General features: G+C 64.7%; 129 protein-coding genes and 3 tRNA genes (2 of these 132 only partly in view). 81 read left to right on the top strand and 51 right to left on the bottom strand.

What is annotated here, in order from left to right; all coding sequences use genetic code 11:
- The 4 genes from AAHB16_RS02260 to AAHB16_RS02245 form a co-directional block, all read left to right on the top strand.
- On the top strand, nt 1–642 hold the 3' portion of the coding sequence (locus AAHB16_RS02260; protein WP_150372118.1) for an MFS transporter. 1,260 nt of this gene lie to the left of the window's left edge; only the last 642 of its 1,902 coding nucleotides appear in the window; its start codon lies off the left edge, out of view; its stop codon occupies nt 640–642.
- An 11-nt stretch (nt 643–653) separates the two neighbouring features.
- On the top strand, nt 654–1,448 hold the full coding sequence (locus AAHB16_RS02255) for a glutathione S-transferase C-terminal domain-containing protein (RefSeq protein ID WP_342049956.1): 795 nt from the start codon (nt 654–656) through the stop codon (nt 1,446–1,448).
- 81 nt (nt 1,449–1,529) lie between these two features.
- On the top strand, nt 1,530–2,627 hold the full coding sequence (aroC, locus tag AAHB16_RS02250; RefSeq protein ID WP_150372116.1) for a chorismate synthase: 1,098 nt from the start codon (nt 1,530–1,532) through the stop codon (nt 2,625–2,627).
- Nucleotides 2,628–2,704: 77 nt separating this feature from the next.
- On the top strand, nt 2,705–3,844 hold the full coding sequence (locus tag AAHB16_RS02245) for an MFS transporter (protein WP_317889539.1): 1,140 nt from the start codon (nt 2,705–2,707) through the stop codon (nt 3,842–3,844).
- Nucleotides 3,845–3,873: 29 nt separating this feature from the next.
- Here AAHB16_RS02245 and AAHB16_RS02240 read toward each other — a convergent pair whose 3' ends face one another.
- Together AAHB16_RS02240 and AAHB16_RS02235 are read right to left on the bottom strand one after the other, a co-directional pair.
- Nucleotides 3,874–4,971: an NAD(P)/FAD-dependent oxidoreductase gene (locus tag AAHB16_RS02240; RefSeq protein ID WP_342049955.1), complete on the bottom strand. Its 1,098-nt coding sequence runs from the start codon at nt 4,969–4,971 to the stop codon at nt 3,874–3,876.
- Between the two features lie 27 nt (nt 4,972–4,998).
- A complete protein-coding gene (locus AAHB16_RS02235; protein WP_342049954.1) occupies nt 4,999–5,706 on the bottom strand; it encodes a FadR/GntR family transcriptional regulator in 708 nt (235 codons plus the stop codon).
- Nucleotides 5,707–5,949: 243 nt separating this feature from the next.
- Here AAHB16_RS02235 and AAHB16_RS02230 point away from each other — a divergent pair, with 243 nt between their 5' ends.
- Nucleotides 5,950–6,837, top strand: a complete 888-nt coding sequence (locus tag AAHB16_RS02230) for a flagellar brake protein (RefSeq protein WP_150372113.1) — start codon at nt 5,950–5,952, stop codon at nt 6,835–6,837.
- Nucleotides 6,838–6,877: 40 nt separating this feature from the next.
- On the opposite strand, the gene AAHB16_RS02225 is transcribed toward AAHB16_RS02230, so the two are convergent.
- Nucleotides 6,878–7,801: a hypothetical protein gene (locus tag AAHB16_RS02225; RefSeq protein ID WP_342049953.1), complete on the bottom strand. Its 924-nt coding sequence runs from the start codon at nt 7,799–7,801 to the stop codon at nt 6,878–6,880.
- 188 nt (nt 7,802–7,989) lie between these two features.
- Nucleotides 7,990–9,675: an electron transfer flavoprotein-ubiquinone oxidoreductase gene (locus AAHB16_RS02220; protein ID WP_342049952.1), complete on the bottom strand. Its 1,686-nt coding sequence runs from the start codon at nt 9,673–9,675 to the stop codon at nt 7,990–7,992.
- A 332-nt stretch (nt 9,676–10,007) separates the two neighbouring features.
- Here AAHB16_RS02220 and AAHB16_RS02215 point away from each other — a divergent pair, with 332 nt between their 5' ends.
- The 4 genes from AAHB16_RS02215 (at nt 10,008) to AAHB16_RS02200 (ending at nt 13,992) form a co-directional block, all read left to right on the top strand.
- A complete protein-coding gene (locus AAHB16_RS02215) occupies nt 10,008–10,793 on the top strand; it encodes an SDR family oxidoreductase (protein ID WP_150372110.1) in 786 nt (261 codons plus the stop codon).
- A gap of 209 nt (nt 10,794–11,002) precedes the next feature.
- Nucleotides 11,003–11,626, top strand: a complete 624-nt coding sequence (locus AAHB16_RS02210) for a TRAP transporter small permease (RefSeq protein WP_150372109.1) — start codon at nt 11,003–11,005, stop codon at nt 11,624–11,626.
- The gene (locus AAHB16_RS02205) at nt 11,623–12,927 is read left to right on the top strand and encodes a TRAP transporter large permease (RefSeq protein WP_150372108.1); all 1,305 of its coding nucleotides are present in this window, start codon (nt 11,623–11,625) and stop codon (nt 12,925–12,927) included. The genes AAHB16_RS02210 and AAHB16_RS02205 overlap by 4 nt, the downstream gene beginning before the upstream one ends.
- A 36-nt stretch (nt 12,928–12,963) precedes the next feature.
- Entirely contained in the window at nt 12,964–13,992 is a 1,029-nt protein-coding gene (locus AAHB16_RS02200; protein WP_150372107.1) for a DctP family TRAP transporter solute-binding subunit, read from the top strand.
- Between the two features lie 63 nt (nt 13,993–14,055).
- Here the strand turns inward: AAHB16_RS02200 and AAHB16_RS02195 are convergent, their stop codons facing one another.
- On the bottom strand, nt 14,056–14,601 hold the full coding sequence (locus tag AAHB16_RS02195) for a PAS and helix-turn-helix domain-containing protein (RefSeq protein WP_150373808.1): 546 nt from the start codon (nt 14,599–14,601) through the stop codon (nt 14,056–14,058).
- Nucleotides 14,602–14,789: 188 nt separating this feature from the next.
- On the opposite strand from AAHB16_RS02195, the gene AAHB16_RS02190 reads away from it, so the two are divergent.
- Both AAHB16_RS02190 and AAHB16_RS02185 read left to right on the top strand, forming a co-directional pair.
- On the top strand, nt 14,790–15,488 hold the full coding sequence (locus AAHB16_RS02190; RefSeq protein WP_150372106.1) for a CoA transferase subunit A: 699 nt from the start codon (nt 14,790–14,792) through the stop codon (nt 15,486–15,488).
- A 10-nt stretch (nt 15,489–15,498) separates the two neighbouring features.
- A complete protein-coding gene (locus tag AAHB16_RS02185) occupies nt 15,499–16,137 on the top strand; it encodes a CoA transferase subunit B (RefSeq protein ID WP_150372105.1) in 639 nt (212 codons plus the stop codon).
- A gap of 34 nt (nt 16,138–16,171) precedes the next feature.
- Here the strand turns inward: AAHB16_RS02185 and AAHB16_RS02180 are convergent, their stop codons facing one another.
- Nucleotides 16,172–16,948 (bottom strand): 3-hydroxybutyrate dehydrogenase, encoded by a 777-nt coding sequence (locus AAHB16_RS02180; protein ID WP_150372104.1) that lies wholly within the window; start codon nt 16,946–16,948, stop codon nt 16,172–16,174.
- A gap of 123 nt (nt 16,949–17,071) precedes the next feature.
- On the opposite strand from AAHB16_RS02180, the gene AAHB16_RS02175 reads away from it, so the two are divergent.
- From AAHB16_RS02175 to AAHB16_RS02115, 13 genes are all read left to right on the top strand, one after another.
- Entirely contained in the window at nt 17,072–17,962 is an 891-nt protein-coding gene (locus AAHB16_RS02175) for an alpha/beta fold hydrolase (protein ID WP_150372103.1), read from the top strand.
- Between the two features lie 43 nt (nt 17,963–18,005).
- Nucleotides 18,006–18,374, top strand: coding sequence for a RidA family protein (locus AAHB16_RS02170; RefSeq protein ID WP_150372102.1), 369 nt, complete (start codon nt 18,006–18,008; stop codon nt 18,372–18,374).
- A 16-nt stretch (nt 18,375–18,390) separates the two neighbouring features.
- Nucleotides 18,391–20,640: a RelA/SpoT family protein gene (locus AAHB16_RS02165; protein WP_150372101.1), complete on the top strand. Its 2,250-nt coding sequence runs from the start codon at nt 18,391–18,393 to the stop codon at nt 20,638–20,640.
- A gap of 21 nt (nt 20,641–20,661) precedes the next feature.
- Nucleotides 20,662–20,738: transfer RNA gene (locus AAHB16_RS02160), tRNA-Val, on the top strand.
- A gap of 228 nt (nt 20,739–20,966) precedes the next feature.
- Entirely contained in the window at nt 20,967–22,874 is a 1,908-nt protein-coding gene (gene thrS, locus AAHB16_RS02155; RefSeq protein ID WP_342049951.1) for a threonine--tRNA ligase, read from the top strand.
- A gap of 46 nt (nt 22,875–22,920) precedes the next feature.
- Nucleotides 22,921–23,442: a translation initiation factor IF-3 gene (gene infC, locus AAHB16_RS02150; RefSeq protein WP_150372099.1), complete on the top strand. Its 522-nt coding sequence runs from the start codon at nt 22,921–22,923 to the stop codon at nt 23,440–23,442.
- A 164-nt stretch (nt 23,443–23,606) separates the two neighbouring features.
- Complete coding sequence (gene rpmI / locus AAHB16_RS02145) at nt 23,607–23,804, top strand: 50S ribosomal protein L35 (protein ID WP_011297448.1); 198 nt, start codon at nt 23,607–23,609, stop codon at nt 23,802–23,804.
- Nucleotides 23,805–23,831: 27 nt separating this feature from the next.
- Nucleotides 23,832–24,188, top strand: coding sequence for a 50S ribosomal protein L20 (rplT, locus tag AAHB16_RS02140; protein WP_092595867.1), 357 nt, complete (start codon nt 23,832–23,834; stop codon nt 24,186–24,188).
- 126 nt (nt 24,189–24,314) lie between these two features.
- On the top strand, nt 24,315–25,346 hold the full coding sequence (gene pheS / locus AAHB16_RS02135; RefSeq protein ID WP_150372098.1) for a phenylalanine--tRNA ligase subunit alpha: 1,032 nt from the start codon (nt 24,315–24,317) through the stop codon (nt 25,344–25,346).
- A 42-nt stretch (nt 25,347–25,388) separates the two neighbouring features.
- Nucleotides 25,389–27,836 (top strand): phenylalanine--tRNA ligase subunit beta, encoded by a 2,448-nt coding sequence (pheT, locus tag AAHB16_RS02130; RefSeq protein WP_150372097.1) that lies wholly within the window; start codon nt 25,389–25,391, stop codon nt 27,834–27,836.
- A 75-nt stretch (nt 27,837–27,911) separates the two neighbouring features.
- Complete coding sequence (locus AAHB16_RS02125; protein WP_150372096.1) at nt 27,912–28,331, top strand: integration host factor subunit alpha; 420 nt, start codon at nt 27,912–27,914, stop codon at nt 28,329–28,331.
- Nucleotides 28,332–28,498: 167 nt separating this feature from the next.
- Nucleotides 28,499–28,933: a MerR family transcriptional regulator gene (locus tag AAHB16_RS02120; RefSeq protein WP_150372095.1), complete on the top strand. Its 435-nt coding sequence runs from the start codon at nt 28,499–28,501 to the stop codon at nt 28,931–28,933.
- 56 nt (nt 28,934–28,989) lie between these two features.
- Nucleotides 28,990–29,066: transfer RNA gene (locus AAHB16_RS02115), tRNA-Pro, on the top strand.
- A gap of 133 nt (nt 29,067–29,199) precedes the next feature.
- Here the strand turns inward: AAHB16_RS02115 and AAHB16_RS02110 are convergent.
- Complete coding sequence (locus AAHB16_RS02110) at nt 29,200–29,679, bottom strand: hypothetical protein (RefSeq protein WP_150372094.1); 480 nt, start codon at nt 29,677–29,679, stop codon at nt 29,200–29,202.
- Between the two features lie 228 nt (nt 29,680–29,907).
- Here AAHB16_RS02110 and AAHB16_RS02105 point away from each other — a divergent pair, with 228 nt between their 5' ends.
- Together AAHB16_RS02105 and AAHB16_RS02100 are read left to right on the top strand one after the other, a co-directional pair.
- Nucleotides 29,908–30,741, top strand: coding sequence for a hypothetical protein (locus AAHB16_RS02105; RefSeq protein ID WP_342049950.1), 834 nt, complete (start codon nt 29,908–29,910; stop codon nt 30,739–30,741).
- Nucleotides 30,742–30,835: 94 nt separating this feature from the next.
- Nucleotides 30,836–31,033, top strand: coding sequence for a hypothetical protein (locus AAHB16_RS02100; protein ID WP_150373807.1), 198 nt, complete (start codon nt 30,836–30,838; stop codon nt 31,031–31,033).
- 73 nt (nt 31,034–31,106) lie between these two features.
- Here the strand turns inward: AAHB16_RS02100 and AAHB16_RS02095 are convergent, their stop codons facing one another.
- From AAHB16_RS02095 to AAHB16_RS02075, 5 genes are all read right to left on the bottom strand, one after another.
- Nucleotides 31,107–31,463, bottom strand: a complete 357-nt coding sequence (locus AAHB16_RS02095; RefSeq protein ID WP_342049949.1) for an XRE family transcriptional regulator — start codon at nt 31,461–31,463, stop codon at nt 31,107–31,109.
- Between the two features lie 183 nt (nt 31,464–31,646).
- Nucleotides 31,647–32,264: a class I SAM-dependent methyltransferase gene (locus AAHB16_RS02090; protein ID WP_150372092.1), complete on the bottom strand. Its 618-nt coding sequence runs from the start codon at nt 32,262–32,264 to the stop codon at nt 31,647–31,649.
- A gap of 27 nt (nt 32,265–32,291) precedes the next feature.
- Nucleotides 32,292–32,669: a hypothetical protein gene (locus tag AAHB16_RS02085; RefSeq protein ID WP_150372091.1), complete on the bottom strand. Its 378-nt coding sequence runs from the start codon at nt 32,667–32,669 to the stop codon at nt 32,292–32,294.
- A gap of 9 nt (nt 32,670–32,678) precedes the next feature.
- Entirely contained in the window at nt 32,679–34,244 is a 1,566-nt protein-coding gene (locus AAHB16_RS02080; RefSeq protein ID WP_342049948.1) for a hypothetical protein, read from the bottom strand.
- Complete coding sequence (locus tag AAHB16_RS02075) at nt 34,234–34,815, bottom strand: hypothetical protein (RefSeq protein ID WP_342049947.1); 582 nt, start codon at nt 34,813–34,815, stop codon at nt 34,234–34,236. The genes AAHB16_RS02080 and AAHB16_RS02075 overlap by 11 nt, the downstream gene beginning before the upstream one ends.
- 219 nt (nt 34,816–35,034) lie before the next feature.
- Between AAHB16_RS02075 and AAHB16_RS02070 the strand changes: the two genes are divergently transcribed.
- Nucleotides 35,035–35,175 carry a hypothetical protein gene (locus AAHB16_RS02070; RefSeq protein ID WP_167468371.1) on the top strand — a complete coding sequence of 47 codons (141 nt, stop codon included), beginning with the start codon at nt 35,035–35,037 and terminating at the stop codon, nt 35,173–35,175.
- A 19-nt stretch (nt 35,176–35,194) separates the two neighbouring features.
- Nucleotides 35,195–35,440 (top strand): hypothetical protein, encoded by a 246-nt coding sequence (locus AAHB16_RS02065; RefSeq protein ID WP_150372088.1) that lies wholly within the window; start codon nt 35,195–35,197, stop codon nt 35,438–35,440.
- Between the two features lie 24 nt (nt 35,441–35,464).
- On the opposite strand, the gene AAHB16_RS02060 is transcribed toward AAHB16_RS02065, so the two are convergent.
- The 5 genes from AAHB16_RS02060 to cyoA form a co-directional block, all read right to left on the bottom strand.
- Nucleotides 35,465–37,105: a methyl-accepting chemotaxis protein gene (locus AAHB16_RS02060; protein WP_342049946.1), complete on the bottom strand. Its 1,641-nt coding sequence runs from the start codon at nt 37,103–37,105 to the stop codon at nt 35,465–35,467.
- Between the two features lie 142 nt (nt 37,106–37,247).
- Nucleotides 37,248–37,616, bottom strand: a complete 369-nt coding sequence (cyoD, locus tag AAHB16_RS02055; protein ID WP_342049945.1) for a cytochrome o ubiquinol oxidase subunit IV — start codon at nt 37,614–37,616, stop codon at nt 37,248–37,250.
- Entirely contained in the window at nt 37,613–38,236 is a 624-nt protein-coding gene (cyoC, locus tag AAHB16_RS02050; protein ID WP_150372085.1) for a cytochrome o ubiquinol oxidase subunit III, read from the bottom strand. The genes cyoD and cyoC overlap by 4 nt, the downstream gene beginning before the upstream one ends.
- Nucleotides 38,237–38,238: 2 nt before the next feature.
- Nucleotides 38,239–40,215, bottom strand: a complete 1,977-nt coding sequence (cyoB, locus tag AAHB16_RS02045) for a cytochrome o ubiquinol oxidase subunit I (protein ID WP_342049944.1) — start codon at nt 40,213–40,215, stop codon at nt 38,239–38,241.
- A 6-nt stretch (nt 40,216–40,221) separates the two neighbouring features.
- Nucleotides 40,222–41,190: a ubiquinol oxidase subunit II gene (gene cyoA / locus AAHB16_RS02040; RefSeq protein WP_150372083.1), complete on the bottom strand. Its 969-nt coding sequence runs from the start codon at nt 41,188–41,190 to the stop codon at nt 40,222–40,224.
- A 121-nt stretch (nt 41,191–41,311) separates the two neighbouring features.
- On the opposite strand from cyoA, the gene AAHB16_RS02035 reads away from it, so the two are divergent.
- Nucleotides 41,312–42,724 (top strand): aminotransferase-like domain-containing protein, encoded by a 1,413-nt coding sequence (locus tag AAHB16_RS02035; RefSeq protein ID WP_342049943.1) that lies wholly within the window; start codon nt 41,312–41,314, stop codon nt 42,722–42,724.
- Between the two features lie 147 nt (nt 42,725–42,871).
- Here AAHB16_RS02035 and AAHB16_RS02030 read toward each other — a convergent pair whose 3' ends face one another.
- Nucleotides 42,872–43,207, bottom strand: a complete 336-nt coding sequence (locus tag AAHB16_RS02030; protein WP_223851466.1) for a DUF4148 domain-containing protein — start codon at nt 43,205–43,207, stop codon at nt 42,872–42,874.
- 349 nt (nt 43,208–43,556) lie between these two features.
- Between AAHB16_RS02030 and AAHB16_RS02025 the strand changes: the two genes are divergently transcribed.
- The 4 genes from AAHB16_RS02025 to AAHB16_RS02010 are packed head-to-tail and all read left to right on the top strand — an operon-like array spanning nt 43,557 to nt 48,222.
- Nucleotides 43,557–45,002 (top strand): cytochrome ubiquinol oxidase subunit I, encoded by a 1,446-nt coding sequence (locus AAHB16_RS02025; protein WP_342049942.1) that lies wholly within the window; start codon nt 43,557–43,559, stop codon nt 45,000–45,002.
- Nucleotides 45,003–45,024: 22 nt separating this feature from the next.
- On the top strand, nt 45,025–46,032 hold the full coding sequence (gene cydB, locus AAHB16_RS02020; protein WP_150372080.1) for a cytochrome d ubiquinol oxidase subunit II: 1,008 nt from the start codon (nt 45,025–45,027) through the stop codon (nt 46,030–46,032).
- A complete protein-coding gene (locus AAHB16_RS02015; RefSeq protein ID WP_150372079.1) occupies nt 46,032–46,214 on the top strand; it encodes a DUF2474 domain-containing protein in 183 nt (60 codons plus the stop codon). The genes cydB and AAHB16_RS02015 overlap by 1 nt, the downstream gene beginning before the upstream one ends.
- Nucleotides 46,215–46,221: 7 nt before the next feature.
- Nucleotides 46,222–48,222, top strand: a complete 2,001-nt coding sequence (locus AAHB16_RS02010) for an FUSC family protein (protein WP_342049941.1) — start codon at nt 46,222–46,224, stop codon at nt 48,220–48,222.
- Nucleotides 48,223–48,231: 9 nt separating this feature from the next.
- On the opposite strand, the gene AAHB16_RS02005 is transcribed toward AAHB16_RS02010, so the two are convergent.
- Nucleotides 48,232–48,903 (bottom strand): GntR family transcriptional regulator, encoded by a 672-nt coding sequence (locus AAHB16_RS02005; RefSeq protein ID WP_150372078.1) that lies wholly within the window; start codon nt 48,901–48,903, stop codon nt 48,232–48,234.
- A gap of 103 nt (nt 48,904–49,006) precedes the next feature.
- Nucleotides 49,007–50,023: a Bug family tripartite tricarboxylate transporter substrate binding protein gene (locus AAHB16_RS02000; protein ID WP_342049940.1), complete on the bottom strand. Its 1,017-nt coding sequence runs from the start codon at nt 50,021–50,023 to the stop codon at nt 49,007–49,009.
- 227 nt (nt 50,024–50,250) lie between these two features.
- Between AAHB16_RS02000 and AAHB16_RS01995 the strand changes: the two genes are divergently transcribed.
- The 3 genes from AAHB16_RS01995 to AAHB16_RS01985 are packed head-to-tail and all read left to right on the top strand — an operon-like array spanning nt 50,251 to nt 52,405.
- Nucleotides 50,251–51,216 (top strand): NAD(P)-dependent oxidoreductase, encoded by a 966-nt coding sequence (locus tag AAHB16_RS01995; protein WP_150372077.1) that lies wholly within the window; start codon nt 50,251–50,253, stop codon nt 51,214–51,216.
- 14 nt (nt 51,217–51,230) lie between these two features.
- Nucleotides 51,231–51,599, top strand: coding sequence for a RidA family protein (locus tag AAHB16_RS01990; protein ID WP_150372076.1), 369 nt, complete (start codon nt 51,231–51,233; stop codon nt 51,597–51,599).
- Between the two features lie 23 nt (nt 51,600–51,622).
- Entirely contained in the window at nt 51,623–52,405 is a 783-nt protein-coding gene (locus AAHB16_RS01985; protein WP_150372075.1) for a class II aldolase/adducin family protein, read from the top strand.
- Nucleotides 52,406–52,420: 15 nt separating this feature from the next.
- On the opposite strand, the gene AAHB16_RS01980 is transcribed toward AAHB16_RS01985, so the two are convergent.
- Entirely contained in the window at nt 52,421–54,049 is a 1,629-nt protein-coding gene (locus tag AAHB16_RS01980) for an MFS transporter (RefSeq protein WP_446718052.1), read from the bottom strand.
- Between the two features lie 46 nt (nt 54,050–54,095).
- On the opposite strand from AAHB16_RS01980, the gene AAHB16_RS01975 reads away from it, so the two are divergent.
- Complete coding sequence (locus tag AAHB16_RS01975) at nt 54,096–55,037, top strand: LysR family transcriptional regulator (RefSeq protein ID WP_150372073.1); 942 nt, start codon at nt 54,096–54,098, stop codon at nt 55,035–55,037.
- Here AAHB16_RS01975 and AAHB16_RS01970 read toward each other — a convergent pair.
- Nucleotides 55,026–55,520: a GAF domain-containing protein gene (locus tag AAHB16_RS01970; protein WP_150372072.1), complete on the bottom strand. Its 495-nt coding sequence runs from the start codon at nt 55,518–55,520 to the stop codon at nt 55,026–55,028. The genes AAHB16_RS01975 and AAHB16_RS01970 overlap by 12 nt on opposite strands.
- Nucleotides 55,521–55,650: 130 nt before the next feature.
- Here AAHB16_RS01970 and AAHB16_RS01965 point away from each other — a divergent pair, with 130 nt between their 5' ends.
- The 3 genes from AAHB16_RS01965 to AAHB16_RS01955 all read left to right on the top strand — a co-directional run bounded on the left by AAHB16_RS01965 (nt 55,651) and on the right by AAHB16_RS01955 (nt 56,622).
- A complete protein-coding gene (locus tag AAHB16_RS01965) occupies nt 55,651–55,866 on the top strand; it encodes a hypothetical protein (protein ID WP_109581386.1) in 216 nt (71 codons plus the stop codon).
- Nucleotides 55,867–55,941: 75 nt separating this feature from the next.
- On the top strand, nt 55,942–56,160 hold the full coding sequence (locus AAHB16_RS01960) for a hypothetical protein (RefSeq protein ID WP_150372071.1): 219 nt from the start codon (nt 55,942–55,944) through the stop codon (nt 56,158–56,160).
- A gap of 78 nt (nt 56,161–56,238) precedes the next feature.
- Nucleotides 56,239–56,622, top strand: a complete 384-nt coding sequence (locus AAHB16_RS01955; protein ID WP_150372070.1) for a hypothetical protein — start codon at nt 56,239–56,241, stop codon at nt 56,620–56,622.
- Between the two features lie 33 nt (nt 56,623–56,655).
- On the opposite strand, the gene AAHB16_RS01950 is transcribed toward AAHB16_RS01955, so the two are convergent.
- The 4 genes from AAHB16_RS01950 to AAHB16_RS01935 form a co-directional block, all read right to left on the bottom strand.
- Nucleotides 56,656–61,560 carry an NAD-glutamate dehydrogenase gene (locus tag AAHB16_RS01950; RefSeq protein ID WP_342049938.1) on the bottom strand — a complete coding sequence of 1,635 codons (4,905 nt, stop codon included), beginning with the start codon at nt 61,558–61,560 and terminating at the stop codon, nt 56,656–56,658.
- 99 nt (nt 61,561–61,659) lie between these two features.
- Nucleotides 61,660–62,109: a MarR family transcriptional regulator gene (locus AAHB16_RS01945; protein ID WP_150372068.1), complete on the bottom strand. Its 450-nt coding sequence runs from the start codon at nt 62,107–62,109 to the stop codon at nt 61,660–61,662.
- A gap of 174 nt (nt 62,110–62,283) precedes the next feature.
- Complete coding sequence (locus AAHB16_RS01940; protein WP_150373803.1) at nt 62,284–62,631, bottom strand: hypothetical protein; 348 nt, start codon at nt 62,629–62,631, stop codon at nt 62,284–62,286.
- A 111-nt stretch (nt 62,632–62,742) separates the two neighbouring features.
- A complete protein-coding gene (locus AAHB16_RS01935; protein WP_342049937.1) occupies nt 62,743–63,633 on the bottom strand; it encodes a sterol desaturase family protein in 891 nt (296 codons plus the stop codon).
- Between the two features lie 143 nt (nt 63,634–63,776).
- Between AAHB16_RS01935 and AAHB16_RS01930 the strand changes: the two genes are divergently transcribed.
- The 8 genes from AAHB16_RS01930 to AAHB16_RS01895 all read left to right on the top strand — a co-directional run bounded on the left by AAHB16_RS01930 (nt 63,777) and on the right by AAHB16_RS01895 (nt 69,616).
- Entirely contained in the window at nt 63,777–64,871 is a 1,095-nt protein-coding gene (locus AAHB16_RS01930; RefSeq protein ID WP_342049936.1) for an enoyl-CoA hydratase/isomerase family protein, read from the top strand.
- A 47-nt stretch (nt 64,872–64,918) separates the two neighbouring features.
- A complete protein-coding gene (locus tag AAHB16_RS01925; protein WP_150372065.1) occupies nt 64,919–65,482 on the top strand; it encodes an NADPH-dependent FMN reductase in 564 nt (187 codons plus the stop codon).
- A gap of 354 nt (nt 65,483–65,836) precedes the next feature.
- Nucleotides 65,837–66,841, top strand: a complete 1,005-nt coding sequence (dusA, locus tag AAHB16_RS01920) for a tRNA dihydrouridine(20/20a) synthase DusA (RefSeq protein WP_150372064.1) — start codon at nt 65,837–65,839, stop codon at nt 66,839–66,841.
- Nucleotides 66,842–67,534: 693 nt separating this feature from the next.
- The gene (locus tag AAHB16_RS01915; RefSeq protein WP_342049935.1) at nt 67,535–67,792 is read left to right on the top strand and encodes a hypothetical protein; all 258 of its coding nucleotides are present in this window, start codon (nt 67,535–67,537) and stop codon (nt 67,790–67,792) included.
- 120 nt (nt 67,793–67,912) lie between these two features.
- A tRNA-His gene (locus tag AAHB16_RS01910) sits at nt 67,913–67,988 on the top strand.
- A gap of 299 nt (nt 67,989–68,287) precedes the next feature.
- Complete coding sequence (locus tag AAHB16_RS01905; RefSeq protein WP_342049934.1) at nt 68,288–68,788, top strand: hypothetical protein; 501 nt, start codon at nt 68,288–68,290, stop codon at nt 68,786–68,788.
- A gap of 13 nt (nt 68,789–68,801) precedes the next feature.
- Entirely contained in the window at nt 68,802–69,104 is a 303-nt protein-coding gene (locus AAHB16_RS01900; protein ID WP_342049933.1) for a hypothetical protein, read from the top strand.
- 2 nt (nt 69,105–69,106) lie between these two features.
- Entirely contained in the window at nt 69,107–69,616 is a 510-nt protein-coding gene (locus tag AAHB16_RS01895) for a protein-export chaperone SecB (protein WP_342049932.1), read from the top strand.
- 50 nt (nt 69,617–69,666) lie between these two features.
- On the opposite strand, the gene AAHB16_RS01890 is transcribed toward AAHB16_RS01895, so the two are convergent.
- The 5 genes from AAHB16_RS01890 to AAHB16_RS01870 all read right to left on the bottom strand — a co-directional run bounded on the left by AAHB16_RS01890 (nt 69,667) and on the right by AAHB16_RS01870 (nt 72,347).
- Nucleotides 69,667–70,764: a hypothetical protein gene (locus AAHB16_RS01890; RefSeq protein WP_342049931.1), complete on the bottom strand. Its 1,098-nt coding sequence runs from the start codon at nt 70,762–70,764 to the stop codon at nt 69,667–69,669.
- A gap of 2 nt (nt 70,765–70,766) precedes the next feature.
- The gene (locus AAHB16_RS01885) at nt 70,767–70,997 is read right to left on the bottom strand and encodes a DUF4224 domain-containing protein (protein WP_342049930.1); all 231 of its coding nucleotides are present in this window, start codon (nt 70,995–70,997) and stop codon (nt 70,767–70,769) included.
- 81 nt (nt 70,998–71,078) lie between these two features.
- Nucleotides 71,079–71,282, bottom strand: a complete 204-nt coding sequence (locus AAHB16_RS01880) for a hypothetical protein (protein ID WP_342049929.1) — start codon at nt 71,280–71,282, stop codon at nt 71,079–71,081.
- A 1-nt stretch (nt 71,283) separates the two neighbouring features.
- Nucleotides 71,284–71,583 carry a hypothetical protein gene (locus tag AAHB16_RS01875; protein WP_342049928.1) on the bottom strand — a complete coding sequence of 100 codons (300 nt, stop codon included), beginning with the start codon at nt 71,581–71,583 and terminating at the stop codon, nt 71,284–71,286.
- Between the two features lie 104 nt (nt 71,584–71,687).
- Nucleotides 71,688–72,347, bottom strand: a complete 660-nt coding sequence (locus AAHB16_RS01870) for a hypothetical protein (protein WP_446718057.1) — start codon at nt 72,345–72,347, stop codon at nt 71,688–71,690.
- A 110-nt stretch (nt 72,348–72,457) separates the two neighbouring features.
- On the opposite strand from AAHB16_RS01870, the gene AAHB16_RS01865 reads away from it, so the two are divergent.
- A complete protein-coding gene (locus tag AAHB16_RS01865; protein WP_342049926.1) occupies nt 72,458–72,673 on the top strand; it encodes a hypothetical protein in 216 nt (71 codons plus the stop codon).
- 319 nt (nt 72,674–72,992) lie between these two features.
- Here the strand turns inward: AAHB16_RS01865 and AAHB16_RS01860 are convergent, their stop codons facing one another.
- On the bottom strand, nt 72,993–73,955 hold the full coding sequence (locus AAHB16_RS01860) for a DNA-methyltransferase (protein ID WP_342049925.1): 963 nt from the start codon (nt 73,953–73,955) through the stop codon (nt 72,993–72,995).
- Between the two features lie 32 nt (nt 73,956–73,987).
- On the opposite strand from AAHB16_RS01860, the gene AAHB16_RS01855 reads away from it, so the two are divergent.
- The gene (locus AAHB16_RS01855) at nt 73,988–74,188 is read left to right on the top strand and encodes a hypothetical protein (RefSeq protein WP_342049924.1); all 201 of its coding nucleotides are present in this window, start codon (nt 73,988–73,990) and stop codon (nt 74,186–74,188) included.
- A gap of 2 nt (nt 74,189–74,190) precedes the next feature.
- On the opposite strand, the gene AAHB16_RS01850 is transcribed toward AAHB16_RS01855, so the two are convergent.
- The 16 genes from AAHB16_RS01850 to AAHB16_RS01775 all read right to left on the bottom strand — a co-directional run bounded on the left by AAHB16_RS01850 (nt 74,191) and on the right by AAHB16_RS01775 (nt 83,882).
- Nucleotides 74,191–74,487, bottom strand: a complete 297-nt coding sequence (locus AAHB16_RS01850; protein WP_342049923.1) for a DUF4406 domain-containing protein — start codon at nt 74,485–74,487, stop codon at nt 74,191–74,193.
- Complete coding sequence (locus AAHB16_RS01845) at nt 74,484–75,410, bottom strand: hypothetical protein (RefSeq protein ID WP_342049922.1); 927 nt, start codon at nt 75,408–75,410, stop codon at nt 74,484–74,486. Before AAHB16_RS01845 ends, AAHB16_RS01850 begins: the two co-directional genes overlap by 4 nt.
- Before the next feature lie 27 nt (nt 75,411–75,437).
- A complete protein-coding gene (locus tag AAHB16_RS01840; protein WP_342049921.1) occupies nt 75,438–75,632 on the bottom strand; it encodes a hypothetical protein in 195 nt (64 codons plus the stop codon).
- Nucleotides 75,632–75,952 carry a hypothetical protein gene (locus tag AAHB16_RS01835; RefSeq protein ID WP_342049920.1) on the bottom strand — a complete coding sequence of 107 codons (321 nt, stop codon included), beginning with the start codon at nt 75,950–75,952 and terminating at the stop codon, nt 75,632–75,634. The genes AAHB16_RS01840 and AAHB16_RS01835 overlap by 1 nt, the downstream gene beginning before the upstream one ends.
- Before the next feature lie 2 nt (nt 75,953–75,954).
- Nucleotides 75,955–76,365 (bottom strand): hypothetical protein, encoded by a 411-nt coding sequence (locus tag AAHB16_RS01830; protein WP_342049919.1) that lies wholly within the window; start codon nt 76,363–76,365, stop codon nt 75,955–75,957.
- A gap of 7 nt (nt 76,366–76,372) precedes the next feature.
- The gene (locus AAHB16_RS01825) at nt 76,373–76,951 is read right to left on the bottom strand and encodes a hypothetical protein (RefSeq protein ID WP_342049918.1); all 579 of its coding nucleotides are present in this window, start codon (nt 76,949–76,951) and stop codon (nt 76,373–76,375) included.
- Nucleotides 76,952–77,347: 396 nt separating this feature from the next.
- Nucleotides 77,348–77,848 (bottom strand): hypothetical protein, encoded by a 501-nt coding sequence (locus tag AAHB16_RS01820; protein WP_342049917.1) that lies wholly within the window; start codon nt 77,846–77,848, stop codon nt 77,348–77,350.
- 26 nt (nt 77,849–77,874) lie between these two features.
- Nucleotides 77,875–79,623, bottom strand: a complete 1,749-nt coding sequence (locus AAHB16_RS01815; RefSeq protein ID WP_342049916.1) for a YqaJ viral recombinase family protein — start codon at nt 79,621–79,623, stop codon at nt 77,875–77,877.
- Nucleotides 79,620–80,714 (bottom strand): hypothetical protein, encoded by a 1,095-nt coding sequence (locus tag AAHB16_RS01810; RefSeq protein WP_342049915.1) that lies wholly within the window; start codon nt 80,712–80,714, stop codon nt 79,620–79,622. Before AAHB16_RS01810 ends, AAHB16_RS01815 begins: the two co-directional genes overlap by 4 nt.
- 33 nt (nt 80,715–80,747) lie before the next feature.
- The gene (locus AAHB16_RS01805; protein WP_342049914.1) at nt 80,748–81,038 is read right to left on the bottom strand and encodes a KTSC domain-containing protein; all 291 of its coding nucleotides are present in this window, start codon (nt 81,036–81,038) and stop codon (nt 80,748–80,750) included.
- Between the two features lie 25 nt (nt 81,039–81,063).
- Nucleotides 81,064–81,204 (bottom strand): hypothetical protein, encoded by a 141-nt coding sequence (locus tag AAHB16_RS01800; protein WP_342049913.1) that lies wholly within the window; start codon nt 81,202–81,204, stop codon nt 81,064–81,066.
- Between the two features lie 189 nt (nt 81,205–81,393).
- The gene (locus AAHB16_RS01795; protein WP_342049912.1) at nt 81,394–81,693 is read right to left on the bottom strand and encodes a hypothetical protein; all 300 of its coding nucleotides are present in this window, start codon (nt 81,691–81,693) and stop codon (nt 81,394–81,396) included.
- On the bottom strand, nt 81,690–81,923 hold the full coding sequence (locus AAHB16_RS01790; RefSeq protein ID WP_342049911.1) for a hypothetical protein: 234 nt from the start codon (nt 81,921–81,923) through the stop codon (nt 81,690–81,692). The genes AAHB16_RS01795 and AAHB16_RS01790 overlap by 4 nt, the downstream gene beginning before the upstream one ends.
- Complete coding sequence (locus tag AAHB16_RS01785) at nt 81,920–82,204, bottom strand: hypothetical protein (RefSeq protein ID WP_342049910.1); 285 nt, start codon at nt 82,202–82,204, stop codon at nt 81,920–81,922. Before AAHB16_RS01785 ends, AAHB16_RS01790 begins: the two co-directional genes overlap by 4 nt.
- A 240-nt stretch (nt 82,205–82,444) precedes the next feature.
- Nucleotides 82,445–82,807, bottom strand: coding sequence for a hypothetical protein (locus AAHB16_RS01780; protein WP_342049909.1), 363 nt, complete (start codon nt 82,805–82,807; stop codon nt 82,445–82,447).
- A gap of 28 nt (nt 82,808–82,835) precedes the next feature.
- Nucleotides 82,836–83,882 carry a LexA family transcriptional regulator gene (locus AAHB16_RS01775; protein ID WP_342049908.1) on the bottom strand — a complete coding sequence of 349 codons (1,047 nt, stop codon included), beginning with the start codon at nt 83,880–83,882 and terminating at the stop codon, nt 82,836–82,838.
- A 43-nt stretch (nt 83,883–83,925) separates the two neighbouring features.
- Between AAHB16_RS01775 and AAHB16_RS01770 the strand changes: the two genes are divergently transcribed.
- Nucleotides 83,926–84,123 (top strand): hypothetical protein, encoded by a 198-nt coding sequence (locus AAHB16_RS01770; protein WP_342049907.1) that lies wholly within the window; start codon nt 83,926–83,928, stop codon nt 84,121–84,123.
- On the opposite strand, the gene AAHB16_RS01765 is transcribed toward AAHB16_RS01770, so the two are convergent.
- On the bottom strand, nt 84,120–84,317 hold the full coding sequence (locus AAHB16_RS01765; protein WP_342049906.1) for a hypothetical protein: 198 nt from the start codon (nt 84,315–84,317) through the stop codon (nt 84,120–84,122). The two genes, AAHB16_RS01770 and AAHB16_RS01765, sit on opposite strands and share 4 nt — an antisense overlap.
- 132 nt (nt 84,318–84,449) lie before the next feature.
- Here AAHB16_RS01765 and AAHB16_RS01760 point away from each other — a divergent pair, with 132 nt between their 5' ends.
- The 3 genes from AAHB16_RS01760 to AAHB16_RS01750 are packed head-to-tail and all read left to right on the top strand — an operon-like array spanning nt 84,450 to nt 86,072.
- A complete protein-coding gene (locus AAHB16_RS01760; protein WP_342049905.1) occupies nt 84,450–84,842 on the top strand; it encodes a hypothetical protein in 393 nt (130 codons plus the stop codon).
- Nucleotides 84,839–85,003 (top strand): hypothetical protein, encoded by a 165-nt coding sequence (locus AAHB16_RS01755; RefSeq protein WP_342049904.1) that lies wholly within the window; start codon nt 84,839–84,841, stop codon nt 85,001–85,003. The genes AAHB16_RS01760 and AAHB16_RS01755 overlap by 4 nt, the downstream gene beginning before the upstream one ends.
- Nucleotide 85,004: 1 nt before the next feature.
- Nucleotides 85,005–86,072: a hypothetical protein gene (locus AAHB16_RS01750; protein WP_342049903.1), complete on the top strand. Its 1,068-nt coding sequence runs from the start codon at nt 85,005–85,007 to the stop codon at nt 86,070–86,072.
- A 5-nt stretch (nt 86,073–86,077) separates the two neighbouring features.
- Here AAHB16_RS01750 and AAHB16_RS01745 read toward each other — a convergent pair whose 3' ends face one another.
- Nucleotides 86,078–86,347: a hypothetical protein gene (locus AAHB16_RS01745; RefSeq protein WP_342049902.1), complete on the bottom strand. Its 270-nt coding sequence runs from the start codon at nt 86,345–86,347 to the stop codon at nt 86,078–86,080.
- Here AAHB16_RS01745 and AAHB16_RS01740 point away from each other — a divergent pair.
- From AAHB16_RS01740 to AAHB16_RS01690, 11 genes are all read left to right on the top strand, one after another.
- Nucleotides 86,346–86,558 (top strand): hypothetical protein, encoded by a 213-nt coding sequence (locus AAHB16_RS01740; RefSeq protein ID WP_342049901.1) that lies wholly within the window; start codon nt 86,346–86,348, stop codon nt 86,556–86,558. The genes AAHB16_RS01745 and AAHB16_RS01740 overlap by 2 nt on opposite strands.
- Nucleotides 86,555–87,946, top strand: a complete 1,392-nt coding sequence (gene dnaB, locus AAHB16_RS01735) for a replicative DNA helicase (protein ID WP_342049900.1) — start codon at nt 86,555–86,557, stop codon at nt 87,944–87,946. The genes AAHB16_RS01740 and dnaB overlap by 4 nt, the downstream gene beginning before the upstream one ends.
- Nucleotides 87,947–87,953: 7 nt before the next feature.
- Nucleotides 87,954–88,628, top strand: coding sequence for a polynucleotidyl transferase (locus AAHB16_RS01730; RefSeq protein WP_342049899.1), 675 nt, complete (start codon nt 87,954–87,956; stop codon nt 88,626–88,628).
- Between the two features lie 3 nt (nt 88,629–88,631).
- Nucleotides 88,632–89,198 carry an SANT/Myb-like DNA-binding domain-containing protein gene (locus AAHB16_RS01725; RefSeq protein WP_342049898.1) on the top strand — a complete coding sequence of 189 codons (567 nt, stop codon included), beginning with the start codon at nt 88,632–88,634 and terminating at the stop codon, nt 89,196–89,198.
- A gap of 182 nt (nt 89,199–89,380) precedes the next feature.
- Nucleotides 89,381–89,806 carry a recombination protein NinB gene (locus AAHB16_RS01720; RefSeq protein ID WP_342049897.1) on the top strand — a complete coding sequence of 142 codons (426 nt, stop codon included), beginning with the start codon at nt 89,381–89,383 and terminating at the stop codon, nt 89,804–89,806.
- Entirely contained in the window at nt 89,803–90,180 is a 378-nt protein-coding gene (locus AAHB16_RS01715) for a hypothetical protein (protein ID WP_342049896.1), read from the top strand. Before AAHB16_RS01720 ends, AAHB16_RS01715 begins: the two co-directional genes overlap by 4 nt.
- 2 nt (nt 90,181–90,182) lie before the next feature.
- Nucleotides 90,183–90,377: a hypothetical protein gene (locus AAHB16_RS01710; protein WP_342049895.1), complete on the top strand. Its 195-nt coding sequence runs from the start codon at nt 90,183–90,185 to the stop codon at nt 90,375–90,377.
- Nucleotides 90,374–90,814 (top strand): XF1762 family protein, encoded by a 441-nt coding sequence (locus AAHB16_RS01705; protein ID WP_342049894.1) that lies wholly within the window; start codon nt 90,374–90,376, stop codon nt 90,812–90,814. Before AAHB16_RS01710 ends, AAHB16_RS01705 begins: the two co-directional genes overlap by 4 nt.
- Nucleotides 90,811–91,011, top strand: coding sequence for a hypothetical protein (locus AAHB16_RS01700; RefSeq protein WP_342049893.1), 201 nt, complete (start codon nt 90,811–90,813; stop codon nt 91,009–91,011). The genes AAHB16_RS01705 and AAHB16_RS01700 overlap by 4 nt, the downstream gene beginning before the upstream one ends.
- A gap of 1 nt (nt 91,012) precedes the next feature.
- Complete coding sequence (locus AAHB16_RS01695; RefSeq protein WP_342049892.1) at nt 91,013–91,429, top strand: phage protein NinX family protein; 417 nt, start codon at nt 91,013–91,015, stop codon at nt 91,427–91,429.
- The gene (locus AAHB16_RS01690) at nt 91,419–92,051 is read left to right on the top strand and encodes a hypothetical protein (RefSeq protein WP_342049891.1); all 633 of its coding nucleotides are present in this window, start codon (nt 91,419–91,421) and stop codon (nt 92,049–92,051) included. Before AAHB16_RS01695 ends, AAHB16_RS01690 begins: the two co-directional genes overlap by 11 nt.
- A 118-nt stretch (nt 92,052–92,169) precedes the next feature.
- Here AAHB16_RS01690 and AAHB16_RS01685 read toward each other — a convergent pair whose 3' ends face one another.
- A complete protein-coding gene (locus AAHB16_RS01685) occupies nt 92,170–92,928 on the bottom strand; it encodes a hypothetical protein (protein WP_342049890.1) in 759 nt (252 codons plus the stop codon).
- Nucleotides 92,929–93,098: 170 nt separating this feature from the next.
- On the opposite strand from AAHB16_RS01685, the gene AAHB16_RS01680 reads away from it, so the two are divergent.
- The 16 genes from AAHB16_RS01680 to AAHB16_RS32725 all read left to right on the top strand — a co-directional run.
- Nucleotides 93,099–93,590 carry a terminase gene (locus tag AAHB16_RS01680; RefSeq protein WP_342049889.1) on the top strand — a complete coding sequence of 164 codons (492 nt, stop codon included), beginning with the start codon at nt 93,099–93,101 and terminating at the stop codon, nt 93,588–93,590.
- Complete coding sequence (locus AAHB16_RS01675) at nt 93,577–94,860, top strand: terminase large subunit domain-containing protein (RefSeq protein WP_342049888.1); 1,284 nt, start codon at nt 93,577–93,579, stop codon at nt 94,858–94,860. The genes AAHB16_RS01680 and AAHB16_RS01675 overlap by 14 nt, the downstream gene beginning before the upstream one ends.
- 16 nt (nt 94,861–94,876) lie before the next feature.
- A complete protein-coding gene (locus AAHB16_RS01670; protein ID WP_342049887.1) occupies nt 94,877–96,262 on the top strand; it encodes a DUF4055 domain-containing protein in 1,386 nt (461 codons plus the stop codon).
- Between the two features lie 3 nt (nt 96,263–96,265).
- A complete protein-coding gene (locus AAHB16_RS01665) occupies nt 96,266–97,981 on the top strand; it encodes a phage minor head protein (protein ID WP_342049886.1) in 1,716 nt (571 codons plus the stop codon).
- Complete coding sequence (locus AAHB16_RS01660) at nt 97,978–98,166, top strand: hypothetical protein (RefSeq protein ID WP_342049885.1); 189 nt, start codon at nt 97,978–97,980, stop codon at nt 98,164–98,166. The genes AAHB16_RS01665 and AAHB16_RS01660 overlap by 4 nt, the downstream gene beginning before the upstream one ends.
- Before the next feature lie 180 nt (nt 98,167–98,346).
- Entirely contained in the window at nt 98,347–99,123 is a 777-nt protein-coding gene (locus tag AAHB16_RS01655) for a DUF6651 domain-containing protein (RefSeq protein WP_342049884.1), read from the top strand.
- Between the two features lie 55 nt (nt 99,124–99,178).
- The gene (locus AAHB16_RS01650; RefSeq protein WP_342049883.1) at nt 99,179–100,486 is read left to right on the top strand and encodes a P22 coat - protein 5 family protein; all 1,308 of its coding nucleotides are present in this window, start codon (nt 99,179–99,181) and stop codon (nt 100,484–100,486) included.
- Nucleotides 100,487–100,546: 60 nt separating this feature from the next.
- Nucleotides 100,547–100,978, top strand: coding sequence for a HeH/LEM domain-containing protein (locus AAHB16_RS01645; protein ID WP_342049882.1), 432 nt, complete (start codon nt 100,547–100,549; stop codon nt 100,976–100,978).
- Nucleotides 100,979–100,984: 6 nt separating this feature from the next.
- On the top strand, nt 100,985–101,479 hold the full coding sequence (locus AAHB16_RS01640) for a DnaT-like ssDNA-binding protein (RefSeq protein WP_342049881.1): 495 nt from the start codon (nt 100,985–100,987) through the stop codon (nt 101,477–101,479).
- Nucleotides 101,476–101,943, top strand: coding sequence for a hypothetical protein (locus AAHB16_RS01635; RefSeq protein ID WP_342049880.1), 468 nt, complete (start codon nt 101,476–101,478; stop codon nt 101,941–101,943). The genes AAHB16_RS01640 and AAHB16_RS01635 overlap by 4 nt, the downstream gene beginning before the upstream one ends.
- Nucleotides 101,940–102,314 (top strand): hypothetical protein, encoded by a 375-nt coding sequence (locus AAHB16_RS01630; RefSeq protein WP_342049879.1) that lies wholly within the window; start codon nt 101,940–101,942, stop codon nt 102,312–102,314. Before AAHB16_RS01635 ends, AAHB16_RS01630 begins: the two co-directional genes overlap by 4 nt.
- Nucleotides 102,315–102,325: 11 nt before the next feature.
- Entirely contained in the window at nt 102,326–102,733 is a 408-nt protein-coding gene (locus tag AAHB16_RS01625; RefSeq protein ID WP_342049878.1) for an HK97 gp10 family phage protein, read from the top strand.
- On the top strand, nt 102,730–103,134 hold the full coding sequence (locus tag AAHB16_RS01620) for a phage tail terminator-like protein (RefSeq protein ID WP_342049877.1): 405 nt from the start codon (nt 102,730–102,732) through the stop codon (nt 103,132–103,134). Before AAHB16_RS01625 ends, AAHB16_RS01620 begins: the two co-directional genes overlap by 4 nt.
- Nucleotides 103,135–103,198: 64 nt before the next feature.
- Entirely contained in the window at nt 103,199–104,425 is a 1,227-nt protein-coding gene (locus tag AAHB16_RS01615; RefSeq protein WP_342049876.1) for a phage tail tube protein, read from the top strand.
- A gap of 88 nt (nt 104,426–104,513) precedes the next feature.
- On the top strand, nt 104,514–104,933 hold the full coding sequence (locus tag AAHB16_RS01610; RefSeq protein WP_342049875.1) for a hypothetical protein: 420 nt from the start codon (nt 104,514–104,516) through the stop codon (nt 104,931–104,933).
- Nucleotides 104,930–105,264 carry the 5' portion of a phage tail assembly chaperone gene (locus AAHB16_RS32725; protein ID WP_446718056.1) on the top strand. 7 nt of this gene lie beyond the right edge of the window, so the window shows 335 of its 342 coding nt (coding positions 1–335); the start codon lies at nt 104,930–104,932; its stop codon lies off the right edge, out of view. Before AAHB16_RS01610 ends, AAHB16_RS32725 begins: the two co-directional genes overlap by 4 nt.

The raw sequence follows: 105,264 nt of genomic DNA, 5'->3' as shown, positions 1-105,264 counted from the left end.
GTCGCGATCTACATCTACACGCTGGTGCCGGAATTTCTGCTGCGCTTTATCGCCTGGATTCTCGTGCACACGATCTACCGCCTGCGCCGCATCAATGCCGAGAACATTCCCGACGATGGGCCGGCGGTGCTCGTCTGCAACCACGTGAGCTTTGCCGACGCGGTGGTGCTCATGGCCGCGAGCCCGCGGCCGGTGCGGTTCGTGATGGACCACCGCATCTTCAAGATTCCGTTCCTGTCGTGGTTCTTCCGGCAGGCGCGCGCCATCCCGATCGCGCCCGCGCACGAGAATCCGGAGATGCTCAAGCGTGCGTACGATGCCGTGGCGGAGGCGCTCGGGGAGGGCGACCTCGTCTGTATCTTCCCGGAGGGCAAGATCACGGCCACGGGCGATCTGAACCCGTTCAAGGGCGGCGTGCAGCAGATCATCCGCCGCACGCCGGTGCCCGTGGTGCCGATGGCATTGCGCGGGCTGTGGGGCAGCTTCTTCTCGCGCAAGGACGGTCCCGCCATGTCGCGGCCGTTCCGGCGCGGTATCCAGAGCAAGCTCGAACTCGTCGTGGGCGCGCCCGTGCCGCCCGAGGAGGTCACGCCCGAGGGGTTGCAGCAGACCGTGGCCGCGCTGCGCGGCGAGTGGCGCTAGAGGGGAAGACCATGATCACGCTCTACACGTTCGGCCCCGCGTTCGGGCTGCCCGATGCCAGCCCGTTCGTCACCAAGGCGGAGATGCTGCTCAAGCTGTCGGGGCTGCCCTACGAGACGCGGCGCGGCAGCTTCCGCCGCGCGCCCAAGGGCAAGCTGCCGTATCTCGACGATACGGGGCGGATCGTCGCGGACTCCACGCTGATCCGGCTGTATCTCGAGAAGACCTATCACATCGACTTCGACGAAGGCCTCGATGCCGCGCAGCGCGGCACGGCGTGGGCCATCGAGAAGCTGATGGAGGACAACCTGTACTGGGTGGTCGCGCGCGTGCGCTGGCTGGATCGCGAGAACTTCGCGCGCGGGCCCGCGATGTACTTCCGCCGCGTGCCGGCGCCCGTGCGCGGGCTCGTGGAGCGGCTGGTCCAGCGCAAGGTGCGGCAGATGCTGTGGAGCCAGGGCGCGGGGCGCTATACCGACGACGAACTGGTGGTGCTGGCCAATCACGGCGTGGGCGCGATCGCGGATGTCCTCGGGGACAAGCCGTACCTGATGGGCGACCGGCCATGCGGCGCGGACGCCACGCTGTTCGCGTTTGCCGGCGCGCTGATGTCGCCGGTGTTCGAGACGCCGATCCGCACGGCGGCCGAGGCGCGGCCCAATCTGGTGGCCTATATCGCGCGCATGCGGCGCGAGTTCTATCCCGACTTTGCGTTCCCCGTCGCGGCCAGCCCGGCGTTGGCCGCGCCCGCCATCGAGGGTGGCGTCGCCATGCCCGAAGCGGCCAATGGCGCGGTCCGGGAGTAGGGTGACGCCAGCGGGGCGCCGATCGGGACCCAAATTAGCCGTACAATGTAGGCCGTTTTTGACTTCTCGGCGGTTTCGATCATGTCCGGCAATACCCTTGGCCTGCTGTTCACTGTCACCACGTTCGGCGAATCGCACGGTCCCGCCATCGGCGCCGTCGTGGACGGCTGCCCGCCGGGCCTGTCGCTGACCGAGGCCGACATCCAGGGCGACCTCGATCGCCGCAAGCCCGGGACCTCGCGCCACGTCACGCAGCGCAAGGAGCCCGATCAGGTCGAGATCCTGTCGGGCGTGTTCGAGGGCAAGACCACGGGTACGCCCATCTGCCTGCTGATCCGCAATACCGACCAGCGCAGCAAGGACTACGGCAATATCGTCGAGACCTTCCGTCCCGGTCACGCCGACTACACCTACTGGCAGAAATACGGCATCCGCGACTATCGCGGCGGCGGCCGGTCGTCGGCCCGCCTGACCGCGCCCGTCGTGGCCGCGGCGGCCATTGCCAAGAAGTGGCTGCGCGAGCAGTACGGCACCGAGATCCGTGGCTATATGTCGGCGCTCGGCGAGATCCAGGTGCCGTTCATCGACTGGAAGCATGTGCCGGAGAACCCGTTCTTCGCGCCCAATGAAGATATCGTCCCCGAGCTCGAGACCTATATGGACGCGCTGCGCCATGACGGCGACTCCGTCGGCGCGCGGATCAACGTGGTGGCCAGCGGCGTGCCGGTGGGCCTCGGCGAGCCGCTGTTCGACAGGCTCGATGCCGATATCGCGCACGCGATGATGGGCATCAACGCGGTCAAGGGCGTCGAGATCGGCGCGGGCTTCGGCAGCGTGGCCCAGCGCGGCACCGAGCATGGCGACGAACTGTCGCCCGAGGGCTTCCGCACGAACAATGCGGGCGGCGTGCTCGGCGGTATCTCGACCGGCCAGGACATCACGGTCTCCATCGCGATCAAGCCGACGTCGAGCATCCGGTCGCCGAAGGGATCGATCGACAAGGCGGGCACGCCGGCCACGGTCGAGACGTTCGGCCGTCACGATCCGTGCGTAGGCATTCGCGCCACGCCGATCGCCGAAGCGATGCTCGCGCTCGTGCTGATGGATCACGCGCTGCGCCATCGCGCGCAGAACGGCGACGTGCACGTGGACACCCCGCGCATTCCGGCACAGTCTTGAGCGCCAGCCGGAGCGAGAAACAGGGCGGGGCGGGCGAGCGGACCGGCATCGATACCGCCACCTATCTTCGCTTCGGGCTGTTCTATCTCGGTTATTACGGCTATGTAGGCGTCATCTCGCCCTATATCAGCCTGTATTTCTCCGGACGCGGGTTCTCGCCCGTGCAGATCGGCGTGCTGATGGCCTGCTTTCAGGTCAGCCGCATCGTCGGCCCTTATCTGTGGGGCTGGCTCTCCGACGTCATGCACACGCGCGTGCGGATTCTTCGCCTGACGGCGGTGTCCGCACTGCTCGCCTTCCTGATCGTGCCCGGGGTGGAAACCTATGGCGGCATGATGGCGATGATGATCGGCCTCAATCTGATCACCAGCGCGATGTCGCCGCTCGGCGATGCGCTCACCATCTCCACGCTGCGCCGCCATGGCGCGTTCGACCACCGTTACGGCCGTGTGCGCATGTTCGGTTCGGCGGGCTTTATCGGCGCGGTACTGTTGGGTGGCGCGCTGTTCGAGCACTTCGGCATTCTCGCGTTTCCGTGGCTCGCCAGCGCGATGCTGGGCCTGTTCGCGCTCGTGGTGCTGGGCATGCGCGACGCCACGGACGACGGTCCCCGCGTTCGGCCGCCGCCCGCATTGCCATTGCTGCGCCGTCCCGACGTCGCATGGTTCTTCGCTTCCGCATTGCTGATGATGTTCGCGCATGCGGCGCTCTATGTCTTCTACTCTCTGTATCTCGAGCGGCTCGGCTACGGCAAGCTGGCCATCGGCGTAATGTGGACCATCGGGGTGGTTGCGGAGATCGTTTTCTTCTTCTACCAGGGCCGTTTGTTCTCGCGCTTTGCATTGCGCACGATCCTGGCAGGGACGTTCGTGCTGGCGGCGGTGCGGTTCGGCCTCACGGGCTACCTCGCGCAGTTCGCGTGGCTGATGGCCACGGTGCAGATCCTCCATGCCGCGACGTTCGCCGCGCACCACAGCGCAAGCCTCAAGCGGCTGCAGCACTGGTTCGCGGGGCCGCTGCAGGGGAGGGGGCAGGCGCTGTACACGGGTATCTCGTACGGCGTGGGCGGCACCCTCGGCGGCCTCGCCATGGGCTGGACATGGAAGACCCTGGCGCCGTCGCACACGTTCGGCCTCGCCGCCATCGCGGCGTTGCTCGGCGCGTGCTGTGCGTGGAAGAGTTTTCGGTATGACGAGGTGGAGAAGGGCTGGGGGTGAGAGCGTCTTGGCTGGGTTGGAGGGGCGCCTCAAACCAATCCCCCCACCCGCTCCGCAATCGCCAGCGACGACGTCAACCCCGGCGACTCGATCCCGAACAGATTCACCCACCCCGGCACCCCATGCACGCCCGGCCCATCGATCCGGAAATCCGCCGCGGCCTCCGAAGGTCCGCTGATCTTGGGCCGAATCCCCGCATACCCGGGCTGCAGCGCCCCATCGGCAAGTCCCGGCCAATACCGCCGCACTTCGGCATAGAACCCATCCGCATCGTGCGGCGGCACGCTGTATTCGATCTCGTCGATCCACCGCACATTCGGCCCGAACCGCGCCTGTCCGCCGAGGTCCAGCGTCAGATGGACCCCCAGCCCGGCCGCCTCCGGCACCGGATAAATCAGCCGCGAAAACGGCGCGCGTCCCGCCAGCGTGAAATAGCACCCCTTGGCATAAAACTGCGGCGGCACATGCGCCAAAGGCATCCCGTCGATACGCCGCGCAAGCTCCGGCGCGGTGAGCCCCGCGGAGTTCACCACGGTGCGCGCCAGCAGCGTCGTCGTCCCCTCGCCCCCGACCTCGAGCCGAATCCCCTCGGCCGTGACCGCCCCCGATAACACCGGCGACTGCACCGCCAGCATGGCCCCGGCATTCTCCGCATCGCCAAGCAGCGCCGTCATCAACCCGTGGCTATCGATGATCCCGGTGGAGGGCGAAAGCAGGGCCGCCTCGCATTCGAGCTGAGGTTCCAGTGCCCGCGCCTCGTCGCGCGTGAGCATGCGCAGATCGTGGACGCCATTGGCCGCCGCCTTCGCGCGAATGTCCTCGAGCGTCGCCACCTGACCCGCGCTCGTCGCGACAATGAGCTTGCCGCAACGCCGATGCTCGACATGATGGCTCTCGCAAAAGTCGTACAGCATCGCCTTGCCCCGCACGCACAGCTCGGCCTTGAGCGACCCGGCAGGGTAGTAGATGCCCGCGTGGATCACCTCGCTGTTGCGGGCGCTGGTTATCGTCCCGAACGCATTCTCGGCCTCGAGCACGATGACCTCGCGCCCCTGCAGCGCGAGCGCGCGCGCCACCGCTAGTCCCACGACGCCGGCGCCAATGACGACGCAATCGACCTGTTCCATCCAATGCTCCTCGGTACGTGTGATCTGTCAGGACAAAGCGAGCCCCATGCGTGCCGCGGCGGCCGCAAGGTGCGCCTGCGCCGCGGCCCGTGCCCGCGCCGCATCGCCCGCCTCGATGGCCGCGACCAGCGCCGCATGCTCGGCATCGGCCGCGCGCGGCGCGCCGGTCTGCGCGGACAGGCGCGCGCTGTTCTCCCACGCGCGCTGCCGCGCGATCAGCAATTGCTGGCTCACGAAGTCGGTCAGCCCGGTAAAGCAGGGGTTATGCGCGGCCGCGGCAATCGCATGATGAAACGCGACATCGGCCGCCGCGGCACTCGGAAAATCCATCGCATGCGCGTGCATGGCATCCAGCGCGGTACGAATCGCCGCGATATCGGCCTGCGTGCGCCGCCGCGCGGCCATCTCCGCGCAGGCCACCTCGACCACGCGCCGCAACTCGAACAGCTGTTCGAGCGACGGCCCGCCGTCCGGCGCGCTGGGCACCCGCCACACCTGCCCGCCCGGCGTTTCCGAGACATAGGCGCCGGAGCCCTTGCGCGTCACGAGCACGCCGTCGGCCTTGAGCAGGGCAATGGCTTCCCGCACGATCGGCCGGCTTACGCCAAACGCTTCGGCCAGCCCCGATTCGGCCGGAAGCCGCGCCCCGGCAGGGAATCGGCCGGCCGCGATATCGTCGCGCAGGGTCTGGGCAATACGGTTGGCCAGCGAGGCAGGGCGGGAAAGCGGTTCCATTGATATGTCAGGCTGTCAGACAGCTTTGAATGGACAGATTGTGGCCGCGGCGAGCCGGCCCGTCAAGCCGCAAGGCCGATCCCCCCGCTAATGGGGGTCGAGAGAGGGGTCAAGGTTGTCTTCAAACGGTCGATAGCAGATAAATATCAAATCTGGCGGACGCCCACCGTCCGACCGCTCGTGACATTTGCGGATGAGAACGGTCGTTGGACCTTTTCAGCCGCTCTCATGGAGACGCTTGCCATGATCCAGCTATCCCCTCAAGACCTGCCGGTCGGCGCGCCCCTGCCATGGTCGCTGCTCGACGGCGACGGCAACCTGATGCTCGGCAGCGGTTGCGTGATTCCCGACAAGCGCGACCTCGCGCTCGTGTTTCGCCACGGCGTCGTCTGCCGCCCGGACGAGTTGTCTGAAGCGGAGAACGACCCCGTCAGTCCACGCGGCGGCCGCCTGAGCGCGGGCCCGCTCGGCCTGCAGGTCGGCACGCTGCTGCACGTGAAACTGCCCGGCGAAAGTTCGCGCGCGGCGGCCAGCCGGCTGATCGGCTTTATCGATCAGGGCCTGTTCGTGACATGGCCAAGCCTCGGCGGCCGCGAACTCACGGTGCAGGCTGGCGAAACGCTGCTGCTGCGTGGCTTCTCCGGACAGGCGATCCATAGCTTCACATCGACGGTCACGGCCGCATGCCGCAGCCCGTTCCGCTATCTGGTGCTGTCGTCGCCCGCGGAAGCCGAACACACGCCGGTCCGCAGCGCCGCGCGCGTCCCCACGCGGCTGGCCGCATACCTCGTGCACGACAACGACGACGAACCGATGGAAGGGCTCGTGGCAAGCGGGATGGCAAGGCTCGGCCTGCTATCGGACCTCAGCACGGGCGGCGCGCTGATCCAGACCTCGGCCCCGGGCCTCGCCATCGGCAGCCGCATCCGCCTGCGCTTCCGCCTGCGCACGGCATCGATCGACAGCGACGTCACGGTCAACGCGCAGGTACGCGGCGCGCCGGCCGGCAGCGAAGACGAAGAATTCCCGGCATGCGGCGTCGCGTTCGACGCGCTGGGCGAACGCGAACTGACGCTGCTGCAGTGCTTTATCTACGAGCAACTGCTGAGCAGCACGCGGATGACGGTGTAGGGGTCCGATCGTTCGACGCATAGCACGCGCGCGGGAAGCGTTACAGGTCGTCCCGCGGGCTCGAGGTCGTCCCGCCTGGGGGCGCGGCGTCATCCGGGCCATCGCGCACGAACCCCGCTTCGCGCATGGCCTCCGCATTGACGCGCAGGCTCATGCCGACGCGGACCGAGCGGAAATCGGTCTTCTCGGCGGCCACGGCGCTCATATGGTGGATCGTCGCCACCATGCCGTTGTGCACGGTCCGGTCCCCGAATGGGTCGAGCAGCGTCGATGGCGCCGGCATGCTGTCCACGATCAGCAGATGTTCGAAGCCGTCGGTGCCGGTATGGACCACGTAGTGGACGATGCTGGCCGCTTCGTCGCCCACATAGGCCACGGCCGCGAACAGCGGGCGGGCCCCATCGTCCGCGTCGCGAGCATCCTCCTGCATCTCGCGCGCGCGATGGATCCATCGATCGAGCAACTCCTCGGGCGCGCAGCCGAGCCCGCGCGTCCGGATGCTCCACGACAGCCACCGCATGGCGACGGGGTCGTTCCGTGCCGCGTGCAACTGGGCCAGCCATCCATCGAGCGTCGGCGAAACGACTTCGCTGGCTGGCTGTAACGGCGTGACACCGCCGGTATCGAAGCGGAAGCGCAGGGCATGGCGAAACTGGCGTTGCGCGCGGATCCCGGCGCGATGCAGTCCTGCCTCGTCGCGCGTCCACGCGTTGGGCGGGGCCGGGGCGACGCGCCACTGTTCGGGCACGATCTCGCGCGTGCGGTAATGCCGCAGCGGCAGGTAGTACCACGCGGGCGCGAAGTCGGTGGAGGGTTTGCCATTGCAGGCGAGGGGGCCGTCGGACGCGGGAGCCGCGTCCGGGATCTCACGCCGGCACGCGGCGTCGAGGAAGTGCTGCGAGGCGGCGTGCAGGCGCGAACTGCATCCGGGCACCGTGGCGACGGCAGGGTCGCCAGCGGCCATGGCCGTTATCGCCCGGCCCAGCAGCGCGCCCGCCAGCACACGGGATAGCAAGCGACATGGCAAACAACATCGCAATCTACAAAGCGCCGCCCATCGCGTCGAAACACCCATCGTGAAAGCATGCGAAGGAAAAATCCCATCCTAGGCACGCCCGTCACAATCGGAAATGGCCGAAGCCCGAAACTGTCTTACATATTGACGTAGTTCGGACCGCCGCCGCCTTCCGGCGTCACCCACACGATATTCTGCGTCGGGTCCTTGATATCGCAGGTCTTGCAGTGCACGCAGTTCTGCGCATTGATCTGCAGCCGTTCCTTGCCCGCATCGTTCTGCACGAACTCGTACACACCGGCCGGGCAATAGCGCGCCTCCGGGCCCGCGAACTTTTCCCAGTTCACGTTCACGGGCACGCTCGCATCCTTGAGCGTCAGGTGCGCGGGCTGGTTTTCCTCGTGGTTCGTGTTGCTGATGAACACCGAGCTCAGGCGATCGAACGTGAGCTTGCCGTCGGGCTTCGGATATTCGATCTTCTGGCACTCGGCCGCCGGCTTCAGGTACACGTGGTCCGGCTTGGTGCGATGGATCGTCCAGGGCGGGTTGCGAATGCCGAGCTTCGGCAGCAGCCATTGCTCGATGCCCGTCATCAGCGTGGCCGTCGTGCGGCCCTTCTTGAACCACTGCTTGAAGTTCTTCGCCTGCAGCAGTTCCTTGTAGAGCCAGCTCTGCTCGAACGCGGCCGGGTAGGCCGAGAGTTCGTCGTGCTGACGGCCCGCCTGCAGCGCATCGAACGCGGCATCGGCGGCAAGCATGCCGGTCTTGATCGCGGCGTGGCTGCCCTTGATGCGCGAGGCGTTCAGGTAACCGGCTTCGCAGCCGACCAGCGCGCCGCCCGGGAACACGGTCTTGGGCAGCGACAGCAGGCCGCCGGCCGTGATCGCGCGCGCGCCATAGCCGATGCGCTTGCCGCCCTCGAAGTACTGGCGGATTTCCGGATGGGTCTTGAAGCGCTGGAATTCCTCGAACGGCGACAGCCACGGATTGGTGTAGTCGAGGCCGACCACGAAGCCCACGGCCACCTTGTTGTCCTCCATGTGATAGAGGAACGAGCCGCCATACGTGGCGGGATCCAGGGGCCAGCCGGCCGTGTGCACGACCAGGCCAGCCTTGTGTTTGGCCGGATCGATCTCCCACAGCTCCTTGATGCCGATACCGTAGCTCTGCGGATCCTTGCCCGCATCGAGCTTGTACTTCGCGATCAGCTGCTTGCCCAGGTGGCCGCGCGCGCCTTCCGCGAAGATGGTGTACTTGGCGTGCAGCTCCATGCCGAGCTGGAAGTTCTCGGTGGGCTCGCCTTCCTTGTTGATCCCCATATTGCCGGTGGCCACGCCCTTGACCGAACCGTCTTCGTTGTAGAGGACCTCGGCGGCCGGAAAGCCCGGGAAAATCTCGACGCCCAGCGCCTCGGCCTGCTGGCCGAGCCAGCGCACGAAGTTCGACAGGCTGATGATGTAGTTGCCCTGGTTATGGAAGCACTCGGGCAGCAGCGCGTCGGGCGTCGCCTTCGAGCCGGTCTCGTCGAGGAACAGGAACTTGTCCTCGGCCACGGGCTGGTTCAGCGGTGCGCCCAGCTCCTTCCAGTTCGGGAAGAGTTCGGTCAGCGCGCGCGGATCCATGATCGCGCCGGACAGGATGTGCGCACCGGGCTCCGAACCCTTCTCGAGCACGCAGACATTGACGTCGCCACCTTTCTCCTGGGCAAGCTGCTTGAGCCGAATCGCCGTGGCCAGGCCGCCGGGGCCCGCGCCAACAATGACGACGTCGTACTCCATGGCTTCGCGGGGGCCGAACTGCTCCAGGAGCTGTTGCTGATCCATTGTCTCTAACCCTCTACTTTTTCGTGGCGGCATGACTGCCGCGCAATGCAGCGCGCAATATGCGAATGCGGGTCTGCGGTTGTGGGAGATGCTGCGGCTGACTGGACGAACCGGGCGTGGCGGGAGAAAAGGCGGGCCCTGTAGGCGTTTTTCCTCTTTCCCTTTGGGGACCAAGTTCTTAGAATCTCCGGCATTGTCCGGGACTCGACACCCTCAGGCAAGACATTTTTTGGAACGACCGTTCTTTTTTTTGGTATGCTGCCTTCCGCTTCAGGCAAGGGTAGGCGGCGGACGTCCGGCCTGACTGGCCGTGCCCCCACACCGAGGTAATCATGGGTTTGTCGATCAATCTGGAAGGCAAGGTCGCGTTCGTGACCGGCGCGTCGAGCGGTCTCGGCACGCGTTTCGCCACCGTACTGGCCGCCGCGGGCGCCAAGGTCGTGCTGGCATCGCGCCGCGTGGACCGTCTCAAGGAACTGCGGGCCGCCATCGAGGCGGACGGCGGCAGCGCGCACGTGGTCGGGCTCGATGTCACCGACTTCGACAGCATCCGCTCCGCCGTTGCCCATGCGGAGACCGAGGCCGGCTCCATCGATATCCTGGTCAACAATTCCGGGGTATCCACCACGCAGCGGCTCTCCGAGGTCACGCCCGACGATTTCGACTTCGTGTTCGATACGAACACGCGCGGCGCGTTCTTCGTGGCGCAGGAAGTGGCCAAGCGCATGATCGCGCGGGCCAAGGGCGCGGAAAAGCTCGGCAATCCGCTGCCGCAGGCGCGCATCATCAATATCTCGTCGGTCGCGGGGCTGAAGGTGCTGCCGCAGATCGGCCTCTATTGCATGAGCAAGGCCGCGGTGGTGCAGATGACCAAGGCCATGGCGCTCGAATGGGCGCGGCACGGCATCAACACCAACGCGATCTGCCCGGGCTATATCGAGACCGAGATCAATCGCCATCACTGGGACACCGATGCGGGCCAGAAGCTGATCCAGATGCTGCCGCGCAAACGGCTGGGCAGCCCCGAGGATCTCGACGGCCTGATGCTGCTGCTGGCGTCGGATGCCTCGCGCTTCATCAACGGCGCCGTGATGACCGCCGACGACGGGATGGTATAACCGCAGTCCGCCAATCCGCCCGGCAGCGCGCCAAAAGCGCGCGCGGGCGTGCTGTCCATGAACCTCCGGGCTTATCCGGTCCCTCGGGGTGGGCAGTTCTTGGCATAATCGACAGGCTTTTGCCGTCAAAACATTAAAAACGAGCATGACCGCGCGGCGCACGCACACGTATGTACTCGCGCGCGCGGACCGGACCGGAGGCCGGGGAGATGGATCAAGAGGAGCAGGCACGGCGCAACGCCGGGCCGCAACACGCGGGTTCGCAGCACCTGATGGATTCGGCCGTGGTGCCGGAAGCCGTTGACGAAGCGAAAGACAAGGATTTCCGCGTCTCGCCGCGTATCGAGGACTGGGTCGGCGTCATCGTGATGGTATTGCTGGTCGCCATCACCTTCATCAACGTCATCGTCCGCTATTTCACCGACGAATCGTTCGCCTGGACCGAGGAGTTCTCGGTCTTCCTGATGATCGTGCTCGCGCTCGTGGCCGGCAGCGCCGCGGTGGCGCGCGATCGCAATATCCGCATCGAATTCTTCTTCGAGCGTGGCAGCGAGGCCCGCCAGCGGCGGCTCGCCATCCTCTCCGCGCTCGGCGTGGCCGTGATGTTCCTCGCGCTGGCCGTGCTCGGCGCGCGCGTCACGTGGGACGAATACACGTTCGGCGAGACCTCGCCGGGCATCGGCGTCCCCAGCTGGTGGTATTCGATCTGGCTGCCGGTGTTCTCGATGGCCATCGTGCTGCGGGCGCTGGGCCTGATGGCGCGCAACGTGCGCGCGCTGAAGGCACTGAGCCAGCAGCGTGCCGACCGTGATGCGGGAGGGCGCGCGCCATGACCCTCGTCGCCATCGTCCTGTTTGCGGTCTTCATCATCCTGATGCTGCTCGGCGTGCCCATCGGCGTGTCGCTGGGCCTCGGCGGCGTGGCCGCCATCGCGTTGTCCAACCTCGACACGCAGATGTTCGGCCTGCTGGCCGTGCCGCAGAACTTCTATGCGGGGCTGGCCAAGTACCCGCTGCTGGCCATTCCGATGTTCGTGCTCGTCGGCTCGATCTTCGATCGGTCCGGCGTCGCGGCGCGGCTCGTCACGTTCGCCATCGCCATCGTCGGGCGCGGGCCCGGCATGCTGCCGCTGGTCGCGATTCTCGTCGCGATGTTCCTCGGCGGCATCTCGGGTTCGGGTCCCGCCAACGCGGCCGCCGTCGGCGGCGTGATGATCGCCGCGATGTCGCGGGCCGGCTATCCGCCCGCGTACAGCGCGTCGGTGGTGGGCGCCGCGGCGGCGACGGACATCCTGATCCCGCCGTCGGTCGCGTTCATCATCTACAGCGTGCTCGTGCCGGGCGCCTCGGTGCCCGCGCTGTTTGCGGCCGGCATGATCCCGGGCGTGCTGGCCGGTGTGGCGCTGATCGTCCCCGCGGTCTGGCTCGCGCGCAAGCACAAGATGGGTGCCATCGAGGCCGGCCTGCCGCGCCCGCCGTTCTGGAAGAGCCTGCGTGAAGCCGCGTGGGGCCTGGTCGCGCCGTTCCTGATTCTCGGCGGCATGCGCGCGGGCTGGTTCACGCCGACCGAAGCGGCCGTGGTCGCGGTGGTCTACGGCCTGTTCGTGGGCATGGTGATCTATCGCTCCATCGGCATGCGCGACCTGTTCGTGATCTTCCAGGAAGCCGCGGAAACCTCGGCCGTGATCCTGCTCGTGGTCGCGCTGGCCGGCATTTTCGCCTACGCGCTGTCCACGCTCGGGGTCATCGATCCGCTCGCCGCCGCCATCGCCAACTCTGGTCTCGGCGAATACGGCGTGCTCGCGCTGATCGTGCTGCTGCTGATGACCGTGGGCATGTTCCTCGACGGCATTTCCATCTTCCTGATCTTCGTGCCGCTGCTGCTGCCCATCGCCAACGCGTTCCACTGGAACCCCGTGTGGTTCGGCGTGGTGCTGACGCTCAAGGTCGCGCTGGGCCAGTTCACGCCGCCGCTCGCGGTGAACCTGATGGTGTCGTGCCGGATTGCCCGCGTGCGCATGGAAGAGACCGTGCCATGGGTCATCTGGCTGCTGGCCGCGATGTTCGTCGCGATGCTGATGGTGCTGGCCTACCCGCCGCTGGCGACGTGGCTGCCGGACTACCTTGGTTATTGACAAGACTTACCGAAGATTCCCAACGAGGAGAGTTGCATGAAACGCCGTGCTTTGATGCTGTCCGTTGCCGCCACGATCGCCGCCGCGGCGCTCGCGCCCGCTGGCGCCATGGCCCAGACCTACAAGTCCGAATACAAGCTGTCGCTCGTGGTCGGTACCGCCTTCCCCTGGGGCAAGGGCGGCGAAATCTGGGCCGACCTCGTGCGCCAGCGCACCAACGGCCGCATCAATATCAAGCTGTACCCGGGCACCTCGCTCGTGGGCGGCGACCAGACCCGCGAGTTCTCCGCGATCCGCCAGGGCGTGATCGACATGGCCGTCGGCTCGACCATCAACTGGTCCCCGCAGGTCAAGGAACTGAACCTGTTCTCGCTGCCGTTCCTGATGCCCGACTACAAGGCCATCGACGCGCTGACGCAGGGTGAAGTGGGCAAGCAGATGTTCACGACGCTCGAGAAGGCCGGCGTGGTGCCGCTGGCATGGGGCGAGAACGGTTTCCGCGAAGTGTCGAACTCCAAGCACGAGATTCGCAAGCCCGAGGACATGAAGGGCCTGAAGCTGCGTGTGGTGGGCTCGCCGCTGTATATCGAGACCTTCAACGCGCTGGGCGCCAACCCGACGCAGATGAGCTGGGCGGACGCGCAGCCCGCGATGGCTTCGGGCGCCGTGGACGGCCAGGAGAACCCGCAATCGATCTTCGCGGCCGCCAAGCTGTACACCGTGGGCCAGAAGTTCGTGACGACGTGGGGCTACGTGGCCGACCCGCTGATCTTCGTGGTCAACAAGCAGATCTGGGAAAGCTGGACCCCGGCGGACCGCGATATCGTCAAGCAGGCCGCCATCGATGCCGGCAAGCAGGAGATCGAGCTCGCCCGCAAGGGCCTGTCCGAGGCCGGCGCGCCGGCATGGAAGGCCATGGAGCAGCACGGCGTGAAGGTCACCGAACTGTCGCCGACCGAACGCGACGCGTTCAAGAAGGCGACCGCCAAGGTCTACGACAAGTGGAAGAAGCAGATCGGCGCGGACCTCGTGACCAAGGCCGAACAGTCGATCGCCAAGCGATAAAGCGTGTTTGCTCCCCTCTCCCCTGGGGAGAGGGCGGGCGGCGCAGCCGCTCGTAGCAGGGAATCAACGACTCACCAGCCGCTGTACGAGGTCCACCGCCGTGTGGGCCCCGTACTTCTTCATCAGCCGCGCGCGGTAGATGTCCACCGTGCGCGGGCTGATCGCCAGCAGCTTGCCAATCTCCTTGCTGGTCTTGCCTTCCACCAGCTGCGCCGCGATATCGCGTTCGCGCGCCGTCAGCTCGGCCGTCACGGGCCGCTTCTGCGACAGGTCCTCGAACGTCCAGATGCCCGCCCCGAGCGCCTGCCGCCGATCGAGCGCCCGCCCGGTGACATGGCACCAGAACAGCTCCCCGGTGGCCCGTTTCATGATCCGCTCGTCCGAATACATGCCGCGCGCATTCATGATGGGCACGATGCGCGCGCCTGTCCGCTCGAACTCGTCGGCGGTCGGGTAGAGCGTCTGGAACGACTGTCCGATCAGCACCGCGCGCGTGGTGCCGAAAATCCGGCACACCTCGTCGTTGCAATCCTCGATCATGCGCTCGCGCGACAGCACGAGGCCGACGGGTGCCAGCTGGAAGGCGGTCTGGTAATCGATGGCCGGCATCATCCCTAGGCTTGTCCCTTATGTACTTTTACGTAATGGCGTCGGCGCGGCGGCTTGGCGTATGCTGTGGCCCGGACATCGCTCGCACGTGAAAGATTGTACCGTTACAATTTCCCGGCGTGCCTTGCCGATCATCCCGGGGCGGCACGTCATCCGCGCGGGAATCACCGAGGAACAAGGAGCAAAGCATGAACAAGGTCTACGCCAGCGCCACCGAGGCGCTCGCGGACGTCGTCCGTGATGGCCAGACGATCGCCGTGGGCGGTTTTGGGCTGTGCGGCATCCCGGAAGCGCTGATCGCGGCGCTGCGCGACAGCGGCGCGAAGCAGCTGACCTGCATCTCCAACAATGCCGGTGTCGATGGCTTCGGCCTGGGCCAGCTGCTCGCCACGCGTCAGGTCAAGAAGATGATCTCGTCGTACGTCGGCGAGAACAAGGAGTTCGAGCGCCAGTACCTGGCCGGCGAACTCGAGCTCGAATTCACGCCGCAGGGCACGCTGGCCGAGAAGCTGCGCGCCGGCGGCTCGGGCATCCCGGCCTTCTTCACGAAGACGGGCGTCGGCACGATCGTGGCCGAAGGCAAGGAAGTGCGCGAGTTCAATGGCGAGCAATACGTCATGGAACAGTCGCTGACCGCCGATGTGGCGCTGGTCAAGGCGTACAAGGCCGACAAGGCCGGCAACCTCGTGTTCCGCCGCACCGCGCGCAACTTCAACCCGGTCTGCGCGATGGCCGGCAAGATCACGATCGCCGAAGTCGAGCAGATCGTCGAAACCGGCGAGATCGATCCGGACGACGTGCATCTGGCCGGCATCTTCGTGCAACGGCTGGTGCTGAACGCCACCCCCGAAAAACGCATCGAGCAGCGCACCGTGCGTGCTAAGTGAGGAGACAACCATGGCATGGACACGTGACGAAATGGCTGCGCGCGCAGCCCGCGAACTCGAAGACGGTTTCTACGTGAACCTCGGCATCGGCCTGCCGACGCTCGTGGCGAACCATGTGCCGGAAGGCATGGAGGTTTGGCTGCAGTCGGAAAATGGCCTGCTGGGCATCGGCCCGTTCCCGACCGAGGATGAAGTGGACGCCGACATGATCAATGCCGGCAAGCAGACGGTGACGACGCTCAAGGGCTCGTCGATCTTCTCGTCGGCGGACTCGTTCGCGATGATCCGCGGCGGCCATATCAACCTGGCCATCCTCGGCGCGATGCAGGTCAACGAACGCGGCGACCTGGCCAACTGGATGATCCCGGGCAAGATGGTCAAGGGCATGGGCGGCGCGATGGACCTCGTCGCCGGTGTGGGCCGCGTGGTCGTGCTGATGGAACACACGGCCAAGAAGAAGGACGGCACCGAGGACATCAAGATCCTGAAGGAGTGCAATCTGCCGCTGACGGGCGTGGGCGTGGTCAACCGCATCATCACGGACCTCGGCGTGCTCGACGTGACCGCGGACGGTTTGAAACTGGTGGAGCTGGCGCCGGGCGTGACGCGCGAAGAGATCCAGCAAAAAACCGGCGCCACAGTGAAGTAACGCCGGTTCGCTCCCCTCTCCCTCGGGAGGGGGGTTACTGCGCCACCCACCCTCCATCCATATTCCAGATCGCGCCGCGCACCTGCTTCGCGGCATCGCTGGCCAGGAACACCGCCAGCCCACCGAGCTCCTCGGGCGTCACGAACTGCCCCGACGGCTGCTTCTCGATCACGAGCTCGCGCTTGGCCTGCTCGATATCGATCCCTTCCTTCTGCGCGCGGGCTTCCACCTGCTTCTGCACGAGCGGCGTCAATACCCATCCCGGACAGATCGCATTCGCGGTCACGCCGGTCTGCGCGGTTTCCAGCGCGGTCACCTTGGTGAAGCCCACGATGCCATGCTTGGCGGCCACATAGGCCGACTTCTGCGCCGAGGCGACAAGACCGTGCGTGGAGGCCACGTTGATGATGCGCCCCCAGTTCTTCCGCTTCATGCCCGGGAGCGCCAGACGCGTCGTGTGGAACGCCGACGTCAGGTTGATGGCGATGATCGCGTCCCAGCGCTCGATCGGAAAATCCTCGATATTGGAGACGAACTGAATGCCCGCGTTGTTGACGAGAATATCGGCACCGCCGAAATCCGCATCGGCATAGCGCATCATGTCCTCGATATCGCCGGCCTTGCTCATGTCCGCGCCGTGATAGCCCACCTTGATGCCGTTGCCGGCCTTGGCGATCGCATCCTTTGCGCCGTCCGCGTCACCGAACCCGTTGACGATGATGTTGGCGCCCTGCGCGGCGAGTGCCTGCGCGATGCCGAGTCCAATGCCACTGGTCGATCCGGTTACCAGGGCGGTCTTGCCTTTGAGCATGAATGCCTCCGTCGAGAGATGTGCTGTGGCATTGTACTCGCTGCGGCGTACAATCCCGTTTTGCCCCGCATCGCCATCACGCTGTTTTTTTGCCGCCGGGAGCGGCCTTCAGAGGGAGTCCCGATGTCGTCGAGTCTGTCCAGTCCGCGCCTTGGCTTTGTCCAGTGCATCAGCACCGCCGGCCTGCATCGCATGGCCTATCACGAGTGGGGTGATCCCGCGAATCCGCGCGTGCTGATGTGCGTGCATGGCCTGACGCGCACGGGCCGCGACTTCGATACCGTGGCGCGCGCGCTGTCGGGCGACTACCGCGTGATCTGCCCCGACGTGGTGGGCCGCGGCCGTTCCGACTGGCTGGCGGATCCGCACCGCTACGTGATTCCGCAGTACGTGTCGGACATGGTCACGCTGATCGCGCGGCTCAACGTCGAGCAGGTCGATTGGTTCGGCACGTCGATGGGCGGCCTGATCGGCATGAGCCTCGCGGGCCTGCCCAGGTCGCCCATCCGCAAGCTGCTGCTGAACGACGTGGGTCCGAAGATCGCCCCGCAGGCGCTCGAGCGCATCGGCGCTTACCTGGGCCTGCCCGTGCGCTTCAAGACGTTCGAGGAAGGCCTTGCGTATCTGCAGACGATCAGCGCATCGTTCGGCCGCCATACGCCGGAGCAGTGGCGCGAACTGAACGGCGCGATCCTCAAGCCCGTCCAGACGCCGGACGGCATGGAGTGGGGGCCGCATTACGATCCGGCGCTCGCGGTCCCGTTCCGCGAGACCACGCCCGAGATGGCGGCGGCCGGGGAAGCCATGCTGTGGCAGCTGTTCGCGGGCATTCCGGGCCCGACGCTGATCGTGCGCGGCGCGCAATCCGATCTGCTGCTGCGCGAGACCGTCGCGGAAATGACCGCGCGCGGCCAGCAGGTGCGGTCGGTGGAAATTCCCGACGTGGGCCACGCGCCGACGTTCGTCGATCCCGCGCAGGTCGCCGTGGCGAAGGATTTCTTCCTCGGTACCTGAGCCCCGGCACCCGAGATTTTCAACACTGAATCAGAAACGAATCATGAGCACCAACGCCCTCGCCCTCAAGCGCGCCCACGTGGGCCAGCGCCTTTCGGAATATGCGGTCTTCAACAATGTGGTCTACCTCGCCGGCCAGGTGCCCGAGGTCGACCCCAAGGCCGATCTGCGCGGCCAGACACGCGAGGTGCTCGGCCATATCGACCGCTTGCTGGAAGAGGCGGGCAGCGACAAGACGCGCATCCTCTCGTGCCAGATCTTCCTGACCGACATCACGCGTATCGGCGAGATGAACGAGGTGTGGGATGCATGGGTCGCGCAGGGCAACACGCCGCCGCGCGCCACCGTGGAAGCGCGGCTCGCGAATCCCGACTATCTGATCGAAGTCGTGGTGACCGCGGCGCTGAAGTAACGCGGAGTGGCAGCAAATGGTGACGTCGACCGACCTCACGAGCCAGACGGCGGGCGTCCCCGATGCCCACCTGGTGGAGCGCGCGCTCGCCTATGTGCGCGAGCGCGGCGAGCCCGAGGGTAGCCCACCCGCGCACCTGCCCACCGGCGAGACCGTGCTGTCGCATGCCGAGGGCATGCTGCGCATTCTCGATGGCCTGCGCGTGGACGATGCCGCGCGCGCGGCCGCGTGCCTGTTCCCGCTGGCCGCGTTCGTCGATGGCGTGGAGGCCGATATCGCGCCGCGCTTCGGCGACGAGGTAGCGGGGCTCGTCAAGGGCGTGCGCCAGCTGCTGCGGATCGGTGCCATCGCGGCGGTTCGCGACAGCCGGCAGGCGGATGTTTCGGAGTCCTCGAAGACCGAGGCCGCCGCGCGCCACGAGCAGGTGGAAGCGCTGCGCAAGATGCTGCTGGCGTTCGCGCAGGACATCCGCGTGGTGCTCGTGCGCCTGGCCTCGCGGTTGCAGACGCTGCGCTGGCTCGCCCAGACCAAGGCCATGCCGCTGCCCGGCGTCGCGCGCGAGACGCTCGACATCTATGCACCGCTGGCCAACCGGCTCGGTATCTGGCAGATGAAGTGGGAGCTCGAGGACCTTGCGTTCCGCTTCGAGCAGCCCGAGACCTACAAGCGCATCGCGCGGCTGCTCGACGAGAAGCGCATCGAGCGCGAGGGTTATATCTCGCAGGCCATCGAACGTCTGCAGTCGGAACTCGCCGCGGCGGGCATCCGCGCGGAAGTCAGCGGCCGGCCCAAGCATATCTACAGCATCTGGAAGAAGATGCGCGGCAAGGAGCTCGACTTTGCCGACCTGTACGACGTGCGCGCGTTCCGCGTGATCGTGGACGACATCAAGGACTGCTACACGGTGCTCGGCATCGTGCACCATATCTGGCAGCCCATCCCGCGCGAGTTCGACGACTATATCTCGCGGCCCAAGTCCAACGGCTACCGCTCGCTGCATACGGTGGTCATCGGCGACGACGGCCGCGCGTTCGAGGTCCAGATCCGCACGCAGGAGATGCACCACTTTGCCGAGTACGGCGTGGCCGCGCACTGGCGCTACAAGGAAGCGGGCGCCAAGGGGTACGGCGGCAACTTCGCGGCCAACGAACGCTACGACGAGAAGATTGCCTGGCTGCGCCAGCTGCTGGCATGGAAGGACGATGCCGACCATTCGGTCGCCCACGAGGACTCGCCGTGGGAGCAGCTGAAGCATGCGGCGATCGACGACCATATCTATGTGCTGACGCCGCAGGCGCGCGTGGTCGCGCTGCCGCAGGGCGCCACGCCGCTCGACTTCGCGTACTACCTGCACAGCGACCTCGGCCATCGTTGCCGCGGCGCGCGCGTCGATGGCGCGATGGTCCCGCTGAACACGCCGCTCAAGAACGGACAGACCGTCGAGATCGTCGCGCTCAAGCAGGGCGGCCCCTCGCGCGACTGGCTCAACGCGGAACTCGGCTACCTCGCCAGCACGCGCGCGCGGCAGAAGGTGCGCGCGTGGTTCAACGCGCTCGACTCGCAGGAAACCATCGCGCAGGGCCGCGCGATGATCGACAAGACGCTGCAGCGCGAAGGCAAGACCGCGGTGAATCTGGAAGACCTCGCCACGCGCCTGCAGTTCAAGACGCCCGAGGATCTGTTCGCCGCGGTGGCCAAGGAAGAATTCAGCCTGCGCCACGTCGAGCATGCGCTGCGGCATCCCGAAGGGGAGGCCGAGCCGCAGTTCAGCGAGGAAGAGGCGGTCACCAAGAAGAGCCGCGCGACGAGCGTGGCGCGCGGCGCGAAGAGCGGCGTGCTCGTGGTGGGCGTGGATTCGCTGATGACGCAGATGTCGCGCTGCTGCAAGCCCGCGCCGCCCGACGATATCGTCGGCTTCGTCACGCGCGGCCGCGGCGTGTCGATCCATCGCCGCAACTGCCATACGTTCCTGCAGCTGTCGTCGCGCGCGCCCGAGCGCGTGATCCAGACGGAGTGGGGCAAGCGCAGCGACGCCGTGTATCCGGTGGACATCCACGTGGAGGCCGTCGATCGCCAGGGTCTGCTCCGCGATATCTCGGAAGTACTGTCGCGCGAGAAGATCAATGTGACGGGCGTGAAGACGCTGACGAGCAAGGGCGTCGCGCGCATGCAGTTCACGGCCGAGGTATCGGAGGCCACGCAACTGCAGCGCGCACTCTCTTTGATAGAAGATGTACAAGGGGTGTTGCAAGCGAAAAGAAAGTGATGCTATACTTGCGTCTTCGCTAGGCTCGTAGCTCAGCTGGTTAGAGCACCACCTTGACATGGTGGGGGTCGTTGGTTCGAGTCCAATCGAGCCTACCAACGAACAAGTAGTACTGAAGTAACTGCAGCATCAACATCGAGGGGCATCATGGTTATGACACCGCGAACTACTACCGCTGAACAGCGTCAGTAGTCGAGGTACGCCCTTCGAGCCGGAGCGATCCGGCAAGTTAAGAAAAACGCGGCCTTGGCCGCGTTTTTTTTCGTCTGTCGTTTGCTGGCCGCCTGATAAGCTGCCGGTCTCCACAAGAGCACAAGAGGTGCAAGATGATCGCAATCACGCTGCCTGACGGATCTCGTCGTGAATTCCCCGGCCCCGTCACGGTGGCTGAAGTGGCGCAGAGCATTGGCTCGGGTCTGGCCAAGGCCGCGCTCGCCGGCAAGGTGGATGGCCGGCTCGTCGACACGAGTTTCCGCATCGAGCAGGATGCCGCGCTCGCCATCGTCACGGACAAGGACGCCGATGGCGTCGACGTGATCCGTCACTCGACGGCGCACTTGCTCGCGTATGCCGTGAAGGAACTCTATCCCGATGCACAGGTGACGATCGGTCCCGTGATCGAGAACGGCTTCTACTACGACTTCGCGTACAAGCGTCCCTTTACGCCGGAAGATCTCGCCGCCATCGAGAAGAAGATGACGGAGCTTGCGCGCAAGGACGAGAAAGTCACGCGCGAAGTGCTGAGCCGCGACGACGCGGTGGCGCTGTTCCAGTCGATGGGCGAGAAGTACAAGGCGGAGATCATCGCGTCGATTCCGGCGAGCGAAGAGATCGGCCTCTATCGCGAGGGCAACTTCGTCGACCTGTGCCGCGGCCCGCACGTGCCGTCGACGGGCAAGCTCAAGGTCTTCAAGCTCATGAAGGTCGCCGGCGCCTACTGGCGCGGCGATGCCAACAACGAGATGCTTCAGCGCATCTACGGTACGGCCTGGGCGAAGAAGGAAGACCAGGACGCGTACCTGCACATGCTCGAGGAAGCGGAGAAGCGCGACCACCGCAAGCTCGGCAAGCTGCTCGACCTGTTCCATCTGCAGGAAGAGGCGCCCGGCATGGTGTTCTGGCATCCGAAGGGCTGGGCGGTATGGCAGGCCGTGGAGCAGTACATGCGCGGCCGCCTGACGGACGCCGGCTACGAGGAAGTGCGCACGCCGCAGGTGATGGACCGTTCGCTGTGGGAGAAGTCGGGCCACTGGCAGAACTACAAGGAGAACATGTTCGTCACGGAGTCGGAGAAGCGCGACTACGCGATCAAGCCGATGAACTGCCCGGGCCATGTGCAGATCTTCAATCACGGCCTGCGTTCGTATCGTGACCTCCCGCTGCGCCTGGCCGAGTTCGGCGCCTGCCATCGCAACGAGCCTTCGGGCGCGCTGCATGGCCTGATGCGCGTGCGCGGTTTCGTGCAGGACGATGCGCACATCTTCTGCACGGAAGCGCAGATCGTGGAAGAGGCGAAGGCGTTCAACGAACTCGCGTTCTCGGTCTACGACGACTTCGGATTCAAGGACGTGAAGGTCAAGCTCTCGCTGCGCCCCGATCAGCGGGCCGGTTCGGACGAGACGTGGGATCACGCCGAAGAAGGCCTGCGCCTCGCGCTGCGTGCCTGCGGCGTGGAGTGGGAAGAGCTGCCGGGCGAGGGCGCGTTCTACGGCCCGAAGGTCGAGTACCACATCAAGGACGCGATCGGCCGCTCGTGGCAATGCGGCACGCTCCAGCTCGACCTCGTGCTGCCGGAGCGCCTGGATGCCGAATACGTCTCCGAAGACAATTCGCGCAAGCGCCCCGTGATGCTCCACCGCGCCATTCTTGGCTCGTTCGAGCGTTTCCTGGGCATTCTGCTGGAGAACCACGCAGGCGCGCTGCCGGCCTGGCTGGCGCCTGAGCAGGTGATCGTGCTGAACATTGCGGATTCGCACGCAGAATATGCTGAAAACGTAGTTCAACTCTTGCAAAAACAAGGGTTTAGGGCCAAGGCGGATTTGCGTAACGAGAAAATTACGTATAAAATCCGCGAGCATTCCCTTCAAAAGATCCCCTACCTGCTGGTGGTGGGTGAAAAGGAGCGGGATGCCAATCAAGTGGCCGTGCGTGCCCGTGGCAATGTGGATCTCGGCGTAATGTCCGTATCCGCATTTGTGGAGCGTCTGCAACAGGACGTCTCCAGTAAAGCCTGAGGCGACGAGCACGGCTTGTTTTTTTGTCTTCTTGAGGTAACGCAACATCGCTACAGACAAAGGTCACCGCATCAACCGTGAGATCAGCGCGCCCGAGTTGCGCCTGGTAGGGGTTGATAACGAACAGCTCGGCATCGTCAAGTTCATGGACGCTCTGCGCATGGCTGAGGACAAGGACTTGGATCTGGTGGAGATCGCTCCCAATGCGGCTCCGCCCGTGGCCCGTATCATGGACTACGGCAAGTTCAAGTACGAAGAAGCCAAGCGCTTGCACGAAGCGAAGCTGAAGCAGAAGATCATCCAGGTCAAGGAAGTGAAGTTCCGCCCTGGCACGGATGATGGCGACTACAACGTCAAGCTGCGCAACCTGAAGCGCTTCCTGGAAGATGGGGACAAGACCAAGATCACGCTGCGTTTCCGCGGCCGTGAAATGGCCCACCAGGAAATCGGCGCGCGCATGCTCGAACGGCTGAAGAGCGATCTGGAGGAGTTGGGCCAGGTCGAGCAGATGCCGAAGATGGAAGGCCGCCAGATGGTGATGGTGCTGGCCCCCAAGAAGAAGAAGTAATTCCTGTGCGAAGCGACGACCGGGATGCTCGGCATCCCGGTGTTGCTTTGTGCGGAGCAGTACGCGGGCCTCCCGGCCGGCGTACAAAAACAAGTGGATGCGGGTCTTACAAGCGCTGGCGTCAGCCGGCCACCTGCATGCATGTCATAGAGCTGGAGTTTTTCATGCCTAAGATGAAGACCAAGAAAAGCGCTTCCAAGCGCTTTACGGCGCGCCCGAACGGTTCGTTCAAGCGCGGCCAGGCCTTCAAGCGTCACATCCTGACGAAGAAGACCACCAAGAACAAGCGTCACCTGCGTGGCACTCAGGACGTCCATGAGACGAACCTGAAGTCCGTTCGCGCAATGATGCCGTACGCGTAACCCTAACGATCACGAAAGGAGAGCTTCATGCCTCGAGTCAAACGTGGGGTCACCGCACGGGCCCGTCATAAGAAAGTCATCGACGCTGCCAAGGGTTACCGCGGCCGTCGCAATAATGTCTATCGCATCGCCAAGCAGGCGGTCATGCGTGCTGGCCAGTACGCATACCGCGATCGTCGCAACAAGAAGCGCGTGTTCCGCGCCCTCTGGATTGCACGTATCAACGCTGCCACGCGCGAGCATGGCATGACCTACAGCGTGTTCATGAACGGCCTGAAGAAGGCTTCGATCGAACTCGACCGCAAGGTGCTGTCGGACATGGCCATTCACGACAAGCCTGCCTTTGCTGCCATCGTCAACCAGGTGAAAGCCTCCGTTGCCTGATGCCGGCTCCGGCAGCGTCACTAGACGCCGCCGGGCAAGCACCGACCGCAAGGTCACGTAAGAACGGGGCTCCTCACCGAGCCCCGTTTTTATTTTGTAGCGCCAACATATTCCACGTTTGCCGTCATGTCCCTGGATCTGGATCAAATCGTCGCCGACGCACAGGCCGCCTTCGCAGCCGCTAACGACAACGCCACGCTCGAAAACGAGAAAGCACGTTTCCTCGGCAAGACCGGCGCGCTGACCGAACTGCTCAAGGGGCTCGGCAAGCTCGACCCCGAAGCGCGCAAGACCGAAGGCGCGCGCATCAACCAGACCAAACAGCAGGTGGAAGCCGCGCTGCAGGCGCGCCGTCAGGCGCTGGCCGATGCGCTGATGAATGCCCGCCTCGCGTCGGAAGCGATCGACGTGACGCTGCCGGGCCGCGCGGTGTCGCGCGGCAGCCTGCATCCGGTCATGCGCACGTGGGAGCGCATCGAGCAGATCTTCGGTTCGATCGGTTTCGACGTCGCCGACGGCCCCGAGATCGAAACCGACTGGATGAACTTCACGGCGCTGAACAACCCGGACAACCATCCGGCGCGTTCGATGCAGGACACGTTCTACATCGATGGCCGCGACAGCGACGGCAAGCTCCTGCTGCTGCGCACGCATACGAGCCCGATGCAGGTCCGCTACGCGCGCATGCACGTGCAGAAGTACGCCGGCAAGGCTATGCCGCCAATCAAGGTCATCTGCCCGGGCCGCACGTATCGCGTCGATAGCGATGCCACACACTCGCCGATGTTCAATCAGGTGGAAGGCCTGTGGATCGGCGAGAACATCAGCTTCGCGGACCTGAAGGGCGTGTATCAGGACTTCCTGCGCAAGTTCTTCGAGCGCGACGACATCCAGGTGCGCTTCCGTCCGTCGTATTTCCCGTTCACGGAACCGTCGGCCGAAATCGATATGGCATTCGGCAACGGCAAGTGGCTCGAGATTTCGGGCTCGGGCCAGGTGCATCCGAACGTGCTGCGCAACATGGGGCTCGATCCCGAGCGCTATATCGGCTTTGCATTCGGCTCCGGCATCGAGCGCCTGACCATGCTGCGCTACGGCATCAACGACCTGCGCCTGTTCTTCGAAGGCGACGTGCGTTTCCTGCGTCAGTTCGCCTGACGCCGGCATTTACCTCACAGATATCTACCGAACAGAAGCGCCATGCAATTCTCGGAATCCTGGCTTCGTACCTTCGCGAACCCTGAAAAAATCTCCACCGACGCGCTCTCGCACAGCCTGACCATGGCCGGGCTGGAAGTGGAGGAGGTGGGCCCGGTCGCACCGCCGTTCAGCAAGATCGTGGTCGCGCATGTGCTGGCCACCGAGCGCCATCCCAATGCCGATCGTCTCAACGTGTGCCAGGTGGATGCCGGCACCGGCGAGACGCTGCAGATCGTCTGCGGCGCGCCCAACGTGAAGCCCGGCATCAAGGTGCCGTGCGCGATGGTGGGCGCCGTGCTGCCGCCGGCGGAAGCGGGCGGGGCACCGTTCGAGATCAAGGTTGGCAAGCTGCGTGGCGTGGAAAGCTACGGCATGCTGTGCTCGGCGCGCGAACTCAAGCTGTCCGAGGATGCCGGCGGCCTGCTCGTGCTGCCCGAGGACGCGCCCGTGGGCCAGGATATTCGCCAGTACCTGGACCTCGACGATCAGATCTTCACGATCAAGCTCACGCCAAACAAGGCGGACTGCCTGTCGGTTCATGGCGTGGCGCGCGAAGTGTCGGCGCTGACCGGCGCCACGCTGATGCTGCCCGACATGTCGCCCGTGGCGGTGACGATCGACGATCGGCTGCCGGTCAAGGTGTCCGCGCCCGACCTGTGCGGCCGCTTCTCGGGCCGCGTGATCCGCGGCGTGAACGCGCATGCGGCCACGCCCGCGTGGATGGTGCAGCGGCTCGAGCGTTCGGGCCAGCGCAGCATCTCCGCGCTCGTCGATATCTCGAACTACGTGATGCTGGAGCTCGGCCGTCCGAGCCACGTGTTCGACCTCGACAAGATTCATGGCGGCCTCGACGTGCGCTGGGGCCGCAAGGGCGAACAGCTCAAGCTGCTCAACGGCAATACGGTGGAGGTCGACGAGAACGTGGGCGTGATCGCCGACGACAAGGAGATCGAGAGCCTGGCCGGCATCATGGGTGGCGACAGCACCGCGGTGACGCTCGACACCACGAACATCTACCTCGAGGCCGCGTTCTGGTGGCCCGAGGCGATTCAGGGCCGCGCGCGCCGCTACAACTTCTCGACCGATGCAGGCCATCGTTTCGAGCGTGGCGTGGACTACGCAACGACGGTCGAGCACATCGAGCGCATCACGGCGCTCATCCTGCAGATCTGCGGCGGCGCCGCCGGTCCGGTCGATGACCAGATCGTCAACCTGCCGGTACGCAAGCCGGTGTCGCTGCGCGTGGCGCGTGCCGAGCGCATCCTCGGCATCGAGCTGTCGGCGGCGGAGATCGCCGATGTGTTCCAGCGTCTGAATCTGCCGTTTACGCGTTCGCAGGGTGCCGACGGTGAAGTCTTCGAGGTGACGCCGCCGAGCTACCGCTTCGACATCGAGATCGAGGAAGACCTGATCGAGGAAGTCGCGCGCATCTATGGCTTCGAACGCATTCCCGCGCGGCCGCCCGTCGCCGAGAACGAGATGCGTCCGACCAACGAAGGCCGCCGCTCGCAGCACGTCGTGCGTCATGCGCTTGCCGCGCGTGACTATCAGGAAGTGGTCAACTTCGCGTTCGTCGAAGAGAAGTGGGAGCGTGACTTCGCCGCCAACGACAACCCGATTCGCCTGCTCAATCCCATCGCGAGCCAGCTGGCCGTGATGCGTTCGACGCTGATCGGCGGGCTCGTGGACAAGGTGCGCTACAACCTCAACCGCAAGGCCGCGCGTGTGCGCCTGTTCGAGGTGGGCCGCGTGTTCCACCGCGATCCGAAGGCCGTGGATAGCGGGCTGACCGTGGCCGGTTACGACCAGCCGATGGTCGCCGCCGGCATCGCCTACGGTCCCGCGTTCGAGGAGCAGTGGGGCGTGCCGACGCGCGCGGTGGACTTCTTCGACGTCAAGGGCGACGTGGAGACCCTGTTCCATCCGCACGTGCCGCGCTTCGAGGCCGTGGCACATCCCGCGCTGCATCCGGGCCGCGCCGCGCGCGTGATCGTCGGCGGCAAGGCGGTGGGCGTGGTGGGCGAACTGCATCCGCGCTGGCTGCAGGAATACGAACTGGCGCAGGCGCCGGTGGTGTTCGAGCTGGACCTGCAGGCGCTGCGCGACGTTGGGCTGCCCACGTACACCGAGATCTCGCGCTTCCCGGCCGCGGTGCGCGATCTTGCCGTGGTGGTCAAGCAGACCGTCCGCGTGCAGGACATGATCGACGCCATGCGCGAGGCGCTGGACAAGGCCGATCTGGGCCGCTACTGCCAGAGCCTGGTGCTGTTCGACGAGTTCCGTCCGAAGGCGGCTTCGGCGGCCATTGGCGCGGACGAGAAAAGCCTTGCGTTCCGCCTGACCTTGCAAGATACTGGGGCGACGCTTCAGGACGAAACTGTCGATCAGGCAGTACGCTGCATGGTCGATGCGGTGGTCGCGGCGTTCGACGCCCGCCTGCGCGGCTGAACTCCCTGTGAAGGCTGGGCTCATTGACCGGTGGTCATCGGGCCCACGCCAACGAGCGATCATAGAATCAGCAAGATGAACGACCGAGACGCGATTTCCATGAATGCAGCAGGACTGGGCGAGGTGAGCGACCGGCACGCTCCCTCCCACGATGACGCGTCGCCGGAAGCCCGCGCGACCGAGGTGCCTACCCTGACCAAGGCCGAACTCGCGGAGATGCTGTTCGACCAGGTCGGTCTGAACAAACGCGAGTCCAAGGACATGGTCGAAGCCTTCTTCGACGTTATTCGCGAAGCGCTGGAGCAGGGCGACAGTGTCAAGCTGTCCGGCTTCGGCAACTTCCAGCTGCGCGACAAGCCGCAGCGTCCGGGCCGCAACCCCAAGACCGGTGAAGTCATTCCGATTACCGCGCGCCGCGTGGTGACGTTCCATGCGAGCCAGAAACTCAAGGGTCTCGTCGAGGAACGCGCTGGCGTGGCGGTGGTATCGAACTGATACCCACATCGCACGGCGGTGTCCGTGCGATGGCCGCGGCGGGTTCCTCCTTCCGCGTGATTGCCCCCTGAATTTGTAGTCTGTATCCTTCAGTGCCGTGCAACGCGCACGTCTAGACGTCGCGCGTGCCAGCACCGATCTTCCTCCCGAACTCAGACGACCATCGCATGACGGACAAATCCAGCGAGCGCATCACGCTGCCGCCGATTCCCGCGAAACGCTACTTCACGATTGGTGAAGTGAGCGAGCTGTGCGCCGTCAAGCCGCATGTGTTGCGGTATTGGGAGCAGGAGTTCACGCAACTCAAACCGGTGAAGCGCCGCGGGAATCGCCGCTATTATCAGCACCACGAAGTCCTGCTGATCCGCCGCATCCGCGAGCTGCTCTACGAGCAAGGCTTCACGATCAACGGTGCCCGCAACCGCCTCGACGAAGTCCGTCATCACGGCGGCGCGGCAGCGCAACAAGAGATCGAAGAACCGGACGGCACCCCGCGCGAAGAGGCCGCGGTACTGACGGTGGACATCAATCAGCTTCGCGGCGAACTGGTCGAGGTGCAGCATCTGCTCGCACAACTGAGAGAGATCGCGAAGCACGGATAAAACGTGCGCAAGTGACTAGCCATCGGCTAAATCTTGCTGTTATAATCTTTGTCTTTCGGGGCGTAGCGCAGCCTGGTAGCGTACCTGCATGGGGTGCAGGTGGTCGGAGGTTCAAATCCTCTCGCCCCGACCAGAAATTGAAAACCCGCCTGGTGTAAAAACCAGGCGGGTTTTGTCTTTTGGACGTCAGCGAATCGAACGGCCATTTCGGAAGACTTCCAAAATCACGCTCAGGCGTTTGCCGAGCTCGTCGGCCAAGCGCTCGATCAGGTCTGATTCACTCGTGCTGGTGCTCCGGATTCCAGTGCTGCGGAGAGGGTCAGGTACATCCGGTGGTATTTCTGCATGCGCTCGAAGTCCTTCTCGCGCAGGTCCTTCAGGCGGCGGATGTCGCTGTTGTGACGCAGATCGGCGAGCTTGACGATGATGGAGTCGCGGGAGCGCATGACACGCGCGAGATACTCGTCCTCGGATTCGTCCTTCCGCTTCGTCAGATTCATGATCGCGGTGATGACGCGTTCGCTGAACCCCATGGTCGTCAGATCGACGGGCGTCGTAGTCGTGTCCTCGAGCAGGTCGTGCCCGAGCGCGATGCACTGCAATTCCTCATCCTCGGTCTTCGCGTTGTGCATCACCTTCAGCAGATGCAGTACGTACGGCTTGCCGGCCTTGTCGTACTTGCCGTCGAACTGCTGCGTCACGAGCAGCAGCATCTTCGACAGCATTTCTCCCTTCTTCGGTTCCATTCGTATGCTCCAGCGAGTTTGTTCGGCTCACCTCAATTATGCGTGCTGCTGGGCCAGGATAGCCTGCCGATCGTAGAAGTCGTACGCACCACCGCTGTCACACCGTAGAGCAGCGGTCACAAATTAAAGGCCTGGCGATTCTTATCGTTGGGCCTTTTGTCTATCTTGGTCTGGTTTCTTCAACGCGACCAAGGTTCGGCGCGGTGCACTTCCGATTGGAGATATCGAATGAAAACCATTTTCCTGTCCTGGCGAAGTTACGAGACGCGCGAACGCATGGTGGTGGCGCGACTGGACTGGGACGGCAGCGCGTACCACTTTTCCTACACGCGCGGCGTGCGGCGGTCCGGATATCTGTTGCCGTTCGAATGCAAGGCCAAGGTCGATCGCGTGCAATATTGGCCGGAGCTCCCACCTGATATGTCGATTCGACGGATGCGCAAGTCTCGGCCCGACTATCCGCGGTTTCTGAAGTGGATGGGCCTCGATGCGCCCGATGCGATGGCTGAGCTCGGGATTTCCGGGGGGATCAAGGTGACCGACTCACTCGAGACGATGCCGTTGCCCGAGCGGACGCCGACAGGTGAGTATGTGACCGAGTTTTTTACGCGAGGCCTGTGGGAGGCCGGACCGGCCAGCATCGAGGCGGCGCGCCGGCTGGTGGAGGGCGATCGGCTCTGGCTGATCAAGGATCCGCTGAGCCGGTGGTGCAGCTACAAGCTGTTCGCGGATGCCGAGGGCGAGAGCCCCTACGTCGGGTATCTGCCGCGGATGTTTGCGAAGGATATCGAAAGGCTGCTCGATCGATGTGGTTCGGCCCTGGAGGTGCGCGTCAGGCAATTGAATCAGGATGCGCCGACAGCCATGTGGGTGTTGTGCCGGCTGACCTGTCCGTGGCCGGACGGCTTTGTGCCGTTCGACGGGGACGATGACTTCGTATCGCTTGTGTCGACGACGCCTGTCGAATGCACGGACGAGCGTTGCTTTGAGTGTTCGTTCAATCGGGACTGGGAGAGGAAATGCATGGAGGGGCGCCGCGTCGCCGCCGCGGGTGTCGGATGACGCCGCATACGCGCGTTCTTCACCATTGGTTACATCCCCGCGTCCGCGGGTCCGATATGCTTCGTCGCCATGTCATATCGGTGAGGAGACGATGATGCGATATCTGTTGGCGGCGATGATGGCTGCCGGTGCGATGATGTTGGGCGGATGCGTGGTCGCCCCCTACGACGATGCCGGTGGCGGTGGGCCCGGATGTCCGCCCGGGCAGGCGAAGAAGGGGAATTGCCGGGTCGATTCGTATGGCAATGAATCGTTCTGCCCGCCGGGCAAGGCGAAGAAGGGGCAGTGCTGAGGGTGCATGCCCGGTAGCAATGCTGAGGAGTCAAGCCGAGGAGCAAAGCCGAAGCACTATCAGGTTTGCAGCGTCAGCCATCCTCGCTGCGGCTCTCAACCTCGGCCTCAGCCTCAGCCTCCACCGCGGCCCCCACCGCAACCGGCGCGTACGCCAGCCCCGCCTCGCGCGGTCCCGCCGGTTCGACCTCGGCGCCGATCTCCCGCATGCGCGCGAACACGCGTTCGATGTCCTCGGGCGCAAGCACCAGCTGCGCCACGCCGAAGAACAGCATCTGCGGCGCCATTTCACGGGGGTGTGAACCCCCCGTGTATTTTCTCCATTGATGGTCGCCGGCGAGGCCGAACAGCGCGGCCATGCTCTTGCCCGTGCGGCTGAGATCCTGCTTGAGTTTGCGCAGGTCATGCGGTTGCGGTGGTCGATATCGCATGTACGGTTGCCTTGTCAGTGGCGTTGCAAGCTGATATCAACGGATGCTAACGCGCGGGCGCGCAGGATCAATCGCATATTCACGAATGTGTAGGCGTCCCACGATGGATAGCGGAAACGAAAAACCCGCCTCGCGGCGGGCTTTGATTTGCGGGAGCGATGATGATCCGACCCCGGGGCAGCATCAGGTGGCCCGGCACTCCATGATCCAGTGCGTATAGGGAATCCACGCCTGATGACGGACGCGGCCCGTGACGTCCGAGAAAACCGAGGAGGCGAGCTTGACGTAGCCCTCGTCGGTCAACACGTTCTGGCCCCGGTCGTAGCTCACCAGCAGACGCGAGATGGGGTTCTGCCCCTTGGCGTAGCAGGGGTCGATGGTGACCAGCCGGCCTCCGGGCTTCAACGCCGTTTTCGCGAGCTGGAAGAGATGATTCGCGGCATCGCTGTCCAGGTGATGGAGCAAGCCGCATCCAAGCACGACATCGAATTTCGGTAACGTTTCGAGGTCGGAATAATCGAGCAGCTTGCAGACGAAGTTGCCCTGCGCGCCGTATCGCTTCCTGGCGGCCTCGATATAGGCTTCGCTGATATCGAATCCCCAGTAATTGACCTCGGGCAGGAATGCGCGGATCTCTGCCGTTCCACAGCCGATATCGAGGACGTTGTCGCCGGGACGCACGCGAATCGAATCGCGGGCGAAATCGTTTCGCGTGCTGTTGCCGCCCATGAACAGCTGGAAGGCGTCATAGACGGCGGGATGGGAAAGAACCCTGCGAACTCCGCTTGTAATCTGTGCCATTCGTTAGGCTCGCAAAAGTTGATGGTATTAGCCGCCCTTGGCGATCACGACAATGCCGCTCAGGACGATGAGTGTGCCGACGATGCGATAGGCGTTGAGCGAATCGCCGAAGATAAATACGCCGCCCATGAGCACAACGATATAGGTCAGGCTCACGAACGGATAGGCGTAACTGATCTGCAATTGCGTCAGCGTCAGCATCCAGCTCACACCGGCCAGGAATGTCGCAAGAATAGACGACAACACCCATGGGGTCAGCAGCAGATGCATGACATAGAGTGCCTTGCCGGTCGTGGTGGCCGGTAGCGGGCCCGCCTCACCGACTTGCCAGCGCATGACGAGCTGGCTGTAGGCGGTAAACGCCAGCATGAGAAAGATATAAATGTGGCCAGATAGTCGCGACATGCTCTTATCCTAAGACTTCCTTGGCCGCACGGCCGTAAATATGGTGGAGGACAATACTACCGCCAGCATGGGCTGCACCCACCAGTAGGAAACTTCCGCGAAGAAGTTGGTGGCGCCTTGCGGGATCGACAGCATCAGCCCAGGCGTGACGGAAATGACGATGAGGACGGCGATCATTTCCAGATCGCCGAGCGCCCTGAACGCGTCTCGCAGCGCCGGGCGGTGCTTGCCGCAGAACGACAGGCATATCCTGACCGCGACGAACAGGAGCGCCGGACCGAAGAAGGCGAAGAACGATGCTACCCAGCGGTCCTCGGGAAGGACGTCCCGAATGAAGGCAAACGGCTTGAGCATGTGCAGGAGGCCGGGGCCGGCCTCCGCGCTCTGCGTGGCTACCTGGGTGGCAACATAGCCGTAGACGAGCGCGCACGACATGGCCAGCCAGGCCAGTACGCGCTGCATCCACGTCATCGGCAGCCGCAGGACGGCGTAGGCGAGAAGACAGCCGACGACCGCGCCAACGCTGATCTTGAGCGAGCACAGCACGATCAGGTAGATCGCGATCGCGGGGAATGCATACCACTTCAATCGAAGCGGACGATTGCGGCCAAGCTGATCGAGCAGCCAGACGCCGGCGAGATAGGCCACGAGCACGGCCACGCCGAAAGATTCGCTATGGAACACGTTGTCCCACACGCCGAGCTCCCGGCGGTAGCCGGCGGAAATCAGTCCGATGAACGCAACGAGCAGTGCAATCCAGAACGGACCGAAACCTTCCTGATCGGCATCGTCGCGGGTATCCATGACACCGATTCGTGCAAGGTAGTTGCGGAACGCCATTGCGAAGACGAACATCGCGAGAAGAAACAGCGGCACGAACAGCAACGGGAAAATGACTGCGTAGAAGTCCAGTGCGCCGACGCCCAGAAAATGGGATAACAGCCCGACCAGATGATGGCTGGCAAAGTGGTAGGGGAACGGCGCGACGCCGTCGATGCCCAGCGATGCAGACGCAAAACCAGTCAGCATGTTGACGATGGCGGCGTGGAACATCATGTCCACGTGGGCGGTACCCGATAGCACGCCTTCATGGATCCACGGCGTCTTGTACCCGTCCACGTAGGTCAGGAGGAACGCCCAATAGCCGACCAGCGCGCTGGCGACTAGCGCGACCAGCGTGTTCAGGCTTCTGGCCTTCCAGATCATGACGGCATTGCGGATGGCGACGGCACCGATGGCGATCCATGCAAGCGTGCTGTGCCCGGCGAAAATCCAGACGAGGCAGGGCAGCCCGCACATCGCAAGCAGCAGGGTGCTCCAGTCGGATCTCTGCATCCGGCCCCGCTCATACCACTCGAAGGCCAGCGCGACGGCGCAGAGGCTTGCGGCCGTCCCCGCCAGCACGGCGTCGATGATTTCGGGATTCCGCCCCGTCACGAACTCCGGCGCGCGGAGGGCGAGATACAGCGCGATCGCAAAACTGAACGTTGCGACCGAGCATCCGATATAACCGCTTTTTGCGAAGGTACTGGCGCTCGCTCCGGACTCCGACCATACCAGACTGCTACGTCGCACAATCCATCCTCTTCGACTGAAACGCGTGATTCTCTTTGGTGACCACGACAACATGCGAGAACCCGCGCGCGAGCGCGAGCTTGCAGGGAGCTTCCGATGCGTCGCCCGTCATCGGCTGCCGGGGCGCGAGGTACTGGTAGCCGTACGATTCATACTTGCACTGGCCGCTCTCTGGAGAGAACGGGCTTAGCAGCGGCATGCCTGTGAGCGCGGGCACCACGAAGGGCTGGATCGCGCAGGCGGGCAGCACGGTGTCAGTCGGTTTGTTGATATAGACGCCGCGATAGAAATCGGGGTCGAGAATGACGACACCGTACGGCGTGCCGTTGTGCAGGTCTTTCTCGCGGCCCAGGTCCGTGAGGAATCGATACAGGCGCGAGCGTTCGGCGAGGCCGGCCTTGCCGTCCACGATGTCGTCATCGGCCGGCGGCGACTGGATCGAGGCGCCCACGAGCTTTGCCGCCGCTTCCTTGGCCGCGAATTTGTCCCGGTAGGAAAGGATATTCGCCCCGGCCAGGGCCAGGCCGAGCAGCACCAGCAGGCAGACGACAGTACTTCGCCAACTAATCACGTGTCTCTCGCGTTCCCGAAAGGGGTCGATATTATCGCAAAGTTGTCACTTTCCGATAAGAATCCCCCCTTGAGTCGGAAGCCGAGGCAATCCCGTAGCGGGCCGCTGGGCCGGCGCTTCGGGTCAGCGATTCGGGCCAGCGGAAAATCTCCGGTCGGTTTGAATCCTCCACCGTACGTTGCTACGATAAAGATTCCATTCCAGCCATCGGAGGGTTTCATGTCTGACAAGGACAGCGGTATCGGTATCGCCGGCACGACGTGCATCGCATTCGCGGTGGCCGGGCTCGCGCTCGCGGCGTCGTTCATCCTCGCGTACTACGCGGTCAATCCGAAGCGCATTACGCAGAGCGGGGGCTGAGCGCCCGCCGTTGTCAGACATGGCCCGACAGCGCCTGCATGACATGCCGCTGGCCGCGCGCGAGGCGTTTGCGGACGCCTGCGCGCGGCACGGGTTTGTCTGGGAGGACTTCGAGGTCGCGGAGGAGGGGGGCGTCGTCAGCGTCGCGCCCGTGGCTGGCGGAGATTTGCGCGCTTATCCGACAGAGGCCGGCGGCGCGCCGTGGATCGTTGCATTCGAACGCGATCTCGAGTGCGACGTGTTCGGGCCGCCGCTGGCGGACTAGTGGCGCAGGCAGGCAGCCCTCCCATCAGGCAGGCAACGCGCGCAGGGATGCGCCAACGCGCGCGCGACCCGCATGGCGTGGTCCCGCGTCCGGGCCCGCCTCCCCACCGCCCTCGATCCGGAACACCGCCACCGCGGCCGAGAGCCGGTGCGCCTGCTCTTCCAGCGCGCCGGCCGCCGCCGCCGCTTCTTCCACGAGCGCCGCGTTCTGCTGCGTTACCTCGTCCATCTGCGTCACGGCCACGTTGACCTGATCGATCCCGCTGCTCTGTTCCGCGGCGGCCGCGGCGATCTCGTTCATGATGTCGCTCACGCGCGCGATGGCGCCGACAATCTCGTCCATGGTCGTGCCCGAGCGCGACACGAGGTCGGCGCCCGATTCCACGCGCGACGTGGACGCATCGATCAGCCCCTTGATTTCCTTGGCCGCCCCCGCGCTGCGCTGCGCGAGCGAGCGGACCTCGGACGCCACCACCGCGAAACCGCGTCCCTGTTCGCCGGCACGCGCCGCCTCCACCGCCGCGTTGAGCGCGAGGATATTGGTCTGGAACGCGATGCTCTCGATCACACCCACGATCTCGCCGATCTTGCGCGAGTCGCTGACGATATGGTTCATCGTGCCGACCACCTCCTTCGTCAGCGCGCCGCCCTGCGCCGCGAGGCCCGACGCCCCCTGCGCAAGCTCGCTGGCCTGACGCGCGTTCTCGGCGGTCTGCTTGACCGTGGAGGTCAGCTCTACCATGCTCGCCGCGGTTTCCTCGAGAGATGCCGCCTGTTCCTCGGTGCGCTGAGACAGATCGGTATTTCCCGTCGAGATCTCGCGCACGCCGACGTTGATGGACTCGGCGCCATGGCGCACGGTGCCGACCGTGTCGATCAGCGATGCCTGCATCGTCTGCAGTGCCGCGCTCAGGCGGCCCATCTCGTTCCGGCTGACCACCTCGACGCGGCCGGTCAGGTCGCCGGCCGCAATGCGCTGGAACTGGTCGATGGCCGCGTTCACGGGCACCACGATCGCGCGCATCATCAGCGCGCGGCCGATCCACGCCAGCAGCAGGGCGCCGACGAGGCCGATCGCGACCGCCCAGCTGACGAGCCTGAAGCGCGCCTGCGCCTCCTCGTAGCGTTGCGCGCCGCGATCGAGTTGCCGCTTTTCGAGGGTCAGCATGGCCTTCTCGAACGCGCTGTAGAGCGGGGGAAGCTTGTGGGCCTGCAATTGCAGGAAGGCCTGCCGGTCGCCGTTCTTGAGCGCGGCCAGGGCCGGGTTCACGCCTTCGGACAGGAACTTGTCGCGCTTGCCCTGCATGTCCTTGACCAGTTGCTGCTCCTCGGCGTCCGGGCTGGCCAGACCGGCATAGTGCTCGAGCCGCTCGTTGGCGTTCTTCAGGTACTGGTCGAACCGCTTGAGCACTGCGTTGGCGGCGTCCTGGTCGTTCAGTTCCGTCAGCGAGGCATAGGTGGCCAGTGCCAGGCGCAGCCGCAGCAGTTGCCCGGCGCTGCCTTCGAGATCCGCCACGGCGGGCGTATCCACGGTGTACATCTGTTTGAGGGATTCATTCCCGGCGCGCATGGACAGCAGGCCGGCGGCCGCGCCGACGACCAGCGCGAGCCCGAAGAACGCGATCATGAGGCTCAGCTGGCCGCGGATCGTGAGGTGCTTCCACATTGTCTTCCTCCTTTTGCGGTGGCGCCTCTGTGTTGAGGAGCCCCTAGGCGGTCAACGGATGGGGAAGACGATTCCTGAAGAGAGGGTTTGCACGGAGAGGAGGGAGCGGGGAGACCGCCCCGTTCCCGTCCGCTCGGTTCCGTCAGTCCTTCGCCTTGGCCCGCTCGATCGTCATGTGCGTCGGCATCATGTTGACCGTCGCGTTGTGCATGACCCAGAGCGAGCCCGCGACCACGATCACGATGGCGAACATCGTGCACAGGAAGATACCGGAGTTGAAGCGCTGCCCCGGGCGGCCCCCCAGATGCAGGAAGAACACCAGCTGCACGAGCAACTGTGCAACGCACAGCACGACGATGGCCGCGAGGCCCATGCCCTTGGGCACCACGTCGTACATCACCGCGCCGAACGACGCGAACGTGAGCAGCAGGCAGAGCAGGAAGCCGATGACATAACCGGTGAGACTGCCATGCGAATCGTGCCCGGCAGGGTGAAGCGTGTGAGTGCTCATACGAACTCCCGCAGATAGACGAAGGTGAACACGCAGATCCAGATCAGATCCAGAAAGTGCCAGAACAGGCTGAGGCAGGCCATGCGCCGGCGCGTCACGGCGTCCAGGCCGTAGGTCTTCAGCTGGTGCATCATCACGAGCAGCCACAGCAGGCCGGCGCTCACGTGCAGCCCGTGCGTGCCGACCAGCGCGAAGTAGGCCGACAGCGAAGCGCTCACGTTGGGGCCCGCGCCCCGGTGCACGAGTTCCGCGAACTCGTGGATCTCCATCGCGATGAAGCCCGCGCCGAAGAGGAATGTGATGGCGAGCCAGGCGATCGTGCGTTGCGTGCGGCCCGCGTACAGGTTCAGCATCGCCACGCCGAACGTGAAGCTGCTGAGCAGCAGCAGCATGGTTTCGCCGAGCACGAACGGCAGTTCGAACAGCTGCTGCCCGGTCGGGCCGCCGGCCGTGTTGTTGACGAGCACGCCGAACGTCGCGAACAGCGTCGCGAAGATCAGGCAGTCGCTCATCAGGTAGAGCCAGAAGCCGAGCGTCAGCGTGGTGCCGCTGTCGTGGCCATGGTCGTGATGATGGTCATCGGCGTGACCATGGGCGGTAACGGAGAGGACTTGGCTCATGATCAGGCGGCTTCCTTCAGTTGGGCAAAGCGGGCGTTCTCGATGCGGGCCACTTCTTCCGCGGGCACGTAGTAATCGACGTCGCGGTTATAGCTGCGCAGGATGAACGTGCCGATGACGCCGATCAGGCCGCCGATCGCCACGGCCCACATATGCCAGACCAGCGCGAAGCACAGCAGCAGGCCGAACATCGAGACGATGAAGCCGTCGCCGGTGTTCTTCGGCATATGAATCGGCTCGTAACGCGTGGGCTGCTTCCAGGCACGGCCCGCTTCCTTGTCGTCCCAGTGCTGCTCGAGCGAGGTGATGTTGGGCACCACGGCGAAGTTGTAGAACGGCGCGGGCGAGGCGGTCGCCCATTCGAGGCTGCGGCCATCCCACGGGTCGCCCGTGAGGTCGAGGTTCTGCTTGCGGTCGCGCACGCTGACGTACAGCTGGATCAGGAACGCGAGGATGCCGGCCGCGATGACGAAGGCACCGATCAGCGCGACCACGAGGTACGGATGCCAGTCGACGTTGGCGTAATGGTTCATTCGACGCGTCATGCCCTTGAAGCCGAGCACGTACAGCGGCATGAACGCGAGGTAGAAACCGACCATCCAGCACCAGAACGAGATCTTGCCCCAGCGCTCGTTGAGCGTGAAGCCGAACACTTTCGGGAACCAGAAGCTGATGGCCGCCAGGCAGCCGAACAGCACGCCGCCGATGATCACGTTGTGGAAGTGGGCGATCAGGAACAGGCTGTTATGCAGCACGAAGTCGGCGCCCGGCACGGCCAGCAGCACGCCGGTCATGCCGCCTACCGCGAACGTGACCATGAAGCCGATGGTCCAGAGCGTGGACGAGTGGTAGCGGATGCGGCCGCGGTACATCGTGAACAGCCAGTTGAACAGCTTGACCCCGGTCGGAATCGAGATGATCGACGTCATGATCCCGAAGAACGCGTTGACGTTGGCGCCCGAGCCCATCGTGAAGAAGTGGTGCAGCCAGACGAAGAACGAGAGAACGCCGATCGACGACGTCGCGTAGACCATCGAGGAGTAGCCGAACAGCGGCTTGCGCGAGAACGTCGAGATGATTTCCGAGAACGCGCCAAAGCACGGGAGGATCAGGATGTAGACCTCGGGGTGGCCCCAGACCCAGATCAGGTTCACGTACATCATGGCATTGCCACCAAGCTCGTTGGTGAAGAAATGCATGTCGAGGTAGCGGTCCGCGGTCAGCAGCGCGAGCGTGGCCGTCAGCACCGGGAACACCGCGACGATCAGGATGTTGGTGATGAGCGCGGTCCACGTGAACACGGGCATCTTCATCAGGTTGAGACCCGGCGCGCGCATGCGCAGGATCGTCACGATGAAGTTGATGCCGGTCAGCGTGGTCCCCAGCCCCGATATCTGTAGCGACCAGATGTAGTAGTCCACCCCGACCGTTGGACTGTAGCCAAGCTCGGACAACGGCGGGTACGCGACCCAGCCCGTGGCCGCGAAGTCGCCGACGAACATCGACATCATCACGAGCACGGCGCCCATGGCGGAGAGCCAGAAGCTCAGCGAGTTCACGAACGGGAACGCCACGTCGCGCGCGCCGATCTGCAGCGGCACGATGACGTTCATCAGGCCCAGGATCAGCGGCGTCGCCACGAAGAAGATCATGATCACGCCGTGGGCCGTGAAGATCTGGTCGTAGTGGTGCGGCGGCAGGTAGCCAAGGTTTTCACCATAGGCCATGGCCTGCTGCAGGCGCATCATGATCGCGTCGGCAAAGCCGCGCAGCAGCATGACCAGCGCGAGGATGATGTACATCACGCCGATCTTCTTGTGATCGACCGAGGTGATCCACTCGGTCCAGAGGTATTTCCACTTGCCGAAGTACGTGACCGCGCCGAGCAGCGTGGCGCCGCCGAGCAGCACCACGGCGAGCGTGACCATGATGATCGGCTCGTGGTACGGAATGGCTTCTAGATTGAGTTTGCCCAACATGGCTGGTTACTCCGTCACGCTGCCGGTCGCGGCCGCGCGGGGGACAGGATTGGTAATGGCATTGAAGGCCTGCAGCGAAGCCGTGCTGTCGGTGCGGCAGACAGGGTCGGCATCCTTCATGTACTTGTCGACGGTCCCGGCGAACAGCGCGGGCGCCACGGTCGAATACATCGTGACGGGGTCCCTGGTGCTGGGCTTTTCCAGCGCGCGGTAGACCGACTCGGTCAGCGGCGTGGACGAGCGCCTGGCTTCGGCGACCCATGCATCGAAGTCCGCGCGCGAGGTGGCGTAGGTCTTGAAGTGCATGTCGGAGAAGCCTTCGCCGCTATACGCGGCCGACTGGCCGAGGTAGACGCCCGGCGTATCGGCGATCAGATGCAGCTGGGTCTGCATGCCCGCCATCGCGTAGACCATGCTGCCGAGCTGCGGGATGAAGAACGAGTTCATCATCGACTCGGACGTGATCTTGAAATTGATCGGCGTATCGACGGGAATCGCAAGCTGGTTCAGCGAGGCGACGCCGTACTGCGGGTAGATGAACAGCCATTTCCAGTTCAGCGCGATGACCTCGACTTCCACGGGCTCCACCTGCGAGTCCAGCGGGCGGTACGGGTCGAGCTTGTGCGTGGAGGTCCAGATCAGGAAGCCTAGGAACGCCACGATCACGCACGGGATGGTCCAGACGACGATTTCGATCTTCGTCGAGTGCGCCCACTTCGGCGCGTACGTTGCCTTCGTGTTGGAGTCGCGGTATCGCCACGCGAAGATCAGCGTGAGCATGATCACGGGGACGACCACCAGCAGCATCAGGAATAGCGAGACGAGAATCAGGTCTTTCGCCTGATGCCCGATATCGCCTTTGGGGGAGAGCAACTCGATGGTGCAGCCGGAGAGCAGCAACACGGTGCCGGCAGCGAGCGCGAGGCCCGCGGCACGCCGCCAGCCGGAGCCAGACGGGGATGGACAAGTACGCATACGAGGGTTTTAATGTATGGAAATACGGGATGTCGCGGCGGAAGATAAGGTAAGACAACGCCCATACAAGCGACCAAATCGTCCGGAATCCACCAACAAGCAACAGATTTGCCCTGGCCCCATGCGAGAGAAAACTTCCATACAAGATGACGGCGCCACTGCCTGGCTGACTGGCTTCAGTGCGGGCGGCGGGGCGCGCTACCTGCAGATCGTGGGACGTATCGAGCAGGCGATTGCCGACGGCGCGCTCGTGCCCGGCGACCGTTTGCCGCCCCAGCGGCGAATTGCCGCACTCCTCGGCGTGGACCTGACCACGGTCACGCGCGCGCTCACGGAGGCGCGCCGCCGGCATCTGATCGACGCGCGCGGCGCGCTCGGGACGTTCGTGGCCGCGCCGCGCGTGGAGCTCGCGCAGCGCGTGGACCTCAGCATGAATGTGCCGCCGCCGGCAGACGGCGTGGACTTCGACGACCTGATGCGCCGTGGCGTGTCGCAGGTGCTGCTGCGCGCCGATGCGAGCCTGCTGATGACGTATCAGCTCGGCGGCGGCAGCCATAGCGACCGCGCGGCCGGCGTGATGTGGCTCGCGCCGATGCTCGGCGCCGTGGAGCCGGATCGGCTGATGGTGTGCCCCGGCGCGCAGTCCGCGCTCGCGGCGCTGATTCTGGCGCAGACGCAGCCCGGCGAGGCGATTCTGACGGAGCCGCTGGCCTACCCGGGTGTCCGGCTCGCGGCCGAGCAACTGGGGCGCAGTGTCATCGCGGTGGACGTGGATGCCGATGGCATGCGGCCCGACGCGCTCGAGCAGGCCTGCCGCGATCGCGCGGAAGGGCCACGCGCGCGGCTCGTCTACCTCAATCCGACCACGCAGAACCCGACCACCTGGACGATGCCCGAGTCGCGCCGGCATGAAATCGTCGCGGCCGCCGCGCGCAACGACCTGCTGATCGTCGAGGACGATCCGTACTGGCTGCTGACGCCGGACGCACCGCCGCCGCTCGCGCGCATCGCGCCCGATCGTGTCTGCTACGTTTCCACGATGTCGAAGTGCCTGAGCCCCGGGCTGCGCACCGCCTTCGTGGTGCTGCCCGAGAGCGTGGCCGAAGAGGCGGTCCTCGCCGCGCTGCGCGCGTTCGCGCTGATGTCCGCGCCATTGACGACCGCGGTGACCACGCAGTGGATCCACGACGGCGCGGCAGAGACCTTGCTCGGCGGCATCCGGCGCGAAGCGGCCGCGCGGCAGACCATCGCGCGGCAGTTGCTATCGAGCGTGGGACAGGCACCGCCGAGCGGCATTCACCTCTGGTACACGCTGCCGAGCTACTGGACGTCGCAGGCGCTCGCCAACGCGGCGCGCGCGGAGGAACTGCGTGTCACGCCGTCGGAAGCATTTGAAGTGGGATCGCAGCGCGCGAATGCGATTCGCATCTCGCTGGGCGGCGCGGCGGATCGGCTGCTGCTGGCGAGCGGATTACGCCGCCTGGCCGACCTGCTGGCGCGCAGGCCGGACGGCATTCGCGAAATCGTCGTATAGACCAGAAAAGCGCGCAGCAGAAACAGAATAAAAAAAAGTCGCGGCAGGCCGTGCGGGCTGGTGAGGGGTACCCGCAAGAGGGGAGCGCAAGACGAGGAGGAGGAGGGTCTTGCTTCATGACGGCCTCCACGCCGCGACCTCGGAAAATCAGCCCATGGTGCAGGCCGGCGTGTGCGCGGCGACGATGCGTTCCGCGCGCTCCAGGTTCTGCGGGTAGTCGTTGTCGTTACCGGCAGGGTTGAACCCCGCGGCTTCGAGGTTCGCGAGCTCGCGCTCGAGGCTCGCATGCGTGACGGGCGCGTTGCACGGCTGCGGCTTGCTGGCCTTCAGCGCGGCAAGCGTCTGCCGCTGCGCGGCGGTCTCCGCATGCGCGCTCTGCACGTGCAGGGCCACGAAGGCGCTCGCGGCGAGGATCATGGCCTGCAATGCCGTGGTCAGGTTCAGGCGGTTGAGGCTTTCCGTACGTGCGGTGCGTGCTGGCATGATGCGTTCTCCGTGGACGTTGGGACGTTGGGACGTTGAGACGTTGAGTGCTTGGCGTCGAGCCATGGAACCATGGTAGCGGCACCGTGCCGATATCGACGGATACAGTGCGCGACACGGCTGTGCAACACAGTTCGCACGACAGTTCCCGCGACGGGTTTTCACGACGGTTCGCACGCGCCGTACGCGCGTTTTCGCGCATTCCCGCGCATGATTTCCTGTCCGCACGACGCTGGCGCTGAGCTTCGCCGCAACCGTCGCAACTGTATCCGTCGCTTTTACCGAGGCTCTCTTAATCTTCGCAACACGGCACGAACGGATGCCGCTGTCCACCGAAGAGAGCCCAGCGATGCACGGAATAACCGCACTAGAACTTGCGCGTATCCAGTTTGGATTCACAGTTTCCTTCCACATCATCTTTCCCGCGATCACGATTGGCCTCGCCAGTTATCTCGCGGTTCTCGAAGGATGCTGGCTGCGCACCAAAGACCCTGTCTACAAGACCCTGTTCCATTTCTGGGTCAAGATTTTCGCCATCAACTTTGGTATGGGAGTGGTGTCGGGCCTCGTCATGGCCTACCAGTTCGGCACCAACTGGAGCTTCTTTTCGGAGTTCGCCGGTGGCGTGACCGGACCGCTGCTCACGTATGAAGTGCTGACCGCGTTCTTCCTCGAAGCGGGCTTTCTCGGCGTGATGCTGTTCGGCTGGAATCGTGTCGGCCCGGGCCTGCATTTCCTGGCGACGATCATGGTCGCCGTCGGCACGCTGATCTCCACGACGTGGATCCTGGCGTCCAACAGCTGGATGCAGACGCCGCAGGGCTACGAGATCCTGAACGGCCGCGTGGTGCCCACCGACTGGCTCGCGGTCATCTTCAACCCGTCGTTCCCGTACCGCCTTGCCCATATGAGCATCGCCGCCTATCTGTCCACGGCGCTGTTCGTCGCGGCGGCGGGCGCCTGGCTGCTGCTGCATGGCAAGGCCGAGGCCGCGTCGCGCAAGATGCTGTCGATGGCGATGTGGATGGTGCTGATCATCGCGCCGGTGCAGGCGTTCGTCGGCGACGCGCACGGCCTGAACACGCTCAAGTACCAGCCGGCCAAGATCGCCGCGATGGAAGGCCACTGGGATACCGCGCCCAAGGGCGATACGAGCGGCTTCCCGCTGATCGTGTTCGGCATTCCTGACATGGACAAGGAAGTCACGAAATACGCGATCGAGATTCCGCGCCTCGGCAGCCTGATCCTGACGCACAGCCTCGACGGCCAGATCCGCGGGCTCAAGGACTTCCCCAAGGCCGACCGGCCGAACTCGACCGTCATCTTCTTTACGTTCCGCGCGATGGTCGCCCTCGGCGTGCTGATGATCCTGTTCGGCCTGCTGGGACTCGTCCTGCGCCGCAACGGCGCGCTGTTCCACAACCGCCTGTTCCAGCGTTTCGCGGTGGCGATGGGCCCGACCGGGCTGATCGCGCTGCTGGCCGGCTGGCTGACCACCGAGATCGGCCGCCAGCCGTGGGTGGTCTATGGCCTGCTACGCACCAGCGAAGCGGTGTCGCGCCATGACGTGGGTCCGATCGCGGGCTCGCTGGCGGCGTTCGTGGTCGTCTACTTCCTGCTGTTCGGCGCCGGTATCCGCTACATGCTCAAGCTCGTGAACAAGGGTCCCGATGGCGGCGCGCACGGCGACGTGGGCCCCAGCCATATCCCGGTGCCGCCGCAGGCGGTGCCGATGGGTAGCAGCGCATCCGGAACCGTCCCCGGTACTGCCGCTGCGCAGTTCAGCAACCATTAATCGGCTAACGAGGCAAACTGTCATGGGAATCGATCTCCCCCTCATCTGGGTCGCGCTGATCTACTTCGGCGTGATGATGTACGTGGTCATGGATGGCTTCGATCTGGGCATCGGCATCATGTTTCCATTCGTGAGCGACCGTGTGGACCGCGACGTGATGATGAACACCGTCGCGCCGGTCTGGGACGGCAACGAGACGTGGCTCGTGCTGGGCGGCGCGGCGCTGTTCGGCGCGTTTCCGCTCGCGTACGGCGTGGTGCTGAGCGCGCTGTACGTGCCGCTGATGCTCATGCTGCTGGCGCTGATCTTCCGCGGCGTCGCATTCGAATTCCGCTTCAAGGCGAGCGACCGCACGCGCCATCTGTGGGACAAGGCGTTTATCGGCGGCTCCGCGCTGGCGGGCTTCTTCCAGGGCGTGGCGCTGGGCGCGTATATCAACGGCATCGCGGTGAACGGGCATGACTATGTGGGCGGGGCGTTCGACTGGTTCGCGCCGTTTCCGCTGTTCACGGGCCTCGGCGTCGTCGTGGCCTATGCGTTCCTCGGCTGCACGTGGCTGATCATGAAGACCGAAGGCCGCCTGCAGGGCCGCATGATCGCGGCGGCCACGCCGCTGACCGCGATGATGCTGATCTTCATTGCCATCACCAGCGTATGGACGCCGCTCACGCATCCGGAGATCGCGCATCGCTGGTTCTCGCTGCCGAACGTGTTCTGGTTCGCGCCGGTGCCCGTGCTCGTGCTCGCCGCCGCGTTCGGCATCATCCGCGTGCTGGGCAGCCGGCCGAATGCGTCGCCGTTCCTGCTGGCGCTGCTGATGGTGTTCCTCGGCTACACGGGGCTGGCCATCAGCGTGTGGCCCAACATCATTCCGCCGGACGTCTCGATCTGGCAGGCTTCGTCGCCGCCGCAGAGCCAGGGCTTCGCGCTCGTGGGCGCGCTGTTCATCGTGCCGATCATCCTCACGTATTCGTCGTGGTCGTACTACGTGTTCCGCGGCAAGGTCAAGGCAGGGGAGGGGTATCACTAATGAACGATCGACATCTCGACAACGCGCCCCGGCAGGCCGCCGGGACGACCGGGGCCACGGAGGCCGGTCTCGGTCTCCGGCTCGGATGGATGGCATTGCTGTGGCTCGGCGGCGTGGGCACGGTGTTCGTGTTCGCGATGCTGATGCGCCTGCTCATGCGGCTCGGCGGCCTCGTCGCCTGATCGCACCATGTTCGCTCGCATGATCGGCTTCCCCAGCGCACGCGACTGGGTGTTTTCAGCCAAGGTGTTCGCGGCCGCGATGCTCGCGCTGTATATCGCGCTGGCCTTCGCGTTGCCGCGGCCCTACTGGGCGATGGCGACCGTGTATCTCGTGTCCCATCCGCTAACGGGCGCCACGCGCTCGAAGGGGGCGTACCGCGTGGTCGGCACGCTGCTCGGCGCCATCGCGGCCGTGGCCCTGGTGCCGCCGCTCGTCGATTCGCCGACGCTGCTGATGGGCGCCATCGCATTCTGGGTCGGCACGCTGCTGTACCTCTCGCTGATGGAACGCTCGCCACGCAGCTACGTCTTCCTGCTCGCGGCCTACACGCTGCCGATCGTCGCGCTGCCGGCGGTCAACGATCCGCTGCAGATCTTCGACCTCGCGGTCGCGCGCGTGGAGGAGATCTGCATCGGCATCGTCTGCGCCAGCGTCATCGGGTCGCTCGTATTCCCCGCGCGCGTGGCGTCCGCGCTCCATGCGCAGACCACGGTATGGCTGGCCGATGCCGCGCGCTGGGCGTCGGCGATGCTGACGGGCGCGCCGGGGGACATGCAGCAGCACGACAGCCGCTACAAGCTCGCCGCCGACATCCGCCAGCTGGACACGCTGATCACGCATCTGCAGTTCGATGCCGACACGGCGATGGCGGTCCGCTGCGCGCGCTGCCTGCATGCGCGCATGACGATGCTGCTGCCCGAGCTGTCCGGCCTGGCCAGCGTGCTGAGCGCCCTGCACGCGCATCCGGCGGGCGTGCCCGAGGCACTGGCGCAGCGCATGGCGGGCGTGGCCGCCTGGATGCGTGGCGAGGCCCGCACGGTCGTCCTGCCCGACCCGGCGACGGTGGCGGCGAGCGCGCCGGAGCCGGGCTGGCACTCGGACCTCGTGGCCACGGCCGAGCATCACCTTGCCACGCTGTCCGATCTCTGGCACGACTGCCTCGTGCTCCAGCAGCGCATCAGCGACCGGTCGACCGAGCAGGTCATGCCGGAGCTGCGCTATGCGGACCAGCCCGGGGAGCGCGCCTATCACCACGATCACGCGATGCTGCTCGTCTACGCGCTCACGGCGGGCTGCGCGACATTCGTGGCGGGACTCGCATGGATCCTGTCGGGATGGATCGAAGGGGGCGCACCGGTTGCGCTGGCCGCGCTGACCACCTGCATCTACGCGACCATCGACGAGCCGCGCCGCACGGCCTGGCGCTTCGTGCGCTGGGCCATGGTGTGCCTGGTCGTGTCATGGTTCTACATCTTCGTGGTGCTGCCGTTCGCGCATGACTTCGCGGGACTGGCGGGTTTGCTCGCGGTGCCGTACCTGATCATCGGCGCGCTGATCGCGCGGCCCGGGTTCAATCTGTTCGCGGTGCTGCTATCGGTCAATGCCGCGTCGTTCGCGAATGTGCAGATGCTGTACGACGCGAACTTCGGCAACCTGTTCAACGGCACGATCGCGACCTTCGCCGCGATGATCTTCGCGCCGCTCTGGGTCGTGATGGTGCGGCCGTTCGGCGCGCACGCGGTGCTGCGGCGGCTCGTGCATGCAAGCTGGAAGGACATCGCGCTCGGTGCCGATCGCCGTGAACTGGAGGAGCATCCCCAGTTGCGCGGCCGCATGCTGGACCAGCTGCAGCGGCTCGTGCCGCTGCTCGCGGCCAGCAGCGACAAGACGTCGAACAAGGGCTTTACGGAACTGCAGGTGGGCTTCGGCACGCTGGCGCTCCAGCGCGATTTCGACATGTTGCCGCCCGTCGCGCGGAGCCGGCTTGCGCGCGTGCTGCGCTCGCTCGAGTATCACTACCTGAGAAGGGTGCGGGAGGGTGCCGCGCTGGCGCCGCCGCCGCGGCTGGCCGCGCGGATCGACAATGCGCTGGCCGCGATCGCGCACGGCGCGGGCAGCGCGTCGCGCGAAACGGTGTCCGCGCTGACGAATATCAGGCTGTCGCTGTTCCCCGAGAAACAGGGGTAAAGGCGCGCATCAGCCCATGTAGATCTGCGCGAGGCCTTCCTTGAGCGCGGTGGCGATCTGGTCGTGGCGGCGGTCGATATGGCGCGCCAGGATCGGGATGCACCGGTCGGCATCGCGCGCCTTCAGGCCCAGCAGGATCTCGCGGTGGTCGTTCTGGCTGACGCGGCGGTCGCAGCGCTCCATGTCGATCCAGCGCACGAAGCGGATGCGCGCGTTGATATTGCGCAGCACGCGCAGCATCTCGAGGTTGCCCGACATCGCCATCAGGCTTTCGTGAAAGGTCTCGTCGAGCCGGACGAGTTCCTCGACGGAACGGTTGCCGGGCTCGGGACCCGTGTTCTCGAGGAATGTCAGCAACGCCTCGATATCCTCGTCCTTTGCGCGTTCCAGCGAGAGGCGCAGCGCCTCCACTTCCACGATCTTGCGCATCTCGTAGAGCGAGAACACTTCCTGCGCATCGAGGTCCCGGCAGAAAAAGCCCTTGCCCGGCGAAAAGCGCAGCAGGCCTTCGGTGGTCAGGCGCGTCAGCGCCTCGCGCAGCGGCGTGCGGCTGACGCCGAGCGCGCTCGCCAGCACGCCTTCATTGAGGCGCTCGCCGGGCTTGAAGTCGTAACCGACGCTCATGGCCTTGAGCTTGTCGTAGACCTGCTCGACGATGCTGTCACTTGCTGCTGTTGCCACGGTGTCGGTCCTGTCTATTCTGGCTGTCTGAACGAAGCGAAGGCAGGAATATACCTGAATTCGATGCTGTGCACGGGTGTGTATACACCCGTGCGGTCATGCATCAGTCCACGTGCGCGCCCGAATCCTTGACGATCTTCGCCCAGGTCTTCATATCGGCCTGCTGCACGCGCTTGAACGCGTCCGGGCCGCCGTCCTTGATCGGCTGGATGGCCTGGCTGACGAGCCATCCCTTGAACTCGTCCGTGTTGATGGCCTTGAGCACGGCCTTCGACATGCGGTTCTGGATATCGGCGGGCAGGGCGGCCGGACCGAACAGGCCGTACCACGTCGTGCTTTCGAAGCCGGGCAGGTTGCAGGCCTCGGCGACGGTCGGCACATCGGGCAGCACGCTGACGCGCTGCGGGGACGTCACGGCGAGCGCGCGGACCTTGCCGGACTGGATCGGGCCCAGGCTCGGCGAGCTCTGGTTGAAGAAGAAATCGACCTCGCCCGACAGCAGCGCCGTCATGGCCGGACCCTGGCCCTTGTACGGGATATGCACATAGCTGGTCTTCGAGGCCGTGGCGAACTGCGTGCCGGCCAGATGGCCCGACGCGCCATTGCCCGTGGACGCGTAGTTGAGCGTGCCCGGCGCCTTGCGCGCGGCCGCGAGCAGATCCGCGCAGGTCTTGATCTCGGGGTGCTTCTCCGGGTTGATCAGCAGGATATTCGGCAGCGTTCCCAATAATGCGATCCGCGAGAAATCATTCACCACGTCGAATTGCAGTTTCGAATATAGCGCGGGATTAATCGCGTGCGTACCGGCCGTGCCCAGCAGGAACGTATAACCATCCGGCTTGGCCTGCGCTACCAGCGCGGAAGCGATATTGCCGCCCGCGCCGGGGCGATTATCGGAGATAAACGAGACGCCGAACTCCTTGTTCAGTTCCACGCCCAGCTTGCGCGCATAGATGTCGGTGGCGGCACCGCCCGGGAAGCCACTGACGATCGAAATCGTGCTGTTCGGCCACGCTTTCGTGTCCTGGGCGGCGGCGGTGCCGCTGTACGCCATCAGCGTGGAAGCCAGCAGGGTGGCGGAAAGCAGGGCTTTGTATGGCACAACCGGGCGCATCGTCATGGGGGACGCTCCTTAAGCAGGGTTACAGGGCGACGGGCACTTGCCGGCTGGGCCAGCGCTGCACTCCGTCCTGTATACAGACTTTAATTATTGATCTGTATTCTGTAAAGCGTTATGCTGCGATCACTGCAGTGCCGCTGCATCTTCCCTGTTTTGGTTAGGTCGGCACTGTAATGGCGCAAGCCTGCCAACCACCGCTCCATCCCTTTAATCGCAGAGCCACCACGATGATTTCGACCACCTCTTCCGCAAACCAAACGTCCGATACTGGTGCATGGCGCGCCGTCTTCGTCGATGCCAATCCCACACTGTCGGAAGTGTCTTTGCGCCTGCGCCGCGCCGACGACCTGCCGCTCGAGATCAACCAGCAGCCCGATATCAAGTCGGAACAGCTGCCGGCCGCGCTCGCCGGCGCGCCGATCGCGATCATCGACCACACGCATCTGCCGACCGACATCGCGCGGCAGTGCAAGGGGCTCAAACACGTGGTGTTCCTGGGCACGGGCGCGCGCAGCTATATGAATCCCGAGGAACTGGCCGAACTCGGCATCACCGTGCATACGATCAAGGGGTACGGCGACACGGCCGTGGCCGAGTGCGCGTTCGCGCTGATGTGGGCGTCGGCGCGCAACTTCGCGCGGATGGATCGCGAGATGCGCGCGGGCAACTGGCTGCGTTCGGACGCCGTGCAGCTCACGGGCAAGACCATCGGCCTGATCGGTTTCGGCGGCATCGCGGCGGAGCTCGCGCGACTGGCACGCGGCATGGGGATGCGCGTGCTGGCCTGGAACCGTACGCCGAAGACGCACGAAGGCGTGGAGTTCGTGGACCTCGACACGCTGCTCGCGCAGAGCGATGTGGTGTCGCTGCACCTGCTGCTGACCGACGAGACGCGCGGCATGATCACCGCCGAGCGCATGGCGCGCATGCGCGATGGCGCCATCCTGATCAACACCGCGCGCGGCGCGCTCGTGGATGAAGACGCGATGATCGCCGCGCTGCGCAGCGGCAAGATCTCGCACGCGGGGCTCGACGTGTTCACCGTGGAGCCGATGCCGGCGGGGCACGTGCTGACGACGCTGCCCAACGTCACGCTGTCCGCGCACTCGGCGTTCCGCACGCCCGAGGCCAACAACAACCTGATCGGCGCGGCACTCGACCACTGCCGCCGTATCGTCACGACCAACGCCTGAACCGGACTTTCGACATGACCGCCAGCACTTCCAATCCTCCGATCGTCCGTCTGGACCAGAATCACCGCCGCAGCCGCGCGGTCGTCGCCAACGGCATGGTGTTCCTTGCCGGGCAGGTGGCCGACGACAAGGCCGGCGACATTGCCGCGCAGGCGCGCGAGGCGCTGGCCAAGGTCGATGCGCTGCTGGCCGAAGCCGGCACCGACAAGCGCCGCGCGCTGACCGCGCAGATCTGGCTCGCCGATATGGCAGACTTCGATGCATTCAACGCGGTATGGGATGCGTGGGTGGCGCCGGGCGAGACGCCGACGCGCTGCTGTGGCAAGGTGGAACTGGCCGATCCCGCGTACCGCGTGGAGATCGTCATGTCCGCGCTGGTCTGAATTCACCTCTCGAAAGGAATCCCATGATCTCCACGACCGATCCGCATCGAAACCGCAAGCCGCTCAATATCAGCGAGGAAGAGTGGGCGGTGCGCGTGCAACTGGCCGCCGCATACCGGCTGGCCGCCAAGTTCAACCTGACCGACCTCATCTACACGCATATTTCCGTGCGCGTGCCGGGCACGAACGACCAGTTCCTGATCAATCCGCACGGCTGGTTCTTCGACGAGATTACCGCGTCGTGCCTCGTGAAGATCGACACCGAAGGGCGCCCCATCGGCGATAACCGCTTCGAGGTCAACGCGGCCGGCTTCACGATCCACAGCGCGCTGCATCAGAGCCGCCATGACGTGGAGTGCGTGGTCCACCTTCACACCGACGCGGGCATGGCCGTGGCCGCGCTCGAATGCGGGCTGCTGCCGCTGAACCAGATCAGCATGCAGTTCTACAACCGCGTGAACTATCACGACTACGAAGGCATTTCGCTCGACCTCGACGAGCGCTCGCGCATCGTCGCGTCGATGAAAGACGCCAACTACCTGATCCTGCGCAACCACGGCTTGCTGACCACGGGCCGCTCGGTGGCGGAGGCGTTCACGCGCATGTTCTACCTGAACCGCGCGTGCGAGATCCAGGTGAAGACGCTGTCGATGGGCCAGAAGGTCACGATCCCGTCGCCGGAAGTGTGCGAGCACGCGGCCAAACAGCACGACGACTACGCGTACCTCGACACGGTCCACCTGGACCGAGAGTGGACCGCGCTACTGCGCCTGCTGGACCGCGACGGCGGGGACTATCGCTGCTGATGCGGTTGCCGCGCCTTAGCGCGCGGCACGGTACAGCGACCATACGGTGGCGCTCAGCACCAGCGCCACCACGCCGGCCACCATCAACGCCGCGCCAAAGCCACTCGCAAACGCCTGACTCGCCAGTGTCCCCACGGAGGCCCGCGCCGTCCCGTCGAGCGGCGCGATGGCCTGCGCGATGTCGCCCGCGAGCACGCGTGCCAGGAAGTCCGCGCCCAGCGCATCGCGCCACGCGAACCCGGCGGGCAATGCATCCTCGAACGCCAGCTGCGTCCGCGACGCCAGCACCGCGCCGAGCACGCCCACCGCCGTCACGATCGCCGAGAAACGCGTCGTGGTGCTGATGCCGGAGGCCATCCCCGTCCGGTGCACGGGCACGCAGGCCATGATCGCCTTCTGCGTATCGCCGTTCATTACCCCGGCACCGAGGCCGGTCACGACCATGCCTGCGGCCACGAGGCCGTAGTGCGCATGCGTGGCAACCGCCGCGACGAGCACGTTGCCCGTGCCGATCAGCAGCAGGCCCGCCACCAGCACGCTGCGGCTGCCATCGAAGCGCGCCGACAGCCGCGCGCCGAGATAGGGCCCGACGATCATCGCCAGCGCGAACGGCAGCATGCCCACCCCGGCCTGTACGGCCGACATCTCGAACGCGTTCTGCAGATACAGCGGCAGGAACGTCATCATCACCTGCGCGCAGGCCGCATAGCCGAACATCCCCAGCACCGCGCCGACAAAGCGCGGTTGCCGGAATAGCGAGAGGTCGATCATCGCATGCGCCGTGGCACGCTCGTGCACGACGAAGAGGGCCAGCAGCAGCGCCGCGCCGCCGAAACGCGACCACGTGGCCAGCGACGTCCACCCATGCGCGGGCATATCGATCAGTGCCCAGATGCCCAGCATCAGCGCCACGCCGAACAGCGCACTGCCCAGTGCATCGATGCGGGAGGCCGCCGGATTGCGCGATTCGGTCACCGCATATCGCACGCAGCCCACGAGCACCAGGCAGACGGGCACATTGATCAGGAAGATCCAGCGCCAGCCGGCCCACTGCGTGATCACGCCGCCGACCAGCGGTGCGATCGTCGTGGTGATTCCCATGCACGTCCCCCACACGGCCCAGGCGCGCGTACGCTCGGCGCCTTCGTGGAAGGTATTGGCGATGATGGCCAGCGCGGCCGTGAGCAGCATCGCCGCGCCGACGCCCTTGACCGCGCGCGCGACATTGAGAAAGGTCGCCGTCGACGCCAGCCCGCATCCGACCGACGCAAGGATGAAGACCGCCAGCCCCAGCACCATCATGCGCTTGCGCCCGAGCCGGTCCGCCAGGCCGCCGGCGGGCAGCAGGCACGACGCAAACGCGACCATATAGGCGCTGACCACCCATTCCACATCGGCGAAGCTCGCCTGGAACGTGCGTGCGATCGCGGGCAGGGAGACCGCCACCACATTCGTGTCGAGCACGATCAGCGAGCAGGTGGCCGACGCGGTGGCGAGGACAAAGGCCTTGCTGCCGCGGCCGGGCGCATCGGGTGGCGCGTCGGGGCGCGAGAACGGTTGCGAAGAGGCGGGGGCGGACATCGGTGTGCGGGGGCAGGGTTCCAGCGAGGATTGCATGGTAGCGACCCCCGTATTGCCTGTCATTGCTATACAGTGACAACTTCATTGACGATCGAGTCAATACGGAACCATGAAGACACTCGATATCGCCCACCTGCGCGCCGTCGCGGAAGTCGCGCGCCATCTGCATTTCGGCCACGCGGCGGAGGCCCTCGACCTCGCGCCGCCGATGCTCACCCGACGGATCCAGGAGGCCGAGCGCCTGCTGGGCGCCCGCCTGTTCCACCGCACGCGCCGCTCCGTCGAACTCACGGCCGCCGGGCAGGCATTCCTGCCGGAAGCGCTGGCCGTGCTCGAGCATCTGTCGCGCGGCATCGACGTGGCCGCGCGTGCCGAACGCGGCGAAGTGGGGCGCATCGAAGTGGGGTACGTGGGGTCGGCCGCGTACGCCGGCGTGCTGCAGCAGAACATCCGCGGCTTCCGGGACACGCATCCGCTCGTCGATATCCGGATCGACGAGGTGGTCATGGACCGCATCGGCCCGATGCTGGAGGCGGGGGAGATCGACGTCGCCTACTGTCGTCCGCCGATGGCGCTGCCCGACGGCGTGCGCACGCAGACGGTGCACCGCGACGCGTTCCTGCTGGCGATTCCCTCCGACTCGCCGCTCGCGCGGGAACTGGAGATCCACCCCGCGCAATTGCGCGAGGCGACCTTCGTGGTGCCGGAGCAGGAGGCGGGCACGGTCGAGGTGGCGCGCCGCGGCCGCTTCTCGGCCGCGATCGGTCCGCGGGGCGGCACGCTGGCCGCGGTGCTCGCGCGCGTCGCGCTCGGCAACAGCGTGTCGGTGGTACCCGGCTCGCTGGCGGCCTGTGTGGCGTTGCCGGGCGTGGTGTACCGGCCGATCGCCGGCAAGCCCATCGTGTCCGAAGTCGCGCTCGCCTATCGCGCCAGCGAAGCGTCGGCGACGGTGCGCGCGTTCGTCCAGCATGCGGTGCGCCATGCGATCGGCGGGGCGCGGGGTTCAGCGGGAGGTTCGGTGCGAGACTCCGCGCGAGAGTCAGCGAGGTAGGGTCGCGATAAAGACCCGGCAGAGCGCTTCCATGCCGCGCGCATCCTCGTCGTCGAAGCGGCCGGGCACCGGGCTGTCCACGTCCCAGACGCCGATCAGCGTGCCGTCTTCGGCGAAGAGGGGCACGACGATCTCCGAACGCGAGGCCGCGTCGCATGCGATATGGCCCGGAAATGCGTGCACATCGGGCACGACCTGCGTGACGCGCGTCTGCGCGGCCGTGCCGCACACCCCCTTGCCGAGGGCAATGCGCACGCATGCGGGCTTGCCCTGGAACGGCCCCACGACGAGCTCGGTGCCGTCGTAGAAATAGAAGCCGGCCCAGTTGAGATCGCGCAGCGAGTGAAAGACGAGCGAGGAGAAGTTGGCCGCGTTGGCGACGACGTCGCGTTCGTCGCCGAGCAGGCCGCGCGCCAGTTCCACGAGCTCCGCATAGTGCTCGGTCTTGGAGAGAGGCGTGGCGTCGGCGGAAAGCGTAAACATGGTCGGGGGACGTCGGGAAGACGCGTCAGGCGAAATGCCGCCATTCTAGCGAGCCACCGAAGTCCTTGATCGCATTGGGGTCGGCCCCGCTTTGTGACTAAGCTGAGTAAGGATCATTCGAGGAGCCACGATGCAGGCCTGTGACCTTTGCCATTTGCTGGTGGGCGAGCCGGCAAGTGTGCCGCCACACGAGAATCTGCAGGCGTCGGGCATCGGCGCCATGCCCAATCGATGCAAGGTGGACAGCCGCTGGCGTTGCGCGGGATGTGGCGCATGGATGTACCAGAGCACCGCGTTGGGCGAGCCGCCCAACATGTGGCGCATGGGCGGCCCCCCGCCAAGGTAGGGGGACAATTCTGCTTGTGTAGCATGTGACCGACGCAACACCCATGTTACGATGCCCGGCGTATTTGGAGTCTATATGTTTGTCTGCCAGAACCAACCCTGCGGTGCCCAGTGGCAACCGTCAGAGGTGACGATCAAAAATGAGGGCCAGGGATTCTTGTTCCGATGCCCGATGTGTGGCGCACGCAATCCCGTGCAAGCCAGGCAGAAGCGAGATGGCACCATCGAATACAGGCAATCTCGGCGGGAATCACCCTCGGCCGAGCCCGAACGCCCACGCGGACGACGGCACTGACCCCGAAACTTGAAGGAAAAATGGCGTGACGGCGCCAGATTTCCTCAAGACGGCGGAGACGGGACCGTTAAGAACATTATGGACATTAGCGATCTTTCCCACGACTCCGCTTCGAACGCCGAGGTCATCGGCTGGTCGGGCGCAACCCCCCAGGTCATCGCGAGGGTGTTGAACGCCGCGCTTGCCGCGCAGGACCTGTCCGGGTTCGCCGCGCTGCTTTCGGACATCGCGCGCGATCGTGGCCTCAAGGGCGCGCGCGGCACGCATCAGTCGATCTACGACATGCCCTACGCCAGCCTGCTGCCGCGGCAAAAACATATGCTCGCGGATGCGTTCGACCTGTTCATCCGGCTGGGCATCGAGTTTCGCGCGCGCGGCGCGGATGGCGACGACAGCGATGCGCTCGGGGAGGACCTCGAGCCGCTGCGCGATATCGACGACGAGGATGCGATCGACGACTGATCGCCCCTCACCCCTCACCCATCACCCTCAGCTTCACCCCCGATCGAGCAGCCCAATCTCGCGCACCGCCACCGACAACATCGACAGACCCGCCGTCGCGGGCGCTCCCGACGCGCGCTGGTCCGCCAGCATCTGCGCATAGCGATCGAGCGCGGGCTGACGGCCCGCGCGCCATGCATCGATCAGCGTGGCGGCATCGTCCACCGCGGGCGCGCTCGACAGCACGCTCGTGGCTAACGCGCGTTTGAGTCGTCCGAGGTCTTCCAGCGTCGTGGTGCGTGCCAGCAGATCCCAGTGCGTGTCGGCGGGCAGCGCCAGCGCGCGCTCGCGCAGCCAGCCGAAGTTCAGATGCGTGTCGAGCGCGAAGTAGACGCCGGCCACCGCGTCGAGACTGCGATCGCAATTGGCCGCGACCTCCGCGATATCGAGCGCGGCGGCGGCGTTGTCGCTCGCGGCCACGGCCATGGCCAGCGACGGCTCGACGCCGGCTTCGGTCAGCTCGCGCACGCGCGCATCGAGCGCGGCCGCGGTGTCCTCCGGTAGCAACTGCGGCAGCTGTGGCGTCAGCCAGCGCGCCGCGTCGACGAAGCGCGCGGCGCCGGCCTCCACCGCGCCGCCGCCACGCAGGTAACGGACGAACCAGAGCGTCGCGCGCTCCAGCAGCCGGCCCAGCGCGCCGAACATCTGCGCCTGCACGGCATCGTCCACGCGGTTGTCCAGTGCATCGATCTGCTGCCACAGCGCGGTGAGCCCGAACACGTCGCGCGCCAGCATGCACGCGCGCACGATGTCGGCCGGGCGCGCGTCCGTCTCTTCCATCAGATGATGGACGAACGTCGCGCCGATGCGGTTTACGAGCATATTGGTCAGATGCGTGGCCAGGATCTCGCGGCGCAGCGGATGCCGCTCCATCGCGCCCGCATAGCGTTCGCGCAGCGGCTTCGGAAAATAGTCGGGCAGCAGGTAGGCGACGAGCGGATCGTCGGGCAGGTCGGAGACGAGCAGTTCGTCGTACAGCCACATCTTGCTGTAGGCCAGCAGCACCGCGCGTTCGGGCGAGGTGAGGCCCGCGCCGTCGGCCTTGCGTTCGGCAATGCCTTCCTCCGACGGCAGGAATTCGAGCGGACGATTGAGCCGGCCCGCGCGTTCGAGCCAGCGGATCAGCCGTGCCTCGGCATCGATCAGCGTGGCCGACTCGCGCCCGGCCACGGACAGCGCCTGCGTCTGGTAGTAATTGTCCTGCAGCACGAGCAGGCCCACTTCGTCGGTCATTTCCGCCAACAATGTGTTGCGCTGCTTTTCGGTCATCTCGCCATCGCGCACGACAATCCCGAGCAGGATCTTGATATTGACTTCGTGGTCCGAACAATCGACGCCGGCGGAATTGTCGATCGCATCGGTGTTGATGCGTCCGCCATTGCGCGCGAACTCGATCCGCCCCAGCTGCGTGAAGCCCAGGTTGCCGCCTTCGCCGACGACCTTGCAGCGCAACTCGCTGCCGTTCACGCGCACCGCGTCGTTGGCGCGGTCGCCCACCTGCTGGTGCGTCTCCCCGGCCGACTTCACATAGGTGCCGATGCCGCCGTTGTAGAGCAGATCGACCGGCGCCATCAGGATCGCGTGGATCAGATCCGCCGGGGACAGCGACGTGGCCTCGATGCCGAGCGCCGCGCGCACCTGGGGCGTCAGCGCGATGGACTTGGCCGTGCGCGGATAGATGCCGCCGCCTTCGGAGATGAGCTTCGTGTCGTAGTCGGCCCAGCTCGAACGCGGCAGCGCGAACATGCGCGCGCGCTCGGCCAGCGTGCGCGCCGGATCGGGATCCGGGTCCAGGAAGATATGGCGATGGTCGAACGCGGCCAGCAGCCGGATGCACGGCGACAGCAGCATGCCGTTGCCGAACACGTCGCCCGACATGTCGCCGATGCCGACCACGGTGAACGGCGTGCGCTGGATATCGACGCCCATCTCGCGGAAATGGCGCTTGACGGATTCCCACGCGCCGCGCGCGGTGATGGCCATCTTCTTGTGGTCGTAGCCGACCGACCCGCCCGAGGCGAACGCATCGTCGAGCCAGAACTTGTACTCGGCCGAGATCGCGTTGGCGTAATCGGAGAACGTGGCCGTGCCCTTGTCGGCGGCCACGACCAGATACGGATCCGATTCGTCGTGGCGCACCACGTTCGGCGGCGGAATCAGCTCGCCCGCGACGAGGTTGTCGGTCAGGTCGAGCAGCCCGCGCAGAAAGGTCTGATAGCAAGCCACGCCTTCGGCGAGGAACGCGTCGCGGTCCGTCATCGGCGGCGGACGCTTGACCACGAAGCCGCCCTTGGACCCGACCGGCACGATCACGGTGTTCTTCACCATCTGGGCCTTCATCAGCCCCAGCACCTCGGTCCGGAAGTCTTCGCGGCGGTCCGACCAGCGCAGCCCGCCGCGCGCGACACGCCCGCCGCGCAGGTGCACGCCTTCCACGCGTGGCGAGTACACCCAGATCTCGAACATCGGCCGCGGCTCCGGCAAGCCCTGCACGAGCGCCGGATTGAGCTTGAACGAAAGGTAAGGGCGGTGCGCGCCGTGCGCATCGCGCAGGAAGTAGTTGGTGCGCACGGTGGCCATCATCACGTTGAGGAACAGCCGCAGGATGCGGTCCTCGTCGAGATTGGGCACCTGATCCAGCGCGGCGCCGATATCGTCGAGCAATTTCTGGCAGCGCGCATCGGGGGCGGCGCCAGCGTTGGCGTCCGGAAGCCCGCAGGCGACCGCGGGGTCGAAGCGCGCGATGAACAGCGCGACCAGCATGGCCGCGATGCGCGGATTGCTCGTCAGCGCGCGTTCGATATAGGCGTTGCTGAACGTCGAGCCGACCTGCCGCAGGTACTTGGCGTACGCGCGGAGGATGGTCACGTCGCGCGCGCCGAGTCCCGCGCGCAGGACCAGCCGGTTGAGGTCGTCGTTCTCGATCTCGCCATTCCACGCGCGGCCGAACGCATCCTCGAACAGCGGCTTGATCCGCTCGATCTCCACATCGAGCGGGGTGCTGTCATGATCGTTCGCGATCTCGAGCCCGAAGTCGTGGATCCATACGGGCGCGCCCGCGTCGGGTTCGATCAGATAGGGGCGTTCCTCGTCGACGCGCACGCCCAGATGCTCGAGCATCGGCAGGCTGTGCGAGAGCGCGATGGGCTCGCCCGCGCGGAACACCTTGAAGCGGAACGCGCCCGCCGCGGCCTCGATGGGCCGGTACAGGTTCATGGCAAGCCCGTTCGCGTGCTGGCGCGCCTGTTCCATGAGCTCGATATCGCGCACGGCCGTGCGGGCGGCGTAGTCTTCGCGATAGCCGGCCGGAAACGAATCGCCATAGCGGCGCAGCAGGCGGTTGCCGAGTTCCTCGCCGCGGCTTTCGTGCAGCGCGCCGGCAAGGTCGTCCTGCCATCGGCGCGTGGCCTGGACGATGCGCTCCTCGAGTTCGCGCGTATCGACCTCGGGCATCGTGCCGGGCTGCCCGCGCACGGTCAGCTGGATGCGCGCGAGCGGAGACTCCGACAGCAGCGGCGTGAATTCGCAGCTCGTGCCGTTGAATGCCTGCACGAGCAGTTTCTGGATGCGCTGGCGCAGGTCCGTGTTGTACTTGTCGCGGGGCACGAACACGAGGCACGAGACATAGCGATCGAACCGGTCGCGCCGCACGAACAGCCGCGTGCGCTGGTGTTCCTGCAGGCGCAGGATGCCGAGCGCCGTGTCGTAGAGCTCGTCTTCATCCACCTGGAACAGGTCGTCGCGCGGATATTGCTCGAGAATCGTGACCAGCGACTTGTACAGGTGCCCCCTGGTCAGAAACCCAGCACGCGCGAGAATGTTCGCGCATTTGCGGCGAACGAGCGGGATCTCGCTGCTTGGCACCATATAGGCCGTCGACGTGTAGAGCCCGACGAAACGTCGTTCGCCGAACAGCTTGCCGTTCGCATCGACGAGCTTGATGCCCACATAGTCCAGATAGCCGGGCCGGTGCACGGTGGCACGCGAGTTGGCCTTCGTCAGAAAGATCGGCGATTCGCCTTCGATGATGCCGCGCGCGGCGGCCGGCAGCGGCGTCAGCGCGTCGTCGCCGGGCGCGCGCAGGCTTTCGCGCAGGATGCCGGCGCCGGAACCCTGCACGCCGCGCAGCCAGAACTGGCCGTCCTTGGCCACGAGTTCGTAATCGCGGTGGCCGAGGAACGTGAAATGGTCGTCGATCATCCACTGGAGGAACGCGCGCGCCTCCACGGCGGCGGGCGTATTGGCGCCCGGCGTGTTCGCCATGCGCTGGACCGTCTCGCGCGCGGTGCTCTGCATCGCGGGCCAGTCCTCCACGGCCGCGCGCACGTCGCCCAGAATGCGCGCGATACCGTCGCGCAACGCTTCGAGCTGCGCGGGATCGCCGGTGCGGTCGACCTCGAAGTGAATAAACGACTCCAGCTGGCACGCGCCGCCGCTCGGGCTATCGTCTGCCCCGGGGCCGCCCAGGCCGATGCTCTCGATGGCGCCGCGCGCGTCGCGGCAGACGCGGAACACCGGGTGGATCGCCGAATGGAGCGTAAGCCCGGCGCGATTGACCTCCATCGTCACCGAGTCCACGAGGAACGGCATGTCGTCGTTCACGATCTCGACGATCGTATGGTCCGAATGCCAGCCGTGCTCCTCGAGGTTCGGGTTGTAGACGCGCAGCCGCGCCACGGTGCCAGGCTTGAACTTCTGCGCGGTCTGCCAGTGCGCCATCACGGCGCCATACAGATCCGCGACCTCGCGCGCGAGCAGGTCTTCGGCGTCGGCCAGATCGTAGTAATGCCGCAGGAGCGGCGAGACGATGCCGAACGTCTGGGCCGGCAATCGTTCTTGCGCGAACGCAAGCAGTTCATCCAGCAGGAGTGCGGTTTTTTCTTCGTTTTCCGGTGGCATGGCATCCCCTCGGCATGTGCCGACGCATGCTCACACTTTAGGAAAGATTGGCCGCGCCGGCTGACAAAATATTCCGGCTCGCGTGCGTGCGATGGCTGCTCAGGCCGCGAGCCGGCTTCGTCGTTCGGCGTGATCGTGCAGCGTGCCGGTCATGCGCTGCAGCAAGCCGCCGAGCGCCGCGCGCTCTTCGCTGTTGAGATGTCCGACCGAGACCGAATGCAGGGCCTTGACCGCCTGCGCGGCACGATCGAAGCGCGCGCGGGCAGCGGGTGCGATGCACGCATTGCCGGTCTCGGCGAATTCGATCCAGCCGTCGTCATGCAGCTCTGACAGCAGCGCTTCCGTCCGCGCGATGTCCATGAACACGGCGCCATGGAAAGGTTGGGCGCGCGCCAGGCGTTCCTGCCCGATCGCACGCAATAGCAGCCATTTGGAATAGGTCAGTCCGGATACGGACAGGGTTTGCTCGAGGGCCGCCTGCCATGCGGTGACCGCATCGACAAGGGCAAGAACGACTGGCTCATTCGTTTCGAGTGCTTTGGGCTGCATTGGCTTGAGTCTCCCGAATCGGATTTCGTTTCCCGATGGCCGCCACAGTAGCAGTAATGTCCTTACATTTGCGTGAAGGCACGGGTAAATCCTAGTCATTCTTTTGGCGTAGGCGCTTCGGGCAGCGCTTGCGCGCCCTCTCCCGAGGGAGAGGGGAATGCGGTCACGCGCGGATTACGGCTTCTTGGCGCCGTCGGTATACGGGTCTGCCTTGCCCGTCTTCGCACCGTCGGTGTACGGATCCGCCTTGCCGGTCTTGGCACCATCGGTGTACGGATCGGCCTTCTTGCCCGGGGCAAGATTCGAGCGCGTCGACTTCTTCGCGCCGTCGGTGTACGGATCGAACTTCCCGGACTTCGCCGTGTTGGCGTTCGGGTTGGTCTTGGTGTGCGAGCCGCTGTAGAGATCGCCACCCTCGGTGTAGTTCTTGGTCTGCGCTTGCGCAAGCGACGCGGTGCCAAGAGCCGCGGTAGCGGCAATGGCGGCGACGGCGATCAGGGTCGGAACGGTCTTCTTGAACATCTTCATCCTCACAATGGCGGCGATGCGGGCGGGCATCGCCAGAAGGTAAATGCCCGAGAACCACTCTACCCCCAGCCGACGGGCGCGAATAGTGAGAATCCGTAACAGATGTCACCGAATCAGCGTTTTCGAGGACTCCTTCCAATCGCCGGCGCCGCGCCCCGGGCCTCGCCATTCCGGTGGCTTCCACAGATACCGCGGATCGCGCGCGCGCCACGCATCGCCGAACATGTCGCGCCACTCGTGGAACGTCAGCGTCAGCGGATTGTGCGTGCGCACCTGGCGCGTAATGCCATACACGGGAGTGTCCCGCTCGGGCACGAACGTGCTGAACATCCGGTCCCAGATCGTCAGCACGCCCGCATAGTTGCGGTCGATATAGTCGGGGTTCTTCGCATGATGGACGCGATGCACCGATGGCGTGTTGAAGACCGCCTCGACGCGCGGCCAGCGCGCGCCGAGCCGCGTATGCACGAAGAACTGGAACGCGAGGTTCAGGCCGACGGCCAGGATCACCCAGTCCGGCGTGAAGCCGACAAGCGCGAGCGGAATCCAGAACAGCCACATGCCCGAGAGCGGATACGTCAGACTCTGACGGAATGCCGTCGAGAAGTTCATGCCCTCCGACGAGTGGTGCGTGACATGCGACGCCCACAGCCAGCGCACGCGATGGCTCGCGCGATGGAACCAGTAGTAGAGAAAGTCCTGCAGCAACAGCAGCAGCGCGAACGACCACCAGGTCTCCGGCATCGCGCGCAGGCCGTGCGCGTAGCACCAGCTGTAGACGGTCCGGATCATCAGCCACAGGAAGAAGGCGTCGGACGCCTGATGCATGAGCGCGAGCGAGGCGTTGGAGAGTGTGTCGCGCCAGCTGTAGACGGTGCGGTCGCGGCGTGCCCAGTACCAGGCTTCCCAGCCGATGGTCAGCAGGAACACCGGGGCAAAGGCCATCAGGATCAGGCCCGGGTCGAAGGCGGCGGCGGGGGCGGGAGCAGGCTGCATGGGTGCGCTGTCTTGCAGGAACGAAGGCCGGTGGCCGCCAGTGTGCACGCATTGGCCGCCCATGGCGTGGAGGAAGTCCTCCATACGAGGGCTGGCGTAGAATCTGCGGGACATACGAAAGAGAGCAAAAGGAGCAGAGACAGATGACGGAGTTTGTGACCACGACGGTGCAGGGCGGTGTCGGATACCTGACATTGCAACGGCCTCAGGCCCTCAATGCGCTGTCGCTGGAAATGATTCGCGCGGTGACCGATGCGCTGGACCGATGGGCGGCCGATCCCGCCGTGGCGGCCGTGGTCGTCGCCGGTGCCGGCGGCAAGGCCTTCAGCGCGGGCGGCGATATCCGCTGGTTCCATCGTGCCTATCACGAGGGCGATCCGCTGCTGCAGCAGTTCTTCGTCGAGGAGTACGCGCTCAACTACCGGATCCACCGGTACCCGAAGCCCTATATCGCCCTGATGGATGGCGTGGTGATGGGCGGCGGCATGGGGATCTCGCAGGGCGCGCGCCGGCGCATCGTGACCGATCGCACGAAGATGGCGATGCCCGAGACCAATATCGGCCTGTTCCCCGACGTGGGCGGCGGCTGGTTCCTCGCGCGCACGCCGGGCCGGCTCGGCGAGTACCTCGGGCTGACCGGCGTCGTGATCCACGCGGCCGACGCGCTCTATGCGGGCCTCGCCGATCTGTATCTGCCGGCCAATGCGCTGGCCGAGCTCGTGGCCTCGCTTCACAACACCACGTTCGCGTCCGGCGACGCGGTGCTGGCCCATGTCGACGCCTTTGCGCTTTCGCACGCCGATGCATGCCAGCCGCGCGACAGCCAGCTGGCGAAGCTGTACGATCCCATCGATCGATTGTTCGCGGGCGCCACCGTCGAGGCGATCGTCCAGGCCGTGAGCGATGCGCCGAAGGATGTGCCGGCCGACTGGGCCGCGCAGACGGCCGCGATGCTGCGCAGCCGTTCGCCGATCATGCTGTGCGTGACGCTCGAGCAGATTCGCCGCGCGCGCGACATGTCGCTCGAGGACGAACTGCGCATGGAGCTCGGCATGATGCATGAGGTCTTTGCAAGGGGCGACGGCGTGGAAGGTATCCGCGCGCTCGCCATCGACAAGGATCACAAGCCGCGCTGGAACCCGTCGCGACTCGACGACGTGTCCGCCGCGCGCGTGCGCGCGTTCTTCGACAGTCCGTGGCGCCGCGAGGATCATCCGCTGGCCGCACTCGGGCGCTGATTTCGTTTGTCACCCCCGTCCCGTCCTTAACCAAGAGAGGAATCGCAATGAGCAATCCGCGTAAAGTTGCCGTAGTGGTGGGTAGTCTGCGCAAGGAGTCACTGAACCGTAAGCTCGCGCACGCGCTTGCCGCGCTGGCGCCCGCGCAGCTGAAGCTCGAGATCGTCGAGATCGGCCAGCTGTCGCACTACAACCAGGACGACGACACCGATACGCCGCCGGCCGAATGGCAGGCGTTCCGCGATCGCATTCGCGCAAGCGATGCGGTGCTGTTTATCACGCCCGAATACAACCGCTCGGTGCCGGGCGTGCTCAAGAACGCGATCGATATCGGTTCGCGCCCGTATGGCAAGAGCGCGTGGGACGGCAAGCCGGGCGGCGTCATCAGCGTGTCGCCGGGCGCCATTGGCGGGTTCGGCGCCAACCACCACCTGCGCCAGTCGCTGGTGTTCCTGAATATCCCCGTGCTACAGCAGCCCGAGGCCTATATCGGCGGCGCGGACAAGCTGTTCGACGACAAGGGCGGTATCGCCAACGAAGGCACGCGTGGCTTCCTCGAGAAGTACCTGACGACCTTCGCCACCTGGATCGAGCGCACCGCGCCGCGCTGAGGCACGGGCATGTGACGGCCCCGTTTGGAACGCCGGGTCAGTCCTGTCCTACATGCGGTTGCGGGCGGGACCCGACATCCGCGAGGCATGCGTCTTTCTATAGTGAAGTCACCGGGTTCACATGACCTTCACGACAGAAAAGGAGCAGATCATGCCTTATATCCTCGCCTGGCTGCTTGGCGTTCCGGCCTTCGTTCTCGTGCTCATCTGGCTGTTCATGCACTGATCACATTGCAAGGTGGAGAAGACTCGGAGAGGCGTCCCGCACGGGACGCCTTTCTGCTTTGCGCGGCGTCATGCCCTATACTGTCTCGCTTTCCGCCATGCCGTGCGGAACCCGCCACACCGCCGCACATGACAGTCAATCCCCGCCGCATTTCGGTCGCTCCCATGATGGACTGGACCGATCGCCATTGCCGCACGTTCCACCGCGCGTTGACCCAGCACACCTGGCTCTATACGGAGATGGTGACCACGGGTGCGCTGCTGCATGGCGATGTGGCGCGGCATCTCGACTTCAATGCGGTGGAACAACCGGTGGCGCTCCAGCTTGGCGGCAGCGAGCCGGCCGATCTTGCGCAGGCCGCGAAGCTCGGCGAGCAGTGGGGCTATGCGGAGATCAACCTCAACTGCGGGTGTCCGTCGGAGCGCGTGCAGCGCGGGGCGTTCGGTGCCTGCCTGATGGCAGAGCCGCAGCTTGTGGCCGATTGCGTGAAGGCGATGCGCGATGCGGTGTCGGTGCCCGTGACCGTCAAGCATCGTATCGGCATCGACACGATCGAGCATTACGGCTTTGTGCGGGACTTCGTCGGTACCATCGCCGAAGCCGGTTGCGAGACGTTTATCGTCCATGCGCGCAATGCCATCCTGAAGGGCCTGAGCCCGAAGGAGAATCGCGAGATTCCGCCATTGCGCTACGAGGTGGCCTACGAACTCAAGCGGGAATTTCCGCAGCTCGAGATCCTGATCAACGGCGGCATCGTCACGTACGACGAAGTCGCGGCGCATCTCGCGCATGTGGATGGCGTGATGATCGGGCGCGAGGCCTATCACCAGCCGTACTTCCTCGCCGAGATGGATCAGCGGTTCTACGGCGCCGATACCCCGGTCCGGACGCGGCTCGACGTCGAGCTCGCCATGCAGGAGTACGTAGTGGGTATCGTGGAGCGGGGCGGTTACATGGGTGCCGCCACGCGGCATATGCTCGGGCTGCATCGCGGGATTCATGGCGGGCGAGGCTGGCGGCGCGTGCTGTCGGATGCGCGCCGGATGAACGCCGCGCGCACGCGCCAGGAGGTCGTCGCGTTGTTCGAGGAAGCGCGCTCGCACCTGCGGCCGGACCTGCTGGAAGCTGCCTGATCCTCTTCGTGCGGCCAACCATGGGTCGCGTGAAATCGAGGAAAGATTCTAAATTCGAACGATCGTGCTGGAAAGGTAGGCGGGGCGTCGCTTTGAGCGTCTCAACAGCCGCAAAGCCGCGCCAGCAAAGGGATTCCCCTAATTCGCCATGGCCGTCACAAGTTCTTAAACTGAGTGTGCCCTCGAATACAGGGCTTTCTTCAACTGATTATTGGCCCGCCGCGTGCGGGCTTCTTTTTTTCACGATTTCCCGATTGGCGACGCGCACTTTCCGTTTACCCGAATGGTGGAGGGCGCGCCTTGCGGCTACATTGAGTAGGCCTTCAGGGCAATTGAGATCGCTTAAATTCAGAGTCCGCTGCGGCGGGCTCTTTTTTTTTCCGCGAACGAAGATTCGTGCTGGGAATTCCCGGGAAAAAAGCAGGCGACGCTTCTGAGAAGGTCGCCTGACGGGAATGTCGAGGGGGGTCAATGTCCCTCAGAACGAAGTATCTCGCACGTCGCACTCTCCCTTGAACCCTGCATTGGTAGGGGCGACGGCGTTAGAATTTTGCGGATTCGCGGTAGCCATTTTCAGACCGCCGCTTGAATTGACCAATTCCACTGTGCGGTGCATCAGGCATGTTACGATCCGGGCAAATGCCGCGTCAGACGGCAGATGGAGGTCATGAAAAACCAAGAAGGGCGTAGGAAATGGACGAGGACCTTTCGTTCGGCATCGTATTCGAAGGCTACCGCCTGATTTGGGTGGCGGAGCAACTCCAGGACGGCAAGTGGACCGCTCGCTATTGCTGGCACCACGGCACGTCCGAGGCCGCCGGCAAAGCATTGCAACAGGACGTGCTCAACGGCAAGTCCAAGCGGCTGCTCGGCCTGTTCGAAACCGAAGACGAAACCATCGCGGCGATCAAGGAGGCCGTGCTGCTCGAGGCCAAGTGGCAGGGCGGTTGAGGGTCCTCGAAATTTTTTGTGCGGAGTACTAGCCATCGCCCCAAGATCCTTGTAGAATCTCGTTCTTCGCTGATCGAGCAACAGCTGAGCAGCGAAGAAAACGCAGTACAAAGTTCGACGGTGGCTGTAGCTCAGTTGGTAGAGTCCAGGATTGTGATTCCTGTCGTCGTGGGTTCGAGTCCCATCAGCCACCCCAAAAGAATTCCCTTATAAAACAGCCGCTTACATAAGCGGCTGTTTTTGCATGTGCGTGTTTCTTTCGTTCTTTGGAAGATGCACTTCCAGTTTTGGAAGATACGACTAGCCGCAGGCGGTAGCCTCATGGGTGCAGAGCACTTTAGGGCACTATCGTTGTCGGTGGCTTACCCCTCTTCGGGACTGCTGCGCGGCTACTGCTGTTATGCAACAATGCATAAAATGATCGAGTAGACCGACACAAGGATGCCAACTTATCAGGGGACACACGGAACTTGCAGGGAGCGCGCGGGACTTATCATGAAGGATGGGTTCGTGCCGGGGCCCGGAAGAGCAGGCGCGGGTGTGTACTTTTGGGCGTACGAGAAGAATGTCGATTTGGCCCGCAAGTTGGCCATTGGTTGGTTCACGTATTGCACCAAACGCGGTAGCTTTAGCAAGTCGAAGGACGCTCGGTGTGCTGTTTTGTATGGTCAGTATGAGGCCGACGACGAGGAGTACTTCGATTGCTCCGGATTGGCGTTCCAAGAGGTCCTGTTGGAGTACATGAAGGGCTTTCCTGAATACTCGGACACCGACCTCAACTTGGCACATGGGAAGATCTTCTCTGAGCTGGAACAAAAAAGCGGTAGGCAACTGAAGATCGTGCTGACGAAGGTTGCTCAGCCGCCAAAGATGTCGCTTGTGGAGGGCAAAGCCTTTCACGGACAGTTTTGCTATGTAGTGCGCCACGACCCGAGCGGCATCAGGGTTGTGAAATGTGAAGAGGTCGATGCCGAGGCAGAGGCCGCAACCGCATAAAAAGAAAAGAGGGATGAAAATGCCGAAAATGTCTATGAAGGAGGCACTCGCGGCCGTCTTGCAGGACATCCGCGCAATGAGTGTTGAAGAAAAGCGTCGCGCACTCCATGAGCATCGCAATGACCCGTTCGTGCTCGCTATGGAAGAAATGGGCGCGCGCGTGGTAGTTCGTATGCCGCGTCAGCGTTCGGTTTTTCGGTATGGCGTCGGCCATTTTGATGCGCACTCAATCCCGAAAGGCGCTGCAACGGGTGGTAAATTTCACATTGCGGAAGTTTCGACAGCGAACGACAACATGTTTGCCCTGGCGGCGTAAGTATGGCAAATAGCGAGAATCAAGGAAGCGGCCAACAACCTTGGCCGCTTCATGCAATTCAGTTGGTCGATCTTAGGGTCGAGCACTTATCAATCACGGCTCACGTCGAAGTAGATCGTAGTGAGGAGCCGGGTGCCTTTTCATTTGAAACGGCTTCCAACGAATACGACCCGGAGGAATCTCAGATTCGGGTCAGGGCGCGCATCCGCATTGGTTTGACCGATGAAGCTGAGGACGATTCGGACTTAGGTGAGCCGGACCCTGAAGCGCCATATGTCATGGTGGTTTCCTTGGTCGGCATCTTCCAAGTCGATGCTGAACGCTTTCCTATTGAGCACATTGATCATTGGGCAAAGCGAAACGCACCGCTGATTCTCTATCCCTACCTGCGGGAACACGCGCTCTCTTTGTCCGTTCGAGCGGGCTTTCCTCAGATGTTGCTTCCGCTCTTGGAGATGCCATCGTTCCGGATCTTGCCTCCGGCTAAAGCGTCCGAGAATAAGGTTCAATAAGAGTCGACAAAACAAAACAGCGCGCCATGGGGCGCGCTGTTTTGCTTCGGCTATCTGGTTGCCTTCACTTTCCGCTCTCGCCGACGATCGTAGATTTTTGCGACCATCCGGCCATCGGCATGACCGGTCGCATCTACGATCCGCTCGTCTCCCTCATCCATCCGCTCCGTCACTGCGCTGGGTCGCATGTCGGCAAGCGCGAATCGCTGGAACGGAATCTCTTCTCTTGCCGCGGCTGCCTCACAGTAATCCATCAGGCGTCCCCAGATTGTGTTCCATCCACTCCGGCTGTAGACTTGGCCCGAGGTATTCCCGAACACGTAGAGACCGGGCGTGCGTTGCAGCGCGAGCGCCTCGTCGATCGTGGCCTTCAGCTCCGGTGACCAGTGGATCAGCTTCCAGCGCTGTGCGTGTCCGGCCTTGCGCTTGCCCACCGGCACGTGGACGCCAGCCTCCGTGATACGTTGACGGAGAAGGGCGCGCATTTCATCGGGGCGACTCACCGTCAGGAAGGCGGTATAGGCGCACAGCGCCATGATGTGATAGCTGCCGCCACGCTCGCGCGCGACCTCCCGCATCAGTGCGATCTCTACCTCCGTGACCAGGCGGTCTTTCGGCTTCGTCGGGTTGTACTTGATGCCGCGGCACGGGTTTTCTTCCAGATCCCCCTGACGTCTTCCATACTCGAGCACCGCAGACAGCAAGGCGATTTCCTTGTTGGCCTTGGCCGGCGCTCCCTTCTTTGCGCGATCCGCCAGATACCGATAGATATGCACCGGCTTGATCGCGGCAGGGCGCACCTTCCCGAATACGTTCACGAGGCGCTTCGCTTCATTCCTGTTCTCGTCGAGCGTGCCCTGTGCCTTGCGCAACTCGCTTTCCTTGGGCAGCGCTTCCTGCCAATCAAAGTAGCTTTCAAACAATGCTTCAGTGGTGCCCGATCGAACCACGTTGCCGTTGAGTTCGTTGGCTCGGCGGATCGCGTCGTCCTTGATCGCGGCCACGGCCTCGGCATCACGTGTTGGGGCTGATAGGCGAAACGCCCACTTCCCGTCGGCCAGCTTGTAGCCAAAGCTTGTGGTGCGATCGCCGTAGCGCGCGTAGAGGCGGAAGGGTAGCCCGTCAGGTCTCTTTCGTCGTCCGATCATGTTCAGATAGCAGAGAAGTCAGGTTCGGTCTCGGCAGCCTCCTCGGAGGTAACAGCCTGTGCCGTGCCGCGCATGCGAGCCTCGAAGTACGATCGATCGACTTGGGGGAAGCCCCGCAGGTTGGGGATGAACGGTACACCATTGCGTGTCAGGTGGCGGCGCATGCAGGCATAGCTGTTGTTCGCGCAGCCAATAACGCTGGCAAGTTCATCTGCAGTGAGGAATGCGCCCATGGAGCTCTCCCAATTCATACTCGTCGTTTCGATAATGCGTGCTGCTGCTACGGAAAATGCGTGTTCTGATACGGTCATCCGTCAATTCGGCTTCTTCTTGCGCACCCGCTCAACGCGTGCGATTTCGGCTTGGAGCGCCATGTGCGCGACTGCCGCATAGGCGTCGGCCGAGGTCATATCGTCCGGACGCTTGCAGAGCGCCCAAAGCTCTTCGAGCGACGGCTCGCAGCTGATCCAGACGTCACCGTCGGGTAGGTCTTCGATGATGATGGTGTGCTTGCTCATGTCAGTCTTCCCAATCCCAGTCGCTGAACTCGTCGTAGAAGTCGTCGTGTTCGTCGCGGTCTTCGGCGAGACGCTCGTGCTCGGCCGTCACGCACGCGCCGCAGACGTCGTAGAGGCGGCCGCAAGAGCCTTCCTCCCAGTCGCGGCGCGACCGCAGGTCGGTGGCATGCTTGCCGCACCATTCGCATAGCCCAGTTGCGCGCTCGGCGGCGGTATCGGCCATCTCCTGCTTGTACTGAGCGTGACACTCGTCGCACATGTCGTGCATCTCGCAGCCCATGGAATCGGTCTCGCCTTGCACGCGGCGCGTCGCGGGTCGATCCGAGTGTGCGTCGCACATCTGCCCCGTTGGAACGCCGTGCACAGCGCCCGGAAGCGTTGAGATAGGTCCGGTAACGTCTGCCATCACACCCTCCGAAACTCGACGACCCACACCCACGGGTTGGCCGTCCACGCGCCGTCGCCATTGATGGCCGCCCACAGCCGCGCGTAGCACTCCACAGGGTCGGGCGCGCGGTACATGTCCTGCTCGATGTGGAATGCGCCGTCAGGGGTGGCCGTGACGCCTTCAGCCAGTGCATCCGCTTCGCTGCAGTCGTTCAGCCGCTCGACGCGCACGCTGACGATCTCGCGCGCGATACGCGACGCGGCGCGCGGCATGAAGATTGCGGGCCGCTTCCACCATGACGGCGTGACGTCACCACGCGGTAGCATTGCAACCGGCTCGAACGTGTCGGGGTACTGGTACTCGCGGCCTGAATCAAGCGTGAGGTCCACGAAGTGCCATTCGTCGCGTCCCTTCTTGGCGCTGTGGCGAGTTTCCCAGCGGCCAAACGCATAGTGCGTTTCCCGCACCCACAGGCGATCGCCTGGCTGGCCGTGCGGACAGTACCGCGGCGCGATCGGGTTCTTTGCGTCATTGCGCCAGTAGTCGCGCGTGCCCGGGGTGACGTTCTTGCCGGGGATCGGCCACGACCAGTCCCAGCCATTCACGTTGGGCAGCGGCTGCGGCTTCAGCACGCGCCGCGTCTGCGTCTTCCGGCCGTCGAGGGTGGCGCGTACCATGGCGCCGCTGAAGAGGATGGGGCGTTCTTTGGTCAAGGGTTTACCCCCGTGTGCTTAATGGATCGGCGTCCCGGTACATTCACTGCATCGCAACCAACAAGGAGAGCGCGATGCAAGAAACCAGGCAGATGGGCGACACGGTTTTCGAGCTGCGGACCTACCGCTCCGGCCTCTCGGACTGGAACTGGGAAGTAACGCACCGACGAGCGGAGTCGGATGAGGCGGCCAAAATTCATGGCGTGGGCCACCTGGGATTCCTCGAGGAGAAGGATGCTTTCGAGGCTGGGCAGCAGCACCTTGGCCGGTTGCTCGCCGGCGAGGTTTAGCGCTTCGGCGGCGGTCAGGCGGGTAGGGGCAGTCATGCTAGGATTCCTTTGCCAAACTCTGGGAGGCAGCGATGGTCGCTCCAAATCGACAGTGCGTAGTCCGCCAACATCTCATCGTCGTGTCGTTGGTGCCGGGAAAATCGGAAGCCTCTGTGACCATTCGTCCGCCTGACGGTGCGCGCGCGCGACCGCACGCTCCAAGGACGGTTTCTATTGAACCGCTCCTGAAGGGAGGGCTTTCGGAGGCTGATGCGCTCGCGAAGGTGATGGAGTTGGTGGCCATCGGGGTGGAGGGTCAAGAGATCGGTAATGCGTAGCATCAGGACGCCTCCAGCATGAGCCCCGGCTGCCGCGTGCGCCCTGCCTGAAGGGCGATGTACTCGGGGTTGAGTTCGGCGCCGAGCCAGCGGCGGCCGAGACGCTGCGCGACACTGGCCACCGTTCCAGAGCCCATGAACGGGTCGAACACGATGTCGCCCAGGCGCGAGCCGGCCAGAACGCAGGGCTCCACCAGCGCTTCCGGGAAGGTGGCGAAGTGCGCTCCGTCGTACGGCTGCGTCGGGATGGTCCAGACCGTACGGCGATTGCGCGTGTCCACCAGCTCGTTCACGGACGCGGAGAACGACGCGTTCTGCTTCACGCGCGGCTTCGGCGTTTTGTCGTACCCGCGGCCATATCCCACGCCCGTGCCGGTGTAGCGCCCCGTTTTCTCGCGGTGGCCGCCGGGCGACGTGTCCCAGCCGCTCGGCGCCGCCTTCGGATTGACGCCAGATCCCCGCGCGTGCGCGCCGCCGCTGACCGGCTCCTGCATGGCGGCGAAGTCGTAGTAGTACTTCTCCCCCTTGGTCAGCAAGAACAGGTCCTCGTGTGCCTTAGTGCAGCGATCACGCGCGCTCTCTGGCATCGGGTTGGGCTTGTGCCAGATGATTCCCTGACGGAGATACCAGCCCGCGTCTTGCAGCGCGAAGGCCAGGCGCCACGGCTGGCCGGTCAGCTCCTTCGGCTTGATGCAGTCGGCCTTCGACGCGATATACCCATCGCCCATGTTCAGCCACAGCGTGCCATCGTCTGCCAGCAGCTCGCGGCAGAGGTCGAACACCTCGACCATGTTGGCGATGAACTCGCGCAGCGTCGGCTCCATGCCGAGCTGGCCGGCCACGCCGTAGTCGCGTAGCCCCCAGTACGGCGGGCTGGTGACGATGCATTGCACGCGCACGCCGTCGGCGATCAGCGATCGCATGACGTCGCGGCAGTCGCCTTGGTAGCAGTGGTTGATCAGCATGCTAGGATGCCTCCGAAAAAGGAGAACCGAGCATGCGAGCCATGATCGCTATCGCCATTGCAAGCACGTTCCTGCTGGTTGCGATTGCACATTTTTTTCGTTACGAAACCATCCTCCCGAACACTGGTGGTTTCATCTTCTTCGATCGTTGGACGCATCGTGTTTGCCGTCCGAATGGGGCCGGGCCATTGATATGCGAGGCCAATCCGTTTGACCGTTTCGATCCGAAGTAGCGTCACGTAGACACCTCCTCGACGAGCACCGCGAACCCCAGCCGCGTCGCGATGTGGTGCTCGAGCGTGGCGCCGCGGGATTCAGCCCAGCCCGGTAGCAGGTAGATCGCATCGCACGTCACCAGCTCGCGGATGTCGGCGCGCATGGAACTGAGCCAGTCGCCCGGGTGCTCGGCGTTGATCTCGGCCGGGTTCACCACGTCGTGGCCATCTGCGCGCAGGCGAGAGGCGACCGCGTGGAAGGTCGGGAAGTTGAGTTCGGGGTGCCCGGTCATCGGGCCGGCGATGTAGATCTTCACAGCGCATCCCCCTGCTCGAGCGCGCCGGGCTCGCCGTGCGCGGGTGCGGCGGGCAGCGGCATCCAGTGCGTGTATGGCGCTTGCTCGCTGGGGCCGGGGCCCATAGAGCCACCCACGCACAGGTAGTGCTCGTAGTTCTCGTTGTGGATATGCCAGACACCATCCTCTTTGAAGTCGAAGTCATGGCGCTGTGTGTTCGCGGGGTCGGTACTGTCGAACCAGAGGACTACCACCAGTTGACCTTCCGGCGCCGTCTCGATCGGCTGCCATCCCTCCCGACGATGGGCGGCGCTGGCTTGCCATATCAGCCATTCGTCGTTCACGTCGATGTCTGCATAGCCCCCGGTATCTTCGCGACGGATATATGGGGCATCCTCATATCCGTGCACCACACACCGCTTACCGAAAAGATTTCGATGGGAGGCTTCGAACGCCTCTCGCTCGTCGCCGGTCGCGGGTGCTGGCTGCGAGTCGTCCAGATGTCCAGAATTGCAGTCCTTATCCGCGCTACGGACTGGGATTGCGGTCACGGGCGCTGGCTGCGGTGCGTCTTGATTGGCGGGCCGCCGCAGGCTATGTTGGAGATCGATCTCCCTCGTCAAGGAGTCGCCATGTGGCGCTGTATCCGCTGCCGTGCTGATGTCGCCTTCGCAGCTGCCGAGCCCGGAATGGATGATTTCGGCATCTACTTCATCTGCCCGCACTGCGGGAGACGCAACCAGCTCATCAACATTGGGCGACGCGGCAGAATCGCGCTCGTGCAAACCGGTCGATAGACCCAGCTTCGCCAGCACGGCGCCTGCGTAGTCGAATTCATCTGTCTTTCGATCTGCGACAGCGATTACGCCGCGCAGCGCCTTCGCGCACTCGGCTAGGAGCGGCTCGGGGGCTATACGCGCGATATCGGTGATTTCAGTGGTCATTTCGTTGTCCTTATGGCGATCGCGTGCTCAGCCGTGCGGCTCCTCTTCGGGCGGCATCTGGTCGTACACGAACGCCGGCACGTCCAGCGCGCGGGGCGCGATGCCCCACGCCTTCTGCAGCGGCCTGAAGTCGGGGCGGCGGACCCCTTTGAATGCCGGTGCTGGCCCGCGGACGTCGAGCAGGGGAGTCCGATGGGCGAGAAACGGGTTGCGCTGGCTCATCACGACCGCCCGCTGGTGTATTGCACGAGCGCCGCCGCCATCGGGCCGAACCGCACCCAGCGCGAGATCTGCCAGAACGGCACTCGGCGCGAGTCGGCCACCAGCCGCTGGATGATCTGCTCGGCCTGCAGCAGCTCGGTCGCGGTCGCGGCGTGCGCGGTGCGCAGCGTCTCGATGGCCTGTTGCGCGTCACGCAGGTCGGCGCGCAGGCGCGCGTTCTCGTGCTCCAGAGCGGTCGTCTTCAGGGCTCGGTCTTCGATGCAATCCCGCAGGCGGCGGTCATTGCGGGAGAGGGTGGCGATGTCGATGGGCCAGGTCATGGTCAGCACTCCGGGTGGTGGTAGTCGATACCGCTGATACGCAGGTCGGGGGCCTGGCCCTCCTGCCAGTAACTCGTCACGAGCGACGGGACACGGGCGGTGTAATCGACGCCGGACTCTCTCTTGACGCGGGCTACATTGCGGATCGCCAGACTGGTCGCGCGCTCTTCGGTCATAGCGACCCAGACGCGCTGGCCGTCGTGCGGCACGTGCTTCGGCGCATAGACGTCACCACGGAATTTGACGTGATGGAGATTGGCCTGGCCGCAACTCGGGCATGCGAGGGAAAACGGGGTGACACCATCCCGGCTGTTCCACATGACTTCGGCGTGTCCGCACGGGCATGCGTACTGCATCAGGCAGAAGGCCTCAACGTGGTGGTGGCCGCGCGCGGTGAGAGGTCGCTGGGTCATGGCGTGCCTACTTGGTTGCGACCGCCACCTTCATGCTGGCCGCGATTTCGTTGAGCTTGATACGAGTGGTTTCGTGGAGGCCGCGGGCAATCTCGCCGGTGGCCACCTTCAGCGAGTCCTTCATCGCGGTCTCGATGCTGTGGTGCAGGTGTCGCTCGATCAGGAAGGTGATCCGCGTCTGTTTCGCGCCGTGCCACGAGTAGTGGTCGCACTCGGCCTTGGCCTTGCCGTCGTGGTTGACCTCTTCCTGCATGTAGGCCTGCGCCCGCTTCACCAGGTACTCGATGAAGGTGATCGGCTCACCTTCCTTCTCGCCCCACTGGTTCGTCTGCTGGAGCGTCAGGTTCTCGATGTACTCGGCGACGTTGGGCAGCACGAAGCACTGGGCGAGTTCATCGATCTTCTGATCGATCCGTTGCTTGACTCGCTTCTTCAGGTCCTCGCGGAACTGCGAGTGGCGCTCCACCTCATAGTCCCGATCGGGGTCATAGACGCGGTCGGTCATCACCATTTCGACGATGCGCTCGACAGCGCGGTCCTGCAGTTCCTCCTTGGTGAAGCCAAGGGCTTGAAGGTCGATGCTCATGATGGTCTCGCTATGTAGGGTGGGCAGACCGGCGACGATCCAAGATGCGTCGCGCGCTGTTTAGGGACTCGGCGTTGTCCTGCCGCCGGCCCGCCCGTGGAAATGGGTGAGGTACTCGCTTCGCCGCCGCTGCAGCCCGCCGTCTCAGGCCATCCGCCGCGGTATTCGCTTTCCCTCGTAGAAATCGGGTGCCGGTTACCCTCGTCCGGCGCCGCGTCAGACCCCTGCGGCGGGGCCATCTTGCGGCGGGTGACCAGCAGCGGTGCTGGTGCCAGCCAGTTGCCGGAGACTCGGCTCCTGACGTCTCATGGCGGGCCTACCTTCTGACGACCAGTGCTCGACCGACAGTCGGACTGCGGCGATGCTCTGCCGCGCGGCCCTCTCGGGGTGCATTCGTTACTCGACGCTCTCCTGCGCGTCCTCATCGACGCCCAGGCTCATGTGCACTTCCTGTCCGAGCAGGGCGATCACGCGCGCGGCGGTCTTCTCGTCCGGATGTGCCTGCACGAGGTAGCTGAAGAACACGGTGCCGCCTTCCTGCATGTCGATCGACAGCTTCTTGACGCGCACGTCGTCGAGCACGAGGCCGTCCGACTTCTTCGCCTTGTCGAGGATCTTGAGCAACTGGTGCTCCCACGTGCCGTCCCACTTGATGACGCCGATCTTCGGGTTCTTCAGGTTGGGCAGGTGGTCGGCAGTGGTCACGAGGTCGCCCTGCACGCTGTCGTCCTTGTGGTAGAAGCTGGACTTCAGAGTGGGCGAGAACATGGCGAGTGCATCGTTGCCCATGCGGGTCTGCAGGCGCATGTCCATGCCGAGCACCTGCTCGTCGCCGTGGCGTTCGTTGCGCACGTTGACGTGCAGGATCTTCGTCAGTTGATTGTCGAGTTCGAGCATTCGTCGGCTCCGGTGGTGAAGGGGGATCAGGCTGCGTTGTCGAACGCCGAGAAGTCGAGCTCGCAGAGCCAGCCGATCACCTCGGCCTCGGTGGCCTCGAAGTGGCTGACCAGCGCGGCAACGATCTCGGCGTCTGCCGGGCGCGGCTGGCGGTTACGTGGGGTGAGCTGCGTGACGGGCACGGGCCGACGAGCGGGCGGCGCGGTGCGCGTAGCGGCCGGAACAGGCGCAGGCGTGGGGACAGGAGCGGGAGCGGATGCGGCTGCGGGCGCGCGGCGATAGTAGAAGTGGGCGTTCATCTCATGACTCGGCCCACAGTTGCGCCACTGATCCTGCGGCGCGCGGCGGTACTCAAGATGCTCACCGCGTTCCAATGCTTCAATGGCCTCATCGAAGCTGGGATACTCGCCGCGCGCGCGCATGGCTTGCTCGTTGAGCAGCTTGTCTGCTTCCTCTTTGCGAATGCGGTCGCGCGTCGCCTGTTCCCTCGCTTCCTCGTCGGCCTTGTGCTTCGCGATGCGGGTGTCCACCACCAGGCGCAGATCGTCGAGTTGCTTGACCACGAGACCGAGACGGTCGGCGAACAGCGCCTCGTGCCCCTTGATGGCGTCGTCGAAGTAGGCGATGTTCGTGCGAATGCGCTTCGCTGCCGAATCGGCCGCGATCTTCGCGTTGGCCAGCAGCGTGTCCACCGCGTCGCGAATGCTGTCCACCGAGCGCTTGCCCTTGGCCGCGCCGGCGAAGTCGGGCATGCCCATCTCCACCCATGCGCCGCCGGTCTCGGCCTTGAGAGCATTCACGTGCGCGACGAACGCGGTGCGGCCGCCGACGATGATGGATTCCTTCACCTCGGTCTTTCGCTGCGTCACCAGCTTGTCCAGGTCCAGGCGCGTGCGCCGCGCCTCTGCGCTGATGTCGTCGATCGCGCGGAACAGGGCGTCGATACTTGCCGTCTGTGACAGCGCGTGCTGCTTGGCAGCGGCGAGCTTGCTCTCGACCTCGCCGCACCACTTCACGGTCTTCTCGGCGTCGGCAAAGTCCTGATCGGTCTGCAGGTCGCGGTTGATCGCGCGAAACACCGCCACGGCGTGGTCGCGGAACTCGGTGAGGTTGCTGGCCGTGACGTGGCCGGTCACCTCGACCAGCAGCGCGGGCAGCGTCTCCGGCGTGCGGCCGACAGGTTTGACTTCGACCGGCTGCGGCTCGTGGTCGGCTAGATCTCGGTCAAACTGCATCCAGCCCAGTCCGATGCGGTCGAACCACGCCTCGTCGCGCTCGACGTCCGTCCACACCATGCGATCACGCGTCCCGTCCGAAACCACGAAGCGCACGCGCTCGGCGCCGGTGACGAGCAGGATCTGCTGGCACTGCGGCATGTGGCTGTCAGGCACGATCCCTTCGCGCACACTGGCGGCTAGCGCTTCGTTCCACTGCTTGTGCTCGAAAGCCGTGGTGCCATCCATGGTCAGGCCGTCAAGCGACGAAGACAGCCAGCCCTGATCGTCGCGGCAGGTGACCGGATACAGATCCTCACCTAGGTCTTCCTCGACCAGCGGCCGGGCCAGCGCCTCGACCTCGTGGCCATAGTCGAGCACGTGCTCCTGCACCCAGTCGCTGAATTCCTTCGGCGTGCCGGTCTTCTTAATGCGCAGCAGTTCGGTGCGCTTCATGTTGGGGGAAAGGCCAAGCATCGCGGCCGCTTCGGATGCGCCGTGATACTGCATTCGGAACTGCAGCCACTCGGGTGAGCCTTGGACGAGGTTCTCGATCTTCATTCTTGGTCACCTTCGGTGGCAGCGGGAGCAGCCCAGCCAGCGATTTCCATCTTCTGGTCAGCGGTGAGCGCTTCCTTGGTTTCGATCATGGCGATCAGGTCGTTGACGCTCTTCGCGCCTGAGTCGATCTGCTTCTTCCAGCCGGGGGCCTTCTTCTTGAAGGCTTCGTCGGTGCAGACGGGCTTCTGCTTCGGTTCTGCCTTTGCCTGGCCCGCGTCGGTTGCTGCGGCCGCCGTCGTGCCGCCGGACTGTTCGGCCTTGTTGTCCATGACCGATTTCCACGTGGCCTCACCGTCCTTGATGGCGCCGTAGATGCCGCGCAGGTCCACCAGCTCGGTCGGCGAGCAGCTGTCGAGCGAGTGACCCAGGTACGCGACCAAGTCAGGCACCTTCACGCCGATGCCGGCGAACGCGTCGGCAACCTTCTTGCGCTCGGCGTCCGGATCGCGCGCGGCCTCGTCCATGCGAACGCTTTTGATGATGTCTTCGGCCTCGTCCTGCATGTCGCCAGGGATGATGCGCAGGCCCAGCGTGCGGATCGCCTTCGAGATCTGTGCCGCGCGCTTGTTCAGCAGGTCGTCGTCGTTGGCCGGAACGGTGTACACGGCCTTGCCGTAGCTGTTGTTGCGCACCGAGATATAGCTGCCGTCGTCCATCGGCTTCGAGCGCTCGACAGTCTTCGACACGCGCACGTCGAGCGGGTAGGTCAGGTTCGACTCGAGGTCGGTCACCGACACGCGGTGCACTTCCTTGCTCTCGTCCTCGAAGATCATCGACGTCTCGACGAGCACGTTCGTCATGCAGCGCAGCGCAACCTCGACGAAGCGGATGCCGAGGCCTTCGACGCCCTGCCCGATCGGCTTGCGGTAATAGGCGCTCTTGTTGTGCGCGAACGACGGGCGGCGGCATTCGCGCAGTAGCGTCTGGCGAACGGCATCCCAGTTACGGGGGCGCTGCATCGCCATCACGTAGCGAGCCTCGACCATCGCCTTCGCCTGCGCTGCAACGGCCGTGGACGCGGTCTCGACGAGGGCGTGGGTGGTTTGCTGAGCGCCGAACTCGTTGCGCACGGCGAGGGCAGTGGACGTCATGGTGTCGCTTCTCCTAAGACGGTAGCGGTGTGGTCAGGCGGCGGTCGGCTCGGCCGGCTTGGCCTCGACCTTCGTGTAGGGGTGCTTCTTGTCGTACGGCTTGATGTGCTGCTTGAAGTGCGAGCCGATCGACTCCGCGCCGCTGAAGGCCTCGAAGTCCGCGGCGGTGAAGTTCTGGTAGTGGTAGAGCGAGCTCGGGCCCTTCGTTTTCCAGTCGAGGAAGCGAATGGCCAGGGTGTTCGTCTCCGGGTCGTGGCCGATGCTGTGGATCTGCGACGACTTGACGTCCTGCATCGTGATGACGGGTGCGGCAGTGGTTTCCATGGGAGCTATCTCCGGTGGTGGTGGGTCAGGCGCCGGCGCGGAGCAGCACAGTCGCGTACCAGCAGAGCGGCGCGCAGATGACGAAGCCAAGCGCGCACGCGATTTCGATGGAGCGCTTGCGCTTCGCGAGCGCCAGCAACTGGTTGGTGTCCGGGTCGTAGGTCATGCGAGCACCTGTGCGATGACGTAGACGAGCGCATAGCCGGCAAAGATCAGCGCGGCGCGCGCGAGCCAGCGGTTGTTGCGGGCGATGTTGTGTGCCATCACGACACCATCGAGGCGATGAGCGTCGCAGTCAGCACGACCAGCGGCGGCGCGACGGCGATGAGCAGGGCGGTATAGAAGGTGTCGCGGCTCACGATTGCATCCCTTGCACGTTGGTGGCCCGTTTGATGACTGCCTCCCGTTCGTAGAAGCGGGTAATGCCGTCGCCATCGACGAGGTCGCGGGCATTTGCCTCACCCCACGCGAACTTCTGATCGGTGGTCATGAGGTTCAGCGCGTTCTGGATGATCTTGTGGGCGTTACGCAGCTCGCGCAGCAGCTCGGCGTCGGCGTTGATCTGCGGCGACTTGCGGCCCGCCGCGCACGCACCGGTGCATTCGCCCGCGGGGTAGTCGCAGCCAGATGCGGCGTGTTGGCAGATCGCGCTCATGCCACTCTCGCCAGTTGCTGCATCGTGCTGGCCTTCGCAAGCGCGTTGCCGTGCAGCACGCGCGCATACGCGACGCACTCGTCCTTGTCGATCGTGCCCCACGCGACGCGCTTCTCGGATGCGGTGATGTAGTTCGACAGCAGCATCACTGCGCGCGGACCTTCAGCCCAACGATCGAGCATCGCCTTCTCGGACTGGGTGCCGTAGTAGATCTCGTTGGGCGTGCTCATGCGGCCCTCCGCATCGCGGCGATGTTCGCGACAGCCTGCTGCTCGAGGTGCTCGATGAACGAGGCGTCGAGGTTCTCTAGCATGCCTTCGGAGACGCCGTTCTTATCGAGCACGAGGCGGATATCCGTCGCGATGAACGCAGGCGTGCGGCCGAGGCCGGGCGTGGTGTATTCGCCAGTAAGCAGCCAATACACGCCGCCCGACATCACGAGCACACGGCGCTCGTCGGTGCGCTCGCGCGGCAGAAACACTCGGGCGTAGTGGGCGAGGATCGGGCTCATCGATTGCCCCGCTCGCTGTTGCTCATGGTCGAGGTCGCGCCAAAGTAGGCGCAGACCAGACAGACCACGAAGAAGATGATGAGACCAGTTGCCATGACGGCTCCATCGGGTTGGTCGCGCCAGGGTGGCGCGTCGATGGAACTGATTAAACACGACGTTTAAGAAAACGTCAAACAGAATGTTTAATCGATGGCAAAAAAAATCCGCCCGGTTGGGCGGACGGGGCTGAGGAGGTTCAGGTCAGCTGGCTGAGCACTGTTGCACGATCAGCAGCCGATCCTCGGGTACGGCGGTGGTGGAGTAGACCTTCAGAGTCGTGTGACCGTTGGCTCCGGCCTTGAACGCGTAGGCCTGATAGGCGCCTATGTCCGTGCTCCACGTCACCGTGGCTTCGCCGCGCGCGCGGTCGTGGAGCAAGTCCAAGCGCGAACCCGGCGGCAACATGGCCGACTGCCGCGCCTTGGTGCACTCGGCGATCGTGAAATAGTCACCGGACACCTCGCGCTGGACTTGCGGCGTCTGGGACTCGAGGCTTCCTAGTGACAGGCAGCCGGCGAGGACGGAAACGGCTATGCAATAGGCGGGCAGGCGAGCGAGCAGCATACGATTTCCTTGTTGTGGTTCCGGGTGCTCAGAGGCGCGTTTTAATCTTTCGAGCTGGCACCGGGTGGGCGACGTAGTACATCCAAGTCACGTCCACGGGATCGAACGTGAAGACCTCGGGATCGTTGTAGCTGCCCAGTCGGATGCCCTGGCGCCGCGACAGCAGCCGTTTGATCATCGTCTCGCCGGTGTTCAGTCGAACGAGCACGTCGTCTTCCAACTCGGGCTCGGTGCCTGGCTCAACCAGCGCGAATTCGCCGGGATTGAACCGCGGGATCATCGATAGCCCGACCACCGGTGTCAGAAAGGCTTGCGGGTCGGCGCTCGCGACCTCTGCGTATTGCTGCGTGGCTCCCACGGGATAGTCTCCGTCCGTCCAGATCCGGTCCGGAAGGCCGCCTTGCGCGCGACCAACTACTGGAATCTGCCGGTATTTTCCTACGTCCGCCTGGTAGGTCAGGGGCGTCGGCTCGGTTGATTCTTCGATTTTCTTGCGCGGCTTCGCCGGCTTCGGTGCGGGCGGCCGTGGGCGCGTGTCCTCGAAGATGGCAGCGCGCGGGGCACCTTTCCCCATCACGAGCCAGACGGCATTGATGCCGAATGCTTCTTGGACGCCCACGGCCTGGTCGAGCGAGATCGTCTCAAGGTCGCCAGACAGCCATTTGCGCACCGTCTCCTGCGATACGCCGGCCGCCTTGGCGACCGCGTGTGGCTGGACGTCGGGCTCATCGAGCAGCAGCTTGATCCGCGTGTGAAGGCCGGAGGCCGTATCGCTCCCCGTCCTGACCGCGGCGTCGTAGGTCATCGAACCCTTGCCAGTCTGCAGCCACGTCGCGCTGCAGCCCAGCATCTTCTGGGCCTCAAGCATCCCGAGCCGCGACATGCCACGCCGCTCCCAGTTATTCACCGTCTGCTGGGATTGGTTGAGCGCTCGAGCGACATCCGTCGGTGTCTCGAGGCCTTTGAGTGAGCGTGCGGCCTCGTAGAGGCGAACCATCGTTGCGTGCATGCGCGCGATGGTCTCACAGGTAAACGGATCGTTGATAAACACCGTGTTTGCCATTTGCTTAAACATGGTGTTTAATGGTGCCAATGACCACCACCAGCGTGATAGCTCCATGGACGACCGAGAACTGATTGAGCGGCACGGAGGCTCGGCCGAGCTGGCCCGCAAGCTGAACATGACCAAGCCGGGAAGCGTCCAGCGCGTCAACAACTGGAAGACGCGAGGCATCCCGCCCAAAGTCAAGCTCGACCATCCCGAGCTGTTCCTGAACCAGCCGGAGCAGCTCGAAGAACAACCGGCTGTTGCCTAGTCGCTGCCGTCTTCCTTGGCGACCTGAACCATGGCGCGAGTCCCCCGCAACTGCTTCCGGAACTCGGTGACCCACGGGTCGCCGAGCACGATGGGCCCTGCACACAGGTGGCACAGCGTTGCGCCGGTAGGGACGTCGGTCTGGTTGCCGCACGTCGCGCAGTGCGGGATCTCGATTTTCTTCACCTTCGGCATGGGGTCGTCCCGAGGAAGAGTCAGCGCAGTTTCGCATACCTGATTTGCCGTTGTGGTCCATGACCTCAACGGTAATTTTTTCGCCGTCTTAGAGCACTACAAAGCACTACAAATTTTTGGGAGCGGGGTGAAATGACCCAGACAGCCTTGTTCTACGAGGACATCAACGACGCCTTCAACGAGGTCGTCAGGGCATGCGGTGGCGCGAAGGTCGTGGCCTCGAAGCTGTGGCCCGAGAAGACGCCCGATGCCGCGCATCGTCTCCTGCTCGCGTGTCTCAATGAGAGCCGGATCGAGCGTCTTTCCCCCGAGCACGTCCTGCTGCTGTTGAAGATGGGCCACGAGCGCGGCTGCCACGCGGCCATGAACTTCATGGCGCGCGAGATCGGTTATGAGGATCCGAAGCCCATCGAGCCCGAGGACGAACGTGCGCGCCTGCAGCGGGAGTTCATCGAGGCGCAGAAGGCCATGACGGCGCTGGCCGGTCGTATGGAACGTGCTGGGCTGTTGAGGTCGGTCGCATGAACTCCGACCAGCAACACCTCGCTCAGTTGGGGTGGATCAACGAACTGCTGCACCGCATGACCGTGTCCGAGGCAAAGGAGGTCCGGGTGTGTTTGTGCGCGCAGGCCAAACGAGAGATCGCCGAGCTACTCGCCAGCGCGGCGGCCGGGAGCAAGCAGTAGCATGGCCCGCATTCGAACCATCAAACCAGAGTTCTGGACATCCGAGCAGGTGATGGCTGTCTCGCGCGACGCGCGGCTGCTGTTCATCGGGATGTGGAACTTCTGCGACGACGGCGGTAATCATCCCGCCAGTGCGATCACCCTGAAAGCCGAGGTCTTGCCTGGCGATGACGTCGCCGCGGCCACTGTCATGCAGTGGGTGGACGAGTTGATCGAGCAGCAGCTGCTGGTCGAATACGAGGTCGAAGGCCGCGAGTTCTGGCACGTCACTGGCTGGCGTCACCAGCGCATTGATCAACCGACGCTGCGTCACCCGGCAGGTGACACACATGGTGACGCAGGTGACACGGGTGACACAGGTGACGCGCGTCACCTCAAAAGGCTGGGTGGAAAGCAGCGTCAACTGCTCTTGAAGAAGCTTCGTGATTTCCGAGGTGACGCGTGTCACCAGTGCGGTGACGCACCCGGTGTCACACTTGCGCGCGTCACCTACGTGTCACCTGAAGAAGCGCTTGAATACAAGGGATACGGGTTAGTGTGCGCTTCGTGTAAGCGAAAAATCGGCACTGGTGACGCGCTGGTGACGCAAGGTGACGCAAGGTGTCTCGCTGGTGACTCGCCTACGGAAGGGAAGGGAGGGGAAGGGAATGGAGAGGATCTGTTAACCCCTACCAGTACTAACGTACTGGTCGTCGATAGCGTGCCCGCTACCGACCTTGTCCTCGTCCACACGACCGAAGAAATCGAAAAATCGGGCAAGCCTGCCTGTCCGCATAAGCAGATCGTGGCGCTCTACCACGAGATCCTGCCCATGTGCCCGGAGATTCGCGAGTGGACGCCGACGCGTGCGGAACACCTGCGCGCGAGGTGGAGCGAGGATCCGAAACGCCAGGACCTCGACTACTGGCGGAAGTTTTTCACGTACGTTGCCGACTCCGCATTCCTGACCGGGCGCGCCTACACGCAGCCTGGCCGCAAGCCTTTCCGGGCCGATCTCGAATGGATCTGCAAGCTCGCGAACTTTACGAAGATCCGTGAGGGCAAGTACCACGAGGGAGAAGCGGCATGAGGAAGTCAGTCTTCGCTTGGCCGCCTCGTGAGCAGATCCTGAATGTCTGCCCGATCGTTGCGCATGGCCTGGATGCGGCGTCCCCACTCACGTGCCGATTCTTCGTTGTCGAAGAGCCCAACGATGACGTACGTCGGCGGTGGAACGCAGTCCTGCAGTGCGCCGAGGTTCCGGCGAATCATCGCCTCCGCCGGCTCCACGCTCACGCCAAATCGAGACGGCGATTCGTAGTTGCCGACCGCCACCACCCACGATGTGTCAAGGAGACTGTCCATGATTGACGGCCGCGTCCTTTGGTTGTCCGACCGAGATTTTAAGCCAGAGCTGATTGCCGATGAGTCGATTCCTGTCCAGTACCGCTTGCTGCCCGAAGCGTTCGACGCTTCGCTCGGTGCCCACGTCCTGCTGTGGGGCGACCGCGTGATCAAGAACGTGCATGGACGTTCGGGGCATATCAGCGACGTACCCGGAATGGCTACGGCATGAGCGCCCCGGACGATTTTCCGCAGCCGCGCGCGCTGCACAGCATCGAGGCCGAGCAGGCCGTGCTCGGTAGCTTGCTGCTCGACAACGATGCGGTCGATCGCATCAACGGACTCGACCCCGCGCACTTCTGGCGCGATGACCATCGCGTGATCTTCTCCGCCATTGTGCGGCTCGTTTCGGCGAACAAGCCGGCCGACGTGGTGACCGTGTTCGAGTTCCTGCAGACGCATGCACAGGCCGAGCGGGCTGGCGGCCTGCCGTACCTGAACGCGCTGGCTCAGAACACACCATCGGCCGCGAATGTCTCGCGCTACGCGGAGATCGTGCGCGACCGCGCGCTGCTGCGCGAGACCGCCGTCGCCGCGCGCAAGGTGCTCGAGCTGGTCGAGACGCCGAGCGCCATGAAGGGCGCCGATATCGTGGACAAGGCGCAGGCGTTGCTGGCTGACCTTTCGCAGATCGGTGTGCGCCGCGAGCCGAGGATGCTGGCCGAGCTGCTGACCGAGTTCGTCGAAGAGGTGGACGAGCGCTACCACAGCCGCGTCGATCCTTCGATCTCGACCGGGATCGAATCGCTGGACCGCGCGCTGAATGGCGGTCTGCATCCGGGCAACCTGGTGATCGTGGCCGGCCGTCCATCCATGGGCAAGACCGCGCTGACCACCGACGTCGGATTGAACATCGCCCACGCCGGCCGCAGCGTGCTGCTGCTGTCGATGGAAATGTCCGACCGAGAGATCGTCGCGCGCTCTGTTGCGAACCGGGGAAAGATCGGGCTTTCGCGGCTGCTCAGCGGTCGCCTCGAGGACGACGACTGGCCGCGCATGACCTGGGCAATCCAGAACATCGACGACATGTCCTTCGCGATCGACGACTCGCCCGCGCTGTCGCTGCTGGAGGTGAAGAGCAAGGCCAAGGCGCACAGGCGCCGGCACGGGCTGCACCTCCTGATTGTCGATTACCTCGGCCTGATGTCCGGTGGCGAGGAAAAGATGCGCACGCAGCAGATCGGCGCGTACTCGCGCGGCCTCAAAACGCTCGCCAAGGAGCTGGAGATTCCTGTCGTCGCGCTCGCGCAGCTGAGCCGGAAGAACGAAGAGCGCCCGGACAAGCGACCGATCCTGTCGGACCTGCGTGACTCCGGGGACATCGAGGCGGATGCCGACGTGGTGCTCTTCGTCCACCGGCCGGAGATGTACGACCCCAACAACGACGACCTCAAGGGCTACGCCGAGGTGCTGATCCGGAAGAACCGGAACGGCGCGCTGAGCGACGTGCCGCTGCTGTACTGCGGCCCCGTGACGAAGTTCGAAAACTGGACGGGCCCACTGCCCATCCTCGGCCACGGCCCGGCCGTGCGCAAACGCGGCATCGCCGCAGACCTGTGAGACGACGATGAACGATCTGTTCGAGACCATCACCAAGGCTGACGAGCGGCAAGCCGCGTGGCCGTTTCCGAGCGATCGAAAGCGCGCCGAACGCGCGGCGTTTGAACGCCTATGCGACGCGAGCGACAGGGCAACCAATGCGGCGATCGCCTCAGTTGCGAGCGGAAAACCGGAAACGGAGCACGCAGAAGTGGGTACGCCGACCTGCAACGCCAACATCCTCGCGCTCGACCTCGGCACGCAACTCGGCTGGGCGCTCGGCCTGCGCGATGGGAAGCTGCGCAGCGGCACCGAGTCGTTCGCCGCGCGCCGCAACGAGGGGCCTGGTCAGCGCTGGCTGAAGTTTCAGGCGTGGCTCGGTCAGCAGTACACCTCGGCCGGCGAGCTGCAGGCGATCTACTACGAGCTGGTGATGGCCCACGGCAACAGGGACAACCCGAACACGCTTGCCGCGCACGTGTACGGCGGTTTCGAAGCGTTCCTGCAGGCCTTCGCCGACCGCAATCGCATCAAATTGATCGGTGTGGGCGTGGGCACGATCAAGAAGTCGGCGACGGGGAAGGGCAACGCGAAGAAGGAAGCGGTAATCGCGGCGATGCGCTCGCGCGGTCATCGAGTCCAAGACGACAACCACGCCGACGCGCTCGCTTTGCTCGAGTACGCGCGGCAGCAGGAGGCCTGACCCATGGCCGCCCGCTGGACGCCCGAAGAGGAAGCGAAGCTGCGCGAGCTGGTCGCCACCGGTCAGTCGTACCGCGTCATCGGTGCGCATCTCGGCCGAACAGGCGACACCGTGTTCCACAAGGCCAAGACGATGGGTCTCGGCTCCAAGCCGCTGACCACCGAGCGCTCGCCCACTTGGATCGCGATACAGCGCGTCTGCGCCGACGGCAAGCCGCGTAGCACGAAGGAACTGGCTGCCGCCACCGGCGCTGCGCGCCACACGATCGACTGCCTAATGGCCGAGCGCCGGCAGAAGAAGCAGGCGCACGTCGCGCGCTGGCAGTCCGGCCACGGCGCGCCGGTACCGCACTGGCTGCCCGTGCCTGGCCGCAACGCACCGCGGCCGCGCGTGATGACGCGGGCCGAGTCCTCGCAGCGGTTCCGCGATCGCCAGCGCAAGAACGACCCGCTCGCGTACGTCGCGCAGCTCCGGCGCAACGTCGTGCGCCAGGCGCTGAAGCAGGGGAAGGTCGGAACGACCCAGCATCCGCTGGTGCGCGCGCTTTTCGGTATGGGGAGAAGAGGGTGATGGACGACATCGTGTTGATCTTCGGCGCAATCGTGATCGGGGCGGTCCTCGCCACGCCGTTCATCTGGAGGCTGTCATGAAGACTTGGAACGGCTACTGCTGCTACTGCGGCGGCTTTGGTCACCGGGCAGAGAACTGCCGGTGGAATCGCGGCGTGCGTCTGGCCCGGCCGAGGACGTGACATGGCGAACGTTCTCTTCAAGGAGATCGTGCTCGACAGCCCCTCGAAGTGGCCGTTCGTGCTGGGTTTCATCAAAGCGAACGCCAGAGCCTTCATCGAGCGCGGTACGCCGCTGCGTCTGATCATCACGTCCGAAGAGAAGCGCCGCACCAACGAATCGAACCGGTACTACTGGGGTGTGGTGTTGCGCGATATCTCGGAGCAGGCGTGGGTCGAGGGGCGCCAGTACGACAAGGACACGTGGCACGAGTACTTCGCCGACCTCTACGGCGTGAAGGTCGAGCGCAAGCTGCCCGACGGCCGGCTGCACCTGTCGCGCAAATCCACGTCCGACATGTCGGCCGGCGAGTTCAGCGAGTACTTGACCAAGGTGCAGGCCCACGCGGCCGGCGAGTTCAGCGTCAGCTTTGACGGAGTGCATCCATGACCACGATCGACGACGGTACCGGCATCGATGTCACGCTCGCCGCCTGCAAGGCGGATGCGCAGGCGACCGTGCTCGCGTTCACGGGCAAGAAGAAGCCGGAGGTGGAGGACGGCCCGTACCTGAAGCGCGTGCTCTACAAGCCCGGCTGCCAGCACGACCGTGGGTTCGAGATCGACGAGAAGCTCGGTGAGGTCCAGTGCTTGGCCTGCCGCGAGAAGCTGAACCCGATGTGGGTGCTATCGCAGCTAGCGCGCATTGAGACGCGCTGGCACCAGCAGCACGCGCAGCACCAGCAGGAACTCGCGCGGCTCGCCGAGCGCTCGCGCACGAAGTGCCGCCACTGCGGCGAGATGACGCCTATCAGCAGGGGGTGACCATGGACACGATTCTGATTTGGCTGCTGGCCACCGCCACGGTAGTGCTCGCGGCGGTCTACGCGCTGCGGCGCATCGGCGGCATTGGGGAGGGCGATGCCATCGAGGAACCCGACTACGAGGCCTGGCGCCGCGAGACGTTCGACCGCTGGCAGGACAACCGCGTGCGCACGCTGCATGCCCGGGACGCCGAATGACGCTCGCGATCGTTCCCATCACGTTCGCTGAGGCGAACGAGTTCGTGCGGCGCCATCATCGTCACCACCGGCCGCCGGTCGGCTGCAAGTTCTGCGTCGCCGTGGCGGCTGAAGGTGTTGTTGTTGGCGTGGCCCAGGTGGGCCGCCCGGTGTCTCGCGCTCTGGACGATGGCTGGACGCTCGAGGTGAACCGGCTGTGCACCGATGGTCATCGCAACGCCTGCTCGATGCTGTATGCCGCGGCGTGGCGCGCGGCGCGCGCGCTGGGTTACCGGAAGCTGGTCACCTACACGCTGCGCGAGGAAGGTGGCGCGTCGCTGCGCGCGGCTGGCTGGCGCGTCGTCGCCGAGACGGATGGCGGAAGCTGGAGTTGCCCGAGCCGCCCGCGCGTGGACACGCATCCGCTGCAGGCAAAACTGCGCTGGGAGGCCGCATGACGCTGCCGGCCTACATGTACCGCGACCCGGCCGAGGTCTACGAACAGAACGAGGCGCGCAGTTGCAAGGGCTGCACGCACGAGCGCACGAAGAAGTTGATGGGCACCACGCACACGGTCTGCATCAAGCTGCTGCCAGGTGGCAAGCGGCGCGAGCACGGCCGGCGGTGCCAGCATTTCAATGACGGGGAGAAGTGAGATGAAGGTATCCGAACTGGAAGGGGCGCTGCTCGACTACTGGGTGGCCATGGCTGACGAATCGTGGACGTGGGCGCACGAGCTGTTCCCCACGATGACGCTCGACCCGAAGTTCAAAGGTGTGAAGCTTGTCCTCTTCGCCGATGAAGAGGTCGAGCGGTGCCTGCTTGTGCCGCGAAATGCGATGCGACAGGAGTTGCAGCACTTCGCACCGTCGCTATCGTGGGAGCACGGTGGCCCGCTCATCGCGCGGCATCGCATCGGTGTGATGCCGCGCGGAGGGCAGACGTGGGGCGCGTGGCTTGTCGATGATATGGAGCCCAGCGGTATCGCAGGCAGCCCGCTCGTCGCGGCCATGCGCGCGCTGGTCGCCAGCAAGTTCGGTGAGCTGCTCGAAGAGGTGCCCAATGACCGATAAGCCGCTGTTCGCAGACGTCTCGCACGCGCTGCACGTGTCGTACCTCGTGCTGGCCATGCCGCCGCGGCAGAAGGCGCCGTTCCGAAACATGCTGATCCAGCTGCTCGAGGCGATCGACGAGCCCACTGCCGCGCAGGAGAAGTGGCTGGCCGAGCTGCGCGGCGGTGTAGGCATGGGCGACTACGACCCCGACCGGCTGACCATGGACGAGATGCGCGCCCAGTACGCGATGATCACCGACGCCGCAAAGACCCGGCTGACGTCGCCCGAGTACGCGGTCGTGCTGGCGCGGTACGGCCACGGTGCCGACAAGCTGGATGGGTGCCAGCGCCTTGCGGTCTACGCGCGCCGGTCGTGCGGGCTGACCGCGCTGAGCCTGATTGCCAGCTTGGTCGTCCGGCATTATCTGCCGCGCGCGCAGCGCGATGGATACAGCCTGCGGGACCTCGCCGACAAGGGGAAGACCAGTGTGTACCGGGTGGCCTGCGCGGCGAAGTGGATGCAGACCCATTTCCCCGCATTGGAGGTGAAGGCGCTGGCGCGGCTGGAGCCGTCGTTCGTGGCCCACGGGATCGTCCCGGACCGTACAGCGTGCGACTCGTCGCAATCCGTTGCTGCGTAAGGGATAGCGCCGAGAATCCCCTTGCGTTTTTCAAACAAGCGATGTAGATTCCACCCAGACTCAGCCAAGCCCCGCCCGGTTCACGCCGCGCGGGGCTTTTCTCTTGGCGCCAGTGCCTTCATGGACCTGGCGGAACCGGCGCGTGAAGTTTCGCCATGTCGAACCGGGCCTCAGGAGCATAGATACAGCGCCAAGCGGCAAGGAAAAAGGTATCGATCACCCCGTCAATCGCGATCTGGTTTGTGGCGATGGTCTTCAGCCATTTACGGCGCGCGAACTTGTATGCCTCGTTGAGGTGGTCTTCACCCCAATCGGTGTATTTCGACAGCATTTCGAAAGTGGCGATGCGAAGAATGTCGTCATCGTGGTACCGCGCAGTGTGCACGTGGCTACCGCGTGTGTCTTCGATCCCGCGAAAAGAATCCGCAATGTAGCTGAACATCGGCCCCATCGCGCTATCGATTACAGGACGGTTCGCAGACAGCTTGTTGGTATCCTTTATCAGCCTCGCGAACGAAATTAGTCTGGTCTTCAAAATGTAGATTTCGTTCAGGTAGGTGGATATCTGTAATGAGAGATATCGTTCGCGGCTGATTCTGGTCCGACCGAAAGGAAATCGGCTCACATAAATCTTCATGTCCTCGATGACATCAAGAGTGTTTGACACCTCATTGAATGCCTTGAAATACCGCATGAAGAGTTCCTCTTCGGGCGTGAGATCCGATGGCATGGGGGCATCCGACGGTGGTGTGTAGTCGAGCATGCGGCCAACAGATTCCAGCGCGACTGATTTTCTCGACGTCTCCATCTTCGGCTTGAGTATGTATTTAGCCCAGGCCGAAGTGAATTGTTGAAATCTTTCGTAATTGCTTGGCATAACGCGCCTCAGAAAATTTTCCATATTATCTAGCAAACTGTGGCGGCACCCCGGCCGGCGGTGGGGCACAACACCGGCAGCAGTCTGACGCGATGACAGCCTCCCGTGACGGCAGCGCGGGGTCTCCTAGGCGGTGGGCGGACTGCACCCCCCCTCAACACACGACGTTTATGCCGGCACCCAAGGGAAACAGGAACGCCGCCGGCAACAAGGGCGGCGGACGGCCATCGTCCTACCGGCCCGAGTTCACGGTGCTGGTCGAGAAGCTGGCGAAGCTGGGCGCAACCGACGAGGAAATCGCCGACGCGCTCGGGGTCAGTGAGACCACGCTGGGCCGCTGGAAGCGCTCAAACGTTGAGTTTTCGGACGCCCTTAAAAGGGGCAAGATCCTCGCCGACGCCAATGTGGCGGATCGGCTATATCAGCGTGCGCTCGGATTCGAGCACGACGACGTCGATATCCGGGTGGTGGGCGGCAAGATCCGGAAGACCAAGATTCGGAAGATCTACCCGCCTGACACCGCGGCCGCGTTCATCTGGCTGAAGAACCGGCGCGCCTGGCGAGACAAGGCCGAGATCATCCCCACCGACGAGCCGCCGCCCAAGTCCGTGACCGTCACGGTGCAGGACGCCAGCGAGCCTGAGCCAGATGCCGACGCTTAATGTCCCGCAGTCGCAGTTCCTCGCGCTCGAGTACAAGTTCAAGGCGTTCGTGGCGGGCTACGGCTCCGGCAAGACGTGGGTGGGCTGCGCCGACCTGTGCAAACACGCGTGGGAGTTTCCCCGGATCAATGCCGGCTACTTCGCGCCGACCTACGGCCAGATCCGGGACATCTTCTTCCCGACCATCGAGGAAGTCGCCGCCGACTGGGGGCTCTATGCGCGGGTGAACACCTCGAACAAGGAGGTGCACCTGTACGCCGGGCGGCAATACCGCGGCACGATCATCTGCCGGTCGATGGACGACCCGGGCAAGATCGTGGGCTTCAAGATCGGCAAGGCGCTGATCGACGAGCTCGACGTGATGCGGCGGACCGAGGCGCGCACCTCGTGGCGGAAGATCATCGCGCGGATGCGCCAGGTGGCGCCCGGGCTGAAGAACGGGATCTCGGTCACGACGACGCCCGAGGGCTTCAACTTCGTCTACGAGCAGTTCGTCAAAGCGGTCCGGGAGAAGCCCGAGCTGGCGACGCTCTACGGTCTGGTGCACGCAAGCACGTACCAGAACGCGAAGAACCTGCCGCCGGAGTACATCTCGTCGCTGCGCGCGAGCTATCCGCCGCAGCTGATCATGGCCTACCTGCGCGGCCAGTTCGTGAACCTGACGAGCGGCTCGGTCTACGCCTACTTCGACCGGAAGCTCAATCACACGGACGAAACGATCCGCCTGGACGACGCGCTGCACATCGGCATGGACTTCAACGTGCTGAAGATGGCGGCCGTGATCTACGTGATCCGTGACGGCCAGCCCCGGGCGGTGGCCGAACTGACGGGCGTGCGCGACACGCCAACCATGGCCCGGATGCTCCGAGAACGGTACCGGTCTGGCGACACGCCGAGCCGGAGCATCGTGATCTACCCCGACGCGAGCGGCAAGTCCACGAGCAGCAAGAATGCGAGCGAGTCGGACCTGTCGATACTGAGGGAAGAGGGCTTCACTGTCAGCGTGGGTTCGACCAACCCGGCGGTGAAAGACCGTGTCGCCGCGGTGAATGCGCTGCTGCTGAACGACTTCGGCCAGCGGCGCCTGCTGGTCAACACCCACCAGTGCCCGTCCTTCGCCGAGGCGCTCGAGCAGCAGCCCTATGACAAGAATGGCGAGCCGGACAAGGCGACCGGCCATGACCACGTGAACGATGCCGGCGGCTATCCGCTGGCGCGCCTGTGGCCGATTGTGAAGCGCACGGCGGTGACGCAGCCGCTGCGCCTGTAACCGAACCAAAGTTCCCATGGCAACCTCAGTCCGAAGCGAATCCGATGCCGTGTCGGCGATGAAGGCGTCGCTGCCTGTCATCCGCGCGCTGCTCGGGGGCACGAAGGCCATGCGAGCCGCAGGAGCGACTTACCTGCCGCAGTGGCCGAGCGAGGAAAGCGCCAGCTACGACGCACGTTTGCGCGTGGCGACGCTCTTTCCGGCCTTCCCGCGCACAGTCGAAGTGCTGACCGGCAAGCCATTCTCGAAGCCGCTGACCTACGGCGACGACGTGCCGGAGAGGATCCGCACGTGGACCGAGGACATCGACCTGCAGGGCCGAAACCTGCATACATTCGCAGCGAACTGCTGCGAGGAAGCTTTGGGCCCGGGCTTTGGCGGCATCCTCGTCGATTTTCCGACCACGTCGGACAAGACTGGCAAGCTGCTCTACCCGACGCAGGCTGAAGAGGATAAGGCGGGGGTGCGGCCGTATTGGGTCCTGCTCAAGCTCGATCAGCTACTCGGCTGGAAGTCGAAGCGGATCAAAGGCAAGGACGTGATCACGCAGTTGCGCTTCGTCGAAGAGATCACCGAGGACGAAGGCGAGTTTGGCGAACAGTGCATTGAGCAGGTGAGGGTGTTGACGCCCGGCGCGTGGCGGATTTACCGCTCATCTGGCAAAGAAGGCTGGTCGCTGTACGACTACGGCAAGACCTCCCTGCAGGTCATCCCCTTCACGCCGTTCTACGGCAAGCGTCGCGCCTACATGGTCGGATCGCCGCCGCTGGAGGACCTCGCGTACATGAACGTCGAGCACTGGCAGTCGAAGAGCGACCAGCAGACCATCCTGCACGTCGCGCGTGTGCCGATCCTGTTCACCAAGATGCTTGGCGACAAGGTGTCCCTCACCGTCGGCGCCAATACGGCGGTAATGGCGCAGGAAAAGGACGCCGACATGAAGTTCATCGAGCACGAGGGCCGTTCCATCGAAGCCGGCCGCAAGTCGCTGCTCGATCTGGAAGACCAGATGCGCCAGGCTGGCGCCGAGCTGCTGGTGATCAAGCCCGGCAACATCACAGAGTCGCAGACGTTGGCCGATAACGAGCAGGGCGCTTGCGCGCTACAACGCATCGCGGGCGATCTGGAAGACGCGATCGACGCCTCTCTGCAGTTCACCGCCATGTGGGTGGGCGAGAAGGAGGGTGGGCACGTCAACGTGTTCAAGGACTTCGGCGCGGCCACGCTGGCCGAAGCGTCTGCCGACCTGCTCCAGAAGATGAATGTCGCCGGCACGCTCTCCGATCAGACGCTATTCGAAGAGATGCAGCGTCGCGGCATGCTGCGCCCCGACCTGAAATGGGAAGACGAGGAACTGCGGATCGGCACACCCCGACCCGGCGCGGCGCCGACCACCGCATAAGCTATGGCCAAGAACCTCTCGGACATCCTTGCTGCGCTGGCGGTGGAGCGGCAGTTGGATCTGAACCGGGTGCTCGGGCATGAGACGAACCTCGTGTTCACAGTGCTGGAAGACCTGCTGCGCGACGTCGAAGGGCGAATTGGCGCACGCCCGCTGACGGAATACCAGAAGGCGAGGCTGAACCGCCTGCTCGAGGACATCCGCGAGGTCGTGGCCGAGCGCTACGGCGACCTGCAGACGACGCTGTTCGACGACCTGAAGGACCTGGCGAAGCAGGAGAGCCAGTGGGTGTTGTCCAGCGTGAACAATGCCGTGGGCGTGGACGTCATGCGCACGCTCGCGCCGTCGGCTACGCTGCGCGCGCTGGTCGATACCGGCCTGTTTCAAGGCGCACCGTTGGGCGACTGGCTCGCGCGGCAGTCGGCCGACACGGCGTTTCGGTTCGCGAACGAGATCCGCACGGGCGTGGCCGCCGGAGAGACCAATGGCCAGATCGTGTCGCGCATCGGCGGATCGACGCGGCGCGGCCTCACCGGTGTGGTCGAGACCAGTCGGCGCAATGCTGAGGCGCTGGTGCGCACGGCTACGCAGACGGTCAGCGCGAAGGCGCGAGACCTGACGTGGAATGCCAATCAGGACATCGTGAAGGGGAAGCAGCAGATCAGCACTCTCGACAGCCGTACGTCGGACATCTGCATCGCCTATGCCGGCGCATCGTGGGACCTGAAAAACAAGCCGATCAACGGCAACAAGCTGCCGTACAACGGTGGCGTGCCGCGGCACTGGAACTGCCGTAGCACCGAGATCCCGCTGCTGAAGTCGTTCCGCGAACTCGGCATGGATGTCGAGGACTTCACGCCGACGACCCGCGCGAGCATGGACGGCCAGGTCGCGGCCGACCTGTCGTTCGCGGACTTCCTCTCCGGCAAGTCGAAGGCTTTTCAGGACGAGGTGCTAGGCAAGGGCAAGGCGGACCTGTGGCGCTCAGGGAAGATCACGCTGCAGCAGTTGCTGGATCAGCGGGGGAATCCGCTGACGCTGGCGCAGCTTCAGGAGCGGGCTAATGCCGCGGCGCCGCCGGACCTTCGTGACAACGTCTCGAAGAAGTACTTCAACGGCAAAGTGGACGTCGAATTCCACCCGTCGGTCCCGGGCGACGCGCGTGAGAATCTCTCGCCTGCGACTGTCGCTCGACTCACCGGTGCGCCGGACGGGTCGAACGTGCACGTAGGCCAATCGGATGCCGGCATGACCTTTACGGTGAAGCACCCGATGCTCGACGAGATGGTCCGGCAGATTCGCGAGGACGAGGACGGCAAGGTCCTCATCGTGAACGAGTCGTTCTTGCTGAAGCGGAGATTCCAGAGCCAGGGTATTGGTGTCCGAAGCCTTGCGATCGAGGCGACGGAAGCGGCGAAGCAGGGCTTCACGAAGATCGTCACGGAAGCGGCAGGCCGGCCGGGGAGCAACCTCTTCAACGGCTACTACACGTGGCCGCGGCTAGGGTACGACGGCCCCCTGACCGACAACGAACGGGCCCGGCTGCCGCAGGGGCTGGCTGATGCACGGAGCGTTCTCGATCTGATGGAGTCCGAAGCCGGTCGCGCGTGGTGGCTGCAAAACGGCTCCGGGAAGGTCATGGAATTCGATCTGCAATCCGGGAGCCGGTCCTGGGATATACTGACCCGGTACCTGAAGGAAAACGGAGTCCAGATATGACCGCGTTGGCCTTGATCCTCAAGAAATCCATGCGGAAGTCCACCCAGGAAGAAATCGAACGTGCAGCTCGCACGGGGGGACGCTCGGACCTGTCTTTCGAAGAAGCCGGTCTCGCCAAGGAGGCTGAGGCGCTGCGGCGCATGACGCCGGAGCAGATCGGACGTCGGTCGCGCTCGCAAAAGTAGTGCTCTAACCACATTCCACAGAAGGCCCGCCAAATCGGCGGGCTTTTTCGTTTCCAGCTTCCGCGCCCGCCGGCTCACACCGTGCGGGCGTTTTTCATTGCCCAACGCGGTGGATGCCGCAGGGCGCATCGCGGCGGATGCCGCACCAGCTCGCGGGCGGATGCCCCAAGGAAAGTCACCATGCCATTCAAGTACGACGAAGCCGGCAACATCGCTGTTCAGGACGTAGGCGGCAAGAAACTCCCCGTGTTCATCGGTGCCGACGGCAAGGAATCGCCGTTCGACGGCGACAGCACGGTCGCGACGATCTCTCGCCTCAACGGCGAGGCCAAGAGCCATCGCGAGCGGGCAGAGACGGCCGAGGCGAGCCTGAAAACCTTCGAAGGCATCACGGACCCGGCAGCGGCGCTCAAGGCGCTGACGACCGTGAAGAACCTCGACGACAAGAAGCTGGTGGATGCCGGCGAAGTCGAGAAGGTGAAGGCCGAGGCGATCAAGTCGGTCGAGGAGAAGTTCGCTCCGACCGTACAGCGTGCCGCCGACCTGGAAGCGCAGCTGAACCAACACCTCATCGGTGGTGCGTTCTCCGGTTCGAAGTACATCGCCGAGAAGTTCGCCGCCGAAGGCCCGGCCGGCGTGGAGATCGCTCGCGCGCTCTTCGCGAATCGGTTCAAGGTCGAGGACGGCAAGCTCGTCGCCTATGACGGCGCCGGCGGCAAGATCTATTCGCGCACGCGCCACGGCGAACTCGCCGACGCGGACGAGGCGATCGAGCTGATGGTCGATGCGTACCCGCACAAGACATCGCTTCTGAAGGGCTCCGGCGCTTCGGGTGGTGGTGCTCACGGCGGCGGCGGTGGCAATGGTGGCAAGAAGACGATGACCCGTGCTCAGTTCTCCCAGCTCAGCCCCGCCGATCAGGCAAAGGCGGCTGCCGAGGCTGTGATCACGGATTGACGTCGCTCAAACCAATCCGAGCCGCCCCGCGCGGCAAATCCCTTTCGAGGTCAACATGAAGAGCATCCTTTCGAAGGCCCGCGTCCTCGCCCTGGCGACGTTCGCGATCGTGGCAGCGTTCTACCCGGTGGCCGTGGTCGCCAAAGTGACCGCGCTGCTGTTCAAGCAGTTGGAGGACGCGGTCACGCGCCCGGCGCCGCGCGGCATGTTCGCTGGCGCCAACGTGCTGACGCCGCTGATCCCGACGCTGTTCGAGGCGCTGAACGTGGTGTCGCGCGAGATGGTGGGCTTCATCCCCGCCGTGAGCCGTGACAGCAATGCCGAGCGCGCGGCCGTGGGTCAGACCGTGCGCGTGCCGATTGGCGAAGCTGGCGCGCTGGAAGACATCGTGCCGGGCGCAACGCCCGCGAGCAGCGGCGATACCACGCCGGGCTACGCGGACATCGTCATTACGAAGTCCAAGGCCGCACCGATCCGCTGGAACGGTGAAGAGCAGAAGGCTGTGGGCGCCACCGGCACCTACAACAAGATCCTGGCCGACCAGTTCGCCGATGGCCTGCGCAAGATCGTCAACGCGATGGAAGTCGATCTGGCGATCGCGGCGAAGATCGGTGCCTCGCGCGCCTACGGCACTGCCGGCACCACCCCGCTGGGCTCCGCTGGCGACCTGTCCGATCTCGCCGGCGTCGCCAAGATCCTCGACGACAACGGCGCTCCCGTGGTTGGCCGTCAGATCGTGTTCAACTCGGCCTCGATCGCCAACCTGCGCGGCAAGCAGTCGGTGCTGTTCAAGGTGAACGAAGCGGGCTCGAGCGACATGCTGCGCAACGGCATGACCGATCTGCTGCAGAACATGGCCGTGCGGTACTCGGCAGGCATCGCGCAGCACGTCAAAGGCACGGGCGCGAGCTATGTGACCAGCGGCGCCACGGCGGCCGGCGTGCGCGACATCGTGCTCGCGACCGGTACCGGTACGGTGCTGGCCGGTGACGTGGCGACCTTCGCTGCCGACGGGGTGAACAAGTACATCGTCGGCGCTGGCGTGGCCGCACCGGGCACGATCAGCCTGAACCGTCCGGGCGCGCAGATCCTGATCCCGACCGGCAACGCGCTGACCGTGGGCAACAGCTACACCGGCAACTACGCCTTCTCGCGTAATGCCATCGTGCTGGCCTGCCGCGCGCCGGCCGTGCCCGAGGGTGGTGACTCGGCCGACGATGCCATGACGATCACGGACCCCGTGACCGGCCTGAGCTTCGAAGTTCGCGTCTATCGCCAGTACCGTCAGGTCAAGTTCGAGATCTGCATGGCGTGGGGCACGGCGGTCATCAAGTCCGAGCACATCGCCACGCTGCTGGGCTGATGCAGCGGCCGGGGCCTTCGGGCTCCGGCTTCTCCCCTGACCGCAACCCGGAGAATTGCCATGAGCAAGGTTCAACTAATCCCGGTCGCCTTGGGCGGCCAGTACATCGAAGTGCATCCGTCCACGCTTGCCGCACACGAGGCCGCGGGCTGGCGGCCGTGCGAGAAGCGCGACATCGAGCAGCAGGAGCAACCCACGCCCGTGTCGCGCGAGGCGCTGGACATGACGCTGGCCGAGCTGCCCGGCGATCAGACCGATCCGGAGTACGTCGTGGCCCGCCTGCGGAGCTACTTCGGCGCACTGTTCACCGCCGCCGACGAAGAGCGCGTGCGCGAGCTGGTCAAGCCCGCCGAAGCGAAGAAGCCCTCCGAAGGCCTGACCGTCGATGAGCTGAAGGCCGCGCTGACCGAGAAGGGCATCGAGTTCCCGAGCACCGCGCTGAAGGCCGACCTGCAGGCTCTGCTGGACGCCCCGACCCAACCGACCGAGTAACGGCACATGGCCATCGACACCACACCCGGAAGCCCGACGGCGGACAGCTACGTGTCGGTGGCCGATGCCGATGCGTACTGGGCCAAGCGCCAGAGCGACGCGTGGGCGGCCAAGCTGACGCCTGACAAGGAGGCGGCGCTGATCCGCGCTACGGCCCACGTCGATGCCGAGTACGGCTGGCGCGGATGCCGCGCGACCTCGACGCAGGCGCTGGCCTGGCCGCGCTACGACGTCGTCGTCGATGAATGGCCGCTAGACAGCACGATCATCCCGAAACAGGTCCGCGACGCCGTGTGCGAGCTCGCGCTGAAGGCGCTGGCCGGGGAGTTGATCGCCGATGTCTCGCCGCAGCAGGTCGTCGAGCAGACGGTCGGACCGATCACCCGCAAGTTCGCGCCCGATGAGCGCAACGGCGGCCAGAAGCTGTATCCGTATGTCGATTCGCTGCTGAGCCCGCTGGTGTCGGGCGGCAGCGGTCAAATCAGGCTGGTGCGCGCATGAGCGAAAACGCCTTCGTCCAACGCGACGCGTTCCACATGCTGTGCGATCAGGTGATCGGCCGCGGCATTAGCCGGGTCGTCTACTCGAGCAAGGTGCTGCCCGACTGCGTGGTGAAGGTCGAGGACGGCGCTGGTTCGTTCCAGAACGTGATCGAGTGGGAGACGTGGCAGCGCGTCAGCGACACGCCGTTCTCCCGCTGGTTCGCTGCATGCCGCTGGATCAGCCCGAGCGGATCGGTGTTGGTGATGGAACGCACGCGTCCAGCCACACCGAGCGAGTTCCCGGAGAAGATGCCGGTCTTCCTGACGGACTTCAAGCGCACGAACTATGGCGTCTCGATGATGGCGGACCCGAAGACTGGCCAGCCGGCCGAGACGTTCGTGTGTCACGACTATGGCACCAGCCTGCTGTTCGAGCACGGCATGTCGAAGCGGCTGCGCAAAGCCGAATGGTGGGACGTATGAGTTTCTACGACGAGATGGCCGCCATGGCCGACGAGCTTCTGCGCGAGTTCGGCAAGACGCTGACCCTGCTGCAGATCGCGCCCGGCCAGTATGATCCGGCCGTCGGTGCAGCAGTGGACACGGTGACCAACTTCCCAGCCGCCGTCGGCGCGCTGTTCGACTACGAGCTTCTCTCCGCTGGCGCGACGTTCATCGACGCCAGGCTGCTGGCCGTGGGCGACAAGCAGTGCTTCCTTTCGCCGGTCGGCGTGCCAGAGCCGAAAGCCGGGTTCAAGGTGATCGACGGCGCTGATGTCTGGCGGGTGATGAACGTGAAGAAGGTCGCGCCGGCCGGTACCGCGGTGCTGTACGAGCTGCAACTGCGCAAGTAGCGCCCCTCGCCATGGCCGTCAACGACGAATTCCGCCGCAAGTTCGCCGCGTTCGTCCAGCGCGCCAAGGACAATCAGGAGATCGTGGTTCGCAAGGTCGGCCTCGACCTTATGACCAGCCTCGTGCTGAAGTCGCCGGTCGATACCGGCCGCTTTCGGGGCAACTGGCAGGTGCAGTACAACCTCGCGCCCAGCACGGTACCTACGCTGGACAAGTCCGGCGGGCCGACGATCGCGGCAGCCAATGGGGCCCTGCAGACGGTCGTTATCGGCCAGACGTTCTACCTGGTCAACCATCTCCCGTATGCGCAGCGCCTCGAGTACGGCTGGTCGAAGCAGGCACCGGCCGGCATGGTCCGGCTGACGCTGTCCGAGTACGACGCCTATCTGACCCGCGTGGTCGGGGATCTGAAGAAATGAGCAATGTCGCCGTCCGCCGCGCGCTGGAGCAGCATCTGGACGCTATGACGCCCGCGCTGTCCACCGCGTGGCAGAACGTATCGTTCACGCCCGATCCGAGCGCCCCCTATCAGGAGGCGACTCTGCTGCTGGGCGCGCCGGAGAACCCGGCCTATGGCGCGTACTACCGCGAGGTCGGCGTGCTGCAGGTCGCGCTCATGTACCCGTTCGGGGGCGGCACAGCCGAGCCGGAGCTGCGCGCGCAGGCCATACGCTACTGGTTCGCACGCGGGACGACCGTAGTCGTCGACGACATTGAGGTGGTGGTGCAGCGCACCCCCACGATCGCCGCGGGCTTCCGCGACAACGACCGGTGGCGCGTGCCGGTCAGCATTCCTTTCTTCGCCAGCGCGAACGCCTGATCGCCGCTGGCCAGCATCTTCAACGCCCTGCCATCGCGCGGGGCATTTCCTTTGGAGCAAGAAAATGCCCAACGCAAAGGGGTTGTTCAAGCAACTGCGGTACAAGCTGCAGTCCGGGCAGGGCGTCGCCGCTGGCACGTCCGGCGGCCAGATCCTGCGCCGCGTCACGTCCGACATCGCGCTGAACAAGGACACGTACCAGTCCGAAGAGATCCGCAGCGACCAGCAGATCGCGGACTTCCGCCACGGCGTGCGCCGCGTCGCCGGCACGATCAACGGTGAAATCTCGCCGGGCACGTATGCGGACCTGATCGCCGCCATCCTGCGCCGCGACTTCACGGCCGTGACGGCCATCACTGGCATGACCATCGCCATCGCGGCGGCGTCGATCGTCGGTGGCCGTCAGACCTACACGGTGACGCGCAGCACCGGCTCGTTCCTCACGGATGGCATTAAAGCCGGCGATGTCGGCCGCCTGACCGCCGGTTCGTTCAACGCAGCGAACATCAACAAGAACCTGCTGGTGCTGGCAGTGACCGCGCTGGCGCTGACCGTGATCCCGCTCAACGGCGTCGCGCTGGTCGCCGAAAGCGGCATCGCGACTGCCACGCTGTCGCTGCCTGGCAAGAAAACGTACGTGCCGACCAGCGCCCACACGGACAAGTACATCTCGTTCGAGCACTGGTTCTCCGACGTCGCCCAATCCGAGCTGTTCACGGACTGCAAGCTTGCGCAGATGGATCTGACGTTGCCGGCGACCGGCATGGCGACCATTGCGGCGCAGATCCAAGGCCTCGACATGACGACTGGCACGTCGGCGTACTTCACCGCGCCGGCGGTCGAGACCACGTCCGGTATCGTGGCCGCCGTCAACGGCGTGCTGCTCGCCGCGGGCGTGCCGGTGGGACTGTTGACGGGCATGAGCGCGACGATCAACGCCAACATGACGGGCGATCCGGTAGTGGGCCAGAACACGCTGCCCGACCTCTACCCCGGCCGCGTGGTGGTCACCGGCCAGATGACCGCGTACTTCCAAGACGCGGTGCTGCGAGACGCCTTCATCAACGAGACCGAGATCGGCATCACCGCAGTGCTGGCCACCACCAACGGGCCGACGGCCGACTTCATCGCAATCACGATGTCGCGCGTGAAGCTGGGCGGCGCCGCAAAGGACGACGGCGAGAAGGGCCTGATCCAGACCATTCCGTTCCAGGCACTGCTGAACGGCGCGGGCGGCGCGGGTACGGCGAACGAGAAGACCACCATTTCGGTGCAGGACTCGCTCGCGTAAGACGAGCGGTCACGAGGGAACAGCGCTCCCTCCCATGGGACATTTCGCGGGCCGGCATGTGCTGGCCCGCATCTTTTCAGGAGCAGGCATGGACCAGAACAACGCGGCGCCGAAGACGCGCTCGATCGAATCGCTCAACCTCGTGAAGGCCAGCGAATCGGGCTACGAGTTCGAGCTCAAGAACTCCGATGGTGTCGGCCTCGGTGTGTTCATCACCGTCCGGGGTGACCACTCGGACAAGGTGAAGGCGGCAGACCGCCAGAAGATCAACGAGCGCCGCGAGCGCGCGTACATCGCCGCGAAGAAGGGCGAGACCATGGGCCCGGACCCGATCGAAGACGACGAGGCGCGCGCGGTCGAGAACGCGATCCTGCGCACGATCTCGTGGAAGGGTCTCGATGAGCCGTTCAATGCGGACAACGCGCGCTTGCTTTACACGGTCAACCCCGAGGTGAGGGCGCAGGTCTTCGCTGCCGCGGCAGAGTCGGCAAATTTTTTGAAAGCCTGACGGCCGAGATCGTCGCGTACGCCGAGCACCACGCGGCGCTCGATAAGCGTCTGAAGGATGGTTCCACGGTCCGGGAGAACCTCGAGTCGGTCGCGCGCCAAACCGGGCGCCGGCCGGAGGGACTCGACGGGCCAGCATTACCGGCCGCCGGCTTTCAGGTCTGGCAGTGGTTCATGGACTTGAACTCGGCCAGACCGGCCGGCCTGGCCCTTTCCCCCATCTCCTTCTCGGACATGAAGGCGTTCTTCGACCTGATCGGGGAGCGGCCCGAGGGATGGCAACTGGCCGCGATCAGGCGTCTTGATAGAGCGGTACTCGCCGCGGCAACAAA

The sequence above is a fragment of the Cupriavidus sp. OTU4054 genome (assembly GCF_038440175.1).
Classification (GTDB): Bacteria; Pseudomonadota; Gammaproteobacteria; order Burkholderiales; family Burkholderiaceae; genus Cupriavidus; species Cupriavidus pauculus_D.
This window is presented reverse-complemented; position numbering and strand designations above follow the sequence as displayed.

What these genes read in the sequence shown, in the direction of transcription:
- AAHB16_RS02255 (WP_342049956.1), top strand. Translation starts at nt 654, where the DNA reads ATGATCACGCTCTACACGTTCGGCCCCGCGTTCGGGCTGCCCGATGCC.
- aroC (WP_150372116.1), top strand. Translation starts at nt 1,530, where the DNA reads ATGTCCGGCAATACCCTTGGCCTGCTGTTCACTGTCACCACGTTCGGC.
- AAHB16_RS02240 (WP_342049955.1), bottom strand. Translation starts at nt 4,971, where the DNA reads ATGGAACAGGTCGATTGCGTCGTCATTGGCGCCGGCGTCGTGGGACTA.
- AAHB16_RS02235 (WP_342049954.1), bottom strand. Translation starts at nt 5,706, where the DNA reads ATGGAACCGCTTTCCCGCCCTGCCTCGCTGGCCAACCGTATTGCCCAG.
- AAHB16_RS02230 (WP_150372113.1), top strand. Translation starts at nt 5,950, where the DNA reads ATGATCCAGCTATCCCCTCAAGACCTGCCGGTCGGCGCGCCCCTGCCA.
- AAHB16_RS02225 (WP_342049953.1), bottom strand. Translation starts at nt 7,801, where the DNA reads ATGGCCGCTGGCGACCCTGCCGTCGCCACGGTGCCCGGATGCAGTTCG.
- AAHB16_RS02220 (WP_342049952.1), bottom strand. Translation starts at nt 9,675, where the DNA reads ATGGATCAGCAACAGCTCCTGGAGCAGTTCGGCCCCCGCGAAGCCATG.
- AAHB16_RS02215 (WP_150372110.1), top strand. Translation starts at nt 10,008, where the DNA reads ATGGGTTTGTCGATCAATCTGGAAGGCAAGGTCGCGTTCGTGACCGGC.
- AAHB16_RS02210 (WP_150372109.1), top strand. Translation starts at nt 11,003, where the DNA reads ATGGATCAAGAGGAGCAGGCACGGCGCAACGCCGGGCCGCAACACGCG.
- AAHB16_RS02205 (WP_150372108.1), top strand. Translation starts at nt 11,623, where the DNA reads ATGACCCTCGTCGCCATCGTCCTGTTTGCGGTCTTCATCATCCTGATG.
- AAHB16_RS02200 (WP_150372107.1), top strand. Translation starts at nt 12,964, where the DNA reads ATGAAACGCCGTGCTTTGATGCTGTCCGTTGCCGCCACGATCGCCGCC.
- AAHB16_RS02195 (WP_150373808.1), bottom strand. Translation starts at nt 14,601, where the DNA reads ATGCCGGCCATCGATTACCAGACCGCCTTCCAGCTGGCACCCGTCGGC.
- AAHB16_RS02190 (WP_150372106.1), top strand. Translation starts at nt 14,790, where the DNA reads ATGAACAAGGTCTACGCCAGCGCCACCGAGGCGCTCGCGGACGTCGTC.
- AAHB16_RS02185 (WP_150372105.1), top strand. Translation starts at nt 15,499, where the DNA reads ATGGCATGGACACGTGACGAAATGGCTGCGCGCGCAGCCCGCGAACTC.
- AAHB16_RS02180 (WP_150372104.1), bottom strand. Translation starts at nt 16,948, where the DNA reads ATGCTCAAAGGCAAGACCGCCCTGGTAACCGGATCGACCAGTGGCATT.
- AAHB16_RS02175 (WP_150372103.1), top strand. Translation starts at nt 17,072, where the DNA reads ATGTCGTCGAGTCTGTCCAGTCCGCGCCTTGGCTTTGTCCAGTGCATC.
- AAHB16_RS02170 (WP_150372102.1), top strand. Translation starts at nt 18,006, where the DNA reads ATGAGCACCAACGCCCTCGCCCTCAAGCGCGCCCACGTGGGCCAGCGC.
- AAHB16_RS02165 (WP_150372101.1), top strand. Translation starts at nt 18,391, where the DNA reads ATGGTGACGTCGACCGACCTCACGAGCCAGACGGCGGGCGTCCCCGAT.
- thrS (WP_342049951.1), top strand. Translation starts at nt 20,967, where the DNA reads ATGATCGCAATCACGCTGCCTGACGGATCTCGTCGTGAATTCCCCGGC.
- rpmI (WP_011297448.1), top strand. Translation starts at nt 23,607, where the DNA reads ATGCCTAAGATGAAGACCAAGAAAAGCGCTTCCAAGCGCTTTACGGCG.
- rplT (WP_092595867.1), top strand. Translation starts at nt 23,832, where the DNA reads ATGCCTCGAGTCAAACGTGGGGTCACCGCACGGGCCCGTCATAAGAAA.
- pheS (WP_150372098.1), top strand. Translation starts at nt 24,315, where the DNA reads ATGTCCCTGGATCTGGATCAAATCGTCGCCGACGCACAGGCCGCCTTC.
- pheT (WP_150372097.1), top strand. Translation starts at nt 25,389, where the DNA reads ATGCAATTCTCGGAATCCTGGCTTCGTACCTTCGCGAACCCTGAAAAA.
- AAHB16_RS02125 (WP_150372096.1), top strand. Translation starts at nt 27,912, where the DNA reads ATGAACGACCGAGACGCGATTTCCATGAATGCAGCAGGACTGGGCGAG.
- AAHB16_RS02120 (WP_150372095.1), top strand. Translation starts at nt 28,499, where the DNA reads ATGACGGACAAATCCAGCGAGCGCATCACGCTGCCGCCGATTCCCGCG.
- AAHB16_RS02110 (WP_150372094.1), bottom strand. Translation starts at nt 29,679, where the DNA reads ATGGAACCGAAGAAGGGAGAAATGCTGTCGAAGATGCTGCTGCTCGTG.
- AAHB16_RS02105 (WP_342049950.1), top strand. Translation starts at nt 29,908, where the DNA reads ATGAAAACCATTTTCCTGTCCTGGCGAAGTTACGAGACGCGCGAACGC.
- AAHB16_RS02100 (WP_150373807.1), top strand. Translation starts at nt 30,836, where the DNA reads ATGCGATATCTGTTGGCGGCGATGATGGCTGCCGGTGCGATGATGTTG.
- AAHB16_RS02095 (WP_342049949.1), bottom strand. Translation starts at nt 31,463, where the DNA reads ATGCGATATCGACCACCGCAACCGCATGACCTGCGCAAACTCAAGCAG.
- AAHB16_RS02090 (WP_150372092.1), bottom strand. Translation starts at nt 32,264, where the DNA reads ATGGCACAGATTACAAGCGGAGTTCGCAGGGTTCTTTCCCATCCCGCC.
- AAHB16_RS02085 (WP_150372091.1), bottom strand. Translation starts at nt 32,669, where the DNA reads ATGTCGCGACTATCTGGCCACATTTATATCTTTCTCATGCTGGCGTTT.
- AAHB16_RS02070 (WP_167468371.1), top strand. Translation starts at nt 35,035, where the DNA reads ATGTCTGACAAGGACAGCGGTATCGGTATCGCCGGCACGACGTGCATC.
- AAHB16_RS02065 (WP_150372088.1), top strand. Translation starts at nt 35,195, where the DNA reads ATGGCCCGACAGCGCCTGCATGACATGCCGCTGGCCGCGCGCGAGGCG.
- AAHB16_RS02060 (WP_342049946.1), bottom strand. Translation starts at nt 37,105, where the DNA reads ATGTGGAAGCACCTCACGATCCGCGGCCAGCTGAGCCTCATGATCGCG.
- cyoD (WP_342049945.1), bottom strand. Translation starts at nt 37,616, where the DNA reads ATGAGCACTCACACGCTTCACCCTGCCGGGCACGATTCGCATGGCAGT.
- cyoC (WP_150372085.1), bottom strand. Translation starts at nt 38,236, where the DNA reads ATGAGCCAAGTCCTCTCCGTTACCGCCCATGGTCACGCCGATGACCAT.
- cyoB (WP_342049944.1), bottom strand. Translation starts at nt 40,215, where the DNA reads ATGTTGGGCAAACTCAATCTAGAAGCCATTCCGTACCACGAGCCGATC.
- cyoA (WP_150372083.1), bottom strand. Translation starts at nt 41,190, where the DNA reads ATGCGTACTTGTCCATCCCCGTCTGGCTCCGGCTGGCGGCGTGCCGCG.
- AAHB16_RS02035 (WP_342049943.1), top strand. Translation starts at nt 41,312, where the DNA reads ATGCGAGAGAAAACTTCCATACAAGATGACGGCGCCACTGCCTGGCTG.
- AAHB16_RS02030 (WP_223851466.1), bottom strand. Translation starts at nt 43,207, where the DNA reads ATGCCAGCACGCACCGCACGTACGGAAAGCCTCAACCGCCTGAACCTG.
- AAHB16_RS02025 (WP_342049942.1), top strand. Translation starts at nt 43,557, where the DNA reads ATGCACGGAATAACCGCACTAGAACTTGCGCGTATCCAGTTTGGATTC.
- cydB (WP_150372080.1), top strand. Translation starts at nt 45,025, where the DNA reads ATGGGAATCGATCTCCCCCTCATCTGGGTCGCGCTGATCTACTTCGGC.
- AAHB16_RS02015 (WP_150372079.1), top strand. Translation starts at nt 46,032, where the DNA reads ATGAACGATCGACATCTCGACAACGCGCCCCGGCAGGCCGCCGGGACG.
- AAHB16_RS02010 (WP_342049941.1), top strand. Translation starts at nt 46,222, where the DNA reads ATGTTCGCTCGCATGATCGGCTTCCCCAGCGCACGCGACTGGGTGTTT.
- AAHB16_RS02000 (WP_342049940.1), bottom strand. Translation starts at nt 50,023, where the DNA reads ATGACGATGCGCCCGGTTGTGCCATACAAAGCCCTGCTTTCCGCCACC.
- AAHB16_RS01995 (WP_150372077.1), top strand. Translation starts at nt 50,251, where the DNA reads ATGATTTCGACCACCTCTTCCGCAAACCAAACGTCCGATACTGGTGCA.
- AAHB16_RS01990 (WP_150372076.1), top strand. Translation starts at nt 51,231, where the DNA reads ATGACCGCCAGCACTTCCAATCCTCCGATCGTCCGTCTGGACCAGAAT.
- AAHB16_RS01985 (WP_150372075.1), top strand. Translation starts at nt 51,623, where the DNA reads ATGATCTCCACGACCGATCCGCATCGAAACCGCAAGCCGCTCAATATC.
- AAHB16_RS01980 (WP_446718052.1), bottom strand. Translation starts at nt 54,049, where the DNA reads ATGACAGGCAATACGGGGGTCGCTACCATGCAATCCTCGCTGGAACCC.
- AAHB16_RS01975 (WP_150372073.1), top strand. Translation starts at nt 54,096, where the DNA reads ATGAAGACACTCGATATCGCCCACCTGCGCGCCGTCGCGGAAGTCGCG.
- AAHB16_RS01970 (WP_150372072.1), bottom strand. Translation starts at nt 55,520, where the DNA reads ATGTTTACGCTTTCCGCCGACGCCACGCCTCTCTCCAAGACCGAGCAC.
- AAHB16_RS01965 (WP_109581386.1), top strand. Translation starts at nt 55,651, where the DNA reads ATGCAGGCCTGTGACCTTTGCCATTTGCTGGTGGGCGAGCCGGCAAGT.
- AAHB16_RS01960 (WP_150372071.1), top strand. Translation starts at nt 55,942, where the DNA reads ATGTTTGTCTGCCAGAACCAACCCTGCGGTGCCCAGTGGCAACCGTCA.
- AAHB16_RS01955 (WP_150372070.1), top strand. Translation starts at nt 56,239, where the DNA reads ATGGACATTAGCGATCTTTCCCACGACTCCGCTTCGAACGCCGAGGTC.
- AAHB16_RS01950 (WP_342049938.1), bottom strand. Translation starts at nt 61,560, where the DNA reads ATGCCACCGGAAAACGAAGAAAAAACCGCACTCCTGCTGGATGAACTG.
- AAHB16_RS01945 (WP_150372068.1), bottom strand. Translation starts at nt 62,109, where the DNA reads ATGCAGCCCAAAGCACTCGAAACGAATGAGCCAGTCGTTCTTGCCCTT.
- AAHB16_RS01940 (WP_150373803.1), bottom strand. Translation starts at nt 62,631, where the DNA reads ATGTTCAAGAAGACCGTTCCGACCCTGATCGCCGTCGCCGCCATTGCC.
- AAHB16_RS01935 (WP_342049937.1), bottom strand. Translation starts at nt 63,633, where the DNA reads ATGCAGCCTGCTCCCGCCCCCGCCGCCGCCTTCGACCCGGGCCTGATC.
- AAHB16_RS01930 (WP_342049936.1), top strand. Translation starts at nt 63,777, where the DNA reads ATGACGGAGTTTGTGACCACGACGGTGCAGGGCGGTGTCGGATACCTG.
- AAHB16_RS01925 (WP_150372065.1), top strand. Translation starts at nt 64,919, where the DNA reads ATGAGCAATCCGCGTAAAGTTGCCGTAGTGGTGGGTAGTCTGCGCAAG.
- dusA (WP_150372064.1), top strand. Translation starts at nt 65,837, where the DNA reads ATGACAGTCAATCCCCGCCGCATTTCGGTCGCTCCCATGATGGACTGG.
- AAHB16_RS01915 (WP_342049935.1), top strand. Translation starts at nt 67,535, where the DNA reads ATGGACGAGGACCTTTCGTTCGGCATCGTATTCGAAGGCTACCGCCTG.
- AAHB16_RS01905 (WP_342049934.1), top strand. Translation starts at nt 68,288, where the DNA reads ATGAAGGATGGGTTCGTGCCGGGGCCCGGAAGAGCAGGCGCGGGTGTG.
- AAHB16_RS01900 (WP_342049933.1), top strand. Translation starts at nt 68,802, where the DNA reads ATGAAAATGCCGAAAATGTCTATGAAGGAGGCACTCGCGGCCGTCTTG.
- AAHB16_RS01895 (WP_342049932.1), top strand. Translation starts at nt 69,107, where the DNA reads ATGGCAAATAGCGAGAATCAAGGAAGCGGCCAACAACCTTGGCCGCTT.
- AAHB16_RS01890 (WP_342049931.1), bottom strand. Translation starts at nt 70,764, where the DNA reads ATGATCGGACGACGAAAGAGACCTGACGGGCTACCCTTCCGCCTCTAC.
- AAHB16_RS01885 (WP_342049930.1), bottom strand. Translation starts at nt 70,997, where the DNA reads ATGGGCGCATTCCTCACTGCAGATGAACTTGCCAGCGTTATTGGCTGC.
- AAHB16_RS01880 (WP_342049929.1), bottom strand. Translation starts at nt 71,282, where the DNA reads ATGAGCAAGCACACCATCATCATCGAAGACCTACCCGACGGTGACGTC.
- AAHB16_RS01870 (WP_446718057.1), bottom strand. Translation starts at nt 72,347, where the DNA reads ATGGTACGCGCCACCCTCGACGGCCGGAAGACGCAGACGCGGCGCGTG.
- AAHB16_RS01865 (WP_342049926.1), top strand. Translation starts at nt 72,458, where the DNA reads ATGCAAGAAACCAGGCAGATGGGCGACACGGTTTTCGAGCTGCGGACC.
- AAHB16_RS01860 (WP_342049925.1), bottom strand. Translation starts at nt 73,955, where the DNA reads ATGCTGATCAACCACTGCTACCAAGGCGACTGCCGCGACGTCATGCGA.
- AAHB16_RS01855 (WP_342049924.1), top strand. Translation starts at nt 73,988, where the DNA reads ATGCGAGCCATGATCGCTATCGCCATTGCAAGCACGTTCCTGCTGGTT.
- AAHB16_RS01845 (WP_342049922.1), bottom strand. Translation starts at nt 75,410, where the DNA reads ATGACCACTGAAATCACCGATATCGCGCGTATAGCCCCCGAGCCGCTC.
- AAHB16_RS01840 (WP_342049921.1), bottom strand. Translation starts at nt 75,632, where the DNA reads ATGAGCCAGCGCAACCCGTTTCTCGCCCATCGGACTCCCCTGCTCGAC.
- AAHB16_RS01835 (WP_342049920.1), bottom strand. Translation starts at nt 75,952, where the DNA reads ATGACCTGGCCCATCGACATCGCCACCCTCTCCCGCAATGACCGCCGC.
- AAHB16_RS01830 (WP_342049919.1), bottom strand. Translation starts at nt 76,365, where the DNA reads ATGACCCAGCGACCTCTCACCGCGCGCGGCCACCACCACGTTGAGGCC.
- AAHB16_RS01825 (WP_342049918.1), bottom strand. Translation starts at nt 76,951, where the DNA reads ATGAGCATCGACCTTCAAGCCCTTGGCTTCACCAAGGAGGAACTGCAG.
- AAHB16_RS01820 (WP_342049917.1), bottom strand. Translation starts at nt 77,848, where the DNA reads ATGCTCGAACTCGACAATCAACTGACGAAGATCCTGCACGTCAACGTG.
- AAHB16_RS01815 (WP_342049916.1), bottom strand. Translation starts at nt 79,623, where the DNA reads ATGAAGATCGAGAACCTCGTCCAAGGCTCACCCGAGTGGCTGCAGTTC.
- AAHB16_RS01810 (WP_342049915.1), bottom strand. Translation starts at nt 80,714, where the DNA reads ATGACGTCCACTGCCCTCGCCGTGCGCAACGAGTTCGGCGCTCAGCAA.
- AAHB16_RS01805 (WP_342049914.1), bottom strand. Translation starts at nt 81,038, where the DNA reads ATGGAAACCACTGCCGCACCCGTCATCACGATGCAGGACGTCAAGTCG.
- AAHB16_RS01800 (WP_342049913.1), bottom strand. Translation starts at nt 81,204, where the DNA reads ATGACCTACGACCCGGACACCAACCAGTTGCTGGCGCTCGCGAAGCGC.
- AAHB16_RS01795 (WP_342049912.1), bottom strand. Translation starts at nt 81,693, where the DNA reads ATGAGCGCGATCTGCCAACACGCCGCATCTGGCTGCGACTACCCCGCG.
- AAHB16_RS01790 (WP_342049911.1), bottom strand. Translation starts at nt 81,923, where the DNA reads ATGAGCACGCCCAACGAGATCTACTACGGCACCCAGTCCGAGAAGGCG.
- AAHB16_RS01785 (WP_342049910.1), bottom strand. Translation starts at nt 82,204, where the DNA reads ATGAGCCCGATCCTCGCCCACTACGCCCGAGTGTTTCTGCCGCGCGAG.
- AAHB16_RS01780 (WP_342049909.1), bottom strand. Translation starts at nt 82,807, where the DNA reads ATGCTGCTCGCTCGCCTGCCCGCCTATTGCATAGCCGTTTCCGTCCTC.
- AAHB16_RS01775 (WP_342049908.1), bottom strand. Translation starts at nt 83,882, where the DNA reads ATGTTTAAGCAAATGGCAAACACGGTGTTTATCAACGATCCGTTTACC.
- AAHB16_RS01770 (WP_342049907.1), top strand. Translation starts at nt 83,926, where the DNA reads ATGGACGACCGAGAACTGATTGAGCGGCACGGAGGCTCGGCCGAGCTG.
- AAHB16_RS01765 (WP_342049906.1), bottom strand. Translation starts at nt 84,317, where the DNA reads ATGCCGAAGGTGAAGAAAATCGAGATCCCGCACTGCGCGACGTGCGGC.
- AAHB16_RS01760 (WP_342049905.1), top strand. Translation starts at nt 84,450, where the DNA reads ATGACCCAGACAGCCTTGTTCTACGAGGACATCAACGACGCCTTCAAC.
- AAHB16_RS01755 (WP_342049904.1), top strand. Translation starts at nt 84,839, where the DNA reads ATGAACTCCGACCAGCAACACCTCGCTCAGTTGGGGTGGATCAACGAA.
- AAHB16_RS01750 (WP_342049903.1), top strand. Translation starts at nt 85,005, where the DNA reads ATGGCCCGCATTCGAACCATCAAACCAGAGTTCTGGACATCCGAGCAG.
- AAHB16_RS01740 (WP_342049901.1), top strand. Translation starts at nt 86,346, where the DNA reads ATGATTGACGGCCGCGTCCTTTGGTTGTCCGACCGAGATTTTAAGCCA.
- AAHB16_RS01745 (WP_342049902.1), bottom strand. Translation starts at nt 86,347, where the DNA reads ATGGACAGTCTCCTTGACACATCGTGGGTGGTGGCGGTCGGCAACTAC.
- dnaB (WP_342049900.1), top strand. Translation starts at nt 86,555, where the DNA reads ATGAGCGCCCCGGACGATTTTCCGCAGCCGCGCGCGCTGCACAGCATC.
- AAHB16_RS01730 (WP_342049899.1), top strand. Translation starts at nt 87,954, where the DNA reads ATGAACGATCTGTTCGAGACCATCACCAAGGCTGACGAGCGGCAAGCC.
- AAHB16_RS01725 (WP_342049898.1), top strand. Translation starts at nt 88,632, where the DNA reads ATGGCCGCCCGCTGGACGCCCGAAGAGGAAGCGAAGCTGCGCGAGCTG.
- AAHB16_RS01720 (WP_342049897.1), top strand. Translation starts at nt 89,381, where the DNA reads ATGGCGAACGTTCTCTTCAAGGAGATCGTGCTCGACAGCCCCTCGAAG.
- AAHB16_RS01715 (WP_342049896.1), top strand. Translation starts at nt 89,803, where the DNA reads ATGACCACGATCGACGACGGTACCGGCATCGATGTCACGCTCGCCGCC.
- AAHB16_RS01710 (WP_342049895.1), top strand. Translation starts at nt 90,183, where the DNA reads ATGGACACGATTCTGATTTGGCTGCTGGCCACCGCCACGGTAGTGCTC.
- AAHB16_RS01705 (WP_342049894.1), top strand. Translation starts at nt 90,374, where the DNA reads ATGACGCTCGCGATCGTTCCCATCACGTTCGCTGAGGCGAACGAGTTC.
- AAHB16_RS01700 (WP_342049893.1), top strand. Translation starts at nt 90,811, where the DNA reads ATGACGCTGCCGGCCTACATGTACCGCGACCCGGCCGAGGTCTACGAA.
- AAHB16_RS01695 (WP_342049892.1), top strand. Translation starts at nt 91,013, where the DNA reads ATGAAGGTATCCGAACTGGAAGGGGCGCTGCTCGACTACTGGGTGGCC.
- AAHB16_RS01690 (WP_342049891.1), top strand. Translation starts at nt 91,419, where the DNA reads ATGACCGATAAGCCGCTGTTCGCAGACGTCTCGCACGCGCTGCACGTG.
- AAHB16_RS01685 (WP_342049890.1), bottom strand. Translation starts at nt 92,928, where the DNA reads ATGCCAAGCAATTACGAAAGATTTCAACAATTCACTTCGGCCTGGGCT.
- AAHB16_RS01680 (WP_342049889.1), top strand. Translation starts at nt 93,099, where the DNA reads ATGCCGGCACCCAAGGGAAACAGGAACGCCGCCGGCAACAAGGGCGGC.
- AAHB16_RS01675 (WP_342049888.1), top strand. Translation starts at nt 93,577, where the DNA reads ATGCCGACGCTTAATGTCCCGCAGTCGCAGTTCCTCGCGCTCGAGTAC.
- AAHB16_RS01670 (WP_342049887.1), top strand. Translation starts at nt 94,877, where the DNA reads ATGGCAACCTCAGTCCGAAGCGAATCCGATGCCGTGTCGGCGATGAAG.
- AAHB16_RS01665 (WP_342049886.1), top strand. Translation starts at nt 96,266, where the DNA reads ATGGCCAAGAACCTCTCGGACATCCTTGCTGCGCTGGCGGTGGAGCGG.
- AAHB16_RS01660 (WP_342049885.1), top strand. Translation starts at nt 97,978, where the DNA reads ATGACCGCGTTGGCCTTGATCCTCAAGAAATCCATGCGGAAGTCCACC.
- AAHB16_RS01655 (WP_342049884.1), top strand. Translation starts at nt 98,347, where the DNA reads ATGCCATTCAAGTACGACGAAGCCGGCAACATCGCTGTTCAGGACGTA.
- AAHB16_RS01650 (WP_342049883.1), top strand. Translation starts at nt 99,179, where the DNA reads ATGAAGAGCATCCTTTCGAAGGCCCGCGTCCTCGCCCTGGCGACGTTC.
- AAHB16_RS01645 (WP_342049882.1), top strand. Translation starts at nt 100,547, where the DNA reads ATGAGCAAGGTTCAACTAATCCCGGTCGCCTTGGGCGGCCAGTACATC.
- AAHB16_RS01640 (WP_342049881.1), top strand. Translation starts at nt 100,985, where the DNA reads ATGGCCATCGACACCACACCCGGAAGCCCGACGGCGGACAGCTACGTG.
- AAHB16_RS01635 (WP_342049880.1), top strand. Translation starts at nt 101,476, where the DNA reads ATGAGCGAAAACGCCTTCGTCCAACGCGACGCGTTCCACATGCTGTGC.
- AAHB16_RS01630 (WP_342049879.1), top strand. Translation starts at nt 101,940, where the DNA reads ATGAGTTTCTACGACGAGATGGCCGCCATGGCCGACGAGCTTCTGCGC.
- AAHB16_RS01625 (WP_342049878.1), top strand. Translation starts at nt 102,326, where the DNA reads ATGGCCGTCAACGACGAATTCCGCCGCAAGTTCGCCGCGTTCGTCCAG.
- AAHB16_RS01620 (WP_342049877.1), top strand. Translation starts at nt 102,730, where the DNA reads ATGAGCAATGTCGCCGTCCGCCGCGCGCTGGAGCAGCATCTGGACGCT.
- AAHB16_RS01615 (WP_342049876.1), top strand. Translation starts at nt 103,199, where the DNA reads ATGCCCAACGCAAAGGGGTTGTTCAAGCAACTGCGGTACAAGCTGCAG.
- AAHB16_RS01610 (WP_342049875.1), top strand. Translation starts at nt 104,514, where the DNA reads ATGGACCAGAACAACGCGGCGCCGAAGACGCGCTCGATCGAATCGCTC.